At 48.9% G+C, this 108,804-nt stretch carries 89 protein-coding genes, 2 tRNA genes and 1 pseudogene; 43 read left to right on the plus strand and 49 right to left on the minus strand.

The window, feature by feature from the left end; genetic code table 11:
• From NDA01_RS20215 to NDA01_RS20235, 5 genes are all read left to right on the plus strand, one after another.
• Positions 1-1,980, plus strand: a 1,980-nt coding sequence (locus NDA01_RS20215; protein ID WP_348229377.1) for a tandem-95 repeat protein, incomplete at its 5' end; no start/stop codon positions are given.
• A 195-nt stretch (positions 1,981-2,175) separates the two neighbouring features.
• On the plus strand, positions 2,176-7,149 hold the full coding sequence (locus NDA01_RS20220) for a beta strand repeat-containing protein (RefSeq protein WP_348229378.1): 4,974 nt from the start codon (positions 2,176-2,178) through the stop codon (positions 7,147-7,149).
• Between the two features lie 245 nt (positions 7,150-7,394).
• Positions 7,395-7,958 (plus strand): peptide deformylase, encoded by a 564-nt coding sequence (def, locus tag NDA01_RS20225; RefSeq protein WP_348229379.1) that lies wholly within the window; start codon positions 7,395-7,397, stop codon positions 7,956-7,958.
• Positions 7,959-8,199: 241 nt separating this feature from the next.
• Positions 8,200-8,394, plus strand: coding sequence for a hypothetical protein (locus NDA01_RS20230; protein ID WP_431193471.1), 195 nt, complete (start codon positions 8,200-8,202; stop codon positions 8,392-8,394).
• Between the two features lie 47 nt (positions 8,395-8,441).
• On the plus strand, positions 8,442-9,824 hold the full coding sequence (locus tag NDA01_RS20235) for a PrsW family glutamic-type intramembrane protease (RefSeq protein ID WP_348229380.1): 1,383 nt from the start codon (positions 8,442-8,444) through the stop codon (positions 9,822-9,824).
• Between the two features lie 127 nt (positions 9,825-9,951).
• Here NDA01_RS20235 and NDA01_RS20240 read toward each other — a convergent pair whose 3' ends face one another.
• The 3 genes from NDA01_RS20240 to NDA01_RS20250 form a co-directional block, all read right to left on the minus strand.
• Entirely contained in the window at positions 9,952-10,566 is a 615-nt protein-coding gene (locus tag NDA01_RS20240; RefSeq protein ID WP_190555293.1) for a hypothetical protein, read from the minus strand.
• Between the two features lie 87 nt (positions 10,567-10,653).
• Positions 10,654-12,366: a CHAT domain-containing protein gene (locus NDA01_RS20245; protein ID WP_348229381.1), complete on the minus strand. Its 1,713-nt coding sequence runs from the start codon at positions 12,364-12,366 to the stop codon at positions 10,654-10,656.
• 95 nt (positions 12,367-12,461) lie between these two features.
• Complete coding sequence (locus NDA01_RS20250) at positions 12,462-14,960, minus strand: protein phosphatase 2C domain-containing protein (RefSeq protein WP_348229382.1); 2,499 nt, start codon at positions 14,958-14,960, stop codon at positions 12,462-12,464.
• Between the two features lie 654 nt (positions 14,961-15,614).
• On the opposite strand from NDA01_RS20250, the gene NDA01_RS20255 reads away from it, so the two are divergent.
• From NDA01_RS20255 to argJ, 4 genes are all read left to right on the plus strand, one after another.
• Positions 15,615-19,166: a PAS domain S-box protein gene (locus NDA01_RS20255; RefSeq protein WP_348229383.1), complete on the plus strand. Its 3,552-nt coding sequence runs from the start codon at positions 15,615-15,617 to the stop codon at positions 19,164-19,166.
• 564 nt (positions 19,167-19,730) lie between these two features.
• The gene (locus NDA01_RS20260; RefSeq protein ID WP_190438017.1) at positions 19,731-20,159 is read left to right on the plus strand and encodes an FKBP-type peptidyl-prolyl cis-trans isomerase; all 429 of its coding nucleotides are present in this window, start codon (positions 19,731-19,733) and stop codon (positions 20,157-20,159) included.
• Between the two features lie 250 nt (positions 20,160-20,409).
• Complete coding sequence (gene gatB, locus NDA01_RS20265; RefSeq protein ID WP_348229384.1) at positions 20,410-21,894, plus strand: Asp-tRNA(Asn)/Glu-tRNA(Gln) amidotransferase subunit GatB; 1,485 nt, start codon at positions 20,410-20,412, stop codon at positions 21,892-21,894.
• A 323-nt stretch (positions 21,895-22,217) separates the two neighbouring features.
• Positions 22,218-23,558, plus strand: a complete 1,341-nt coding sequence (gene argJ, locus NDA01_RS20270) for a bifunctional ornithine acetyltransferase/N-acetylglutamate synthase (RefSeq protein ID WP_348229385.1) — start codon at positions 22,218-22,220, stop codon at positions 23,556-23,558.
• Positions 23,559-23,574: 16 nt separating this feature from the next.
• On the opposite strand, the gene NDA01_RS20275 is transcribed toward argJ, so the two are convergent.
• The gene (locus NDA01_RS20275) at positions 23,575-24,753 is read right to left on the minus strand and encodes a site-specific integrase (RefSeq protein ID WP_348229386.1); all 1,179 of its coding nucleotides are present in this window, start codon (positions 24,751-24,753) and stop codon (positions 23,575-23,577) included.
• A 241-nt stretch (positions 24,754-24,994) separates the two neighbouring features.
• On the opposite strand from NDA01_RS20275, the gene hemH reads away from it, so the two are divergent.
• Entirely contained in the window at positions 24,995-26,158 is a 1,164-nt protein-coding gene (gene hemH, locus NDA01_RS20280; RefSeq protein WP_348229433.1) for a ferrochelatase, read from the plus strand.
• Positions 26,159-26,234: 76 nt separating this feature from the next.
• Here the strand turns inward: hemH and NDA01_RS20285 are convergent, their stop codons facing one another.
• The 3 genes from NDA01_RS20285 to NDA01_RS20295 form a co-directional block, all read right to left on the minus strand.
• Entirely contained in the window at positions 26,235-26,831 is a 597-nt protein-coding gene (locus NDA01_RS20285) for a DUF4126 domain-containing protein (protein ID WP_348229387.1), read from the minus strand.
• 214 nt (positions 26,832-27,045) lie between these two features.
• On the minus strand, positions 27,046-29,283 hold the full coding sequence (recD2, locus tag NDA01_RS20290) for an SF1B family DNA helicase RecD2 (protein WP_348229388.1): 2,238 nt from the start codon (positions 29,281-29,283) through the stop codon (positions 27,046-27,048).
• Positions 29,284-29,332: 49 nt separating this feature from the next.
• Entirely contained in the window at positions 29,333-29,908 is a 576-nt protein-coding gene (locus tag NDA01_RS20295) for a DUF924 family protein (RefSeq protein ID WP_348229389.1), read from the minus strand.
• A gap of 209 nt (positions 29,909-30,117) precedes the next feature.
• Here NDA01_RS20295 and NDA01_RS20300 point away from each other — a divergent pair, with 209 nt between their 5' ends.
• Positions 30,118-31,407, plus strand: coding sequence for a Glu/Leu/Phe/Val family dehydrogenase (locus NDA01_RS20300; protein ID WP_348229390.1), 1,290 nt, complete (start codon positions 30,118-30,120; stop codon positions 31,405-31,407).
• A 105-nt stretch (positions 31,408-31,512) separates the two neighbouring features.
• Here the strand turns inward: NDA01_RS20300 and NDA01_RS20305 are convergent, their stop codons facing one another.
• From NDA01_RS20305 to NDA01_RS20335, 7 genes are all read right to left on the minus strand, one after another.
• Positions 31,513-31,956, minus strand: coding sequence for a hypothetical protein (locus NDA01_RS20305; protein ID WP_348229391.1), 444 nt, complete (start codon positions 31,954-31,956; stop codon positions 31,513-31,515).
• A gap of 12 nt (positions 31,957-31,968) precedes the next feature.
• Complete coding sequence (locus NDA01_RS20310) at positions 31,969-32,316, minus strand: hypothetical protein (protein WP_348229392.1); 348 nt, start codon at positions 32,314-32,316, stop codon at positions 31,969-31,971.
• Positions 32,317-32,452: 136 nt separating this feature from the next.
• Entirely contained in the window at positions 32,453-33,394 is a 942-nt protein-coding gene (locus tag NDA01_RS20315) for a GDP-L-fucose synthase family protein (RefSeq protein ID WP_348229393.1), read from the minus strand.
• Positions 33,395-33,437: 43 nt separating this feature from the next.
• Positions 33,438-34,538 (minus strand): GDP-mannose 4,6-dehydratase, encoded by a 1,101-nt coding sequence (gene gmd / locus NDA01_RS20320; RefSeq protein WP_431193472.1) that lies wholly within the window; start codon positions 34,536-34,538, stop codon positions 33,438-33,440.
• 430 nt (positions 34,539-34,968) lie between these two features.
• The gene (locus NDA01_RS20325) at positions 34,969-35,673 is read right to left on the minus strand and encodes an undecaprenyl-phosphate galactose phosphotransferase family protein (protein ID WP_190555281.1); all 705 of its coding nucleotides are present in this window, start codon (positions 35,671-35,673) and stop codon (positions 34,969-34,971) included.
• A 64-nt stretch (positions 35,674-35,737) separates the two neighbouring features.
• Positions 35,738-36,916, minus strand: coding sequence for a glycosyltransferase (locus tag NDA01_RS20330; RefSeq protein ID WP_348229394.1), 1,179 nt, complete (start codon positions 36,914-36,916; stop codon positions 35,738-35,740).
• Between the two features lie 282 nt (positions 36,917-37,198).
• Positions 37,199-38,074 (minus strand): metal ABC transporter permease, encoded by an 876-nt coding sequence (locus NDA01_RS20335; RefSeq protein ID WP_190555438.1) that lies wholly within the window; start codon positions 38,072-38,074, stop codon positions 37,199-37,201.
• Positions 38,075-38,438: 364 nt separating this feature from the next.
• Here NDA01_RS20335 and trpS point away from each other — a divergent pair, with 364 nt between their 5' ends.
• Both trpS and NDA01_RS20345 read left to right on the plus strand, forming a co-directional pair.
• Positions 38,439-39,449 (plus strand): tryptophan--tRNA ligase, encoded by a 1,011-nt coding sequence (gene trpS, locus NDA01_RS20340; RefSeq protein ID WP_348229395.1) that lies wholly within the window; start codon positions 38,439-38,441, stop codon positions 39,447-39,449.
• A gap of 78 nt (positions 39,450-39,527) precedes the next feature.
• Entirely contained in the window at positions 39,528-40,502 is a 975-nt protein-coding gene (locus NDA01_RS20345) for a methylenetetrahydrofolate reductase (RefSeq protein WP_348229396.1), read from the plus strand.
• A gap of 328 nt (positions 40,503-40,830) precedes the next feature.
• Here the strand turns inward: NDA01_RS20345 and NDA01_RS20350 are convergent, their stop codons facing one another.
• Both NDA01_RS20350 and NDA01_RS20355 read right to left on the minus strand, forming a co-directional pair.
• Positions 40,831-41,346: an oxygenase MpaB family protein gene (locus tag NDA01_RS20350; protein WP_348229397.1), complete on the minus strand. Its 516-nt coding sequence runs from the start codon at positions 41,344-41,346 to the stop codon at positions 40,831-40,833.
• Positions 41,347-41,723: 377 nt separating this feature from the next.
• Positions 41,724-43,478: an Rqc2 family fibronectin-binding protein gene (locus NDA01_RS20355; protein ID WP_348229398.1), complete on the minus strand. Its 1,755-nt coding sequence runs from the start codon at positions 43,476-43,478 to the stop codon at positions 41,724-41,726.
• A gap of 235 nt (positions 43,479-43,713) precedes the next feature.
• Between NDA01_RS20355 and remA the strand changes: the two genes are divergently transcribed.
• Both remA and gmk read left to right on the plus strand, forming a co-directional pair.
• Positions 43,714-43,980, plus strand: a complete 267-nt coding sequence (gene remA, locus NDA01_RS20360) for an extracellular matrix/biofilm regulator RemA (RefSeq protein ID WP_190437987.1) — start codon at positions 43,714-43,716, stop codon at positions 43,978-43,980.
• 121 nt (positions 43,981-44,101) lie between these two features.
• Positions 44,102-44,698 carry a guanylate kinase gene (gmk, locus tag NDA01_RS20365; RefSeq protein WP_348229399.1) on the plus strand — a complete coding sequence of 199 codons (597 nt, stop codon included), beginning with the start codon at positions 44,102-44,104 and terminating at the stop codon, positions 44,696-44,698.
• A gap of 128 nt (positions 44,699-44,826) precedes the next feature.
• Here the strand turns inward: gmk and NDA01_RS20370 are convergent, their stop codons facing one another.
• The 3 genes from NDA01_RS20370 to NDA01_RS20380 form a co-directional block, all read right to left on the minus strand.
• Positions 44,827-45,348, minus strand: coding sequence for a photosystem I reaction center subunit XI (locus NDA01_RS20370; protein ID WP_190437983.1), 522 nt, complete (start codon positions 45,346-45,348; stop codon positions 44,827-44,829).
• Between the two features lie 248 nt (positions 45,349-45,596).
• Complete coding sequence (locus NDA01_RS20375) at positions 45,597-45,722, minus strand: Photosystem I reaction center subunit IX (RefSeq protein WP_190437982.1); 126 nt, start codon at positions 45,720-45,722, stop codon at positions 45,597-45,599.
• 95 nt (positions 45,723-45,817) lie between these two features.
• Positions 45,818-46,366: a Photosystem I reaction center subunit III gene (locus NDA01_RS20380; RefSeq protein WP_190437980.1), complete on the minus strand. Its 549-nt coding sequence runs from the start codon at positions 46,364-46,366 to the stop codon at positions 45,818-45,820.
• Positions 46,367-46,533: 167 nt separating this feature from the next.
• Here NDA01_RS20380 and tsaD point away from each other — a divergent pair, with 167 nt between their 5' ends.
• Positions 46,534-47,595: a tRNA (adenosine(37)-N6)-threonylcarbamoyltransferase complex transferase subunit TsaD gene (gene tsaD, locus NDA01_RS20385; protein WP_348229400.1), complete on the plus strand. Its 1,062-nt coding sequence runs from the start codon at positions 46,534-46,536 to the stop codon at positions 47,593-47,595.
• 11 nt (positions 47,596-47,606) lie between these two features.
• On the opposite strand, the gene NDA01_RS20390 is transcribed toward tsaD, so the two are convergent.
• Together NDA01_RS20390 and NDA01_RS20395 are read right to left on the minus strand one after the other, a co-directional pair.
• Positions 47,607-48,539, minus strand: a complete 933-nt coding sequence (locus NDA01_RS20390) for an alpha/beta fold hydrolase (RefSeq protein ID WP_348229401.1) — start codon at positions 48,537-48,539, stop codon at positions 47,607-47,609.
• Positions 48,540-48,649: 110 nt separating this feature from the next.
• On the minus strand, positions 48,650-49,363 hold the full coding sequence (locus NDA01_RS20395; protein WP_242016986.1) for an ACT domain-containing protein: 714 nt from the start codon (positions 49,361-49,363) through the stop codon (positions 48,650-48,652).
• Positions 49,364-49,615: 252 nt separating this feature from the next.
• On the opposite strand from NDA01_RS20395, the gene NDA01_RS20400 reads away from it, so the two are divergent.
• Together NDA01_RS20400 and NDA01_RS20405 are read left to right on the plus strand one after the other, a co-directional pair.
• Positions 49,616-50,191 (plus strand): GNAT family N-acetyltransferase, encoded by a 576-nt coding sequence (locus NDA01_RS20400; RefSeq protein ID WP_190437971.1) that lies wholly within the window; start codon positions 49,616-49,618, stop codon positions 50,189-50,191.
• 147 nt (positions 50,192-50,338) lie between these two features.
• Positions 50,339-50,412, plus strand: a tRNA-Pro gene (locus NDA01_RS20405).
• Positions 50,413-50,467: 55 nt separating this feature from the next.
• Here the strand turns inward: NDA01_RS20405 and NDA01_RS20410 are convergent.
• Entirely contained in the window at positions 50,468-51,808 is a 1,341-nt protein-coding gene (locus NDA01_RS20410) for an ABC transporter substrate-binding protein (RefSeq protein WP_348229402.1), read from the minus strand.
• A gap of 619 nt (positions 51,809-52,427) precedes the next feature.
• Between NDA01_RS20410 and NDA01_RS20415 the strand changes: the two genes are divergently transcribed.
• From NDA01_RS20415 to NDA01_RS20430, 4 genes are read left to right on the plus strand one after another with little or no spacing between them, the layout of a single operon-like run.
• A complete protein-coding gene (locus NDA01_RS20415) occupies positions 52,428-53,207 on the plus strand; it encodes a Tic22 family protein (RefSeq protein ID WP_190562503.1) in 780 nt (259 codons plus the stop codon).
• 50 nt (positions 53,208-53,257) lie between these two features.
• Positions 53,258-54,175, plus strand: a complete 918-nt coding sequence (prmC, locus tag NDA01_RS20420) for a peptide chain release factor N(5)-glutamine methyltransferase (protein ID WP_348229403.1) — start codon at positions 53,258-53,260, stop codon at positions 54,173-54,175.
• A 47-nt stretch (positions 54,176-54,222) separates the two neighbouring features.
• Entirely contained in the window at positions 54,223-54,852 is a 630-nt protein-coding gene (locus tag NDA01_RS20425) for an L-threonylcarbamoyladenylate synthase (protein WP_348229404.1), read from the plus strand.
• 21 nt (positions 54,853-54,873) lie between these two features.
• Positions 54,874-55,707 carry a sensor histidine kinase gene (locus NDA01_RS20430; RefSeq protein WP_348229405.1) on the plus strand — a complete coding sequence of 278 codons (834 nt, stop codon included), beginning with the start codon at positions 54,874-54,876 and terminating at the stop codon, positions 55,705-55,707.
• A gap of 37 nt (positions 55,708-55,744) precedes the next feature.
• Here NDA01_RS20430 and NDA01_RS20435 read toward each other — a convergent pair whose 3' ends face one another.
• A complete protein-coding gene (locus NDA01_RS20435) occupies positions 55,745-56,209 on the minus strand; it encodes a GNAT family N-acetyltransferase (protein ID WP_348229434.1) in 465 nt (154 codons plus the stop codon).
• A 498-nt stretch (positions 56,210-56,707) separates the two neighbouring features.
• On the opposite strand from NDA01_RS20435, the gene NDA01_RS20440 reads away from it, so the two are divergent.
• The gene (locus NDA01_RS20440; RefSeq protein WP_348229406.1) at positions 56,708-57,340 is read left to right on the plus strand and encodes a diheme cytochrome C; all 633 of its coding nucleotides are present in this window, start codon (positions 56,708-56,710) and stop codon (positions 57,338-57,340) included.
• A gap of 308 nt (positions 57,341-57,648) precedes the next feature.
• Entirely contained in the window at positions 57,649-60,441 is a 2,793-nt protein-coding gene (gene secA / locus NDA01_RS20445; protein ID WP_190555266.1) for a preprotein translocase subunit SecA, read from the plus strand.
• A 97-nt stretch (positions 60,442-60,538) separates the two neighbouring features.
• Here the strand turns inward: secA and NDA01_RS20450 are convergent, their stop codons facing one another.
• Complete coding sequence (locus tag NDA01_RS20450; protein WP_348229407.1) at positions 60,539-63,364, minus strand: sensor histidine kinase; 2,826 nt, start codon at positions 63,362-63,364, stop codon at positions 60,539-60,541.
• Positions 63,365-63,766: 402 nt separating this feature from the next.
• On the opposite strand from NDA01_RS20450, the gene NDA01_RS20455 reads away from it, so the two are divergent.
• Together NDA01_RS20455 and NDA01_RS20460 are read left to right on the plus strand one after the other, a co-directional pair.
• Positions 63,767-64,918 (plus strand): quinone-dependent dihydroorotate dehydrogenase, encoded by a 1,152-nt coding sequence (locus NDA01_RS20455; protein ID WP_348229408.1) that lies wholly within the window; start codon positions 63,767-63,769, stop codon positions 64,916-64,918.
• An 11-nt stretch (positions 64,919-64,929) separates the two neighbouring features.
• The gene (locus tag NDA01_RS20460) at positions 64,930-65,646 is read left to right on the plus strand and encodes a DUF8692 domain-containing protein (protein WP_348229409.1); all 717 of its coding nucleotides are present in this window, start codon (positions 64,930-64,932) and stop codon (positions 65,644-65,646) included.
• Positions 65,647-65,688: 42 nt separating this feature from the next.
• On the opposite strand, the gene holB is transcribed toward NDA01_RS20460, so the two are convergent.
• Both holB and tmk read right to left on the minus strand, forming a co-directional pair.
• Positions 65,689-66,642 carry a DNA polymerase III subunit delta' gene (gene holB, locus NDA01_RS20465; protein ID WP_348229410.1) on the minus strand — a complete coding sequence of 318 codons (954 nt, stop codon included), beginning with the start codon at positions 66,640-66,642 and terminating at the stop codon, positions 65,689-65,691.
• Complete coding sequence (gene tmk / locus NDA01_RS20470; RefSeq protein ID WP_348229411.1) at positions 66,615-67,298, minus strand: dTMP kinase; 684 nt, start codon at positions 67,296-67,298, stop codon at positions 66,615-66,617. The genes holB and tmk overlap by 28 nt, the downstream gene beginning before the upstream one ends.
• Positions 67,299-67,673: 375 nt before the next feature.
• Between tmk and NDA01_RS20475 the strand changes: the two genes are divergently transcribed.
• Positions 67,674-68,078 carry a hypothetical protein gene (locus tag NDA01_RS20475; protein WP_431193473.1) on the plus strand — a complete coding sequence of 135 codons (405 nt, stop codon included), beginning with the start codon at positions 67,674-67,676 and terminating at the stop codon, positions 68,076-68,078.
• Positions 68,079-68,156: 78 nt separating this feature from the next.
• Here NDA01_RS20475 and NDA01_RS20480 read toward each other — a convergent pair whose 3' ends face one another.
• The 5 genes from NDA01_RS20480 to NDA01_RS20500 form a co-directional block, all read right to left on the minus strand.
• Positions 68,157-68,585, minus strand: coding sequence for an FHA domain-containing protein (locus NDA01_RS20480; RefSeq protein WP_190437940.1), 429 nt, complete (start codon positions 68,583-68,585; stop codon positions 68,157-68,159).
• 169 nt (positions 68,586-68,754) lie between these two features.
• The gene (locus tag NDA01_RS20485; protein WP_190562481.1) at positions 68,755-69,195 is read right to left on the minus strand and encodes an FHA domain-containing protein; all 441 of its coding nucleotides are present in this window, start codon (positions 69,193-69,195) and stop codon (positions 68,755-68,757) included.
• A 94-nt stretch (positions 69,196-69,289) separates the two neighbouring features.
• Entirely contained in the window at positions 69,290-69,730 is a 441-nt protein-coding gene (locus NDA01_RS20490) for an FHA domain-containing protein (protein ID WP_348229412.1), read from the minus strand.
• A gap of 194 nt (positions 69,731-69,924) precedes the next feature.
• Complete coding sequence (locus tag NDA01_RS20495; protein WP_348229413.1) at positions 69,925-72,402, minus strand: heavy metal translocating P-type ATPase; 2,478 nt, start codon at positions 72,400-72,402, stop codon at positions 69,925-69,927.
• Positions 72,403-72,554: 152 nt separating this feature from the next.
• Entirely contained in the window at positions 72,555-74,171 is a 1,617-nt protein-coding gene (locus tag NDA01_RS20500; RefSeq protein WP_348229414.1) for a CPBP family intramembrane glutamic endopeptidase, read from the minus strand.
• 354 nt (positions 74,172-74,525) lie between these two features.
• On the opposite strand from NDA01_RS20500, the gene NDA01_RS20505 reads away from it, so the two are divergent.
• On the plus strand, positions 74,526-75,899 hold the full coding sequence (locus tag NDA01_RS20505) for a histidine phosphatase family protein (protein WP_348229415.1): 1,374 nt from the start codon (positions 74,526-74,528) through the stop codon (positions 75,897-75,899).
• Positions 75,900-75,912: 13 nt separating this feature from the next.
• Positions 75,913-77,175, plus strand: a complete 1,263-nt coding sequence (locus NDA01_RS20510) for a dihydroorotase (protein WP_348229416.1) — start codon at positions 75,913-75,915, stop codon at positions 77,173-77,175.
• A gap of 4 nt (positions 77,176-77,179) precedes the next feature.
• On the opposite strand, the gene lepB is transcribed toward NDA01_RS20510, so the two are convergent.
• Positions 77,180-77,782 (minus strand): signal peptidase I, encoded by a 603-nt coding sequence (gene lepB, locus NDA01_RS20515; protein WP_190437923.1) that lies wholly within the window; start codon positions 77,780-77,782, stop codon positions 77,180-77,182.
• 568 nt (positions 77,783-78,350) lie between these two features.
• Here lepB and NDA01_RS31950 point away from each other — a divergent pair.
• The 3 genes from NDA01_RS31950 to NDA01_RS20530 all read left to right on the plus strand — a co-directional run bounded on the left by NDA01_RS31950 (position 78,351) and on the right by NDA01_RS20530 (position 81,987).
• On the plus strand, positions 78,351-78,974 hold the full coding sequence (locus NDA01_RS31950) for an amidohydrolase family protein (RefSeq protein WP_431193474.1): 624 nt from the start codon (positions 78,351-78,353) through the stop codon (positions 78,972-78,974).
• Between the two features lie 252 nt (positions 78,975-79,226).
• The gene (locus NDA01_RS20525; protein ID WP_348229417.1) at positions 79,227-80,939 is read left to right on the plus strand and encodes a hypothetical protein; all 1,713 of its coding nucleotides are present in this window, start codon (positions 79,227-79,229) and stop codon (positions 80,937-80,939) included.
• Between the two features lie 55 nt (positions 80,940-80,994).
• Positions 80,995-81,987: a pentapeptide repeat-containing protein gene (locus NDA01_RS20530; protein WP_348229418.1), complete on the plus strand. Its 993-nt coding sequence runs from the start codon at positions 80,995-80,997 to the stop codon at positions 81,985-81,987.
• 16 nt (positions 81,988-82,003) lie between these two features.
• Here NDA01_RS20530 and dnaB read toward each other — a convergent pair whose 3' ends face one another.
• From dnaB to gloB, 3 genes are all read right to left on the minus strand, one after another.
• The gene (dnaB, locus tag NDA01_RS20535) at positions 82,004-83,359 is read right to left on the minus strand and encodes a replicative DNA helicase (protein ID WP_190562469.1); all 1,356 of its coding nucleotides are present in this window, start codon (positions 83,357-83,359) and stop codon (positions 82,004-82,006) included.
• Between the two features lie 177 nt (positions 83,360-83,536).
• Positions 83,537-83,995, minus strand: a complete 459-nt coding sequence (gene rplI, locus NDA01_RS20540; RefSeq protein ID WP_190437916.1) for a 50S ribosomal protein L9 — start codon at positions 83,993-83,995, stop codon at positions 83,537-83,539.
• A 182-nt stretch (positions 83,996-84,177) separates the two neighbouring features.
• Positions 84,178-84,951, minus strand: a complete 774-nt coding sequence (gene gloB, locus NDA01_RS20545) for a hydroxyacylglutathione hydrolase (RefSeq protein WP_348229419.1) — start codon at positions 84,949-84,951, stop codon at positions 84,178-84,180.
• Between the two features lie 261 nt (positions 84,952-85,212).
• Between gloB and NDA01_RS20550 the strand changes: the two genes are divergently transcribed.
• Positions 85,213-85,419 (plus strand): hypothetical protein, encoded by a 207-nt coding sequence (locus NDA01_RS20550; protein ID WP_348229420.1) that lies wholly within the window; start codon positions 85,213-85,215, stop codon positions 85,417-85,419.
• 40 nt (positions 85,420-85,459) lie between these two features.
• On the plus strand, positions 85,460-86,641 hold the full coding sequence (locus tag NDA01_RS20555) for a glycosyltransferase family 4 protein (RefSeq protein ID WP_348229421.1): 1,182 nt from the start codon (positions 85,460-85,462) through the stop codon (positions 86,639-86,641).
• Positions 86,642-86,765: 124 nt separating this feature from the next.
• Here the strand turns inward: NDA01_RS20555 and NDA01_RS20560 are convergent, their stop codons facing one another.
• Positions 86,766-87,329 (minus strand): FKBP-type peptidyl-prolyl cis-trans isomerase, encoded by a 564-nt coding sequence (locus tag NDA01_RS20560; protein WP_348229422.1) that lies wholly within the window; start codon positions 87,327-87,329, stop codon positions 86,766-86,768.
• A gap of 119 nt (positions 87,330-87,448) precedes the next feature.
• Positions 87,449-87,772 (minus strand): phasin family protein, encoded by a 324-nt coding sequence (locus NDA01_RS20565; RefSeq protein ID WP_190437905.1) that lies wholly within the window; start codon positions 87,770-87,772, stop codon positions 87,449-87,451.
• A gap of 285 nt (positions 87,773-88,057) precedes the next feature.
• Between NDA01_RS20565 and NDA01_RS20570 the strand changes: the two genes are divergently transcribed.
• Together NDA01_RS20570 and NDA01_RS20575 are read left to right on the plus strand one after the other, a co-directional pair.
• Positions 88,058-88,366, plus strand: a complete 309-nt coding sequence (locus NDA01_RS20570) for a TIGR03792 family protein (protein WP_190437902.1) — start codon at positions 88,058-88,060, stop codon at positions 88,364-88,366.
• Between the two features lie 82 nt (positions 88,367-88,448).
• Positions 88,449-88,814: a zinc ribbon domain-containing protein gene (locus NDA01_RS20575; protein WP_348229423.1), complete on the plus strand. Its 366-nt coding sequence runs from the start codon at positions 88,449-88,451 to the stop codon at positions 88,812-88,814.
• A 64-nt stretch (positions 88,815-88,878) separates the two neighbouring features.
• Here NDA01_RS20575 and nblS read toward each other — a convergent pair whose 3' ends face one another.
• Both nblS and purD read right to left on the minus strand, forming a co-directional pair.
• On the minus strand, positions 88,879-90,882 hold the full coding sequence (gene nblS / locus NDA01_RS20580) for a two-component system sensor histidine kinase NblS (protein ID WP_431193475.1): 2,004 nt from the start codon (positions 90,880-90,882) through the stop codon (positions 88,879-88,881).
• 170 nt (positions 90,883-91,052) lie between these two features.
• Positions 91,053-92,345 (minus strand): phosphoribosylamine--glycine ligase, encoded by a 1,293-nt coding sequence (gene purD / locus NDA01_RS20585; protein ID WP_348229424.1) that lies wholly within the window; start codon positions 92,343-92,345, stop codon positions 91,053-91,055.
• Positions 92,346-92,770: 425 nt separating this feature from the next.
• Between purD and NDA01_RS20590 the strand changes: the two genes are divergently transcribed.
• Positions 92,771-94,075, plus strand: a complete 1,305-nt coding sequence (locus tag NDA01_RS20590) for a tetratricopeptide repeat protein (RefSeq protein ID WP_348229425.1) — start codon at positions 92,771-92,773, stop codon at positions 94,073-94,075.
• Between the two features lie 55 nt (positions 94,076-94,130).
• Here NDA01_RS20590 and NDA01_RS20595 read toward each other — a convergent pair whose 3' ends face one another.
• Together NDA01_RS20595 and NDA01_RS20600 are read right to left on the minus strand one after the other, a co-directional pair.
• The gene (locus NDA01_RS20595) at positions 94,131-94,577 is read right to left on the minus strand and encodes a pentapeptide repeat-containing protein (protein WP_190437897.1); all 447 of its coding nucleotides are present in this window, start codon (positions 94,575-94,577) and stop codon (positions 94,131-94,133) included.
• Between the two features lie 201 nt (positions 94,578-94,778).
• The gene (locus NDA01_RS20600; RefSeq protein WP_190437895.1) at positions 94,779-95,804 is read right to left on the minus strand and encodes an ABC transporter permease; all 1,026 of its coding nucleotides are present in this window, start codon (positions 95,802-95,804) and stop codon (positions 94,779-94,781) included.
• 196 nt (positions 95,805-96,000) lie between these two features.
• On the opposite strand from NDA01_RS20600, the gene NDA01_RS20605 reads away from it, so the two are divergent.
• Complete coding sequence (locus NDA01_RS20605; RefSeq protein WP_348229426.1) at positions 96,001-96,795, plus strand: glycosyltransferase family 2 protein; 795 nt, start codon at positions 96,001-96,003, stop codon at positions 96,793-96,795.
• Positions 96,796-96,840: 45 nt separating this feature from the next.
• On the opposite strand, the gene NDA01_RS20610 is transcribed toward NDA01_RS20605, so the two are convergent.
• Together NDA01_RS20610 and NDA01_RS20615 are read right to left on the minus strand one after the other, a co-directional pair.
• On the minus strand, positions 96,841-98,490 hold the full coding sequence (locus tag NDA01_RS20610; RefSeq protein WP_348229427.1) for an ABC transporter substrate-binding protein: 1,650 nt from the start codon (positions 98,488-98,490) through the stop codon (positions 96,841-96,843).
• Positions 98,491-98,765: 275 nt separating this feature from the next.
• Positions 98,766-99,782: a sulfate/molybdate ABC transporter ATP-binding protein gene (locus NDA01_RS20615; protein ID WP_190437888.1), complete on the minus strand. Its 1,017-nt coding sequence runs from the start codon at positions 99,780-99,782 to the stop codon at positions 98,766-98,768.
• Between the two features lie 334 nt (positions 99,783-100,116).
• Here NDA01_RS20615 and chlP point away from each other — a divergent pair, with 334 nt between their 5' ends.
• The 3 genes from chlP to NDA01_RS20630 all read left to right on the plus strand — a co-directional run bounded on the left by chlP (position 100,117) and on the right by NDA01_RS20630 (position 102,914).
• The gene (gene chlP / locus NDA01_RS20620) at positions 100,117-101,340 is read left to right on the plus strand and encodes a geranylgeranyl reductase (RefSeq protein ID WP_190437885.1); all 1,224 of its coding nucleotides are present in this window, start codon (positions 100,117-100,119) and stop codon (positions 101,338-101,340) included.
• Positions 101,341-101,535: 195 nt separating this feature from the next.
• Complete coding sequence (locus NDA01_RS20625) at positions 101,536-102,504, plus strand: hypothetical protein (RefSeq protein WP_348229428.1); 969 nt, start codon at positions 101,536-101,538, stop codon at positions 102,502-102,504.
• A 29-nt stretch (positions 102,505-102,533) separates the two neighbouring features.
• Positions 102,534-102,914: a hypothetical protein gene (locus NDA01_RS20630; RefSeq protein ID WP_348229429.1), complete on the plus strand. Its 381-nt coding sequence runs from the start codon at positions 102,534-102,536 to the stop codon at positions 102,912-102,914.
• A gap of 133 nt (positions 102,915-103,047) precedes the next feature.
• Here NDA01_RS20630 and NDA01_RS20635 read toward each other — a convergent pair whose 3' ends face one another.
• Positions 103,048-103,788: a response regulator transcription factor gene (locus NDA01_RS20635; protein ID WP_190438593.1), complete on the minus strand. Its 741-nt coding sequence runs from the start codon at positions 103,786-103,788 to the stop codon at positions 103,048-103,050.
• A 269-nt stretch (positions 103,789-104,057) separates the two neighbouring features.
• Between NDA01_RS20635 and NDA01_RS20640 the strand changes: the two genes are divergently transcribed.
• Complete coding sequence (locus NDA01_RS20640; RefSeq protein ID WP_348229430.1) at positions 104,058-105,257, plus strand: glycosyltransferase family 2 protein; 1,200 nt, start codon at positions 104,058-104,060, stop codon at positions 105,255-105,257.
• A gap of 30 nt (positions 105,258-105,287) precedes the next feature.
• Here NDA01_RS20640 and NDA01_RS20645 read toward each other — a convergent pair whose 3' ends face one another.
• The 5 genes from NDA01_RS20645 to NDA01_RS20665 form a co-directional block, all read right to left on the minus strand.
• Positions 105,288-106,469, minus strand: coding sequence for an aminotransferase class V-fold PLP-dependent enzyme (locus tag NDA01_RS20645; RefSeq protein WP_348229431.1), 1,182 nt, complete (start codon positions 106,467-106,469; stop codon positions 105,288-105,290).
• 27 nt (positions 106,470-106,496) lie between these two features.
• Positions 106,497-106,568, minus strand: a tRNA-Asn gene (locus NDA01_RS20650).
• Positions 106,569-106,648: 80 nt separating this feature from the next.
• Entirely contained in the window at positions 106,649-107,218 is a 570-nt protein-coding gene (locus NDA01_RS20655) for an NYN domain-containing protein (RefSeq protein WP_190437874.1), read from the minus strand.
• 140 nt (positions 107,219-107,358) lie between these two features.
• Complete coding sequence (locus NDA01_RS20660) at positions 107,359-108,081, minus strand: energy-coupling factor ABC transporter ATP-binding protein (protein ID WP_190437872.1); 723 nt, start codon at positions 108,079-108,081, stop codon at positions 107,359-107,361.
• Positions 108,078-108,341, minus strand: coding sequence for a UPF0367 protein family (locus tag NDA01_RS20665; RefSeq protein WP_190437869.1), 264 nt, complete (start codon positions 108,339-108,341; stop codon positions 108,078-108,080). Before NDA01_RS20665 ends, NDA01_RS20660 begins: the two co-directional genes overlap by 4 nt.
• 350 nt (positions 108,342-108,691) lie before the next feature.
• Here NDA01_RS20665 and NDA01_RS20670 point away from each other — a divergent pair.
• Positions 108,692-108,804: pseudogene (locus NDA01_RS20670) on the plus strand (photosystem II D2 protein (photosystem q(a) protein)); the annotation flags it as partial.

Here is a 108,804-nt window from a genome sequence, read left to right on the forward strand (position 1 = left end):
CTCGGCAACGGCAACTTCTCCTACCAACCGTTGACCAACTTCAACGGCTCTGACAGCTTCACCTACACCGTTCGTGATGCTGCTGGTGCCACTGCCACGGCCACGGTCAGTGTTGGAGTCAACTCGATTAACGATGCTCCTATTGCTCGCAATGACACCCTCAGCCTCAATGAAGATGCTGCGGCTACTCCTATCAATATCCTGGCCAATGACACGGATGCGGATGGGGATACGCTGACTGTGATTAGCTTCACGGAGACCACCAAGGGAGCATTGACGTTCAACAACGGCGCCTTTAGCTATCAGCCGAGCCCGAATGCTAACGGCAGCGACAGCTTCACCTACGTCGTTGATGATGGCAATGGTGGCTCTGCCAGTGCAACGGTCACGATCAACATCGCCTCTGTTAACGATTTACCAGTGGCTGTCAACGATGTCTTGACCGTCAATGAGGATGCTTCTGGCACGATCAATGTCATTACCAATGACACGGATGCTGACGGTGACCCAATCACGCTGTTCAATTTTGGTCCAGCTAGTCGGGGTGTGGTGCGCAATAACAATGGCACCATTACATACACACCAAATCCCAATGCTAACGGTACAGATAGCTTTACCTACAGCATTACAGATGGCAGAGGTGGCACATCAACCGGTACTGTGAATGTCACGATTAATCCTGTGAATGACGCTCCGCTCGCGGGCAACGACAGTGTGACCACTAATGAGGACACCCCGGCGACATTTAATGTGTTTACTAATGACACTGATGCCGATGGTGATTCGCTCATTGTGATTAACTTCACTGACCCTGGTAAGGGGAGTATCACAAGCGCAGGGAATGGCAGTTTCACTTACACTCCGAATGCCAATGCCAACGGCTCCGATAGCTTCACTTATGTGGTGAATGATGCCAACGGTGGTACTGCGGCGGCTACGGTCAACATCACTATTAGCCCAGTTAACGATCTACCGATCGCGGTGAACGATGCTGTTACGACTAATGAGGATGCGGCTGTCACCGTTAACGTATTGGCAAACGACACGGATGTAGACGGTGATTTCCTCACGATCGCTGGTTCTACACAGGGCAGCAACGGCGCTGTTACTGACAACGGCGATGGCACCTTTAGCTACAATCCCAATCCCAACTTCAGTGGCACAGATAGCTTCACCTACACGGTCTCGGATGGTCGTGGTGGCTCGGCGACTGCTACAGTCAATGTCGCGATCGCGCCTGTGAACGACTTGCCGATTACGAGTACTGACTACTTTGTAGTGGGAGAAGGTGCGTCGCGTACGCTCAGCGATACGAATCTCCTAGCCAATGACTTTGATGATGATGATCTACAAAGCAGCTTGAGGATTGTTGGTCTCGCTAGCTCACCTGTGAACGGTACTATCACTCGTGGGAATGGTGGGTTCAATTACACACCAAGGTCAGGCTTCAACGGCAACGATAGCTTTAGCTACATCGTTCGCGATCCTCAGGGTGGTACTGCTACGGGTACTGTCAATCTTGTGGTAGCTCGCAACCTAGATAGCCCGTTCATCTTCTCGAAGAGTTCCGATAACAATATCGAGAATTCGACGACGATTCCTCACGCAACTGTCTCTGCTACAGGAGATGGGACATTTGATTACTACTCATTTACAGCAGGAGGTCCGACCGCGATTCTGGACATTGACTTTGGTGTGAAAGCAACAGGGTCAATCGATACGCAACTCTTCCTCTTTGATCAGACAGGAGCTTTAGTAGTACAGAATGACAATGCGTCAACCAGTAATGGTGGCCTTGGTAGTGCCTCTGGAGCCGATGCTTACATCAAAGCAACTAATCTAACTGCGAACCAAGTCTACATTGTGGGGGTTAGCCAATCTGGAGCTGGCTTCTCTGGTGGTCAGTTATTTGGTAATCCGCCAAATCCTGGACAAACTTATACCCTGCAAGTTTCTGTTGAAGGTCATCCGTTTGTCTAATAATCTGGAGGCTATCACTCTATAGCTGTAACACTGCCTCAACTGCGATCGCGGAAGGGGCAGTGTTTCCTAGCTAGTTACGTAATTCATCAGGATCGCGAACTAGCATTTCTGGCGCTCCATCGCAAATTCCAACTATCGCTAGAGTTTGATGGAGCGCTTCGTCTTCACTTCACGCTTCAGTAGGTAAATTGCATGAGTTTGAGTATTAGCGACCTATTTGATGAGAGCTTCTATCTCGTGAATAATCCGGACGTAGCAGAGGCTGTCCGGCAAGGTTTTTTTATCAGCGGTTTTGAACACTTTATTCAATTTGGTCAGTTTGAAGTTGTCAACAGCCCTAGCCGCAACCCTAGCCCTTTATTCGATGAGGCGTTTTATCTAACTAATAACCCAGATGTAGCGGAAGCTGTTCGGCAAGGCTTCTTTCCTAACGGGTTTCAGCACTTCATTCAGTTTGGTCAGTTTGAGCTTGGGAACAGTCCAACTCGTTCTCCCAGTTTTCTGTTTGATGAGGCATATTATCTGGCCAATAACCCAGATGTCCTCTCAGCGGTTAAGGCAAGCGTCTTCAACAGTGGCTTCGAGCACTTTATTCGTTTTGGTCAGTTTGAGGCTGATACTACTCAGACTCGCAATCCAAGTATTTTTTATAACGAGCGATTCTATCTAGAACACAACTCAGACGTCGCGGCAGCTGTTGCGAGTGGCTCTTTTGCCAGTGGCTTCCGACACTTCGTCTTTTTCGGGATTAAGGAGGGGCGAACTGCGGTAAATACGCCTCCGGTTGCTGGTAGTGAGAGCTTTACTGTTGCTGAAGATACTCTTACACTCCTCCCCAGTCTCTTGGCCAATGACAGCGATCGCGATGGCGATCCATTGGTCATTGCAGGTTTCACTAGTCCTGCTCATGGGTCGCTGACGACCAATACCGATGGGACATTCTCCTACACCCCAGAGCTTAACTATGAGGGAACTGATAGCTTCACCTACACAGTAAGTGATGGTTATGGTGGTGTAGCGAGTAGTACTGTCACCATTACCATTAATCCCAGCCCAGATACTCCGGTTGCAGGTAATGACGCGTTTACTACCAACGAAGACACTGCGCTTAGCTTCACTAGCACCGAGCTACTGAGGAACGATTTTGATCCTGAGGGAGACACCTTTTTCTTCGATAACTTCGTGCAACCTGCCAATGGCACGGTCGAGGGCTTGGGCAATGGCACCTTTATCTACAATCCCAAGTCCAACTTCAACGGCACAGATAGCTTTACTTACACCATTACAGACGGCAATGGTACTACAGTCGCTGGTACCGTCAACCTCACAGTTCGTTCCGTCAACGATGTCCCCATAGCGGGCAACGATACTTTCAGTACCAACGAAGATACGGAAGTCAGTTTCAGTCGAGCTACGCTGTTAAGCAATGACACGGATGCTGATAGCAATCCCATTTTAATTACGGGCTTTACTCAGCCACTAAACGGTAGGCTCGTTGATCTTGGCGGCTCCTATATCTATACCCCCAAGTCCAACTTCAACGGTACAGATACCTTCACTTACACCATTACAGATGGTCGCGGTGGTCATACAACTGCTGTTGTGACTCTGAACGTTAACGCGATTAATGACGCACCGATCGCGGGTAACGATATTATTACGACAAACGAAGATACATCGGTTACCTTTACTCAGGCCAATCTGTTACTTAATGACAGCGATGCTGACCAAGATACCCCTTTAATTACTAGCTTCTCCCAACCGGGACGGGGAGTACTAGCGAGTAGTAATGGGAGTCTTACATACACACCTACCGCCAACTTTAGTGGCAGTGATAGCTTTACTTATGCCGTTACTGATGGCAAAGGTAGTTCTACGACTGCTACTGTCACCCTAGTCGTCAACTCAGTTCAAGATATTCCTGTTGCCAACAATGATGCATTCACGACCAGTGAAGACACAGAGTTACTCATTACTCCTAATGAGCTCCTTAGAAACGATAGTGATGCAGACCAACAGCAACTGCTAATCAATAGCTTTGGTCCAGCATTAAATGGCGCTATCAGAGATAACGGCAATCAAACCTTTACTTACACTCCAAGCCCTAACTTTAACGGTTCTGATAGCTTCACCTACACCATTACAGATGGTAGTGGTGGAACCGCGACTGCTACGGTCAACGTCAATGTTACGTCAGTCAACGATATTCCTGTTGCAAGTAGTGACGCAGTGACCACGAATGAAGATTCGTTGGTTTTAATTACTAATGTACTCGCTAACGATACAGATGCAGACCAAGACGCGATCGCAATTATCAGCTTCACTCAGCCTAGTAGCGGTACAGTAGACAGCCGCAACAACGGTTCGTTTAATTACATACCCAATCCTGACTTCAACGGGTCTGATAGCTTCACCTACACCATTAGTGATGGCAGGGGAGGCAGTACTACTGGCGTCGTCAACATCACGGTTAACGCGGTGAACGACCTGCCCATTGCCAATAGCGATACGGCCAGTGCTAATGAAGATACACAAGTCACAATTGTCAATGTCCTAGCCAACGACAGTGACATTGAGGGTGATACCTTTTTCCTCAGCAGCAGTACCTCAGCTACTAATGGTCAATTAATTGACCAGGGAAATGGCACTTTCCGCTACACCCCAAACACCAACTTCAACGGCACAGATAGCTTTACCTACACTATTACTGATAGCAACGGTGGCTCTGCTTCTGCCACAGTCAACATCACGGTTAACGCGGTCAATGATGCTCCGATTGCCATCAGCGATACAGCAAGCACCCCTGAAGACACCCAGGTCAACATCCCTGTCCTGACCAATGACACGGATGCAGAAAACGATGTTCTGAGTGTTAGTAATTTCTCGCTGGCGACCAAAGGCAGCCTGAGCCAAAACAACGGCGTCTTCACTTACACGCCCAATGCAAATGCGAATGGCACAGATAGCTTCACCTACACCATCAGTGATGGCAATGGCGGCTCTGCCTCGGCGACGGTCAATGTCACTATCACCCCAGTCAACGATGCTCCGATTGCCATCAGCGATACGGCAAGCACCCCTGAAGACACCCAGGTCAACATTCCTGTCCTGACCAATGACACGGATGTAGAAGGCAATCCCCTTTCGATTACAGGGGTCTCTGTCAATCCCACCCGTGGCTCTGTGGTCAGCAACAACGGCGTCTTCACTTACACGCCCAATGCGAATGCGAATGGCACAGATAGCTTCACCTACACCATCAGTGATGGCAATGGCGGCTCTGCCTCGGCGACGGTCAATGTCACGGTTAACGCGGTCAATGATGCTCCGATTGCCATCAGCGATACAGCAAGCACCCCTGAAGACACAGTGGTCACGATTAATGCTTTTGCTAATGACACGGATGCAGAAAACGATGTTCTGAGTGTTAGTAATTTCTCGCTGGCGACCAAAGGCAGCCTGAGCCAAAACAACGGCGTCTTCACTTACACGCCCAATGCAAATGCGAATGGCACAGATAGCTTCACCTACACCATCAGTGATGGCAATGGCGGCTCTGCCTCGGCGACGGTCAATGTCACTATCACCCCAGTCAACGATGCTCCGATTGCCATCAGCGATACGGCAAGCACCCCTGAAGACACCCAGGTCAACATTCCTGTCCTGACCAATGACACGGATGTAGAAGGCAATCCCCTTTCGATTACAGGGGTCTCTGTCAATCCCACCCGTGGCTCTGTGGTCAACAACAACGGCGTCTTCACTTACACGCCCAATGCGAATGCGAATGGCACAGACAGCTTCACCTACACCATCAGTGATGGCAATGGCGGCTCTGCCTCGGCGACGGTCAACATCACGGTTAACGCGGTCAATGATGCTCCGATTGCCATCAGCGATACAGCAAGCACCCCTGAAGACACCCAGGTCAACATTCCTGTCCTGACCAATGACACGGATGTAGAAGGCAATCCCCTTTCGATTACAGGGGTCTCTGTCAATCCCACCCGTGGCTCTGTGGTCAACAACAACGGCGTCTTCACTTACACGCCCAATGCGAATGCGAATGGCACAGACAGCTTCACCTACACCATCGGTGATGGCAATGGTGGCTCTGCTGCTGCCACAGTTAATGTCACCATCACCCCAGTCAATGATGCTCCGATTGCCAACAGTGATACGGTCACAACTAACGAAGACACAGTAGTCACGATCGCAGCCCTAGCGAATGACACTGATGTTGAGGGCAACACTCTGTCAATTACCGGAAATACCAATCCTGCGAACGGCTCCGTTATCAGCAACAACGGTACCTTCCGCTATACCCCGACGACCAACTTCAACGGCTCTGATAGCTTCACCTACACCATCAGTGATGGCAATGGGGGAACTGCTTCTGCCACAGTCAATATCACGGTCGCTGCTGTCAACGACTTACCCAAAGCTTCGGCTGACCTATTAGTAGTAGATGCTACGACTTCAACCACCATCATTCCTGGTACCTTGTTAGCCAATGATACGGATGTTGAGGGAACCCTAACGATCGCCAGTACCACCCAGCCAACCCGTGGTAGCTTGGAGGCTAGACCTGATGGTACCTATGTCTACAACGCTACTAGTGGCGCTAATGGCAGTGATAGCTTCACTTACACGGTAACTGATGGTGCAGGCGGCAATGCGACAGCTACAGTAAATCTGATCGTGGCTCAGAGCATTGATTCTAATTTCTCCTTAGCCGCCAACGAAAACATCACTGCTGCTACCACCATTCCGCACACCTCTGTCTCAGTTAGGGGAGATGGCTCCTTTGACTACTACTCGTTTATTATCGGTAGTGCCTCAGGGCAAGGTTCTGTCCAAGGTATCTTTGATATTGACTTTGCCGATCAGGGTGGTACTGCGGCTTTGGATACCGAGATATTCCTCTTTGACAACAGGGGGACTCTCTTAGCAACAAATGATGATGCTGGTAGTCCTGATGCTGGTAGTTCGTCCTTGAATGATTCATATCTGACCTATAACTTTAATGCCCCAGGGCGTTACGTTATTGGAGTTGCCAAGGTTGAGTCAACCAACACCATTGGCAACGGAATCACGGGTACACCGCTCACGGCGAATGATAGTTACACGCTCAATGTTTCCATCGAAAACCATTTCACAGTTTAGAGTGAGGCCACTGGAAACCAAGCTGACTTCAACCTGCTCTTGAGTAAAGGTTGAATTGACAACTAGTTTTAATTGAGAAGAGGTGTGGCCTACCACACCTCTTTTGTCTTTAAAGCAATCCCAGTTCAGCCGAGTGCGATCGCAAATTAGGCATTTTCTACCCAGGCAATCCAGAGCAAGGGTTGATAAGATGAATGTAAAGCGGAATCATTCCGGAATTTAGCCCTAATTGCGAGCATACGTTCATGACTTCTGAGGTTCTTGTCGAAAAGAAAAAGTTAGATAATCCGCCTCTAGAGATTCACCATCTTGGCGATCGCGTCTTACGTCAGCCAGCAAAGCGAATTAATAAAGTGGATGCAGAAATCCGCGATTTAGTACGTGAAATGCTCCAAACCATGTACAGCGCCGATGGCATTGGGTTGGCTGCCCCCCAAGTAGCTGTGCAGAAACAGCTGATTGTTATAGATTGCGAACCAGATGACCCCACTAATCAAGCACTGATCTTGATCAATCCCAGTGTCAAGCATATGGGCCGCGATATTTGTGTAGCTCAAGAAGGCTGCCTCAGCATTCCGGGGGTTTATCTAGATGTCAAACGGCCTGCGGCAGTCGAGGTGTCTTATAAAGACGAGTATGGACGGCCACAGAAACTAACGGCAACTGGACTACTCTCTCGGGCGATTCAGCATGAAATGGACCACTTAAACGGTGTGTTATTTGTAGACCGAGTTGAGAATGGCCTAGCACTCAATCAAGAGCTGGCTAAGTATGGGTTTTCGGCTCAGGCTGTGAAGCCTGTTGCTTAGGGCGATTGGCTAAATTCGGAAATGACGCTGTAGCCTCTATGAGAGTTTTCTACGTGAGCTTGTACGTGAACCTGCAAATCTCTCATAGAGGTTAATCGTAATCACAGGACCAAGCCCAGAGTGTTGCTGAGTTAGTGATTGACCGAAGGGCTATTTATAGCTCAGCCCTAGATTCTTTAAGCATTAGTGACTGATTGCATTTATTCTTTACTATTGTTGCTTGATTAAAGGTTGAATAGCATTGACCCCGAAAAGTGGTGTATTCTTGGGCGGTTCTTGTGTAGCCGCGATCGCTGCGGTTGGCTCTGTATTTGAGCTATCTTCTGGAAAACCAGATCTAGGTGGACTAGTCACCGGCGTTATTCTGGCCATTAGCATCCCGTTGACTGTAGTCTTTTTCTTGGCAGCGGTTCGAGATGCCAGGGCAAACCAGTGAAAGTGTGGCAAGATAAGCCTAGCTTTTAAAATCCAGCCTTCGTGACGATGACGGATCAGGCTCCTTACGTCGCCTTCCTCTGGCAAGTTCCTTCTCCAACTTCTATAGAACGGAATTCTCCTTGCTACCCGTTGTCGCGCACCCAATCAATAACGGTTGGACGAGATACTTATTGCCAGATTGTCCTAGACTCAAATTTGTTTGGGATGGTGTCACGACGGCATGCTCAAATCCGTCCCATCCTCAACTTCAAAACTCAAGTTCAAGAACCGCTCTGGGAAATTTGCGACCTTAATAGCGCCAATGGCACTTACTTAAATGGACAGCGCCTACAGGGGTGCCAAGTTTTGCAGCTCGGCGATCGCATTGTGCTCGGTGGTAATGGCCCAGAATTTATTTTTGAGTGCCATTTAGTCGAGCCTTCAGCCGCTTCCCATTTAGCAGTGGTGCCACAGCCTAGCCATGCCGCGCCCTTCCAGTCTGCTGCCACCGCACCGCCCTTAAGAAGCCCTCGGTTAGTAGCGACGGACTCGGTCACTTTAACGCAACTATTTCCTATTCTTTCGACTGGAAGAGAGCTAGCGCACAAAGCCTACTTAGTTCCTGGTATCGTCACAGTCGGCTTTGTCGTGCTTATGTTTGCCGCAGTGGGTCAGCCAGTCGCCTTTAATCTGCTGCTTGCTACCTATCTAGTCGGGGCAGCTTACTATCTCGTTTATCAGCTCTGCGGTAAAAGAAAGCCGTGGTGGGTGCTACTAGGGGCTCTAGGCGTCATGGTGCTCATTTTGCGGAGTCCCATTCTATCGACCTTCATTGTGCTGTTTCGCCAAGTGCTTCCCGGTCGTTTACCAATTCCGGATGAGTCTACTAGTTTTCTCAGGCTCATCACTAGCATGTTCTTTGGGGCTGGCTTGATGGAGGAGCTGCTAAAAGCTCTGCCCGTCCTGCTAGCTTACGGGTTCGGTCGCTGTCTGCGATCGCCCTGGCGAGAACAAATTGGCGTTTGGGAACCTCTAGATGGCATTTTACTGGGCACCGCTGCCGCCGCTGGATTTACGCTAGTAGAAACTTTGGGCCAATACGTTCCAGACATTGAGCAGCAGTCTAGTTCCCTAGAAGGTCTCCAACTCTTAATTCCACGAGTTCTGGGCTCTGTGGCTGGTCATATTGCTTACAGTGGCTACTTAGGTTATTTTGTGGGCCTCGCTGTGCTCAAGCCTAGAAAACGTTGGTTCATTCTCAGCATCGGCTATCTTACCGCAGCGATCCTGCATGCTTTATGGAATGCAGCTGGTACCATTAACGCTCTACTGCTGATGATCGTTGGAGTTGTCTCTTATGCTTTTTTGGCAGCAGCAATCCTCAAGGCTCGACAACTGTCACCGACACGCTCTCAAAACTTTGCTACTCGACTTTCCAAGTCTCCTTAGCCTTTGAACTTTTAGCTCAGTTCGCCCAGTTGGGCGATGATGCAGTTCTCAGAGGATGCTTGAATAGAATCATTGAAAGCAATCTTTTATACCTAAAACTCAACGGAGACTATCAATGCCTAGCTCATCATTCACAACTCTCATCAGTTTGAGCGCTGTCAGTTTGATGCAGCTGAGCCAAAGCACAACGAGCGATCGACAGGCTCAGACGGGCCTGCTCCAGTTCTGATAGCTCTTCCCAACTTACGGGTCGCACTGCCTTAAGCGTAGACTCCACAACTTCAGTGGTTTCTGCTTCTACCCCCCGCATCGCATAAGCCAGTGGACGTGCTAAGACTTGCAGGTCATCAGCATCCCAATTAGGTAAGCTTTGCTGCACGCACTGAACTAGCTGCTCAGCTAGAGACAAATTGCTAGCAACCACCTTCTGAGCTTGCTGCACAATCGCGTTTAAAACACTTTGAGGAGCCCAGGTAGCAAAACGCTGCGATAGAGAATTTTGTGCCCAAATTCCATCTAGGCGAGCGAAGAAGTCCTGCGATCGCGCTGCTACTTCATCCTCAGGCCAGTTATCTAGAGAAAATCCTTGCTCTAGCTTTTCCAGATAGGACGCTGCTTCCGGGTCTGCGATGTTCCAAGGGTAAGGCGTATCAATGCTCAGAGTAGCCTCTAGCAAATCATCTAGTTCAACTTGGAATTGAGAGTGCTCGAAATAGTCTGAGTGCATAGTTCCGTTTCTCATCGTGCTACTCCTGATTGCATTTGACGTGGGTAGCTACACGCCGATTTTTGGAAGTTCCGCAAGCGATTGAAATTTAGGCCAATTGGCTTAGATGTGGTTTTCCTCAGAAGTTGGGCGCTCGATCAAAAACTCTAACGCTTGCCCATTAGGATTGCCAAATTTTAGCTGAACTCCAGAGCGCAAAGAGACTTCCTGTTGGTGGATTCTTCGCCAGCCATTTGACCCTAAAATGAAAGTCCCATATCGAGACACATCTTGCAGGATATAAGCTGGCTGGTTATCTGGCTGATCTGAAGCATCTCGATAGAAAATTTTGGCATGGTACCGAGAAACTCCAGCCTCTGGTAAAACCAAATCATTATCTCCTTGACTACCTACCCGAATTACTCCGTCTCGAATTGGCCAAGCTTTCGGTGGAAGTCCGGTTAAGCGTAAAGAAGCCATTGGAATCCGCGGTCTAATGTCGCTAGGAAATCCTTCTGGCGGCAGCATGGTGTTGTTGCCTTTATCTTCTTTAATTTCCTGACCGAACTGGATACTACCCTCCGTGTGGATCAATCGACCATCAAATTGTGGATGCATATACAGAACTGGCAAGGTCCAAGCAGGCTGATTAAATTTGTACAGCATTAAAAGATGCTGTCTTGCCAAAGCTACTGCCCGATCGATCGGTTCACTTTTTCTCAAGGCTTGGGCGAAGGAGCGGATAAAACTCAACGCTTCTTGGTCTGTAATAGAGTCGCGCATGCCTAAAACCGCAGGGACTCCATGATGAATTAGGACTTCTGCCAGACTGCTGCGTGGAATTGGTTGGTCATTGGTGTGATCTGGCTGAGCACCCCAGCAAGCATTAAATACTGCGAGAGTAACGCGGCAACGAGTCAAAACTTGAGCTAATTCGGTACCATTAAGCCCGTTTCCCGGACCCAACAACAGCAAGCCACCGTCAGGTGCAGGTACCCCGTGCCCTGCATAAAAGAAAATGTTGTATTTTCCTGTTTCCAGGTGCTCAATTAGCTGAGCTGGAGTGGGCTGGATCAGAGTGTCTACGTGGGAGCGCACTGCTACTGTTTGCTGACCGCCTGTGTCTGAAACCTCATGATTGGTCAGAATTTCTTCCAATGCAGCGGCTTCTTGTTCTAAATTCAGCACTGCTGGGTATGGGACTGCAGCCCCATACCCAACATTTTCAGACTGATTAGAGGCTGTATCTGTGCCTTGTCCTAGAACCAAAAGCACCTTGAGGGATTGCTCCATCCGTAAAGCTGGCAGCGATTCTACTTCACTAGTCGTGCGGCTAAACAAAATCTGATCACTAGCGATCGAAATCACTGATCGGCCCATCTGGGATTGCATGATTTCCCAAGGCAAGGCAATCAATTCAGGGTCGCGAATCTCTAAACGCAATCGCAGCGGTGTGCCTAGCCCAAAAGCCATACCTTGGCTACGATTGATGCTAGCTTCTACCGGCCCGTCAAATAGCCATTGCCACAAGTTGACCCCTAAGTTCTGCATCAAGCGAGCCCCATAGGGTAGGGCGTTGGGTTCTGGTGTAGAGGCTGGAGGCGATGTCGCTGGTGGCACCGAAGAGACATGAGGCACTTGCGGCAGACCGCGCAGAGAGAACATTTCCTGCCAAGCTTGCCAAGCTTGCGTTAGCGTGTCAGGCCAAACGCAATCGTGTAAGACGTACCCACTCGGGTAGGGGGCATTGATAACCCAGATTACATATCGATTTGTTCCTGAAGCTGCCAAACGCTGAATGGACAGGCTAAGGCAAGGAGTTTCTGACACAGGCATTCAAAAACCGTAAGTTGTAAGAATCTGAGCGATCGCTAGTTTTCCTATCAGTCTATCTGGTCTTGGGAGAGTTGAGTTCTGACAGCAGAGTCCATTTATTCTGGAGCTGGCGATGGGCTGGGGGCAGTAGTAGGGGTGGGTGTCGGAGTTGATGGGGGATTGCTACAAGCTCCTAATTGATTTAGCGAAGGTGAATTAGGCTCAATCAATGGCATTAAAACTGCTTCTTCAATCCAGCCACTGGCTCCAGGTTGCAGAAAGCGATCACCGAGTGACGGGGTTGTCGCGCGGTTGGAAGGCGAGGCGGTAGGAATGGGAGTTGCGGTTCTTGGAGACGGGGATTCCTGAGCGTTCGTGCCACTAGGAATGGAGCAAACTTTTAATTTGACCCAACTGCCTTGAGCGGGAATGACTTGCTTGCTCAAGACTTGCAGTAGTCCTCCTGCGGGAACTAACTGAGCTGTTGCAGCATTAGGAGCGCGATCACCTGATGCAAGACTGGATGCAACGCCTGATTCAAGGTCAGGTGCAGTTGTAGAACTACCCGGTTGAGGTTGCAATTGAATTGATCCGGTTTCGCGATCGCTAGCAAGCCCTGAAGTGGGTTGACGAATTTGAATCAAAGTCCCTGGGGCCAAGGTGAGCGACGAGACAAGGGGCGAGGGATTCGGTGAAGGCAGGGTAGAAATAGGCGTACCAGGGTTTACTTGCGCTCCATCTGGTTGGGGAGCTCGACCCAGTAGTGGATCGATGCGACGACTAACCCCAGGCAAAAGCAGATAAGCAAGAACGCCACCTAGACCAACCAACAACAGAATGCCTAGCAGCAGTAGGGCTCCATTCGGAGAACGTCGTGGCGGTAAGATTTGAGTTTTTAGGGTGGACGGAGCTGCATTCAGCACCTGAGTGGGTGTGTCAGTCACGATCGCCGTGGGCTGCCTAGTTGGGGGGAGGTCTAGATCCGGTGACTCCGTCAACAAAGACGCTGGCAATTCTGCGATCGCTTCGGTATGCGTCACTTGGTAGTAGAGCAGGCCGACAGTAACGTTGTCATGCCCATTTCGCATGTTGCCAATTTCGACCAGGCGTTGGCAAGCAGTGGCCACATCCACCTTACCGTCCAAAATTGGCAGAATTTCGGTTTCCCAGCATTCCTCAACGCGATCGTTCTCAGTCAAGCCGTCCGAACAAAGTAAGAAGACACCCGCTTCATCCAGAATCAAACGCTGCACAGTCGGATGCAGCGTAGCTGAACTACTCATGCCTAGAGCTTGCACCAGCGAACCTGCAACTGGTTGCTGTACCGCATCTCGGTATAAGGCATAGCCCAAGCGCACTTCCCGCGAAGCGACATCGTCATCTACTGTGAGCTGATAACAACCAGTTCGGGTAATCCAATAGACGCGGCTGTCGCCAATATGAGTGATGTAAGCTTCATGACCACGGGCCAACGCCATGACTAAAGTGGTGCCCATGCGTTGGCGCTCTAGCCGTCGCTCTTGGTCGTTGCGCTGACAAATTAAATCATTGGCAAGACAGACAGCCTGCTCCAGTTCTGCCATTAAGCTATCTGGGTGTTGCAGAGCTACGTCCAGTTCTAGAGCCTGAATTCGTTCCTGAACGGCAGCGATCGCAAGGTTAGAAGCAACATCCCCTCCTTCATGGCCACCGATGCCATCACAAACCAAGGTCAGGGTTTTGGGCGTTTCCCCAGGATGCAATGGCACTGAGAAAGTAGTACCACTCGCTGGGTAGCAGGCATCTTCATTGCGTTGGCGACTAGGGCCTTGGTCAGTGCGCGTAGCAATCTGGGCCAAACGAGCTTGCGATCGCCCACAAACAACCAAGCCTCGGTCTAGTTGAGCAGTCAGTTGTTCGGGCGTACGAATCTGCCCTTGAATCATTTGATGACACAAGGCTGCTAGAAAACGCGCAATTTCAGGCTGGGCCGTCGGTGCCCACTGCAACCATAACTGTCCGAGTTCCCTCAAAGTAGGAGCGGATTTGTGATCGCTCTGTAGTTCCAGCAGGCGTACAAGGGGCCCTTCCACTCGCAATAGTTGCGGCTCGACTAAGCTAGAAGCTACCCTTTCACTACTAAACGGCTGCCATAACTGCGAGATTTGCCACAACCAATTCAGTTGTCGGATTGCCGGGGCCTCTGGCCACACATCAGCTAAGGCAGGGAACAGTGGATGCGATAATTCGGCTGCACTCTGGCTCCAACGCCTCGTCTCTAGCGGAACTTGCTCTAGCAGCACCACTGGAGCGCCCTTTTCCGTTTGCACTTGCCCATATACCTGGGGAATATGCAGTTGATACGGAAACAACCTTAGATAAGGGGCGATCGCGTCGGAAATATCACTGGGTAGATCGGGGAGCAGCCCTGGCTTAGTGTCGAATAAAACTCGGCGGCTTTTTAAGACATAGCGATCGCCTAAGACATCTCCGATTTGATAAGCATCAACACCCGTCCCTACAGCCCAGAGATACCGTTTGGGCAGCGAGGAGCGGCATTGTTGGCAAAAGTTGTACGCCTCCGTATTGAGCGTCTGACAAATGGGGCAATAAATGGGTGCCGTAGCATGGTTCATGAATGGTCCTACCAGAGCCACCAAAGGGGCGCAGCCATAATTTGCGAGGCTAACTGTTGCTGTGTAACTGTTGCTATGGATTGTAACGTTTGCTGTTCACTACATTAGCTGGTTCAGGTGTGCGAACAGCGTCGTCATCTCACCATCTTGCCCCGATCCAGGGGGAGGGAGCTTAAATGAGCTTAACTCTTGAGGCGTTAGTGCTAAACAATCAGGGTAGAAACCCTGACTACGTATGAACTAGCGGATGAGAGGTAAGTTCCATAGGACTTCACTAAAGACAGAAGACAAGGCCCGCCTCAGTTTATACCTTGTTACTTAGATATTAAAAACATGATGAATAACTCATTAATTAAAGACAATGAACAATCACTTGACTGACTGGCTTAACTGGTAGCAACGAATTTACTTCCATCGCCGACAACTCTACAGCCAATCTAGTTAGCGCCCTGAGCTATTTCTATTCAATCCTGAGCTGACTCCACCTTAAAGGTTGGATTGGGAGAGTTTGAGAGATGAGCTCTAACTCTAATTGGCTTGTCTTATAGAGCAGTGGTCAACCTTTTATGACTTTTGTGCCCTCACAAATCGTCTATACCTTTGAAGGTGCTTCTGGAATGATTCAACTTCCCCTGCTACCGCCTGTACAGAACCATGCTGCCAGTCTACCGTTCACTATTCCTGCGCTATGGGATTGCTGTCCTAGGAGTAGCATTGGCTCTACTTCTGCAATCTCCGCTAGCTGATTTATTAGAATCACAAGTTCCATTTTTATTGCTATTTAGCGCGGTCATAGCCAGCGCTTGGTATGGTGGCTTCGGTCCTGGAATGGTCGCCACTCTGCTAGCCACCTTGGGCTGCGCTTATTTTTACGTTGCCCCGTTTGATTCCTTGACATCGCCGTCTTCAGAGCAGGCTTTTGCCCTGGGTCTCTTTGCGGTAGAGGGAGTTTTAATTAGCCTACTGAGTGCCGCTCTCCACAGAGCCCAGAAGGGCACAGAAGTTTTTTGGCTGAGATCAAAGCAGCACCAAGAAACCCTGCGCCGTAGCGAGGAACGGTATCGACTGCTAATCGAAAATGTCAAAGATTATGCCATTTTCATGCTGGATACACGGGGCCGAATTACGAGTTGGAATCCAGGAGCCGAGCGGATCTTAGGCTACAAAGAAGCTGAAATTTTAGAGCAGCATTTTTCTTGCTTTTTTACGGCTGAGGATGTGCAGCAGGGCAAGCCAGACCAAGAAATTAAGCAAGCGATCGCCGAAGACCAAGCCGAAGACGAACGCTGGCATGTGCGAAAAGATGGTAGCCGTTTTTATGCCAGTGGCATCACTACGGCCTTACGCGATCGCTTTGGGCGCTTACGGGGCTTCTCAAAACTGATGCGCGACATGACCGAGCGTAAACGCACCGAGGAAGCCCTTCAGGCAGCCCACGACCAGTTAGAAGCCGAAGTAATTAAACGAACGGCTGAACTTTCCACTACTAACTCAGCCCTAAAAGAGCAGATTTCAGAGCGCTTACGCACAGAAGCTTGGTTGCGCGATGACGCTGAGCGGCTGACAGCCATTATTGATACCCAACATGACATCGCCACCGCAGAGCTAGATTTACTGCGCGTCATGAACTTAATTGCCGAGCGAACGCAAAAGATTACCTCAGCTACAGGCGCGGTCATTTTGCTACCCAACGGCGAAGACATGGTCTATCGAGTTGCCAGTGGAACGGCAGCGCCTTACGTGGGCTTGCGAGTCAAAGCTGATACCTGCTTTTCTGGACAATGTTTTCACACCGGGGAAATTCTACGATGTGATGACGCTGAAACTGATCCCCGGATCAGTCCGGAGGTTTATCGGCGGGTAGGTGCTCGCTCGATGATTGCAGTACCTTTACGCTACGAGCGCCGAATTGCCGGGGTACTGAAGGTTCTATCTCCTAACGTCAATGCTTTTAGTGAGCAAGACACGCACACGCTCCGCCTGATGGCAGGCTTCATTGCAGCAGCAGTAATGCATGCCGCTGAGTTTGAAGCCCGCCAAGCGATGGTGGTAGAACACACGACCGCGCTAGCTGCCCTGCGTGAAAGCGAAGAGCGCTTTAAGGGAGCCTTCCACGATTCAGCGGTAGGAATGGCCTTGATCGCCACAGATGGCCGCTTCTTGCAAGTGAATCGTTCTCTTTGCCAAATGCTGGGCTATTCAGATTCAGAATTGCTCAATACCAACTTTCAAGCGGTCACCCACCCAGACGACTTAGACAGAACCTTAATTTTTGTCTGTCAGATGCTGACTGGAGAGATTCAGGCTTATGAGATGGAAAAGCGCTATCTCCACAAGCAGGGACACGTTGTTTGGGTATTACTGAACGTTTCGCTGGTGCATAATTCTCAAGGCGAACCTGTACATTTTATTGCTCAGATCCAGGATGTTACGGAACGCAAGCAAGCTGAGGAGGAACGAGCCCAACTGATTTGTGAGCAAGCAGCCCGCGCCGTAGCCGAAGCCTCAGAACAACGCTCGACATTTTTAGCCGAGGCCAGCGCGGTCCTATCTGCCTCCTTGGATTACGAAGCCACGCTGATCAGCCTAGCTCGGTTGGCAGTACCTTATCTAGCCGATTTGTGTGTCATCGACATGGTGGAGGATGGGGAATCGCTGCGGCCTCTGACGGTGGCTCATATTGACCCTGCCAAAGAAGATTTAGCTCGCCAACTTCAGCAATATTATCCGCTGCGACTCAGCCACTTGCGCCCCGTGCTCCAAGCTCTACAGACGGGAGAATCTCAACTACTGGCTGAGGTGTCGGAAGCGGCGATCGCTGACTCCACCACCGATGCTGATTACCTACGGCTGATCCGCTCCTTGCACCCCAAGTCGGTCATGATTGTGCCCTTGATCGCGGCTGGGCGCGCTATTGGGGTCATTTCTTTCACCATTTCCGAATCTCAGCGACACTATAACTCGGTTGACCTCACCCTGGCTGAAGACTTAGCTCGGCGGGCAGCCTTAGCCGTGGACAACGCCAGACTTTACCAAGAAGCTCAAGACGCGAACCGGACGAAAGACGAGTTTCTTGCCACGCTTTCTCACGAGTTACGCACTCCGTTGAACTCGATTTTGGGTTGGTCCCGGTTACTGGGAAGCCGCAAATTTGATGAAGTCACTACAGCGAAAGCCTTGGAAACCATTGAGCGCAATGCCAAATCTCAAGCTCAACTAATTGAAGATATTCTAGACGTTTCGCGGATTGTGCAAGGCAAGCTACAACTACAGGTTCGCCCTGTAGAGTTAATCACAGTCATTACGGCGGCGACTGATGCAGTGCGTCCCGCAGCAGAGGCTAAAGGCATCAGCTTGGAGCCAAAGCTAAACGAGGCGGCAACTCAAGTGTTAGGAGACCCCGATCGCCTGCAACAAATTGTCTGGAATCTGTTGGCCAATGCAATTAAGTTCACTCCCAGGGGTGGTCAGGTAGAGATTAGTCTGGAGCTGATCGACTCCTGCATTCAAATTCAGGTCCAAGATACAGGCCAAGGTATTCCGGCGGAATTTTTGCCCCACGTCTTCGATCGCTTTCGACAAGCAGACAGTACCAGTACGCGATCGCATGGCGGTTTAGGCTTGGGTCTGGCGATCGTGCGGCACCTGGTCGAGTTGCAGGGAGGAACAGTCAGCGCTGCAAGTCTTGGAGAAGGACAAGGCGCAACCTTTACAGTCAAGCTGCCGCCTCTAGTTCTGTCAGCTTCCGACCCAGAACTTCCGCCTTCCACGCACTGCTTGCTGGAGGGCATCGCCAATGCTTTAGAGTCCTCCATTTTAAAGGGCGTGAGTGTCTTAGTCGTTGATGATGAGAATGATGCCAGAGAACTGCTACAAACGATCTTGGAGCAATCTGGAGCCAACGTGACTGCTGTTGCTTCTGTCGCCGAAGCGATCGCCGCTTACGAAAATCTTCAACCGGACATTCTCATTAGTGACATTGCCATGCCAGGGGAAGATGGCTATGCCCTGATTCATAGAGTCAAGACCCTGGAACATCACCCAGTCAAACCGATGCCTGCGATCGCCTTAACCGCTTATGCCAGAGAAGAAGACCAAGCTCAGGCATTGAGTGCGGGATTTCAAATGCATTTTGCTAAGCCTGTAGAGCCAACTTCTCTCGTTAGCGCTCTCGCGAATCTACTCGGTCGAACTGTCACGTCTTGAGTCAATTTGCTAAGTCTCTGAAACCAGGCTGAAGCCACCCCAGAATTGATAGAAATCTTGATAGGTACTTAAGGCAGCGATCGCAGTGAAATATCTAAATTATTAAATAGATTGTGCCCCAGCAATTCCTCTTTGAGAAATCAAAATCCCTGTATTTCTTTGTAACTTTAATAACAAGCTAAACTGTAAATCAACTTTTGAGCTTTAGTTGCGATAAGTAGCTTTTATACACACTCAAGATAGCTTCCCAAGAGGTTTCCACGACATAAAAGGAACCAAAAAATTCTGAGCCACCTGAGTAAAACGGCACCTAGTAACACAAATCAATCAATTCTGACAAAATTTCTTTAGCTTAGCCTGCGATTTGATCCGAAACGGATTCAACAACCTCGGCTCTTAAAAAGTACCGATTTAATTATTAAATTGACCCTAAAATGAAGCCGATTAACCACTCCATCCGCTAACGTTGGAAATTAAGCCCAAGGAGCAAAGTTCCAGCCTGGACAAAAACAGTGTTAGCCCCTCCTTATTGGCACTGCAAGACTAGAAACGCGAGATTAAAAAATGACACAAGCAAAAATTGGTGATACTGTAACTGTTCACTACACAGGTCGTCTAGATGATGGCACTGTATTTGATTCCTCGACTAATCGTGATCCACTACAATTCACTCTTGGTCAGGGCGATCTAATTCCTGGTTTCGAGAAAGCCGTTGTCGGCATGGCTCCCGGAGAATCTAAAACCGAGAAAATTCCAGTCGAGCAAGCTTATGGCCCTTACCGCGAAGAAATGGTCGTAGAGATCGATCGCCAGCAGATGCCGGAAGATTTAGAGCCTGAGGTGGGTCAACAGTTGCAAGTTCGCGAAGAAACCGGGGGCGTGATTCCAGTAGTGATTACGGATGTCAATGACGGCACTGTGACTCTAGATGCTAATCACCCTCTGGCGGGCGAGGAGTTAACTTTCGATATTCAACTGGTAAATATTGCCTAAGCTCGTCATCCTAATGGTTTAGACAGATTTCCCTCGCCCTTCCGGCTCTTTAGACAAGAGACCTAACCCCAGCCCCTTCCCTCAAGGGAAGGGGAGCTAGATTCAAAGTCCCTCTTTGCTCCGGAGAGGAGTTTGGGGAGAGGTGGGCACCGAACCATTGATCTAGGACAAAAGCTCTGGCAAAACGCCGAGTGAGGCGCTGCGGGGCTACAATAGAGCCAAATTGTTGCATCGCTGCAATCTGTATCCCATGACGACTGCTGCTCCGGTTAAAACTCAGTACGAAGCGATTATTGGCCTTGAAACCCACTGTCAGCTCAAAACTGACACGAAGATCTTTTGCAACTGCTCCACCGAATTTGGCGGTGACCCCAACAGCCAAATTTGTCCAATCTGCATGGGTATGCCAGGGGTGCTACCAGTACTGAACCAGAAAGTGCTGGAGTACGCGGTTAAGACAGGCACGGCGCTCAACTGCCAAATTGCTCCCTTTAGCAAATTCGATCGCAAGCAGTATTTCTATCCTGACTTACCTAAAAACTACCAAATCTCTCAGTTCGATTTACCGATCGCTGAGCATGGTTGGCTAGAAATTGAGCTGGTAGACTCAGACGGCAACCCAGCCCGTAAGCGCATCGGCATTACCCGCCTGCACATGGAAGAAGATGCGGGCAAACTGGTCCACGGCGGCAGCGATCGCCTAGCGGGTTCTAGTTTCTCCTTGGTTGACTACAACCGCACCGGAGTCCCTCTCCTAGAAATTGTTTCTGAGCCAGATTTACGCACAGGCCAAGAAGCGGCTGAGTATGCTCAAGAACTCCGCCGCATTATTCGTTATCTCGGCGTGGGTGACGGCAATATGCAGGAAGGCTCCCTGCGTTGCGATGTCAACGTTTCCATCCGTCCAGTAGGGCAGGAAGCGTTCGGCACCAAGGTCGAAATCAAAAATATGAACTCTTTCAGTGCCATTCAAAAGGCGATTGAGTACGAAATTGAACGGCAAACTCAAGCGCTAGCCACTGGAGAGCGAATTGTTCAAGAAACGCGTCTCTGGGAAGAAGGCTCTCAGCGCACCATTAGTATGCGCGTCAAAGAAGGCTCCAGCGACTACCGCTATTTCCCTGAACCCGATCTGACTGGGATCCAAGTTACCACGGAACAGCTAGAGCAATGGCGCTCAGAACTGCCAGAACTGCCTGCTCAAAAGCGGCATCGCTACGAAACCGAGTTGGGCTTGTCCGCCTACGACGCGCGAGTTCTGACCGACGATCGCAGCGTGGCTGAATATTTTGAAACCGCGATCGCCGCCCAAGCTAGCCCCAAACCAACGGCCAACTGGATCATGGGCGATATTGCCGCCTACCTGAATGCCAACAAGCTCAGCATTACCGAAATTGGCTTTAAACCAGAGGCACTGGCAGAACTCGTCAAGCTGATTGAAAACAACACCATCAGTAACAACGCCGGGAAGGAAATTCTGCCCGATCTACTGGCTAATGGAGGTTCTCCCGCCAAAATTGTCGAGGAGCGCGGCTTAGCTCAACTCTCTGACCCTGATGCGATCGCGGCCATTATTGATGAAGTGATTGCTTCCAACCCCAAAGAACTAGAGCAATACCGGGGTGGTAAAACCAAGCTGTTAGGCTTCTTCGTCGGTCAGGTGCTCAAGAAGACGAGTGGACGGGCCAACCCTAAACTAACTAATCAGTTGCTCGCTCAAAAGCTGAACCCATAACCCTCTGTTCAACGGAACTCACCAGGGATCGTCCGCGTCGGATTAGACCCTGGTGTTTTTTTTGGATGAAATTTTGATGAGGGGTGTCACCCCACACCCCCTTAATGGCATAATGTGATAAGTAGATGCACCCTGATGGCGGGGAGAGTCGCTACAGACTCTCCCTTTTTCTTTGGCAATTTGTCATTGTTGACCATTTAGGGGCGAGCGCACTGAATTTTGCACCCAAGCAGACGAGTTTTGCACCTGCCGAATGTAGTGAAGTAATAGCGCCCAGTTGATATAATCCCCTTTCAAGCGTCTCAGTGGTGGGAGGAGGAACAATGTCAGATTGGCGAAAAATTCCCGGTGGAATCACAGCGCCGCGAGGCTATCGGGCTGCGGGAATAGCCGCTGGATTGAAACCTTCTGGCTTACCCGACCTAGCTTTGATTTTGTCGGAGGCGGAGGCGATCGCGGCAGGCGTTTTTACTACAACTCAAGTTCGAGCCGCCTGTGTGGACTACTGCCGAGAGCGCTTACAAGTGAAGGGAAGTGCCCAAGCCATTCTCTGTAATGCAGGTCAAGCAAATGCCGCTACTGGCTCCCAAGGTTGGATTGACGCGATCGAGAGTGCCCAAAGTTTAGCCCAAGCCCTGAATATTTCTTCAGACTCGATCTTGCTAGCCTCGACTGGCGTGATTGGTCAGCGTATCCCCATGTCAGCCTTGAAAGCCGCGATTCCGCATCTGATCGCTGCTGCTTCTGATCAAGGCTCGGACCATGCGGCTCAAGCGATCGCTACGACTGATCTCGTCACTAAATCGATCGCCCTAGAAACGACCCTGCATGGTCGTCCGGTACGGATCGGGGGTATTGCCAAAGGGTCTGGCATGATTCACCCCAACATGGCGACGATGTTAGCGTTCGTCACCTGTGATGCCGCAGTTTCCCCACCCCTTTGGCAAGACATGCTGAGTCGCGCCGCCGATCGCAGCTTCAACCAAATCACAGTCGATGGTGATACCAGCACCAACGATACTCTGCTAGCTCTCGCCAATGGTCAGTCGCGCACACCTGCCATTACCGAACCTGGCCCCGATGCGGACAAGCTAGAAGCCATGTTGACCGAGGTTTGTGTCTATTTGGCTAAGGCGATCGCCCGCGACGGGGAAGGAGCAACTTGCTTAATGGAGGTGCAAGTCTCCGGTGCGCCTGACGACAGCTCGGCTCGGCAAATCGCTCGCACGATCGCCGGTTCTTCCTTAGTAAAATCAGCTATTTTCGGCCATGACCCGAACTGGGGTCGCATTGCTGCTGCTGCGGGTCGTGCGGGAGTGTCTTTTGGTCAGGAAAATCTGCAAATCAAGTTAGGTGACTTTTTACTGATGGAACAAGGCCAGCCGCTGAAGTTCGATCGCGCGGCTGCGAGTGCCTACCTGAAACAAGCAACAGCCAAAGAGATGCTACCGTCCGATGTGGTCAGCACCGAGGTAAGTAATGACTTGATGGTGATGAAAAATGGCGAGCTAGTTCCTTTCCCTCGCATGACTACCAGCGAAAGCCAAGCTCAAAACGTCGTCACAATCTCAGTCAGCATCGGCAATGAATCTGGCTCTGGCACCGCTTGGGGGTGCGACCTCAGCTACGACTATGTGAAAATCAACGCCGAGTACACCACCTAACTGTTGAGTGGGGGAATTAACGTAGTGGCGCTTTGAGCTGAGTCCGGTTCAGAGCTGCTTCTACCGCTTGCTGTTGGTCACGTCGCGTCAGCCACTGATGGTAGGTACGGGTGTGTACCGTGACGGAGTGCCCCATCATCCGAGCCGCGACAGTATCTGGCAGACCAAAGTGGATCGTTCTGACCGCCCAGGCGTGGCGCAAATCGTAGGGTGAGAAGGGCACTTGATAGCGGCGAAATTGGGTCGTCACTTGTTGCCCAACTCGTTGCAGTGTCGTGCGGTTGAGATCAGTGTCTACGGGAGGCAAGCAAATGCTGCGGAGATCGAATTGCTCGATCCATTCAGGGAAAAACGGCCAGACTTCATGACTTCCAGTCTTGGTCGTAGACAAGACTTGAATCGTGCTCGCCGCATCCCCTTGGCTTAAACCAGAATAATCAGAAAAAAATACTTCGTGGTTTCGTAACCCATAGGTCGCCATAATGCCATAGACAAATCGCCACGCTGGGTTAGGAATTTGCTCAAACGTTTTGACAATCAGCTCATCAGACGGGAGTTCTCGCGCTTGAGTTTGATTTGGGCTATAGCTGCCCCAGAGGGATTTTAGGTCAATGGGCAACTCTAAATTGAGAAACTCTGCCAAGGCACTTAGTGCGGTACAGCAAGCTTGACGACTGCGAGACTGGTCATCGGTTGAGCGCACTGTGGCGTAAATTGCTTCGGCCAAACTAAATTTGGGATGCTCTTGGGCGATCGCAACTAATTTTCGCAGATAAGGCGCATAAGTGAAGCGCCAAGTAGTTTTGGCGGAGGCTGAGTTTTTTATTCGCTGCGGCTGCATCAAGAAATGTTCTTCAAAGACCTGAATTTGTTCTGGCAAATCTAGGTCATACAATCGGCCTCCGCCAGAGACAGCTAAATAGTGCCGCCAATCAAACGTCTTTTGAATGAGTTGAGCCGCGATCACCTTAACTTCCTGTTCTGCCTGCTTCAATCCGCTTGGGGTAGCGGGTAATCCCAAAACCAGTCGTTGTTGGTGAGGGCGCAGACGTGAACTATCCGGTCGAGGGGGCAGAGTACCCCGCAAATTTAACTTCTGTCCCCGCCGCTCAATTTGCAGTCCCAACTTTGCCGCTTTGAGGCGTTGATTTACTTGAAGAATTTTCGCATCAAGCGCTTGATTGGCATCAGTCATGGCAAACTTAATAGTTAACAGGAGTTGTAAATCTTTTAAGAACTTGAAATATATAGCAGTCCTAAATAATTTATGAAATTGACGGCTTGTGAGGGGTGCATCTTTCACAACCCCTTTGGGATCGTCATACATACTTTAGTGATTAAAGTTGGGTATTTAGCACCGTGATGTCAAACGGATTTAGGAAATTAATTGTTAAAATCAGTAACAAACATGAGAGGGTAGGGGGATCGTGACCACAATGGGTCGTACTGGCGTTCTATTGCTCAATTTAGGTGGGCCTGATCAACTGGAGGACGTCCGTCCCTTCCTGTTTAACCTATTCTCTGATCCAGAAATCATTCGTCTACCATTTCCTTGGTTGCAGAAGCCGCTAGCCTGGATTATCGCCACGAGCCGAGCCAAGAAATCTCAGGAAAACTATCGTCAGATTGGCGGTGGCTCCCCTCTACGACGGATTACAGAAGCTCAGGCCCAAGCAATTCAAGCTTCCTTGCGGCAAAAAGGCCATGATGCCTCGGTCTACATTGGCATGCGCTACTGGCATCCTTTCACCGAAGAAGCGATCGCCCGGATTAAGCGCGACCAAATTGAAAAGCTAGTAATCCTGCCTCTATACCCTCAGTTTTCCATTAGTACCAGTGGCTCTAGCTTCCGTTTACTCGAGAAGCTTTGGCAAGAAGACCCCGCTCTCAATCAGGTTGAATATACAACGGTAGCGTCCTGGTACAACCGCCCTGGTTATCTCCAGGCAATGGCCCAGCTAATTGCTCAGGAACTGGATAAATTTCCTAACCCTGACCAAGTGCATATCTTCTTCAGTGCTCACGGCGTTCCTGTCAGCTATGTCGAAGAAGCGGGCGATCCCTACCAGAAAGAGATTGAGGAATGCACGGCGCTAATCATGCAAACCCTCAATCGGCCCAACGCTCATACACTGGCCTACCAAAGCCGAGTGGGTCCAGTAGAGTGGCTAAAGCCCTATACAGAGGATGCGCTCGCAGAACTAGGATCTCAAGGGGTTCAAGATTTAGCCATCGTTCCGATCAGCTTCGTTTCAGAACATATTGAAACCTTGCAAGAAATTGATATTGAGTACCGCGAGTTAGCAGAAGCATCCGGAATTCATCATTTTCAGCGGGTTCCCGCTCTCGATACCCATCCTGGTTTTATTGAGGACTTGGCCGATCTCGTCGTTGAGGCATTGGAAGCTCCCCCGATCGCCTTGTCTCAAGTCACCCAAATGAAGAAGATGGTGAAGATGTACCCCCAAGAGCGGTGGGAGTGGGGTATGACGACTGCGGCGGAAGTTTGGAATGGCCGAATCGCCATGCTAGGCTTTATTGCGCTGATGATCGAACTGCTCAGCGGTCGTGGGCCGCTGCACTTTGTGGGATTGCTATAAGTTGGCTTTAAGCGAGTGTGGAAGCGCGGGATAACCTGACTCATTAGGCTCTCGCGCTTTTATCTAGCGAGTCTTGTCAATCTGGTTCTTGCTTGTGCCGCCGGGGCCGTTGGCGATCGCGAGGATGCGCTTGCTCGGCATACCAGCGTCGCCATTCTTTAGAACTCCGGATGGCTAGCCACAGCAGCAGTAAGGCGATTAGTCCACCTTGGCGAGGCGCATCAAAAGCAAAAAAGACCAAGATGATGCACAAACTATCTTGGGCAAAAATCATCCAAAGCGGCAGTTTGCGGAGGCGGTAAAACCAGCCGATTTGCACTAACTGTAAAACTAACGCTAACAGACCACCCACTATACCAATCAGCCATACCAGCCAAGGCGACATTGCGGCCACGCGAGCGATCGCCATCCCCATCAAGGCTCCGACAATGGGGCTAAAAATCACTTGAATAATTTGTAAAGCCCGCTGCCCTAACCGTCGCTTCGAAATCGAGACTTCTAATAACGACCAACTCACCAACACGCCAATCACGACAGGCGGCGGCACCTGAGACAAAATTGGTACACGAGACCACAAGTCTTCGCCTTGCAGCAACCCAATAATCAATAGCGGCAAAGCAATTCTTAAACCTGCCGCTGAAGAAGCGGAGAGCGCGGCTAGAATCTCAATCATAATGACAACTTAGCCTGCACTAAAACCTAACAGCCCTCAAGGTTCGTTTTTTAGTTTAGGAGATTTGTAGTCAGAGCCTTGTAATCAGATTGACATGTTTTTGACTCTGTCTCTAAATAATTTTCCTTGAGAGTTTTCTCAGACCGGAAGTTTTTACGGCAATTTAGTTTCTTTAGTCCTTAGAAAAACCAGTTCAGCGAATTGAGCCTTGCTACTACCTTAAACGACGCGCTAAGGCTGTGTAACGTTGTTGGTCCTTAACTTGATTAACCGCGATCGCGATCGCCTTTTTCGGTCCCACTAGAAAGGCAAGTTGCTTGGCCCGAGTCAGTCCGGTATAAAGCAAGTTGCGGCTGAGCATCATGTAGTGCTGCAAATATAAGGGCAAGATCACCACTGGATACTCACTGCCTTGGGCTTTATGAATTGTGACAGCCCACGCCAGCGTAATTTCATTTAAGTCAGCGCGATCGTAGTTGACGAGGCGATCGCCGAATCGCACCGTTACTTCTTGCTCTTCCGGGTCGATCGCAGCAATGACTCCTAAGTCCCCGTTAAACACTTCCCGGTCGTAGTCATTGACTTGTTGAATCACGCGATCGCCAACTCGTAAAGTCATGCCGCCTCTGGCAATCTCGGTTTTGCCGCTGTAGGGAGGGTTGATTAACTGTTGCAACACGGTGTTGAGATTCCGAGTCCCTACTTCGCCGCGCGTCATGGGACATAGGACTTGCACATCCTGGGCAGGGACAAAACCCAACTGTGGAATTAAGTCGTTAATCAGGTCATGAATTGCCTGAACACCGTCTTCTGGTTGCGGTGCTCCTAACCAGAGACAATCGGTTTGAGGCACAGCAGAAACGGGTTCGAGTTGTGGCACCTGTCCTTGATTAATCCGGTGAGCATTTTGCACAATGTAACTCGCCTGAGCTTGCCGAAACACCTTAGTTAGCCGAATTACCGGGACTTGTCCAGATCGAATCAAGTCCCGCAGCACATTGCCTGGGCCGACACTGGGTAGCTGATCGATATCGCCGACTAGCAACATCTGGGCCTCCAGTGGCACAGCTTTGATCAAGGAATTGGCAAGAAACAAATCCAACATTGAGGATTCGTCTACGATCACAGCCTGGGTTTCTAGAGGATTGTCGTAGCCGCGCTTAAAGCCAAAGGTCTTCGGGTCAAACTCCAACAAGCGATGTAGCGTTTTGGCTTCCTGTCCAGTCATCTCACTCAGTCGTTGCGCGGCCCGTCCGGTGGGGGCAGCCAGCGCGATCGCCTTTCCCATTGCTCTCCACAGCGCCACAATGGTCCGAGTCGTAAAGGTTTTGCCGCAACCTGGGCCTCCAGTCAGAATCAATACCCGCTGAGTGGCTGCCATTTCTACGGCTTGGCGTTGTTGCTCGGAAAGTGCCAATCCAGTTTTGGCTGTAAAGCGGTCGATCCAGGCTTGGACTCTGGGCAAATCCACTGTGACTGGACGCTGCAACCATTGCCGCAACCGCTCTGCCATATTGGTCTCTGCTTGGAAAAAGGCAGGCTTATAGCAAATGAATTGACCTTGTAACTCGCCAGAGCCACCTTGCATCACCAATTGATCTTCTAAACCCATTTGGGTCATGATCGCCGAAATTTGCTCTGGATCTGGCTCATGATCGCTCAAGGCTAAGCGCTGCACCGTTCGCTCTACCAACTCTGGCTGGGGTAAAAAGCAATGGCCTTCCTCGCTCGCCTCCGACAAAACATGCAACAAGCCGCAGCGGTAGCGAAATTCTGAATCTGGGGCAATGCCGAGATTTCGGGCGATCGCATCTGCCGTCACGAAACCAATGCCATACACATCGGTTGCCAGTTGGTAAGGGTTGTTGGTGACTGTGGCGATCGCTTCTGCGCCATACTGCTTATAGATTTTGACGGCATAAGTGGTAGAAACGCCGTGACTTTGCAGAAACAGCATCACCTCTTTGATCGCCTTCTGAGTTTCCCAAGCCGCCTGGATCATTTTGACCCGCTTCTTGGCAATTCCGGGCACTTCTCCTAGGCGATCGCACTGATTTTCGATTACCTCTAAGGTTTCTAGGCCAAAGTGCGCCACAATCCGCTTGGCAGTTACAGGACCAATCCCCTTAATTAGGCCACTCCCTAGATACTTTTCAATGCCTGTCAGGGTTGCAGGTTTAGTTTCTCGGTAATAAGTCACCTCAAACTGCGGCCCAAACTTGGGATGCTCTCGCCAGATCCCTTGCATTTGAAGTGTTTGGCCCGCTTGAATACTGGGGAAGTTACCGACAATTGTGACTAGGTCTCTGGCTCGCGGTGCCTTGAGTCGAGCGATTGTGTAACCTGACTCTTCAGAATGAAAGGTCAGGCGCTCTACCACTCCTTGCAATTGCTCGGTCTGAGCCGATGGGGCGGCATTCGCTGGGCCATAGGATGGTGAAGGAGTGGACATAGTAACCCGATAACCTTGTCAACAGCTACCAAATCAAAATTTCAAACACTTAAAACGATGAACCCGGTTGCTTCAAGAACTCCGCTTCTTCAGGAGTTGTTGTACGGCCCAAAATTTGATTGCGATGGGGAAAGCGCCCAAATCCTTCAATAATTTCTTTATGGCGAACCGCATAGGGAAACATATCACCAGCATCTGGATCGTCACTCAACTGCCGAAACAGTTCTACTGATAAGCGCTGGTGTTCTAAATTCTCACTGTGCTCGAAGGGTAAGTAAATAAACATCCGCTGCACAGGTAACAAAGCTTGGTCAAAATCCTGCGCGATCGCTTGCTGAGCCGTGATTAAAGCTTGAGCATCCGTAGCATAAGCTCGGCGATCGCCCCGAAAGATATGGCGCGGAAACTGATCGAACAACAATATCAAGGCCAAACAACCATCAGGGGAAGCTGTCCAACCATTGTAGTGACCAGCCACGGCTGCTTCGTAGTTGGATAGAAAGCGATCGCGGATGTCTCGATCAAAATTTGGATCCTTTGCGAACCAAATCTTGCGGCTCTTGCCATAACTACTTGATTCTGGACTGCCAAACCAGAAATTTAGGATTTGCTCAATGCGTAACATGCTGCCTACTTTTGTGGCTTACCCAAACTTGCCCTAATCAAAATTCTAGCGATCGCTACCACCTATGTTTTGGTAGCCACCACTTATCACTTTTGCTCCAGGGAAAATGTAACGAATTTTACCAAAATCCAGAGTGATCCCCATTCAGAAGGCTAGGCTACGGATAGATACCCAGTTCGCAGAGAGACTGCGATTGTGAGAGTAATGTTATGGGTTCACCATCACTCCTGCCTCTAGAACCTGCTTCACCTGCCCACATTTGTCCCTTAGATCAAACCTGTAGCTATCTGGACGAAGCCGCTAGAGAACTTCAACTAGATGCTGGTTTACAGGCTATCTTGAGCCATCCTCGTAAAGTCGTCACCGTCTCGATCCCCATCAAACTGGATAACGGTACTGTACAAGTTCTGGCGGGGCACCGAGTTCAGCACTGTGATGTCCTCGGTCCCTATAAAGGCGGTACACGCTATCATCCCGCCGTGACTTTACGGGAAGTTTCGGCTCTAGCCATGCTAATGACCTGGAAGTGCGCCCTCTTAGGCATTCCTTATGGAGGTGCGAAAGGGGGAATTGCCATTAATCCCAACGATTACAGTGTCAGTGAGCTAGAACGAATTACTCGCCGCTACACCAACGAGTTAATCAAAGATATTGGGCCCTCTGTAGATATTCCTGCGCCCGATGTTGGCACCTCCGCGCGGGAAATGGCCTGGATGATGGACACCTACTCCATGAACGTAGGTCACGCTGTCCCCGGAGTAGTGACAGGTAAACCGATCTCAATTGGTGGTTCTCTCGGACGAGAAATGGCTACAGGTCGAGGCGTAATGATCACGGTCCGGGAGGCGCTAGCAGCTCAGGGCAAGTCTTTGGCAGGTGCCCGGATTGTCATCCAAGGATTTGGTAATGTTGGCCGATCCGCCGCCCAGTTGCTATACGAAGCTGGCGCTAGAATTTTGGCTGTCTCCACCAGTACCAACGGTCTGTTTGCTGACGCTGGCCTGGATATTCCAGCCTTGCTAGCCTATGCTGCCGAAAACCATAAGAGCTTAGTTGGATTTCCCGGTTCCACGTCGATTAGCAATGACGATCTCTTGCTCCTTCCCTGCGATGTCTTGATTCCAGCCGCTTTAGAAAACCAAATTACTGAAGCTAATGTCGCTCAAGTCAAGGCTCAGATCATCGTAGAAGCAGCCAATGGCCCAGTGACATTAGCCGCAGATCAAGCCCTGGAAGCGAGAGGTGTTACGGTATTTCCTGATATTCTCGCTAACGCAGGTGGAGTCGTCGTGAGTTACCTGGAATGGGTGCAGGGGCTTTCCTATGTCTTCTGGGACGAAGAACGAGTAAACCGCGAAATGGAAAGCTTGATGGTGTATGCCTTCCAGCGTGTCTTGCAGCAATCCCAAAACCGCCAAGTTCCACTCCGCTTAGCAGCCTATACTCTGGCTGTGGGACGAGTGGCCCAAGCTGTCAGCGATCGCGGGCTCTACCCTTAATTCTCGATCCCCCTGTTTAGAAGATTGGGGTTTTAGCGATCGCCATTGCCTGAATTGAAGAGAAGATGGCGATCGCTAAGCCCTTTGAAAACACAATAAAGCAAATTATTTTTCCCAAGTCACAGCCACCTCATGACTTTGGCATTGCTGTTTGATTTGCCTCAGTCTTTGCTGAGTTACTTCCCCGTATAAGTGCAGCCGCTTTTCGTGAGATGGATAGTACTTGCTATAGGCTAGAACTTGTCCAAGCCCATGCTTCCAATCCGGCGCACACTTAACTTCGATGACTTCCCTTTTCGTAAGAACATCGATTCTGCCGTCTGGAGTTTGAACCTCAGTTTTGCCCTTTAGTTTCGCAGCTAACCTATCGCGGTACTCAGATTCTCTTCCAGCTTGCCTCCTATCAAAAGAACTCTCTACAAATTCTTTTAGAGGTTCTGGAGTAACCTCAATCAACGTATCAACCAAAAAATTTTCTAAATTCTGGCTTAAATCTGAGACTGACTTCTTAAGTAAGCGTTGGAGAGGGTCAGCTTTCTTTCTAGGCATGATGTTTGAGTGCTAGCAGCCACACCCAGAAACCACTACATCTTTGAGCAATCTCTTTAAATCGCCTGAAATTGGTAATCCCTGAACTTCTCGTACAAGTTTGTCTTGCGATTCAGATTTTCTCCGTTCGCAATAAATCCCTTTCAAAAAACCTTCAATCCCAACCTTTGCTAGAGAATCAGCCACTAAAGCTGTAATCCCCAACACTCCTATGCCACCGAGCATCCCAAAAGGCCCGCCTAGCGCAGCAAGTGCAGTTGTGATTGCAGCAGCTCCGGCAAAGCCCGTAGTAGCCATTGCAATCACAAGCATTACACCAGGTAGCCCTAACGCCGCAACTTTTCTGAATGCATCATCCACAATTGTTTCCTCAAGCTATCACGTTGCCTCTAAGTCTAGAGAGTGCCCGTAGCCAGCCTTCGTTTAACAGCGCATTGAGTGAAAAAGCATCCAAAACTTAAGATACAGACGGAAGTTGGACAGTTTTATAACCTGTTCAGCTAGCGTGCTGTTTGTACCACTCGATCGTGTTTTTCAGCCCTTGCCTAAATTCCATTTGAGCCGTAAAGCCAAACTGCTTGGCTCGTTCTGTATCCAAGCAGCGACGAGGCTGACCATTAGGTTTGTCGGTTTCCCAAACAATCTCGCCTTCAAAGCCCATCAGCTCACAAATCAGAGTTACCAGATCGTGAATTGTGATTTCGTAGCCAGTCCCCAGATTCACAGGCTCAGAATCGTTGTAGGACTGGGTGCCCATCACAATGCCACGAGCTGCATCCTCAGAATAGAGAAACTCACGAGTCGGACTGCCATCACCCCAGACAGGGAGTTGCTGGTCTCCCCGTTGCTGAGCTTCGTAAACCTTGCGAATCAACGCTGGGATGACGTGGGAACTGCGAGGATCAAAGTTATCCTCAGGCCCATACAAGTTCACTGGCAACAAGTAGATGCCATTGAAGCCATATTGCTGGCGATAAGATTGCAGCTGGACCAACAGAGCTTTCTTAGCCACACCATAAGGGGCATTAGTCTCCTCAGGGTAGCCATCCCAAAGATTTTCTTCCTTAAACGGAACCGGGGTGAACTTAGGGTAGGCACAAATGGTACCCACGCAAACAAACTTCTGGACCCCCGCTTGATAGGCCGCATGAATCAACTGCGTACCCATCATTAAGTTGTCGTAGAAGAGTTCAGCGGGTTTTTCTCGGTTCAGTCCAATACCACCCACATGCGCTGCTAAGTGGAGCACCACATCTTGCTGATCAACCGCGCGTTGGCAGTGATCGAAGAAACGTAGGTCGTAATCCCGCGATCGCACTACCGTAATCTTTTGGGAATCAGCACCTGCCCGTTGGAGCTGGTCGATCACTTGACGCCCCAGGAAGCCAGCACCTCCCGTCACCAAAATCCGTTTATCTCTGAGATCCAGCGTTGTCATGGCTTTTTTATCTCTGTTGAAATAAATCAGAAATGCTCAGAGATTAGCTCATTACATTGCTGACTTCGTGGCGAATGGTAGCGTGTTCCAAAGACGCACCTCTACCATTTTCCATAGTAAGTCCCAAGGCTTGCAAATCAGCTTCCACCATGATGGCGACAAGCTGCTCAAAAGTCACAGAGGGTTCCCAACCCAGTTTCTGCTTGGCTTTAGCAGGATCTCCAATCAGCAGATCAACTTCTGCGGGACGTAGGTAACGCTCGTCAAACTCAACGTAGTCGTTCCAATCCAGGTTGACACACTTAAAGGACAAATCTAGAAACTCACTGATTGAGTGCGTTTCACCCGTTGCCACTACATAGTCATCGGGTTGATCTTGTTGCAGCATCAACCACATTGCCCGCACATAATCTTTGGCGTATCCCCAGTCCCGCTTGGAATCTAAGTTGCCCAAGTAGATCTTCTTCTGCTTGCCTGCCACAATTCGCGCGATCGCTCGGGTAATTTTGCGAGTGACGAAGGTTTCACCCCGACGCGGAGACTCATGGTTGAACAAAATCCCGTTGGACGCAAACATGCCGTAAGATTCACGGTAGTTTACAGTCTGCCAATGAGCATAGACCTTAGCGCAGGCATAGGGACTACGAGGATAGAAGGGTGTGGTTTCGGTTTGAGGTACTTCCTGGACCTTGCCAAACATCTCTGAGGAACCTGCCTGGTAAAACCGCACTTCTAAGCCAGTTCGATGTTGGTAGTCACGGATAGCTTCCAGCAGTCTGAGTGTGCCCATCCCTACTGCATCTGCGGTGTACTCAGGTGAGTCAAAACTGACTCGCACATGCGACTGAGCCCCCAAGTTATAAATTTCTTGCGGCTGCACTTCTTCTAAAATGCGGCGCAACGTTGTCCCATCCGTTAAGTCGCCGTAGTGCAGAAACAAACGCGCTCCCTCTTTATGAGGGTCTTCGTATACGTGGTCAATGCGGTCTGTATTAAAAGTTGAAGTTCGTCGGATAATGCCATGAACTTCATAACCCTTTTCTAACAGCAATTCGCTGAGGTAAGAGCCATCTTGACCTGTAATACCTGTGATTAGCGCTCGCTTCCGTTGGGTCATTTGAAAAGTTCCTTCTGTGGCTGACATGGGGGCTGGGGAAAAATAAGTTTTAGCGGTTTAAGCTAGTCACAACTCCAAGCAATTCCCCTGAGAGTCTGGAGCAGACAGATGCAATTTCAAGCTTGTGCCTAGCCGCTACACCTCTATACATCCCATTTTTGTGAAACAGTGCTCAGGAAAGTACTTTGTCATCAATGGTAAGCCATCTCTTGAGGTTGCTTGCCTGTCACCCTGCTGCACAATAGATACTGCTGGTGTTAAGAGTCAATCCATACGTTAGCCTGAAACTCTCAACAAAACATCAAAAAACTATGTAGTGTCTGCAAAGAATTGGTAGCCTCTGTATATTTTTGTCAAAGATTGCAGCTAGCGCTTCCAGAAGACGCTAATCAGCCAATACCGTATAATTGAACACAAAAACAAATGAAGTTTCCCCTCTCTAAGTGAGAGAGAAGCTTCAATAAGCACCATTTTTACTGGGAAAGACCACAACGCCGATTGTTTTAACAATTAACCATAGGTCCATCGAAAAACTGCGGCAATTAACGTAGTAAAGGTCCATTAAGACCCGCCGATGGTAAGGAATATCATTGCGTCCAGAAACTTGCCACAAGCCTGTGATTCCAGGTTGAATCGTCAAAATCCGGTCCATATATCTGCCGTACCTTGGCAATTCTTCCTCTACAAGAGGCCGAGGACCTACGACGCTCATGTCACCTTTAAGCACATTCCAAAATTGGGGAAACTCATCTAAGCTGGTGACTCGCAAGAACCGACCAATCCAGGTAATCCGAGGATCGTATTTCAGTTTGAAGTTTTCTTCAAATTCTTGCCGGGCATCAGGGGAGGTTTCCAACAACTTAAGTAGTACTTCGTCAGCGTTTTCGACCATCGTTCTGAATTTGATGCAACCAAAAGGTTGACGATTTTTGCCAATCCGTTCTTGCACATAAAAAATCGGCCCTGGAGAGCTAAAGGCAATCAACAGGACCAGGAGCAAATAAACCGGAGAGAACAAAATCAAAACCGCAAGCGAAAATCCAATATCAAACAACCGCTTGGAAAACTCTCCGTCTAGACTAACTAACGTGACTGGCGGCAAGCCCCGCTTGAAAATAGCCCGAATTGTCTTGCCGGAGATAAGTTGACTTTCGGCAGTCATTGTACTCCTTCAACTCACAAACTCACACCACACACAGTCCTGATCATAAAGCCAGAAACAGCTTCTACGGCAATTTAGGCCTAAAAGCCAGTACTTCCCTGGGATCGCTAGACCTAAATTCTTGGCAGCAGTGTTCCACAAAACTGAGATATTGTCGCGCAAACGCTTTAGCGTCAAAGGTTAGGGCATGCGATCGCACCACCTCAGGATTAAACGCTTGGGCATGAGTTTCAAAATACTCCACTGCTTCAATTAAAGCCACCTCCGATTGAGTTGAGAACAAAACTCCTGTGGCAGTATCCGAGTACTGACGCACATCTCGCACCGTTTCTAAAGCTCCTCCTGCTCCATAAGCAATCACAGGAGTACCACAGGCTTGAGCTTCTACGGGAGCGATACCAAAATCTTCATGGGCCGCGTAAACAAACGCCTTCGCTTCAGCCATATATTTTGCCACTACGGCATCTGGTTGCCATCCCAGTATTTGGATATTGGGTTTAGCGATTTTGCGTAGCTCTTGCAGTTCTGGACCGCTGCCAATCACCACCAGCGATCGCCCTGACTGGTTAAAAGCACGCACAATCAGCGAAGTTTTTTTGTAGCTCACCAAGCGAGAAACTGTGAGGTAAAAATCTTGCTTCTGAGCTTGAAAAGGAAATCGCTCCGTATGGACCGGCGGATAAATTACCGTGGCGGGTCGCCGATAGTAGCGCCAAATGCGACGGGCTGTATTTTGCGAATTGGCGATGAAATAATCTACCCGATTCGCAGATAAGACATCCCATTGTCGCAGATAGTGCAGCAGCCAACGTGTTGCCCAGCCTAGGACCCCACGCCCCAAGGCACTGCTGCGTAAGTAGTCAAAGGTTAAATCCCAGGCATAGCGCATAGGAGTATGGCAGTAACAAATGTGCAACTGATGGGGGCCAGTCAGGACTCCTTTAGCCACCGCGTGGGAAGAAGAAAGAATCACATCATACGGGCGTAAATCTAGTTGTTCGATCGCCAAAGGCAACAAGGGCAAATATTTCTGCACACCCCCGCGAGCACCTGGAAAATACTGCAAAAAAGTCGTGCCAATCTGACGCTTAAACAAATAGCTCTCTGGATTTGTGGATTCGAAATCAATTAGGGCGTAGGGATCTGCATCAATATGCTGCAAAATCTCCTGCACGACTAGTTCCGAGCCACCTGTTGCTTTTGGCGTCAACCATTCATGAACCAGCGCATACTTTAATTGCACAGTCAGTTTAGAGATTAGGGAGATTGAGGTGCTTAAGGATGTTATCGCCGAGTTTGTCACACTCTGGGATAAAAAGTTGATGAAAATATGAATTATTTTCCAACCCCAACTCTTCTTTAGTCAAAATGCGGGGAGAAGTAAAACATGCACCCCGCTCATCAAGCCTTTGAGGCTGAAAGAAATTCGATCTCGCTAAATCTCAAACACTTTTAGATCTTTACGATTCCTCAGATCACAATCAGGAAATTGCTGCATAATCCTTAGGCTAGAAAACGCTACGACTTAGGTTGGCAATGCTTTCAGCTTGGTCAAGCTCAGTACAAGCAGAAAGAGCACAAACTGAACTAACACAATACTAGGGCCAGAAGCAAAATTCAGTGCTCCAGACACCAACATGCCCAAAATGCTGCTCAGTGCCCCGATCGCTACCGATAGCAGCAAGAACCGAGTGAACCTTTGACTCAGCAGTTTGGCAGTTGAGGCTGGAATAACCAAAAAAGCATTCACTAGCAAAATCCCGATCGCTTTGATGGAAACGGCAACTGCCAAAGACAGCAAGACTACAAACAAATAGCGATGCAGTTGGACTGGAATCCCTTGCACTTGCGCCACTGCTTGATTCAGAGTTAGCAAAATTTGTTGTCGTAGCGTCGATAGTAAAAAAACAGCACTGACAATCAACAACAACAGCGTCAGCAGTAGGTCAGTACGGTTGATGGCTAAGATGTCACCAAACAACACCCCCATTAAGTTGCCTCGGTAGCCTTGAATAAAGCTAGTCAAAATCACCCCGATCGCTAAAGCGCCTGAGAGCACAATGCTGAGGATGTTGTCACTCCACAAATCGGTTTGGTCAATCAGGTAGAGCACTGCTAGACCAAACAGCAAGGTAAAAGGGAGCAGCATCCAGGTGGGATTGAGCTGGAGCAAAACGCCTAGAGCGACTCCAACTAAGGCCGCATGGCCGACTGCATGACTAAAGAATGACAACTGCCGCAGTGTGACAAAGCAACCCAGTAGCCCACCCAACACACCCATGAGAATCCCACCTGCGATCGCCCGTTGCATGAAGGGAAATTGTAGGAGGTCAAAGAGTTGTTGGGGTTGCGTGACCGCAAACTGGTCAACCTGAAGCCAAGGTAGACAGTCTAGGAGCATGATGAGCGGGTAAAAAGCATGAATAGACTGTACAACCTGCTGCTACTGTTCTCTACTGTGCTTATTGGGGAGGCCGTAGGAAAGAGACAGGCAAGCCTTGAGTTGGCCCGCCGGGTTCTGATCAGACTGCGCCATAATTGGGAAAGACTGAAAAGGCTTAGAGATAAATAACTTTGATAATTTCAGAACCCAGGCTTTGTAATCGTCTTTGATTTTATATAAAGAAAAGTTAATCTTTGCATCGTAAAGCTTTACTCTGGTTTTAGACTGTCCCTGCTTTTGACATAGGCAACTGTGACTAACAGCAGCAATTGGGCCTTGCTTGCGCTCTAGGACAGCTTTGGCATGTGATCATTTGAAAATTATGGCTAAGCAGCGGGTTCTTTCTGGCATTCAACCAACGGGCAATCTCCACTTAGGTAACTACTTGGGAGCCATTCGCAATTGGGTGGAAGGCCAAAGCCAATACGAAAATTTTTTCTGTGTCGTCGATCTCCATGCCATTACTGCACCCCACAATCCAGCCACGCTAGCGGCTGACACCTACGCGATCGCAGCGATTTATTTAGCTTGTGGCATTGATTTGCAGCACGCCCACATCTTTGTGCAGTCCCACGTCCCCGCTCACAGCGAATTAACCTGGTTGCTGAACTGCATCACCCCGCTGAACTGGCTCGAAGACATGATTCAGTTCAAGGAAAAAGCGGTGCGGCAAGGCGAGAATGTCAACGTGGGTTTGCTTGACTACCCCGTGCTGATGGCTGCCGATATTTTGCTCTACCAAGCTGACAAGGTTCCAGTGGGAGAAGACCAAAAGCAGCACTTAGAGCTAACTCGCGATATTGCTGCACGGTTTAACCATCAGTTTTGTAAAGACAAATCTTCAACCTTTAAGCTACCAGAACCATTGATTCGGGCGGCAGGTGCGCGAGTCATGAGCTTGACCGATGGCACTCGCAAAATGTCTAAATCTGATCCTTCAGACTTGAGTCGGATCAATGTTTTAGATGCGCCTGAGCAGATCCAAAACAAGATTAAGCGCTGCAAAACTGACCCTGTCAGAGGGTTGGAGTTTGACAACCCAGAACGGCCTGAGTGCAACAACTTGCTGACGCTCTATATGCTGTTGTCAGGCAAAACTAAGGCTGAGGTAGCGGCAGAGTGTCAGGATATGGGTTGGGGCCAGTTCAAGCCTTTATTGACTGAAACTACGATCAGCGCTCTCAAGCCTATCCAAGACAAATACAGCGACATCATGGCGGACAAGGGCTATTTGGAATCGGTGCTGCGCCAAGGCCAGGAAGCCGCTGCCGCGATCGCCAACCAAACTCTGAACCAGGCGAAATCAGCCTTGGGCTATGCCTTGCCCTTATAAAACGGATACTCCACAGCTCATTGCTCAACAGGAAGACGGAATGCCAGATGAAGTGACGATAGTGAGGTTAATTAAGTGATGGATAACGGTCAGAACAATTTAGCAGCACTCCAGTCATCCCTGTTTCTATCTCCTTCTTGCTTCCGCAATGCGCTTCAGTCAGGTGAATTTTTAGTGACCGCTGAAGTGGCCCCGCCCAAAGGTGGCAATGCGGCTCACATGCTGCAAATGGCCCTACTGCTCAAAGATCGAGTCCATGCCGTCAACATTACCGATGGCAGTCGGGCTGTGCTTCGTATGAGTTCCTTGGCAGCGTCCATTATTCTGCTTCAGCACGGCATTGAGCCAATTTGTCAGGTGGCTTGCCGCGATCGCAACCGCATTGGTTTACAAGGTGATTTGATGGGAGCTCATGCCCTTGGCGTTCGCAATATTTTGGCTTTGACTGGAGATCCAGTGAAAGCAGGCGACCACCCAGAAGCACGGGCGGTGTTTGACTTGGAGGCAGTACGCTTGCTGCAACTGATCTCTAAGCTAAATCAAGGCTTTGATGCCAATGACAAACTCATGCCTGATGGCCCCACCGATTTGCTAGTGGGTGCAGCGGTTGACCCTCAGCTCAATAGCTGGTCAGGCTTACAAAGTCGCTTTGAACGCAAATTAGTGGCTGGAGCCCAATTTTTCCAGAGTCAACTAATCTGCGACTTTGATCGGTTGGAAAAATTCATGACTCAGATCGCGGCAGGTAGCAATAAGCCCGTTTTAGCAGGAATTTTTCTGCTTAAGTCAGCTAAAAACGCTCAATTCATTAACCGCAATGTACCAGGCGTTTCCATCCCAGATGAGATCATTCAGCGTCTAGAGCGAGCCGCTGATCCCCTACAAGAAGGCATTACGATCGCGGCTGAGCAAGTCAAGTTAGCAAAAGAACTTTGCCAGGGCGTACATATGATGGCTGTGCGCCGAGAAGACTTAATTCCCCAAATTCTCGATTTAGCTGGGATTCCGCCCATCACGCAAGCCGCTCCTGCCTTTCAAGCTGCGAGAAGCTAAGGGCGATCGCTCAACTTGGCTCATTGAGACTTATGCCAACCAGCCTACTCAGGCTTCGTATCGTGATTGAGGGACTCTAGCATCTGCGGTGGGCCAAGGTGCGTGAGCTGGTAACCTTGGGATAGCTGTGATGGTGAGCGTCAGTATAGAACTTTGGTTGTTTCCGGGGTGGCAACCAGCGGAGAAATCGGCCTCTCAATCTCAAGCTGTAGGCGAGCGCTTGTCGCAGCAAGGCTGGTGGAGTTGTAAAGCCACAAGCTTCTAGCATCCGGTCATCTAGGAAGCTGTGGACGATTGGCCTAACTAAAGGGCGCAACCAGCATGGAAACTAACTCAGCATCAAGTTTTGCGTGGAGTCACCCACCAAACGATTCGTTTGGGCATAACGGAAGTGCTGTTGCTCATATTCAACGTTGTAACGCTCAAAGGCTTCGTAGGTGTCAGGAATATTTTGAATCTGCATTCGCTGACCCACGGCCTGCCAGAAATAGAAGGAAGCCAAGCGTTCGTTCTCAGACATAGGTCGCCAGCCAAAGCGATCGAGCCAACGCACAGGCTCATAGATGAATGTAGAAAGCACATACAAGAAATCGGCATTGCTGATCTGAAAGCGCCTATGCATGTGATTCATCCGGCGAATGACTTCTTGTCCGCGATCGCTGTCATACCCCCATTTCAAAATTTCAGCCACAGTTAGAGCTGTATCGTCATAACGTTTTTGCGGGCGCTGATGAAACTCTCCAGTTTTGTCGAGCAGGGCTGAAATACTTGGGACACAAAACGTCCGAAACAGCGCAATTTCTAGAGCTCGATTAATATCCCACGGAAATTCGTAGCCTGCCATGAGGCGGCAAATTTCCTGATGATCCTGGATAGGGTCCAATTGCTGAATTTGATGTAGATTCTAGTGGCGCTTCATACATCCCTGCTGTAACTTAAGTTCTACAGAAACTATTAACCTGTACGGCACCAAATCCGCCAACATTAGGCACAAAAAAAGCCAGCTCCCATAGCTGGCTACTATTAATTTTTAATGACGTTGTCTTCTCACTTTGGAGGAACCCAAGCTGCGCGTTCCCACACTTGCAGCGGGTATAGGGTTATTGTTCCCTACTCCGAAAGTATTGTAACAAGATACACAAACTTTTCGTCATGAATGTTTACAGCAGTTTTTGAGCATCTGCATCATTCGTGCGCTAAAGCAGGATGATATATTACCATTCATTGCCTGGTTAATTCGTTCGACGCAGATAAATAAAGGCAGGCTCGCTGAGGCTGCCCCCAAATTACTTGCTCTTGCTTATAAATCGCCATTCCTGGCTTTGCCCCCTTGGGCTTATAGACATGTTTTGGCTCGGTGTAGACCACAGGAACTTGCTCACTCTGACGGGCACGACTGTAATAGGCAGCTAAGTCAGCCGTAAATTCCAGGTCTGATTTTTCTGGCACTTTTCCTGGATCTAGACGCAAGAGGACATGGCTGCCGGGAATTTCTTGGGTGTGAAACCACAGGTCATAATCGCCCGCGAGTCGGAAGGTTAACTGATCGTTTTGGCGATTGTTGCGACCGATCAGCAGCTCAAACCCGCTGGGCGTTTGAAAGCGGTAAAATTCTGTACTAGCTTTGCTCTCCGGGCGGCTGCGATACTCCAGCGACTCCAAGTATTGTTGCTGAATCAGCTCATCGCGAATTTCTTCTAAAGCGATTAGGTCTGCGGGTGTTTGGTAGCTAGCCATTTGCAATAAGGCTGCTTCCACTTGCTCTAAATAATCTACTTCCACTTGTACCTCGGCCAGCAATGGCTCTACTGCCAGACGGGCTCGCTTGAGTTTCTGGTGTTTTTTGTAGAGAGACTGAGCATTCTGTACCGCGTTTTTCTCCGGATCGAGGGCGATCGCGACAGGTTGCTCGGTATGGAAATCCGCCAGCGTCATGACCTTCATTCCGGGTTGCCATTCTTGCAAATGGGCCATCAACAAGTCTGCTTGCTCCCGGTATTGGTCGGCTTGGTCCGATTGGGCTAAGCGCTGCCGAAACAAGTCAGCCTTGAGGCGCACTTTCGCCAAAACATTATTGACTTTTTGGGTCAACTGATGGTGGAGCTGGACAAATTCTTGACGATTGAGTTGTGCGGTGTAGTACTGGTTGAGCAAGATTTGTACGCTCTCTACCACTTGCGTCTTGCCCCAGCCCAAAACGGTATACCCTTGCTGAGTCCAGCCTGGATTCAGTTCACAACTTTCTAGCGATCGCAACCAAGTTTGCCAAGCTGTAAACAACCGCTGCCACTCCGACTCGCTTAGCTCCTCTGTTGATTGCTCTGGGTCAAGTTCGATGGCCTGCAACATTGACAACACTAAGGCTGAGCTTAAGCCACGATAATTCTTGATTAAGGTACGGCGTAAAGCCCCAGGCACTAGGCTAATCCGTTCTCGCCAGCGCTCATAAGACTCACTTAAACTGGGAGCGGGATCGGTAAGAGCAGGCGGTAACTCATAAGGTTGTCCGGTCAGAATCGGGCGAACGCTAGATTGCTGGGCACTAACTTGATGAGCCGCTGTGACAATCAAGTTCTCCTGGTTCGCCAAAATCACATTGCTGTACTTGCCCATGATTTCGACATACAAGTGCCACAACGGAGGGTCTCCAGGTCGTCGAGCAAACTGCAAATCCAAAGCCCGCTCCCAAGGGGCGATCGCCTCAATGGCAACCAGAGCCAAGCCTCCTAGTTGATGTTGCAGTTGTTGGCTAAAAGTAAATGTGTCAGGGGTACGGGGCGGTGGATCGCCAATACAAAGCCGAGCGGCTTGCGGGTGCCAGGAAATAGTCAGCCAAGCTCGTTGATTCAGAGTTCGCAAGGCAATGGCAAGGGTAAAGCGATCGCGCTGATAAACCTGCTCCAGTCGGGATGGCAGCCAATCAGCTCGAAGTTCACAGCAGGCAGCAGTTAGCGTAGTAAAGTCAACAGGTTGCAAAGTGAAAAATCATACAAGTCACAGGATCGCTGCCCAGTCTAACGCTAATTGCACCGGATCGATCACCGAGCTAAGGGATTAGTGAGTCAGATCTATACCCAAAGATAGAAAGCTTCATAGCAAGCTAAAAAACTCTGTTATGCTGCGAATTTTAGCCTTGTTAGTCCAAATTTTTGTGGATACCATTGAAATTAAATACTTATGAACCCCTCACGCGGTCAAGCCGCCGTTCAGTATGGATATTAAGCTGATCAATATCGGTTTTGGCAATATTGTGTCTGCCAACCGAGTGGTTGCCATTGTCAGCCCAGAGTCCGCACCCATCAAACGAATCATTACGGATGCTAGAGACCGGGGGCAACTGATTGACGCAACCTATGGGCGGCGCACCAGAGCGGTCATCATCACCGATTCAGGCCATATTATCCTTTCTGCCATTCAGCCTGAGACTGTTGCCAACCGCTTCATTGTCAGTAAAGACGGAGCGGGCAACGACGAATAGCAAGCATGTCAAGCTCCGGCTACAATCCTAATCCCTGCGGCTCAAACCGTTGAATCGATCGCCTACGGATAGTGCTACCCTAAGAGGTTTAAGCAATGTAAGTCGAACGGGTAGTAGGAGCATGCAAGCAGGCAAGTTGGTTGTATTGACTGGGCCGAGTGGAGTTGGAAAAGGCACCTTACTGCGATCGCTTCTACAACGCCATCCAGATCTTTATGTTTCTATTTCAGTCACGACTCGTGCTCCCCGCCCTGGCGAAGTGGATGGGCAGCATTACTACTTTGTCAGCCGCACCGAATTTGAGCGCATGGTCGCTGGTGGTGAACTTCTAGAGTGGGCAGAGTTTGCAGGAAATTATTATGGCACGCCCCGCCTAGCTGTAGAGCAACAAGTTCAGCAAGGCAAGTGCGTGATTTTAGAAATCGAGCTGGAAGGAGCTAGACAAGTTCGGCAAACCTTTCCAACCGCCTTTCGCATCTTTATCCTGCCACCTTCTTTGAATGAACTAGAGTTTCGCATTCGTAATCGCGGACAAGACTCGGAAGACGCGATCGCTCGACGGTTGCAGAGGGCACGAGCTGAAATCGATGCCGCCAGCGAATTCGATATTCAAATCATCAACGACGATTTTGAAAAAGCTTTAACTGAGATTGAGGCGGCTTTGCTTGCCCCCGTTCACTGCTATAGCGCCCAGCTTGCAGTTAAAGCCATAAATTAAGGCAGTCAATCACACTTCTATTCCTACTAAAGGTACCAGTGAAGTAAATTATCAAGCTGGCAACTTTAGAGACTAAAAGTGAACGATTGACTGCCTTAGGAATAATTCTAGATTCTGGTCAAGAATTACTAGAACAGATTTTGTAGCAGCTGGATATTGGCGAGTAAGGCGTAAGCAAAAGCTGCTCCGCCAATTCCACCAATCAGGAAGCCACTAGCATACTCATTCCATCCTTCTGCGGTAGTCAAAGCCGCTGGAGGATTTGGAGTAGTAATGGTTTTGGTTGGATCAGGAGGGCAGCTGTTTGCGTACAAGGACAGGGCAATAGTTGAAATAACAACTAAGCCCACTGTGGACAGCAAACCAGCTAAGTTTGCCACATCTGTATCTCTCAAGGGGCCTAGCTTGGCAAAGGGGCCAATGAGCCAGTAACCATGAGCCATCCCTACTTCTAGACCACGCCGTAATGGAGAAAGACCACGGCGATAAGCAGGTAGGTTATTAATGAAAGCTTCTGTGAAACCTGAGGCGTTAATTGGGGTTTCCAAATTACCAGTTTGAGGGTCGCCGCCTGCTGGACGGACGACTTCCCGGTTTCTCGGATCGCCTAAGCGATCTTTTGATCTATCTATCGCGTCTACGGGTACCATATTGCTCTTTTAGTTAATAACGTTGTAGCCCTATTTTAGGTGAGAAATTTATTCTCACCCCTGGGACCAAAGTGCACTTTAAAAAAATTAATTTTACACTTCGGTCACCCTTGGTTCGGCTAGGAAACTCGCGACTTCAAAAGGGCGATCGCGAGTTTCTCAAGTTAAAAACCTTGATCTTTCTAGAACCAAGGCTGCCTAACTTTAGCAAAACAAGAATTCTAGGAAAAAGAAATTCTTAGTGCAGCCTAAGGAGACAGAAAAAGACCGTCTGGAAACGTTTTATTGATCAGAATAAACGCTGTCAGGGCACCACTCACGAACAACACTGCTAACACAGGAGCATTAGACAGATACTTGACAAAATCATTCATACCAAACTCCTAAGAACAAGCTAAAGGAGAAATTACGAAAATGAAAGCGAAGAGAGAATCACCTAAACTCTTGCAATGGAGTTTAGAGGACTGTTTTAGCGAGGAGAAACAGGGATGTTTTCCTCTTTTTCAACTAGCTCTCCGCTAATCAATTCTTTTATTGCTGCCAAAGGCCACAGCAACCCACCAATAAAGCATTGAATCGCCAGAGGTACATTGATTTGAATTTCGCTGTATTCTGGATATTCGCTCTTTTTCACAGTCCTGATATAGCTACGGCCAGACCAACCTAACCAGCCAGCTAGATACAAGAAAAGCAGCCCAGGATATTGGAAATCACCCCAGTGGCTAGGGCGACCATCGGTGATCAAACGGGGCAGACCTTCAGGGCCGCAAAGCATCCCTTCATAGCGTGCAAACCGTTCCCGAGCCCGATCAATTCTGCCTTTGATAATTGCAGCAGAATCGCTGTTGGGATCATATTTTTGTAAGCGAGCCTCTTGGCTTCTCACAGTGTTATTTAGACGTTGCTGAAAAGCAGGAGTCTCACCGCAGGGAACTAACCCAGCTACATCTGCTGAGGCAGGGGGGGCCATGCCTAGCCAGAGGCAAACAATGAGAACTAAAGCAAACAGTCGTTGCATGGAATCATTTCCTTTTGTTACAAAACTCAAAGTTTGTTGTACAAAAAGATTACGCTATTTGTACAGGAAAGTTTGCTGAACTTGGAAGCAATCATACTCTTCCGAGTAGACCCAGTAAAGTTTTAAGTTACTAGAAGTAGCTCATTCATTCAAAAAATTACCAGCGAATGGCAACGGTTTTAGCACTTGAAACAAGTTGTGATGAAACAGCGGTCGCGATTGTTAAAAATCGTCAAGTTTTAAGTAGTATTGTTTCTTCTCAGATTGATATTCATCAACAATATGGCGGCGTTGTACCAGAAGTTGCCTCCCGTCATCATGTAGAAATGATTAATCTAGCGATCGCTCAAGCCTTTCAGGAAGCGTCACTAGATTGGTCTGCCATTGATGGCATTGCCGCTACTTGTGCCCCTGGGCTGGTGGGTGCCCTGCTCGTCGGTCTCACAGCCGCTAAAACCTTGGCCCTAGTGCATCAAAAGCCCTTTATTGGCATTCATCACCTAGAAGGCCATATTTACGCTTCTTACCTCACCGAGCCGACCCTAGAGCCACCTTTTCTCTGTTTGCTGGTTTCGGGTGGGCATACCAGTCTGATTTACGTCAAAGCTTGTGGCTACTACGAAACTTTAGGCCAAACTCGTGATGATGCCGCAGGAGAAGCCTTTGACAAAGTGGCTCGCTTGCTCAACTTGGGCTATCCCGGTGGTCCAGCGATCGATCGCCTTGCCACTCAAGGCAATCCTCAAGCCTTTCCCTTGCCTGAAGGCAATGTTTCACGGCCCGAAGGGGGTCATCATCCCTATGATTCCAGCTTCAGCGGCCTAAAAACTGCGGTGCTGCGCTTAACCCAAAAGCTTCAACAAGAAAGCAACCAACCTCTGCCCGTTGCCGACCTTGCTGCCAGCTTCCAAGAAACGGTGGCGCGATCGCTGACTCGGCGGGCGATTGCCTGTGCCCACGATTACGGTCTCACCACGATCGCAATTGGAGGAGGAGTTGCCGCCAACAGCAGCCTACGCCGTCACTTACAAGCCGCTGCGCAAACTCATAATTTCCGGGTGCTCTTTCCCCCTCTGAAGTTTTGCACCGATAATGCGGCCATGATTGGGTGTGCTGCTGCTGATCATCTTAATCATGGTCATACTTCACCCCTCACGTTGGGGGCACAGTCTCGGTTAGCGATCGCCAACGTCATGCAGCTCTATCAATACCCTGCCGCAATTCTCTAATACCTAACCACTCAGCGTGGCGTTACTTGCTCTTGAACTTCGTGCCGAGCCACGATCGCCCGTAGTTGAGTTACTACCGTATCAGGCTGCTCCACCATCGCCATATGCCCACAATTGGAAATCTCAATCACGTTATCACCACAGACTCGAAAAGTTGGGTGAAAACTGGCTAAGTGCCGCACATACTTAGGTTCCATCACCGTATCTTCCGCCCCAGCCATAAAATACACGGGTTGCTGCAAACGGGAGACCACATGAGGGAGATGGTGCACTTCTGCTTCGGTGGTTGAATCCAGCAAGGCTCCTAAAGCGGCTTGGGGATTGGCCACGACAAAATCAATCACGCGCTGTCGTCCCCAAACCCGCTCAATCGGACGAGCAACAGTGGCACGACTAAACAGCAAATCAATCAATGGCAGTTGTGCAAACCAGCGAGGCCGAAATCTTAAAATCTTGGCTCCTGCCGAGCGAAATCGCTCAAACTCCTCTTTGAGGTAAATGCCACCTCCTGCATTCAGGCAAATTACGCCCTTGACAGCGTCGGGTAACTGATGGCCTGCCCAGAGCGCAATACTGCCACCCAGGGAATGACCCACCAACCAAGCGTTAGAAATATTCAGCTGTTTTAATAAAACGGCTAGATCTTGAGCGTAGGCAGCGGGTGTATATTTTGAAGCTTTGGGTGAGGCGATCGCGCTATCCCTCAACTCCGCAGTCGCACTAGACAAACTGCGCTGGTGATAGGAGCTAGAACATTGCGACTCGCCAAACCCACGCAAATCGTAAGACAAGCACTGATAATCTGGTGACAAGCGCTCAATCAACGGTTGCCAATATCGACGGCTCAAGAGCCAACCATGAATAAAAACAAGGACAGAGGGAGATGCAGTAGCCGCCGTCAAATCGTAAGCGTGCGGAACTCCTAGGACGTTAATGCTGGTCATACTTTTATCCTAGCCCGAAGTTCAACCGAAACACCCTAGGGGCCTCAGCCGACATTGCAGCCGACCTTACAGCACAGGTCTTGGGCATCGAGCCGCTTTCTAAGCTGAGTTTAGTGTCGTCGTCCTAACAACCGCTGTCGGACTCCCTCAGCAATTTTCTGACCAAGATACTCTGGAATCAAATTCTCGTTAGGGCCGAGCAAGTACAAAATTAACCGGGTTCGGCCTCGCCAGACCAAAAGATTGGCATTGACCACTAGCAAATCTTCTTGCCAAATGGCGTACATGACTTTGTAAAACAGGCCAGGTTGGTTGTCAGCCTCAATTAGCAAGGCTGGCAGGTGAAACACTGGGTCTACATAAAACTCCGTTTCTACCTGCTCTAAGCCAGCGTCTAGATTAAACTCTACTGCCAGCATTTCTTCCACTTCAAATCGTCCTGCCAATGCCTCTCGCACTGCCCGACAGACATTCTCCGCAGTTTTCTCGGTTAAAGTCTTGCCGCCTCGTGATACAACCAGCTTGATGAAAACCAGCATGGGTGGATAAATCTGCCCATACAAGCTGAGGCTATGAATAGTTAGCCCGTAAGCTGCCAAAACCCCAAAAATATCGCTGAGCAAAAAAGACTGATTACGGTAGGCAAAATGTAGCGCGCTCTTACTACCTTCCGGTTTCAGTTCAATCACCGCTTGCTTGGTTTTATAAAGCTGGTAAGCCAGCCTCAGGTTTTGTAACTGAATCTCGCTACTGACAAATTGCTCATAGAATTGGGGAAACGCTCGGTTGAAGCGCTTCAGCAGTTCTAGTGTGGACGATTTCAAACCCGAGGCCATAACGGGGAGTACAACTCACTTGCTACAACGGAAGCCTGGACGAGAGAGCGATCGCCAAGGTGCAAAACTCAACCTTAGGTCAATTTCTCACAAATTTTCATTGTTCAAATTTTATTTCCTCAGATGATTTTCCCAATAACTCGATCAATCTGATGAATAAGTGCAACGATGAGAATCAAGTTCGGAAGATATACTAGCTAGTACTGTCTTCTAACTCCTACTTACCTTAACCACGCCTACATGGGTTTCTGGAAAAGTTTATTTAGTGGTTCTGACACTACCCCCAGCTCTAAGCCCACTGCTGTTGAGGGATATATTGCTGAGGATGAAAACAGCCTACCCACTGAGGCACCACGCGATCCTAGCTTAAGTAGCTCAGCGGCACGAAGCCGCAGTAGTTCTCGCATTTTCTTCAGTACCGATCGAGACATTGACCTCTACGAACTAGAGGAACTGTGCGATGCGGTGGGTTGGTCGCGGCGACCTCTACGCAAGGTCAAGAAAGCAATCCAGCACAGCTTTCTCGTCGTTACTATGTGGGAGCAGCGAGGTGTACAGCGACGCCTGATTGGCTTTGCCCGAGCCACCTCTGATCATGCCTTTAACGCCACGCTTTGGGACGTTGTGGTTCATCCAGACTTCCAGGGTAAAGGATTCGGGAAGGCGCTGATGAAACACGTGATCAAGAAATTGCGGAGTGAAGATATCAGCAACATTACCCTATTCGCTGATCCTCAAGTAGTGAACTTTTATCAGAACTTGGGCTTCATGGCTGACCCAGAAGGCATTAAGGGCATGTTCTGGTATCCCGACTAACCGAAGTTAGCACCTCGCACTTTCTCTAAGCGGTATTCCCCAACTCTGAAGCAGTCCTTAACCTTGCTTCTAGGTTTGTTATCGCAAAGCTAATTTTTTTTACTCACGGATGCTTGAGAGTAGGGTATACTAGCTAAGTGACGTTAACGGGATGTAGCGCAGCTTGGTAGCGCGCCTGCTTTGGGAGCAGGATGTCGCAGGTTCGAATCCTGTCATCCCGATTCAAACAAATTTTTACTTAAGCTCAGAACTTTCAGGCTCTGAGCTTTTGGCATTTTATGAGCCGCCAACGCTGAGCTGACCTTTAACTGCTAACTCGCCGTTTTCTTGAATGGTCCAGATATCGTAAGTACCGACAACATCGCCTTGGGCGTCAAGTTCTAGTGTGCCACTAGCACCTTGGTAGTTCACATCTTTCCCTTGGCGGACGAGGTCTAAGGCTTGGCAAATATCGGTGACTTCTTGCCCCGGTGCGCTTGCCACTTCTCGAATCTTGTCTTTAACGGCAGGACCTGTGGCTGCTTTAGCGGATTCGGCGGCTAAAACCATTAAAGCTGTGGCATCCCAGGTATTGGGATCGTACACACTAGGCTGGCGCTTGTACTCAGCGTCGTAAAGCTGACGAAACGCCGCGATCGCAGGTCCTCCGGCACTGGCTGCGGTGCCAATCAATCCACTGGCAATAAATTTGCCTGCCTGATTTTTGCCAGCTAGGTTAGCGATCGCGGGATCTTTCAGGCCATCGGTCGCCAGCACTTTCGTCTTCTTGTTCAACAACCCCTGCTGATAAGCGGATTTCAAGATGAGGCTGCCTGTCTCTGGATAAGTAATCAACAAGACTGCATCTGGATTACTACTAAATGCAGCGCCCACTTCCGACTCGAAGGTGGCGGCATCAGGCGGATAGCGCGTGGGTTGGCCTGAGACTACTTTGCCGCCCAACGCCTCAAAAGCTGGAATGAAGGATGCCACCAAGCCATTGCCGTAGTCGTTATTAATGGCCAAAATTGCCACTGTTTGAAAGCCTTGATCTTTCGCCAATTTTGCTAAAGCTTGCCCCTGAAAGGTGTCGGGTGGGGCGGTGCGGAACCAAAACCCCTGAAAGTCACCGTTTTTAGCTCGTTCCGTGAAAACAGGACTTGTGCTAGCAGGCGAGATTTGTGTCACTTGATTACGAACAGCAATATCGACTGCTGCACTCGAAACGGCACTTGATGCGCCTCCCACGACACCAGCCACTCGATCGACTTCGGCCAATTTAGTCATGGCTGAAGCACCAGCCGCAGGTTCAGTTTGGTCATCTTCTGAGATCAGCTCTACTGGCTGGCCTAAGACTCCACCACAGTTATTGACCGTCTTCACCAGCAACTGAGCACTGTCTTGCATAGGTGAACCATACTGGGCCAAGTCCCCTGTAATTGGTAACAATGTACCCAGCTTTAGACCGTTGCTGGATTGAGTAGAGAGCTGACAACTTGATAAAGTCAGCAATAGAGCGATCGCAAATTGGGCTTGTACAATTCTGCTTACAGCCCCATGTCGTATCTCATCTGCGACCCGCTTAACTTTAGACTTCTTGCGATAGGAGCACTCAAAGCTTAACCAGATAAAATTCATAGGGTTAATCTGAGGTTTGTGTCGGTAAAATTTAGTTGCTAACTACAGTTACAATTCAAACAGCACAGTAGTACTAAACGAAAGTTAGGTATTTAACTAAGTGTGCACTAATTAAACATCACACTGACGAACCTAAGTTAGGCGTTTAACCAAGGCAAAGACCTAACTCAGTTTGTGTTAGTATCCTACAAGTCTGCTGGCTCATACCAAGAAAAAGGCTTATTGAATCGATAGAGCCGTTTCCTTACTTCCCCTGGAACCATTTTCTCTAAGGCGAAGTCACCTGTAAATGACATTAGGACCACGCGGATCATTCATCAATGCTTCCGGTTAAACCATTTCTTCTCATGGAGTGAGTTAGTGTAGAACTAATCTGTGAAGCTAACTGAGAAACGATAACTTTGCCCGATCTCCAGCTTGAAATTTGGGTGGTGCCAGTGATAAAAGACACCCCAAATTCAGTGAACTTGCAATTGCATAATTAGCAAACAGCTAGCAAACTAATTCATGACAATTGGCAAATAAGCAAACTATCAGCCGCATCTCGATTTCTCACTCGCAAACGCTACTTAAAAGCGTAAATATTAACTCCTTTACAATCTTTTTCCAGGAGCAACTAATGAAGTCTTTTGTCCGTTGGAGTGCAATCCTGAGTCTAGTTGGAGGTGCATTACTGGGCCCCTCTATTGCAGGAAATATGCAAGCCCTAGCACTGCCTAAAGACCAAGTTTTGAAAAAACTTAGTGCAGTGCCCATGTTCACGATCGCTGACGCTCAGGGAGCACCACTAGTTGCTTCTCCCCCCAATGCTGCGAATGGTCAAAAGAATGCGCCTGTGGCAGGGGTTTTTGTTAGCCAGCAAGATGCTCAAGCTTTTTTAGACCGACTGAAAAGCAAGAATCCTGAGCTAGCCAAGAATGTGAAGGTGATGCCCGTTTCGTTGGCAGAAGTTTATGAATTGGGTCTAGCCAACAAAAATAAACCCAATGGCCTCAACTTTGCCTTTGTACCTACTCAACAGCAAGTTGCCTCAGCTGTGGCCCTCTTGAAGCAGAGCGGCCAAAACGTGGAGCGCTTTAATGGCGTGCCTGTCTTTATTGCCAGAGGCGGGAAAAACAAAGGGTATTTGACTGTGAAGCGGGGTAATCAACAGATTATTCCTCTGTTCCTTAAAAAAGAGGAATTGCAAAATATGGTGCAGCGCCTCAAGCAGCAGCAGCCTGACCTAGCATCCAGCGTGGATATTCAGGTGGTTAACCTTGAAGGTGTGATCCAGACTCTGACAGATAGCAATAACAAGGAACTGGAAGAAATCGCCATTGTGGCACCGCAAGAATCGATTGAATTTCTGCGATCGCTCCAGCCAGCCCAGGGTCAAGCTAGGCCCAAAGCTAAGTAACGTCTCAATCTCAACACCCTTCCCTCGATTGTAATTGTTCCGTGACAAGCATGTATTCCCCCAAGACTTGGGCGGTTTCAGGGCAGGAGCTTTGGCAATGGCGGGATGAAGCTTGTGCCGCAGCTACCGCTGCGGCAATTTCGTCTGCCGAAGTAGACTGGCTGCTGCAAGAGTTGGCTGGGTTAGATCGCTTAACCTTGCGTCTAGAGTCTTTCAAGCATTGGCCACAAGTTCAATTGCGGCTATCTTTACCAGAACTCACAGAACTGTGGCAGAAGCGGATTGAGGCTCGCGTTCCAGTTCAATATTTGGCTGGAACAGCACCTTGGCGACAGTTCAATTTAACAGTGTCTCCAGCGGTTCTAATTCCACGGCCAGAGACAGAACTAATCATTGACTTAGCAGTTGTTGCATCCCAGTCCTCTAGCCCTGAGCTTGGCAGTTCGGCAGCAGAGGTTTGGGCCGACTTAGGCACAGGTAGCGGTGCGATCGCAATTGGTCTAGCAACCGCGTTTCCAAAAGCAACGGTCTATGCCGTAGATTGCAGCCCTGACGCGATTGCTGTGGCCCAACAAAATGCAACTGATTTAGGCTTAGGCGATCGCGTGCAGTTTCGCCAAGGTGCTTGGTTCCAACCTCTGGCTGGCTTAGAAGGTCAGTTGCGGGGTATGGTGTCAAACCCTCCCTATATTCCTAGTGCGATGGTGTCTAGTCTGCAACCAGAAGTGGCTTGGCATGAACCGCATTTGGCTTTAGACGGCGGGGAAGATGGATTAGACTGCATTCGCCATCTGGTCGCCATAGCCCCCTTGTATCTCAAGTCAGGTGGAATTTGGCTAATCGAGATGATGGCAGGACAGGCAGAGCAAGTCGTGGAATTATTAAAGAAGCAACGCGACTACGATCGCATTCAAGTTCATGCTGACTTGGCAGGAATCGATCGCTTTGTCTTAGCTCATCGTCGTTAATGCCACTCGTTGTAATTCAGGGTTCCTCGTAGCTCCTCTTCCACGACATGCCTCAAGTTTCCTTAACGGCTTTAGTAACTCATGCCAAAACGGGCGATCGCGTGATTAGCTTTCCGACCGATACGGTACCCGCTTTAGCCGTCCGTCCAGACCGTGCTGATTTAATCTTTACCGCTAAACAACGGAGTCAAGAGAAGCCACTAATTTTGATGGCGGCAGCACCAAATGATTTATGGCCGTTCGTTGAGGGTGATGCAGAAGCGCAGCGAATTTGGCAGCAAGTAGCCACCCGATATTGGCCTGGCGCTTTAACGCTCGTTTTGCCTGCCAGCGATCGCGTCCCCAGTGCCATTCATCCCCAGGACCTAACGAGTATTGGCCTGCGAGTGCCTAACCATCCAGTCGCCCAAGCGATTTTGACCCAGACGGGTCCCTTGGCGACAACCAGCGCTAATTTATCGGGTCAGCCTCCTCTAGAAACCATGACTGCGATCGCCGCTCAGTTTCCAGAAGTGCTGCTGCTCTCACCGGAGGAACTGGCCCACCTGATCCCAACGGGCGAGGCTGCCGCGAACCACTGGAGCGAATCAGCTTCTGGTGTCCCTTCCACCGTCATCAAGTGGAGTGATTCGACCTGGCAAGTTCTTCGCTCTGGAGCAGTTAAGCTAGAACTTTAAGTCAGTCAGCAGGGCACGTCGATGGCAAACCAAGAGAGTAGCCAAACAATTGCAACATTGCAACAAGAGCTGGAGCAAACACGACTGGCCTATCAAATGGCAGTAGAGATGCACCAGTTTAAATCTGGGTTTCTAGCTAGAGTCTCCCATGAGCTGCGATCGCCCTTAAACGGCTTAATTGGCATGCATCAACTGATCCTGTCTGACCTCTGCGATGACCCGGCGGAAGAAAGAGACTTCCTTGGACAAGCAAATCAGTCTGCCCTAAACCTGATGCAGTTATTGGACTTAATCTTGGATGTGGCTCGGTTAGAGCATGGTTCTCGGCAGATGCAGCTTCAGCCGCTAAAACTAGGCCAAATCCTGCAAGAAGTTTACAACCTGACTCATTTGCAAGCACGCGATCGCAATATTCGCTTGAAGCTGTTGCCAATTCAGGAAGACATTTATGTCCAGGCTGATCCCAAGTGGTTGCAGCAAACCCTGATGAGTTTGGTTGACACCTCCATTCGTCTAACTACCGAAGGCACAATTCTGATAGCTGCCACAGTGGAGCCAGAAACAGAGCAGGTAGCGATCGCGATTGAGGCTCCTTACGCTGTAAGCCTCTGGAGTGAACCTGCTCAGATTTTATCGACTCAGGCTTTACCAACAGCGCCCAATACCCCAGCAGCTTTGTCACCCGGTCTTGCTCTCTTGATGCACCAAAGCGTGATTGAGCGCATGCAAGGTCGTTTGGAAATCATCGCTTTGCCCAGTGAACCAGACAGCAACGCAAATCCGACAGACGCGACTGAATCTACTCGTATTCAATGCCTGATGCCCTTGGTGATACCAGAGACTGATTTAGCCTAATTGCTTATCAGAGCATATAGATCATAGAGTCAAGCACTTACGAGGTTTGAGGCATTTCTACAACCGCGGGAGTGGGCGGTTGCTCCATGGGCTGATTGCACAAAACCATTGTGGTACTGGCATTGAGCTGAAATCCAATCCGCTCGTAAAACTGTTGTTGATGGGTCGTCATCAAATACACCCGCTCCACCCGATTCATGCGGGGATGAGTTAAAACAGTTTCAACCAACTTCCGACCCAAGCCAGCGCCCTGGTAGTCAGGATGAATCACTACATCCCAAATCGTGGCGCGGTAAATGCCATCAGAGGTCGCACGAGCAAAACCAATCATCTGGTTTTGGTCCCAAACACTAATCACCGGGTCGCTGTTGGCGATCGCGATCTCTAGCTCCTCAACCCGTCGGTCCTTGGCCCAGAAAGCTGCGGCTTGAAACAATGCTTGGAGTTGCTGCAAGTCAATGCGAGACCGCTGATGGCAAAACTGAATATGACGACAATCCATCACAACTAAATTTCCTCTCCCTTAGGGAAATAAGTAGTGGTTCTGTAGCGCCTGCAAGAACGGTAGTGGCCTCCGCTGCTTGGGTACGACTGCTGAACAAGGCAAACACCTTGCTGACTTAAGCACGAATGCTTAATCAAAAAGATAATGCCTATTTCCCCAATCTGATGCGGGGCGATTCCTAATTCCGTGGAGAAATGCTGACAAGCCAATCGTGCTGCGCTAATTTGACGGCCCTAATTTGACGACCACTTTATTAAGTTTTGCATTTAATTTTAGCGATCGCTCTGCTTAAGCTATCTATAGCTCTCGGTAGAAATCACCCCGGCCTTTTGGTAGGTTAGTTTTCAGACCGATAGTAGAAATCATTTTCCTCTCTAGCCCGCCACATTACTCTGATTGAGGTTCTGGGCTGAGGCAGTCTAGGCACCTGGGAGTTAAAGATAACGTCACGACAACTGTTAACATCCTGAAGTTCTTGGTAGTGAGTTCATAAGCATGTCCCGCCCTTCTCAACCAACAGATGCCAGAGAATCTCATCCCACTCTGGAGGAGGAGCCAAACTCCAAGCGACGACTCCGCAGGCGATCGCCCGTGATTCTCTTGGTGTTAGTTCTATTGTGGAGTGTGGCGTTGGGATGGGGTTTAGCCCAAGCAACAGAAACGCCCCAAGCGGCTCAACTCGCTCAATTTACCCCTAGCGTCGAAAAGCTCACACCTGCCGCAACTCCCGTGGGTACGGTAGACCCAGTACCCGCCAAATACCAACTCGGCCAAGAACTCTATCTAGAAAACTGCGCTACTTGCCATATTGGCTTGTCCCCCGCAGTTCTGCCCACAGAAACTTGGCGGCAAATATTGCAAGACCGCCAACACTACGGCCAGCAGATTAAACCCCTCGTTGACCCACCCCGTCTCTTGGTTTGGGACTACTTACGTACCTTTTCTAGAGTTCAAGATCGAGAAGAAGAAACACCTTATCGCATCGCTGACTCCCGGTACTTCAAGGCTTTGCATCCGCGAGTTCAGTTGCCGCGATCGCTGACGATGGCTAGTTGTGCCAGTTGCCACCCTGCTGCTGCTCAGTTCAACTTCCGCCGCCTGACGCCAGAGTGGGAAAATTCGCCCTAATTTCTTAGGGAATCATCTCTAAACGCGGACTATTTTATAAAGGGTTGAGATTACCACCAAATCAGACGGCGATCGCGCCATGCTATCCCGCCTCAGGCAGGGCCAAAATGATACGATAAATAATGATTTGGGTCGGCAATCTGAGTCTATAAGCACATCGGTTGCTTAGCTGCATAGTTCTGCTGCTTCTATTCACTCAATCAGCCGTTAACTTACAGGTTGGTTGAAACTCCCAGACCTAGCTTTGTTACATTGGACTTTTATCTCGTTAACAAAGCGCTTTCAAGGAAATATCTCTCCCTCCTGCCATGCTTAAGAATCTGCTAGGCGATCCCAACGCACGCAAGCTCAAAAAATATCAACCCATTATTACCGAGATCAACCTGCTCGAAGAAGAAATCCAAGGGCTCTCTGACCAAGAGTTGCGTGGTAAGACAGCAGAGTTTAAACAGCGGGTTGAAAAAGGGGAATCCCTTGACGACCTTCTACCAGAAGCCTTCGCCGTTGTTCGAGAGTCTGGTAAGCGTGTGCTGGGGATGCGCCACTTCGATGTCCAGCTCTTGGGCGGCATGATCCTTCACGACGGCCAGATTGCCGAGATGAAAACTGGGGAAGGTAAGACCCTGGTTTCTACATTGCCAGCTTACCTAAACGCTCTCCTGGGTAGAGGTGTTCACGTCGTCACCGTTAACGACTACCTGGCTCGTCGGGACGCAGAGTGGATGGGGCAGGTACACCGGTTCTTGGGCTTGAGTGTCGGTCTGATTCAGCAGACCATGACCCCCAACGAGCGGAAACGCAACTACGACTGCGACATCACCTACGCCACCAACAGTGAGTTGGGCTTTGATTATCTGCGCGATAACATGGCCACCTCAATGGTTGATGTGGTGCAGCGACCATTCCAATATTGCGTCATTGATGAAGTGGACTCGGTGCTAGTCGATGAAGCTCGTACTCCCCTGATCATTTCGGGTCAAGTAGAACGACCCAGTGAAAAGTATATTCGGGCGGCTGAAGTGGCCACTCGGTTGGAAACAGAGACCCACTATGAAGTGGATGAAAAAGCCCGCAACGTCCTATTAAGCGACGAAGGCTTTATTGAAGCAGAAAAAGCCTTAGGGGTTCAAGATTTGTTTGACCCCAAAGATCCTTGGGCGCACTATATCTTCAATGCCATTAAAGCTAAAGAACTCTTTATTAAAGATGTAAACTACATCGTCCGCGATGACGAAATCGTGATTGTGGATGAGTTTACGGGACGGATTATGATGGGTCGTCGCTGGAGTGACGGCTTGCACCAAGCGATCGAAGCTAAAGAGCACGTCGAAATTCAGCCCGAAACTCAGACCCTCGCAACGATTACCTATCAAAACTTCTTCTTGCTTTATCCCAAGCTGGCAGGCATGACTGGCACAGCCAAGACGGAAGAAGTGGAATTTGAAAAGATTTACAAACTCGAAGTCACGATCGTTCCCACCAACCGTAGAACCGGTCGGGCTGACGTCTCTGATGTAGTCTACAAAACTGAAGAAGCGAAGTGGAAGGCGGTTGCGGCTGAATGTGCCGAAATCCACCAGTTGGGTCGTCCAATCCTGGTTGGTACGACCAGCGTAGAAAAATCGGAAGTACTGTCTCATCTGTTGCATCAGCAAGGCATTCCTCACAACCTGCTGAACGCCAAGCCAGAGAACGTCGAGCGAGAATCGGAAATTGTCGCACAGGCAGGCCGCAAAGGTGCTTTGACCATTGCCACTAACATGGCGGGTCGAGGTACAGACATCATCTTGGGTGGTAACGCCGACTACATGGCCCGTCTGAAGGTGCGTGAGTACTTCATGCCTCGGATCGTGCAGCCAGAGGATGAAGATACTTTTGATGTCACCAGAGTCGCAGGCGCAAGTGAAAGCCGAGGGGGTGGACAAGGGTTTGTCCCAGGCAAGAAAGTCAAAACCTGGAAGGCTTCACCGCAAATTTTCCCCACCCAACTGTCAAAAGAAGCCGAGCAAAAGCTGCGAGCGGCAGTTGACTTTGCAGTACAGCAGTATGGGGAGCGATCGCTGCCAGAACTAGAAGCAGAAGATCTTGTTGCGGTGGCGTCTGAGAAAGCGCCAACTGACAACCCAGCGATTCAGCGTTTGCGAGAAGTGTATAACTTGATTCGCAAAGAGTACGAACAGTTCACCGAACGCGAGCATGAAGAAGTGATTCGTCTCGGTGGTCTGCATGTGATTGGTACGGAGCGTCACGAGTCTCGCCGAATTGACAACCAATTGCGCGGTCGAGCAGGTCGGCAAGGTGACCCTGGGTCTACCAAGTTCTTCCTCAGCTTGCAGGACAACTTGTTGCGGATCTTCGGGGGCGATCGCGTGGCAGGCTTGATGAATGCCTTCCGCGTTGAAGAAGATATGCCAATTGAATCTGGCCTCCTGACGCGATCGCTAGAAGGGGCACAGAAGAAAGTTGAAACCTACTACTACGACATTCGGAAGCAGGTTTTTGAGTACGACGAGGTGATGAACAACCAGCGTCGAGCGATCTATGCCGAAAGACGCCGAGTTCTTGAAGGGCAAGACCTAAAAGAACAGGTGATTAAGTACGCCGAGCGCACGATGGATGACATTGTGGAAGCTTACGTCAACCCTGACCTGCCCTCCGAAGAGTGGGATCTTGGCAGCATGGTGAGCAAGGTGAAGGAGTTTGTTAACCTGCTGTCTGACCTAGAGCCTGACCAGTTGATCGACCTAAATATTGGGGAAATCAAAACTTTCCTTCACGAACAGGTGCGGATTGCTTATGACTTAAAAGAAGCCCAAGTCGATCAAATTCAACCCGGTTTGATGCGGCAAGCCGAGCGCTTCTTTATCTTGCAGCAAATTGATACGTTGTGGCGGGAACACCTCCAGCAGATGGATGCACTGCGGGAATCTGTGGGACTGCGCGGCTACGGTCAGAAAGACCCCTTGATCGAGTACAAGAGCGAAGGCTATGAACTCTTCCTGGAAATGATGACCGATATTCGCCGTAACGTGGTTTACTCTCTATTCCAATTCCAGCCACAAGTTCAACCTGCGGTTGAGGCACCTACCGAAATGGTTTAAAGCAATGGGTTAAACCATTACATCACTGGACTAAAAGTTAAGGGACAGGTGTTTAAACCTGTCCCTTAACTTTTAGAGCTGCTTGGAGGATTCTGTTTTAGAAGAAGCCAGTGGTATTGCCTCGGTTAGCGTAGGTTTTATCTGTGGGCGTCGCAGCCGCAAGGGGAATGACCAAACGACTCAAAACGCGACCATCCTCCAGCTTGTAGAGGTTGAATTCACCCCCCATTTGTTTAATCAAAGATTGGCAAACCAGCAAATGTAAGCCAGGGGGCTGATCGAGCGTCGAGGGAGCCAGTAGATCCACAGAGCGTCCGGTTTGCAACTCTGCCACCAACCTTGGCTCAATCACACCATTATCGGTAATTGACAGCTCTAGCCACCGCTCCTCTAGAGTGCGGCACCAGATATCAATGCGCCCACTGGGTTGACAGCGATAGCAAGCCGTCACGAGTAATTCATACAAAATCGCCTCAATTTTGGTGATATCTCCAGCGATCGAAAGGTTGCCTTCGTTGTTATGTACCTGCGACCAAAGCTGGCGTTGCTTGATTAAGTAATCAACCCGTTCTAGCGATCGCTTAAGCAGCGTAGCCAGAGGCACTGTTTCATAATAGGCCCGTAACCGCCACGGTTCATCTTTAATCAGTTGACCGACGGTATTGAGGGCATCTCCCATCTGGCGGAGGTTTTGTTGCAAGCGAGTGCCCACCAAGGGATCTTTCTGCGTCGAGAGTTCACTCAAGCGCTTAAGGGTCAAGTTGAGCGAACGATACAGTTCTTCAATGCGGCGCTGTTTGTACCAGTTCAGTCGTTCTAAGCTTTCGCGCTGGGCTTTCAAGCTATCAGTGAGCAACAGGTTACGGCGTGACCAGGCTAACTGGCTGACCAGGGTACCCAAAGCATTCAAGTGCCGCTCTGGCCAATGCCGCGATCGCTCATCTGCAACAATCACGATTCCAGTCGGTTCATGCTCTGGAGCTGTACGCAATGCTATGACTAGAATTTGACCGATTCCAGATCCAGAGAGCCACTGTCGAGTTTCTGCGGTCAGATCATCCACCGTCAAAGGCAACAGCCCATCGGCTTGAAGCGCCCATTGCACCAGCGTATCTGTCTGCACAGGCACAACTATTTCTGTGTTGAGCATGAACTGACTGTTCGCCATCACGGGAGCCACAATCCGCCCGCCTCGTCGCCCTGGTAGCCAAGTTACCATCATGGCAAAAGGTACTTGGAGAATTTGGGCAATGTGTTGTAAAGCCGAGCGCTCTAGTCGGTCTGGTTGGTAGGTTTGCTGGATGGTCGTGAGGCCCCATTGAATCGTTTGGGAGATTTTCTGCTGCTGTTCGGTTTGCCGCTGGAGTTGCCATTGGTGCAAAATCAAACCAATTTGTTGACTCACCACGCGGAGCATCTCTCGCTCTGGACGGCTCCAGGTGCGAGTGGCTTCATGGCAAATCACCACCAAACCTTCTAAAGGATGACCAATCGAAGTACTGCACATAAGCAGCGATCGCACCCCAATTTCTAGGAAGACATCTTGCCAAGCCATCAGCTTTAAGTCTTCTTCTAAGTTTTCGATGCCCACCGCCTCAGTGCTGCGCTCCAGCATTTGCCAATCAACATCGTTCAGCATATTTAGCGGTGTGGTTGCAGGCCGACGATTCGCTGGTTGACTTTGGTAGCAAATTTCAAACTTCTCTTGGTCCTTGTCGTAGAGCAAAACTAGGAAGCGCTCCGCTCGCAACCGTTGGCAGAGCTTATCTGCACAATTTTTTAGCGTACTCTTCCAGTCTTCATCGCTGTAGATGGCATGGGTGATTTCAGCGGTGAGTGCTTGATCCAATCGCGTCTGCTGAATAATCTCCTCCATCTCTTCTAGAGGAGCCGTCAAAGCAATTAGTTGGGCTGCGCCTCGAACATAGCTCTTTTCCTCCTCCTCCCAAATTCGAGCCTCATTGCCTTCTACAGCGAGGAAACCCATCAGCTCATTTTGGAATAGGATCGGTGCTGCCAAGAGCGATCGCGCCTTGATTTGCTGCATCAATCGACTCGTTGTATCGGCTTTGAGCGAGCTGTGGGCTTCCCCAATGGACACCAGTTGATCCGCTGCCAGGGCTTGATAAAAACCACTAATCTCTTGAACCGTGATGCCAGAAGCGATTTGATTCGCATCACTAAATCCTGCTGTCTTCTGACGGTTACTGATTCGCCGCCAAAAATAGCGCCGTTCGCGTTCAAACCAGTAAATATTCGTGCGCGAAGGGCCAATAAATTGATGGGTTTCTTCCACCATTGCTTCTAGGCGTTGTCCCAAAGTTGGCAACTGCCGCAACTTAGACAGGAGGGTCAACAATGGCTGTTCTGGACGCTTAGTTTGCTGTCGCTGCCAATCTGCTTCGATTTGATAAAGCGCTGCGGCCAACCCGCCAAAAATCATTGAGAGTCGCGCTTTCTCGTCGGAGCGAGGAGAAACCCCCCAAAGCGTTGACCCTAGTAGAGACACGCCAAAGCAGCGATCTTTGTAGCGAATCGGAAAGAGCATCGTGCCTTGAATATTGAATTTCTGAGCCGCCTTCCGCCACTCTCCAGCCCTTGTTTCTTCTCGCAAATCTGGTACGCCGACGGGACGCTGCTGAATTACCACCTGCTCCAAAAGATCGCCAGGAGACAGCACGAAGCGTTGCCGTAGAAACGAACTGTCGCCATTGGGCATGACACCGCCTTTACCAAACAGACGATGCTCTAGGCGATCGTAAAGCCCAATCCAAATCAAGCTATAGTCGAATTCATCTTGTAGATAATTGAGTGTGGTTTCAATTAAAACATCGACGCTTTCCTCTTCCCGCAGGGTCTGGAGGACACGACCTAAAGCAACTAATTGTTTTTCGTAGGTTGTCGGCTCTTTCTGCTGACCCATGTTATTTGGACTCCGGTTCCGGGCAGCTTATGCTTTTTGCACAAAGGATGGGAAGAGAGATCCTAGGCACCTTTAGACCTAAAAGGGTACTTGCAGCCTGGATCACCATATTTCTAACTCATTTATCAGGTTGCGATGGATAGTCAACCCATTGTCGATAAGACAGATAGCTGACAACGAGCCAGTTGGTAGACAACAAAAAGAATTATTTTCTCAAGCTCTCAAAATTCTATCTGGTGATGCCCCTTTTCCTCATAGATCTACTCAACCAGTTATTCAAGAGAGCCTGTAATATCTAGGATGCCCATAATATTAATGAGTGTTTGCGTTCGCTCCTAAGCTGGCAATTCTACTCGTCCCTATTTATTTTTGTCGTTCGATCCCTGACAATTGCACCCAAAATTGGATATCTATCAAGTTGGTTTACGTCCCCTTCTTTTCTCTGGACTGAAAGCAGATCCGGAACAGTTGCATCGGCAAGCGCTTCAACTTCTGGGTTGGCTAGACCATACGGGCAACCGTCCACCTGCTAGTTGGGTTCAAGCTCGATTGCAGCAATCTTGTGGCTTCTCGGATTCTCGACTAGCGCGATCGCTGTGGGGGTTAAGCTTCCCTAATCCTGTTGGGTTGGCCGCTGGTTTTGACAAAGATGGGGTGGCCGCCGGCGTTTGGTCTAGTTTGGGTTTTGGGTTTGCCGAAGTTGGCACTGTGACGTTTCAGGCTCAGCCTGGAAATCCTCAGCCGCGTTTGTTTCGCCTACCTCTAGATCAGGCGGCCTTAAACCGGATGGGTTTCAATAACCAAGGCGCAGCGGCGATGGGGGCAATGTTTAAGGCGAGAAGTCAGCGGCAAACAGAAAGGCCAAGCACTTCTCAGCTCAAAATTCCTATTGGCATCAATCTGGGCAAGTCTAAAATTACGCCCTTAGAGGAAGCAGCCGCAGATTATTTGGGTAGTTTTCGCTTGCTCAAGGATTGGGGTGACTATTTTGTGGTTAATGTCAGCTCCCCAAATACTCCAGGCTTGCGATCGCTCCAAGCTACCGAGCAACTAGAACCGATTTTGGCGGCTTTGCAGCAAGAAAACCAGCGACAAAAGCCGATGTTGATCAAGATTGCGCCTGACCTGGAATGGGAGGCGATCGCGGATGTGATTGCTTTGGCACAAAAACATCATTTAGCTGGGATCATTGCCACCAACACCACCATCCGCCGGGATGGCCTCAAGACAGAAGTGCTGGAAGCTACGGGTAAATCCGTGCAAGACGAAGCAGGCGGCATTAGTGGTGCTCCAGTCAGGCAACGCTCTACAGAAGTGATTCGCTTTATCTATCAGCAAACTCAAGGTCAGTTGCCCATCATTGGGGTGGGGGGCATTTTTACCGCAGAGGATGCTTGGGAGAAAATTACCGCCGGAGCCAGTTTGGTGCAGGTTTACACAGGCTGGATTTATGAAGGTCCGTGGATGGTACGACGAATTTTGAAAGGGTTGGGGCAAAAGCTAGAGCAACACGGACTAGCCACTCTAGCAGATGCAGTCGGACAAGAAACCTAGAGGTGTGAAAAATGCCGTTTCTACCTAAAGCGATCGCTAGTCACCGCTACTGGCTCTTACTTTACTTAGCAACGGCAGATGTTGGTTTCACCTTAATTTATCTGGTTAGTAGTCTGCTTCAGAATCAGGCACTGCCTTTATTTAGCTTTGAGCAGAAATTTACGATTCCGGTCGTCTTTGCCGCTATTAAGCTATTTTTGATCGGCTGCTGTTTAGTCACCTCAGCTCTTTGGAAATATTGCTTATTTCAGCGCTCCTCTCGCTATCTCCTGCTAACAATGGGAGCAGGATTTTTGTATCTCTCAACAGACAAGCTATTCAAATTTCATCATCTGTTGCAGCTTCCCGATTGGATGCCGAGCCTCCCCGGAGGAGGGGGAGCCTGGATACTTTTTTACTTATTCATCCAGTTACTCATTATTACTGTTGGCTTTCGCGACCTCACCAAGCTTTGGCGTTTTTACCCTCAAGGGGCATTAATGATTTGCCTAGGCATTGCTTTGTTTATAGTTGGAGGTCTCGGTACTGAAATTTTCAACCATCTAATCTTACAGCCGCTACTTTGGCGCATGGGGTGGGGCGATCGCGCTACTTTCGCAACTCTAAAAAATACAGTGGAAGAGTCCTCAGAACTATTAGGAGAGAGTATTGCGTTGCAAGGCTTGGTTTTATTTCTACTGAAGCAGCGTCATCATTACTTCAACCTGCAAGCTAAAAAACTTAGTTAGCTCCCTGTATTTTTTTAGGCAAACTTTTACATCGACTCAATCTTACGCTTGCGCGATCGCCATTAGAGTTACCTCCCAAACCAAGCGAGGCTGAGCATAACCGAGGAGAGCTTGACGAGCTTTCTCTAAATGTTGCAACAGTTGGGGTTGCCGCCGCGATCGCCAAAGCGCATGTTGCAAATAGTCTATCAACCAGAGTTGCGCTTCTGTATCTAGGGTTTTGTCCAAACGCCGAGCCAACTCTAAAGCTTCACGCGCAGCGCACAGGGGTTGAGTCAGGGTGGCTAGCAGGTCTGGAGGAATCGCTTGCAACTGCTGCCAACTGGCGATCGCTTCTCCAGGGCTTCCTTGGGCAATCTCCAATAATTCTGGATGCTGCAAAATCTCGGCATAGCCCGCCTGTTGTAATACTTGCGCTAGTGCTTCCGGGCTCAGCCGATAAAATGGAATTCGCTGGCAACGAGAAACCAATGTCGGCAATAGCGCTTCAGCTCCCGGCGCAATTAAAATCAGCGTCGCTGGCCCTGGCTCTTCTAGCGTTTTCAGCAAGCCATTTGCCGCTGCTTCTGCCATCGTTTCTGCCTGCTCAATTACCACAACCGAGCGAGCCGATTCCATCGGTGGACGCCCCAAAAACTGAGCGAGTTGTCGCACTTGATCGAGACGAATTTGAGGAGGGGCTTTGCGTTTCAGCCCTGCTGCGGCTGCTTCCGCTGCTGACAACAATTTTCCCTGATGCAGATAAGTTGGCTGCACCCACAGTAAATCAGGATGATTCCCTTGTTGTAGCCGATTTTGCAAGCCTTGTTTTTTAGCGGGGAGTACATCTAGCGCTAACAACGACTCCAGAAAACACCGAGCCGCTAAGCTGCGCCCCACACCTGAAGGGCCTGCAAACAAGTAAGCAGGAGCAACTCGCTGTTGGAGCACCGCTTGATGCAACAATTCTATAGCCTGTGATTGTCCAATTAGGGGTGCAAAAGCGGTTGATACCATTGCGTTAAGCGCTGACTGAGAACTTGTTGAATCTGGTGGGCGACTCTCTGTTCACTCTGACTAGCATCAATGCGAACAATCCGCTCTGGGTACTGCTGATGTAAAGCCTGAAACCCCTGCTGCACCCGCTGATGAAAGGCTAAATCAGCTTGCTCAATCCGGTCGGCTTTACCTCGCTGTCGCATCCGAGCCAAGCCTAGTTCGGCATCCACATTCAACCATAAAGTCAAATCACTTTCCAGTCCACCCGTTGCAGCTTGGTTGAGTTGGTCAATTAAAGCTAAATCCAACCCCCGCCCGTACCCTTGATACGCGATCGTGGAGTCGGTATAGCGATCGCATAAGATCACGGCTCCTTGAGCCAACTGCGGCCTTAAGTAGCCATCTACATGCTGAGCGCGATCGGCGGCATACAGCAGCAACTCGGCTCGATTTTGGATTGCTTCTTGACCTTGATAGCCCAGCAATAACTGCCGCAACTCTAATCCCATCTCTGTCCCTCCTGGCTCCCGCGTTACCAGTATGGGTGGAGCCAAATCTTGAGCTTTGAGTGACTGAAAACATTGATTCTCCAGCAGCCATGCTTGCGATCGCAGCATTTGAGTGGTTTTTCCACTGCCTTCGACTCCTTCAAAAACAATCAATCGACCTTGCATAAGCTGCTATTGAATGACTCCTGACTCCGCACCCAGATTCCGCTCGAAGTGTTGCTGGCAGGACCACCCCACGAATTGATTCATTGACCCTTGCCCCGACGCACTCTAACAGAAATTGGGGACCGACAGCACACGCAAGATCATTCCATCAGAAAAAATTGATTTGATATTGCTTCGCCTAACCTCGACTTTCTGAATTAGAACCATTCTGTCCGGATCGGAGGCTGGTATGCTAGAAGCTGGTAAAGGCCAAACCAATTCACATTTGGGCTCATTACAAAGCTTCTCGCTTTTACGCAGCCTGAAATCTGAATAGCCCGATTGGCCTTTATGCTTGAGTCTTGTTATAGCTACTAACCTAAGTATGACTTAGCCATGCTTAGCGAACGTTATGATAAGAAGGTCTTAAAACTGCCACGCCTGGGGTTGCCTATGGCTCGCTATACTTGTCTGTTTACCGTTGAAGTTCCTGTTAACAATCTCCAGCATCTGCTGATTGAGATTCTGGAATCCTGCAATCTTGACATCATTTATGACACTGGGGATTACATGATGGCTCGTGAAGTCCCTGGTCATGTTTCCTTCTCTAAATTAGTAACGGTAGAAGTTCTAATTGATAAGTCGGTCGCTGCCGAGCGAGAAATTCGCCTGAATTTTGTGATCAAGAACGAAGAACTACCCTTGCATCTCGACAATCACTGCCACCAAATGTATGAGCTTGTCAGCCGAGCTGTAGCGGAAAATCGGCATTGGCAATTAATTGAAGCCGTTGCTGGGTAGCTTTTCTTAGAGCGGCTAGCCCCAAATTAAACGTCCTGATTAGTCCATTACAACGTCCATTACGACTTAGACTCGGCTCTAAGTCAGCTCTTCTGGCTCACCGATCATGCCAGGACTAATCAGTGTAATGTCAAACTCATCAGGGGGCACAGTTGACATCCCGTCTTGTTTCAGCAGGTAATAAACGGCTTTGACTTGTGGCCCAAATACGATTTCATCTTCATTTCGCAAATCATGAGCTTGTAGCTTACGACCATTAATTAAGAGACCATTGGCACTTGGTTTGCCTTTAAGGTTGCCATCCACCACTCGATAATAATAAGTGCCATCTTCATGGGGTAGCTGCACCAAAGTTGCATGACGACGAGAGACAAACTGCGAAATCAAGCGAATGTCACACTTAGCATCTCGACCAATTGAATAAATGGGATTATTAAGAACAAACTCTCGGCGGCCTTTGTCGTCATCAATAATTAATAAATGATTTTGGGGCGGTTCTGGTGCCATTGCCAAGTAAGTGGTGCCGTGAACAAGTGAATAAGTCAGGATTGTGCCTGTATCCTAGCCTATTTTCCCTAATTATCGACCTAATTGAGTCGTAATAGGTCTTTAAGCATGCTGCAACTATGACGAGTCACCGCTGCCAATTTATGCGAGCTACAGCAGCGATCGCCTCTCAATCTTCAGGAGCAACACCCACCATTTTGGGATCAATTAAAGTGATATCAAATTCAGGGATGTCCCAAGTATCGGGATCAAAACTGTTAATGGTGCCGTCTTCTAGGATGAAGTAGATTACACGGACGCAAGGGCCAAAAACAACCACATCTTCGTTTTTTAGGTCATGGCCTTGAAGCTTGTGGCCGTTGATCAGCAATCCATTCACACTAGGCTTACCGTCAAGATCACCATCTACGATTCGATAGTAACAGCTTCCATCCTCATGGGATTTTTGAATCAAGTTCGCATGATGACGGCCTACAAATAAGGAAGAGAGACGGATATCACACCCGACATCTCGACCAATTGAATAAAGAGATTTACCAAGAACAAACTTGCGCCGACCTTTGCCGTCTTCAATGATTAATAAGTGATTTTGGATCGGTTCTGGTGCCATCGCCAAGTTGTGGGTGCAGTGGACGAACTTATTTCAGTTATAACTGGCAAATGACGCCAGGTCCATTCAAAGTGGCAGGGTTTGGAGTTAGCCGTCAATCTTCCGAAGCAACGCCTACCATCCGAGGATCAATCAGCGTCACGTCAAATTCCGGGATCTCTAGATCGTCAGGATCTAAGTTGGCTAGTGCATCTTCTTCCAAAACAAAGTAAATGATCCGAACCGAAGGACCAAAAACCACTACGTCTTTGTTTTGCAGATCATGTCCCTGTAACTTATGGCCATTGACCAACAACCCATTCACGCTAGGCTTGCCTTTGAGACTGCCATCCTGAATCCGATAGAAGTAGCTACCATTTTCCTTTGGCAGCTTTACTAAGGTGGCGTGCCGTCGAGATACAAATAGTGAAGCAAGACAGATGTCACATTTAACATCTCTACCAATCGTGTATACCGAGCCATCAAGGGTGAAGTGTCTTTGCCCCTTGTCGTCTTCAATAATCAAAAGATGACTTTGCTTAGGTTCTGAAGCCATAACGCTGAATTTCAAATAACTAGAAAAAACTTATAATGCAGAGCCTGACGAAAGTTTGAGAGGTTTGTGCCTAAAAATTACTCATAGTAGCCATGTCTTAATTAGTTTACCCATTTGAATCAATAGATAGAGGTTGATGGCTCTTAAACAAACATTTCAGGTTTTTAACAATCGCTTGTAATATCAGAATTCAATTAAGCTTTGCTACCCGTTTCATTCTTAAGGGGAGACTGGGTGTAACGAAGTAAAAGTGAATTTGTCACCACACTGACAGAACTAAAAGCCATCATTGCTCCCGCTGCCGCTGGGCTCAGAACAAACCCTGTTGTCACTAGGAAAGTACCCGCAGCGAGGGGAATCCCTAGAATGTTGTAAGCAAAAGCCCAGAACAAGTTCTGACGAATTTTTTTAAAGGTGGCGCGACTCAGGCGAATTGATTTTACAACGTCCATCAGGCGATCGCGCATCAGCACAATTTCGGCGGTCTCGACAGCCACATCCGTACCAGAGTACAAAGAAATACCGATATCGGCTTGGGCCAACGCTGGAGCATCATTGATGCCATCGCCTACCATCGCAACTTGATGGCCGAGTTTTTGTAATTGAGCGATCGCGGCAGCTTTTTCCGCAGGCTGAATTCCAGACTGTACGTTTTCCGCAGCAATGCCCACAGATTTAGCAATCAGAGCCGCAACCTCGGGGCGATCGCCACTTAAGAGGTGAACCCGCAAGCCCATTTGTTGTAGCTGTTTGACAGTGGCATGGGCATCAGACCGCAGAGGATCAACAGCAGCAATTAAGCCAACTAGTGTGCCTGCGATCGCAACGTAGACCACAGTTTTGCCAGCTTGCGCTAATACTTCTGCTTGAGCCTGAGCAACGTCACTCACCACAATCCCTTGGTGTCTCAGCCAGTCGGCATTACCCAACACCACTAAGCGATCGCTGACCAAGGCCGAAACTCCCCGTCCTGGCTCCGTGTAGAAATCTTTAGCGGGTAAAAGATCTAACTTCTGAATTTGGGCTTGCTGTAAAATAGCTGCGCCCAGAGGATGGCGGGCTCCACTTTCCACTGTGGCTGCAAGCTGCAATAAATCTTCCACAGAGAGTGGTGCAATCTGAGGATTGACAGTGGCTAAAGGTAAACAATCGGTGACTGTTGGCTGTCCCGCAGTCAGAGTGCCAGTTTTATCAAACACGATGGTGTCGAGGTGATGGACTTGCTCCAAAACATCTCCGCCACGAATCAGTAATCCTTGCTCAGCCCCTAAACTCGAACCCACCAAGATCGCGGTTGGAGTCGCCAAACCTAAAGCACAGGGACAGGCAACGACCAACACGGCGATCGCTAACTTCAGGCTTAATAGTAACGGTGAGGTTTGAGCCGGCAAGTCTGCTAAGTGGCTCTGCTGAATTAGGTGAGCATGAGTCGTTAGAGACGCGATCGCTATGTGGTGGCTTAGAACTTCGGGCCAAACGTGAGTGCCAATCCCGTACCAAAAGACAAAGGTGACAGCCGCGATCGCCATGACTGTATAGGTAAAATACCCAGCCACAATGTCAGCTAAATGCTGGATCGGGGCCTTGCGAGTTTGAGCCGTTTCTACCAGAGCAATGATTTGAGCCAGCGTCGTGTCCTTGCCTGTGCGGGTGGCTTGGATGGCGATCGCTCCTGATTGGTTCAGGGTGCCTGCTGCGACTAGTTCCCCAGGCTGTTTGAGCACGGGTAAAGCTTCTCCGGTCAGCATCGATTCATCGACTGTGGTTTGTCCAGCCACCAACTTGCCGTCTACAGGCATTTTTTCTCCCGGTAGCACTTGCAGCCACTCCCCGACCCGCACTCGCTCCGCCGGAATCTCTACACAGGTCTGTGAGGCGATCGCACTTTGGTTGCCCGAATCAATGGTGGGTTGGGGAATCAACCGCGCAACGCGAGGTTGAAGCGCGATCAAAGCCTCAAAAGCGGCAACGGCTCGGCCTCTAGCTCGCTGTTCCAACGTACGGCCTAGCAAGATAAACCCCACTAACATCACGGGTTCATCAAAGAAACACTCCCAGCCCAAGCTGGGAAAGAACAGAGCAATACAACTAGCGGTGTAAGCAGTGAAGGTGCCCAAACCAACAAGCGTATTCATGTTGGGGGCGTTGCGTCGTAGCCCTCGCCAGCCTTCGACCAAAATGAACCGCCCTGGCCCTACCAGTGCTATTGTTGCCAGTCCCCAATGAAACCAAATATTGCTGAGGATGGGAAGGGTTAACCAGCCCCACTGTCCAACGTGGCCTAACCCAGACAGCAGTAGGAGTAAACCTGCGATCGCAGTTCGGCGGGTTTGTTGTTGAATTTCGAGTTGATGTCGTTCTTTAAAGCTTGTTGAGGTAGAACCGACCCCAGGAGTCGCATCATTCTCTGCGGCTACAAATCTCGGTTGTGTCGGGAAGCCTGCTTCAGTCACTGCTTGAGCCAAAATAGCAGGATCAGCAATGCCTGCTGCACACTCAACTGTTGCGACTTCAGTTACTAAGTTGACTGAGGCAGAAATCACTCCAGGGTGTTGGCTAAGTTGCTGTTCCACCGTTCGGACACAGCCTGCACACTTCATCCCCGCAACTTCTAAAGTTACAATTTCTGAGGAGTTTGGAGTTGCAACAATTTGGTCTGGAGTCAGTTGCATAAGCTTTTCGATCTACCGCCATCACGGGATACCTAAATGGGCATCTCTTCTTTGAGGGTAGGCGAAGACTCCAAAAATTGCCGTAAAGCCGCTAAGTTTTTTGCTCTCAAGCCCAAATTTGGAATTTTAATTGCTCAGCCGCATGCTTCAGCCTAAGTTGAGCCACTGCCCAGAATAAAGAGACTCAGCAAAGTACCGCTATTCCAAAGGCTGTGCATCAGCATGGGAGCAAGGAGATTGCGCGATCGCGTGTAGACAAACCCCAACACCATCCCCAAAACCATCAGCGGTAATATTTCTGACAGGCTCAGGTGAGCCAGGGCAAATAGAAAAGCACTGATAGTAATTGCTCCCCAGACAGGCACGTAGCGGGTCAAGGATGGCAGCAGGAAGCCCCGGAACATCACTTCTTCAAACAAAGGAGCCGCGACCGAGGCGGTCAGGAAAAAGATTACCAAGGCCACATTATCTCGGCCCTCTAACACAATCGGCAAAATGGGATTGCTACCTCCCTGTCCTTGCCAAAACTGTTGGTTGATCAACGACACCAAAATTACTAGAGGTAGAGCCATGAAATAACCGCCCAGCCCCCACCAAAACCAGTTGCCTCCGCCATTGATGCGGAACCAGTCTTCATACTCTTCATCAGGCAAGGGTAGGAATGGCTTCAAAGAGCTGTAGAGAACCAGAAGCCCGACAGTTACCAGCAAGGCATACACAGCCAGAATATAAATGGCTTGCGTCCGGCTATCAAAGCTAGCAGGGTTGATGCCTAAAAGTTGCAGCCCCAAGGGCAAGGCAATTTGACCGACAAAAAATTGCCCTACGAAAAAGAGGACTAAAACTTGCCAAATAGTTTCGCCACCCCAAGAAGTCGGCCAACTCAAGGTTCCATTTTGCACTAACAAGGCTTGCTTACCTTTCACGAGCCATTGCACAACTAAATAGACCAAAATGCCAATGCCAATCAAAAAGCCAAACACTGGAATCCCAGCAATGAGTAACAACTTCAAAGCGGCTTGCTGAGCCAGGTCTTGTTCGGTAGTTTGCAATTCGCTGAGACTCGTTTGGCGTTGTTGCAGTTTGTACAATCGCGTCAGAGCTTGGTAGCGAAACCAGCCATCTAATTCTTGTTTGATTTGCAGTTCAGCATCGGGTAGAAGGCTGGAAGGAGTACTCCACAAACCTACTAAAGCCGTTGCTGTCTTACCCAGACTGCTGAATTGGCTACTAGGTTGAGTCGTGTCAATCAACTGGTTCCAAGTTGCCAAAGCCGCAACGGTTTGTTCTTGTTGAGCCTGTAAAACCCCTAACCTCAAGTCCAACTCATGAATGAGGCGAGTCATCTGAGTGATGGGTTCTTGGCTTTGTTGGGCCTGGGTTTTGGGAGCGGGTGTTTCTGTGGCTGGAGCAACTTTAGGCTGTGTTTCTGGCTTCAAGGTGCGGGCTAATGGGCGGTCTTCTAATGTAGGCTGCGATCGCGTTTCCAATTTAGCTAAAGTGCCTGCCACCGATTGCCGAGCTTCTTGGTACTGTTTCAAAGCGGCTTTGACGGGTTCATCGCCAATCAATTTATCTCGTGCGCCTTTGAGATCTACATCGCTGTTGGCATCGCCTTGCCACTCGGAAGCGTGCAGCAACAGATTGGTTTGATAGAGTTCTAAACGGCTCTGAACTTGAGGCTGGCTCCAGCTTTGGGCTAAAGATAAGCCAATAAAAGCGATCGCAATAATCGTCAGAACCCCTAAAATCAATTGCTTCAGTTTCATTCCCTTCCCCAGCAGCAAGTGCAGTGATTTCACCCCCAATTTGGAGTGATGAGCCCGTTCAGCTTGATCTAAATGCTTGATCTGAATGTAAGTGCAATGTTAATCAGCCTCAAAGGCATTATCTCATTGCTAGTCCTGCTCCGCGGCCTATCAGCAGTTAGAGCCAGCAGCTTCTCAGGAGAGATAGGCGATCGCGGCTAGTACAAACAGCAGCATAGACCGTATCTTTCGTGATCCAGCGCGTCTCCTCGACGGGGTAAAATTCTTCTGGTCTCTTTTGTATGGGTCTTTAATAAAGACTCTGCATTATTGGCGATCGTTCGCTCTATTTCTGACACCCCTGCCCTGATTTGATTGGAGGATAAAGCCCTGAGTACTCGTGTCATTCTTGTGCGCCACGGTGAGAGTAGCTATAACGTTGAGCGCCGTGTTCAGGGTCACTGTGACCAATCAACCTTAACTGAAACAGGTCGTGCTGCGGCTCAAAAAGTTGGGGCAGCTTTGAGTGGCCTCACCTTCGATGCAGTGTATAGCAGTCCGCTGAAACGAGCGAAAGAAACAGCTCAGCTAGCGCTTTCCTGCTTTCCGACGGCTACTCATTATCCTCCCGAAATCCAGCTAACCGACAACCTCAAGGAAATTAATCTGGTGCTCTGGGAAGGCATATTGTTTGATGAGGTCGAAGCCAAATTCCCCGAGGATATCCAGTTGTGGCGAGACCAACCGCATAAACTACGGATGGAAATCCCTGGACCGAACGGCACAGTTGATTTCTTTCCAGTCCCAGCGCTTTACGAACAAGCTCGACAGTTTTGGCAAGAAGTTTTACCTCGGCATGGGGACCAAACAATTCTGGTTGTTGCTCACAGCGGCATTAATCGAGCTTTGATCAGCACTGCCATTGGTCTAGATTGCGATCGCTACCAATCTTTGCAGCAATCTAACTGCGGCATTACAGTCTTAAACTTTGCCGGTGGCTTAGACGCGCCTGTGCAGGTAGAGTCTTTGAACTTGACCGCCCACTTTGGCGAGCCGTTGCCAAAGCGTCGCACTGGTCAAAAGGGACCCCGCCTCTTGCTAGTGCGGCACGGAGAAACGGAATGGAATCGGCAGAAACGCTTCCAAGGTCAAATTGATGTCCCACTCAATGACAATGGGCGCGAACAAGCTCGACAAGCAGCTGAGTTTTTGCGCTCCATTAGCATTGATGCGGCGGTGAGTAGCTCAATGCAGCGGCCCAAAGAAACAGCAGAAATTATTCTGCAACACCACCCCAACATTGAATTAAAACTCGACGATACCTTGCAAGAAATCAGTCATGGTTTGTGGGAAGGCAAGCTAGAATCAGAGATTGAGGCAGAGTTTCCGGGTGAGTTGCAACGCTGGCAAGCGACTCCAGAAGCCGTACAGATGCCTGAAGGTGAGAACCTGCAACAGGTTTGGGATCGGGCGATCGCAGCTTGGAACGCTATTGTCGAAACAGCGGCTGCATCTCCCACCCCCCAAACTGTATTAGTGGTGGCTCATGATGCCATCAACAAGGCCATTTTGTGTCATGTAGCGGGTTTAGGGCCAGAAAACTTCTGGAACTTCAAGCAAGGGAATGGGGCAGTGAGTGTGATTGACTACCCCAAAGGCCCAGCAGGGCAACCTGTCTTGCAAGCGATGAATATTACGTCTCACCTAGCAGGTGGAGTTTTAGACAAAACGGCAGCAGGAGCTTTGTAGGTACGAAGGCATCATGACTAATGAACTGCTCCAACAAGTCCGGGTCTTAGATCCTGCGGCGATGACTGATCGCGTGGCCGATGTCTTGATTGTCGATGGCAAGATTGAGGCGATCGCAGACTCTATCCCTGAGTGGCCCGCCAATACTCAGGTCCGAGATAGCCAAGGCATGATCTTAGGGCCAGGGTTAGTCGATTTATACAGCCACTCTGGCGAGCCCGGATTTGAGGATAGGGAAACCCTACGTTCTTTGCAGCAGGCCGCGATCGCGGGTGGCTTCACGCGCCTAAATATCCTGCCTGACACGACTCCCGCCTTAGATAATCCTGCTGGACTCGCCTGGTTGGAAGACAAACGGCAATTTCAGCTTCCAGTCCAAGTGCAGGCATGGGGCGCTTTGACGCTGGGGGTGCAAGGACAACAAATGACCGAGCTAGCCGAACTAGCAGCGGGCGTTGTGGGTTTTGCCGATGGTCGAGCTTTATCCAGTTATGGACTTCTGCGACGGTTACTGGAATACCTCCAGCCATTACAAAAACCTGTGGCGCTTTGGCCTTGCGACCCTAAGCTAACAGGGAATGGGGTGATGCGAGAGGGACCGGAATCAATTCGCTTTGGCTTGCCTGGAAGTCCTGCGATCGCCGAAACCACTGCGATCGCGGCTCTCCTCGAACTCGTTGCAGCGATCGACACCCCTGTGCATATCATGCGGGTCTCGACGGCCCGTAGCGTGGAATTGATTCATGCGGCTAAAGAGCGTGGTCTGCCCATTACGGCCAGCACCACCTGGATGCATTTGTTGCTCAATAGTCAGGCGATTCAAAGCTACGACCCCAACTTACGGCTGGAGCCTCCATTAGGCAACCCAACGGATCAAGCCGCTCTAATTGATGGGGTGAAGCAAGGCGTGTTAGATGCGATCGCGATCGATCACACTCCTTACGCCTACGAAGAAAAAACAGTGGCTTTTGCCGAGGCTCCTCCAGGCGCGATCGGATTAGAGTTAGCACTGCCACTACTATGGCAACGCTTTGTCATGAGTGGTGAATGGACAGCGTTAGAGCTTTGGCGCGTACTCAGCAGCAATCCAGCCAAATGTCTGCAACAGCCTGTCGCCACAGTCGCACCTAGCCAACCTGCTGAACTGGCTTTGTTTGACCCCAGCCAGCCTTGGGTGGTGAACGGGCAGTCTCTTAAGTCTTTATCTATTAACACACCTTGGTTGGGTCAAGAGCTGCTTGGTCAGATTGTGCAAACCTGGTGTTCTAGTCTTTAAAGAATTACTGAGCAGACTTAAGTTCGTAAGCTGGCTCTTGGCCTAACTCTCCAACTCGATTGGGAGGCCAGAAACGCACCACAGCTCGACCAATGATGCGATCGCGAGGGACAAACCCCCAGTAGTGGCTGTCGTAGCTGTTATTGCGGTTATCGCCCAGCACTAAATAAGAGTCAGAAGCTACCTGCACAGGTCCCCACTGATAGCTGGGTTTCTCGTCAATGTACTCTTCTCGCAACGGTTGGTCATTGATATAGACTCGCCCTCCCTTAACTTCTACCTTCTCACCCGGTAGACCAATCACCCGTTTGATGAATGCATCCTTAAAGCCTTGGTCTTTTAAGGTTTGAGTTGGAGAGAACACGACAATATCGCCTCGCTCTAAGCTATGGAAGTGGTAGCTTAATTTATCTACAATCAAGCGATCGTTGATTTGTAGCGTTGGCAGCATTGACCCGGAGGGGATATAGCGCGCTTCAGCGACGAAAGTGCGAATTCCCAAAGCTAAAATGACACTCAGCCCAATGGTTTTGAGTCCCTCTAACCAAGGATTTTCAACTTGTGGTTGGGTATTTTCGTCAGACGCTTGATTCTGCACACGAGTCATAGGTGTTTACTTACCAAGGAAAAGAGCGGTATCAATTCAGAGTTATAAGCGTTACTCAGACTACCAGCCTATCAATTCAATCCAACAAATGGGTTTGATACTGCCATGTAACGATGGGGAGCTTGTAAAACTCTGACATAAAAATCGATATTTAGACACGCATCAAATTACGTTATCTTAGCCAGTTGCTTATCTCACAAACGGTTAGCACCATGCATTCTGCCTCTCATTTACTCATTCGTCAGGCCCAAGTGCTCCTACCCAGCGGTGAACTCATGGTAGGAGATGTACAAATCGAGGGGGGGACTATTGTTCAGGTGGCACCCGACCTCTCCGACACGATCAATAGCTCAGTCAGCCAGGAAATAATAGACGCTCAAGGACTCACTTTGTTGCCAGGAGTGATTGACCCGCAAGTTCTACTTCCGCGAACCAGGTTTGGAACACAAGGAAGATTTATTTACCAGCGATTCATTCCACCATCCAAGATAATCAAGCGGCTCTGCTCGCCACCCAACTCGCGCTCAAGTTATCCCAGAAATATCAGCGTCGCCTCCATATTCTGCACATGTCCACTGGAGAAGAGGCAGAACTGCTACGTCGAGAGAAACCCGATTGGGTTACGGCAGAAGTGACACCCCAACACTTGCTGATGAATACAGGTGCCTACGCCAAGATTGGCGCTGTGGCCCAGATGAATCCACCCCTGCGATCGTCCCACGACAATGAGGTGCTGTGGCAAGCCTTATTCGATGGTGTAATTGACTTTATTGCCACTGACCACGCTCCTCACACCTTAGAAGAAAAAGCCCAAACCTACGCCAACACACCTTCAGGCATGCCAGGAGTTGAAACCTCGCCACCTCTGATGTTGACTCAAGCTAAAGCGGGACGCTGCACTGTGGCTCAAGTGGCTCATTGGATGTCCACAGCCGTTACCAAGGCTTACGGAATTCCGAAAAAAGGCGCGATCGCTCCAGGTTACGATGCTAACCTCGTACTTGTTGACCTAGAAAACTACGCTCCAGTACGGCGTGAAACGCTTCAAACCAAGTGTCGCTGGAGTCCCTTTGAAGGTTGGGAGTTAACAGGCTGGCCTGTAACGACTATTGTGGGAGGCCAAGTGGTTTATGACCACGGGAAGCTGAACACAGAAGTCCGGGGTCAAGCATTGACCTTCAGCGAAACTTGAAGAATTCACTAACGTCTAATCCGGACAGGGAGCCACAAATTCAGTAGTTGCGGTTTGCACAACCCTGGAAACTTTAAAGAGATGGTGTAGTCAAACTGCAACTGCTAGAGCTGGAGTTAATTCCAGATAAACTCCTATTGGTGACGTACCAAGTTCATCTAAGTAACTGGGCATGCTTAAGGTAAAGAATTCCATTAAGTTCTCCCTTGAGCTGTCTCGGCTCGCTTAGGTGCATTTTTCCAAACAGAAATCATGGCAAATACAGAGCTGCTACATTCGATCGCCCATGACCTAGAACAGCATCCAAACTCAATTCGGATTAAAAAGCTAATTTTTTATATTTGCAAAAATGTTTGGGAAAACAGTTTAGATATTATTAACTCTCATTCTCTAAAAAATCTTATTCAAGAATTAGTTAGCCTTCATCCCACTTCCAGTGTTCTCAATTCTCATCTAGCCAGGGTCGCTCAAGGTTTGAGTAAACCAGCAGAATACGGTTTAATTGCCAATCTTATTTTCCAAAAAACTAAAAATCTTTATTGCGAGATCCCATTAGAGTCAAATATTACCTCGAAGCAACAAGAGGCCCTTAGAGTCGCTGATAGGCTTGCTCAAGACAAAAACTCAATTAGAATCAAAAAAATCCTCACTTATATTTGCAAAAATATTTGGGAGAATAACTTAGATCAGCTCCAGCAATACCACTGGCAAGAGTTAATCGAAGAGTCTTTGGAGCTAGCACCAACTCTAGAGAGTCTAGAGCTAATACTTAACAGTATTGTAAGAACCCTTAATCGCCAAACCGAATATTCTCTGGTTGCGAGTAGTATTATTAATTGTTTCAGTACTTTATATCCTGAGAAGTCAGCTTCAACTCAGTTAATGAGTGACAACGGCGATACACAAATAGTTATTCACACTGAGCAGACGAATTTGGTAGTTGAGCCTCAATTTGCTCAAAAAGCTTATTCCAAAGAGTCAACTTGTTACACACAAGTTTCCTCCCATCTAGAAGCTCAACCAGAGAAGATTCGGATCAAAAAGCTAATTCTTTGCGTCTGTAGGAATTATTGGGAGAATGATCCAAGCAAGCTACAAGCAATACCCCTAGAAGTTTTAATTGCCGAGCTACATGCGATCGCTGGCACCCTCACTGATCTAAAACTACTTTTAAGCAGTGTTGTTAGTACCTTAAACCGGAAAGCAGAATACTTTTTAATTGCCGATACAATCACTCAGTCTCTTGAAGCTCTCTACTGCCAATCCATTAATTCATTCCCACTAGCTCTGCCTTCAAGTAATCAAGCTGAGGCTAGTTTCACCCAACCAATAGATCAACATTCAGCTTCTCAGGTAACGCGATCGCTAGGAACAGAAGCAGAGCTAGCTCAAAGTGCATATGATCCCTTTGAACTAAGGCTCGAAATCATGAAATATACCAATCCTCTTCGAGCCAAAATTTTGCTCTTTTCAGTACTTCAGCATAAGTTCTCTTTTAGCGCTTCTGATTGGTCAGCTCTCAAAGCTTGTGAATTTGATTATTTACTACAACAACTATTTGAACAGTGTGAAACCCTGTCCACCCTTGAATCTCGGCTAGAGATCATTGCCAGTTGCTTAGAAGATCCCTATGAGTACAATCAGGCGGCGGGAGCCATCATTCAGTGCGTTCAACCCTTTTATTCACTCATACAACGCCAGCCGAAACTTAGTTCAGCTGCGTCTATATCATCACCAATTTACTCAGAGCATTTCTCGCCTGAGCAAACCAGGATTAAGTTCAATTTTGAAGAAACCCTCTTAACTTCTGGCCATGTTGATACCAGTGTAGAGACCGAGCAGACTTGCCAGTTTAGTTCTACTGTAAAACCCCTTTTTAAGGATGAAGCGCGATCGCTAGATGACTTAGATCAAACCTGCGAATTATCGTCTACATTAGCTCCTAAAATATCAGCTCAAAGCTGAAATAAAATTGCTGATTAGGATGAGGCTTTGGCATAAATAATTACAAGTAACTTCTATGAACGCAGATGAATTAATTGGGCGATATGCTGCTGGTGAGCTTGACTTTAACGCCTTGAGTTTGAGCGGCATTAACTTAAACGGAGCTGATTTAATTGGAATTAACCTCTCTAAAAGTGATTTGCAGGGTGCATCATTCATTTTTGCGTACCTCAGTCGAGCTAATTTAAGTCAAGCCAACTTAATAGGTACAAAACTGAGTGGGACTAACCTCAACCAAGCAGATCTACACCGAGCTAACCTTCATGATACTGATCTGCATGGTGCTAGCTTGCAAGCTGCGGATCTACGCAGTGCTGACATTACTTTGGCTAATTTACTCGATGCCAATTTAATTGATGCTGATCTACGCAATGCCAACTTAAGCGGTGCGAATCTCACAGGTGCTTGTCTACGAGGAGCTAATTTTCGCCAAGAGAACCGTCAATATGTTGCTAATCTGAGAGGCGCAAACTTAGCTAAAACCGATCTGAGAGGTGTTAATTTAACAGGTGCTGACCTAGCAAGAGTGAACCTGCGCGGCGCAAACTTGAGCGAGGCTATGTTAAGAGGTGTTGATCTGAGTGAAGCAGATCTCACAGGTGCCATTCTCAGTGGCACTTTTCTCACAGAGGCTCAACTCAGCGGTGCCATTCTAGTCGGAGCAAACTTGGTCAACGCCAAACTGGAGCGAGCTACATTATGCGACGTTGATCTAACAGGCGCGAATCTACATAACGCCATCTTGCCTGATACCAAGCTGAGCAAGGCTAAATTAGAGCAAGCTAATCTCACTGCTGCGAAGTTGAGTCGAGCCGACTTAAGCCGTACAAACCTTCGCCATGCTAACTTGACTGACGCTAACTTGATTGATGCCTATTTAGCGAGAGCCGATTTGAGTTACGCCAATCTGACTGATGCCAACTTGGTCCGAGCCGAGCTCAGTAGCACCAATTTAATGAATGCCAACCTCAAGGGAGCCAAAATGCCTGACGGCAAAGTTAATAGCTAAATTAGCTTGATGAACTTTAGGGGCGGTTAGGAGAAGCCAAGTTACGAAAACAGGTGAACTGCGGCTCAAATAGCAGTTTTACCGTTCCGACCGGACCATTACGATGCTTGGTAATAATCACCTCAGCAATTCCGCGATCGGGTGTATCTGGGTTATAGTACTCGTCGCGATAAATCATCATAATCAAATCCGCGTCCTGCTCGATCGATCCCGACTCCCTCAGGTCAGACATCATGGGTCGCTTGTTAGTCCGAGATTCCACACCTCGGCTTAACTGCGATAAGGCAATCACTGGAACACCGAGTTCCCGTGCTAAACCTTTCAGTCCGCGAGTTACTTTCGACAACTCTTGAACTCGGTTGTCTGAGCCACTACCCTCCATTAACTGCAAGTAATCGATCAAGATAAGTCCCAAGGGTTTTCCATTCTCTGCCTGCAAGCGACGGGCCTTGGAGCGCATCTCGGTCACACTGATGTCCGGCGTATCATCGATGTAAACATTTAGCTGTGACAATGTGCTGATGGCGTGCCCCAAAGGTTCCCATTCAGTCTGGCTGATCCGCCCAGAGCGTAAACGCCCGCTCTCAATGCGAGACTCACTGGAAAGTAAGCGGTAAACCAACTGCTCCTTGGACATCTCCAAACTAAAAACTGCTACGGGTAGCTTGTGAAACGCGGAAATGTTTCGAGCAATATTTAAGACGAAGCTAGTTTTCCCCATTGACGGACGACCCGCCACAATTACCAAATCCGATCGCTGGAAACCTTGAGTCATGGCATCCAGGTCGTAAAAGCCACAAGCGATCCCTGGCATCACCATGCCTAAAGAGCGGCTTTCAATGTCGGAAAAAGTGTCTGTGAGAATATCGGAAGTGGGGACTAGACCTTGTTGCGGGCGGTCTTGAGTGATGCTAAAAACTTTTTGCTCAGATTGGTCAAGGATCTTGACTAGTTCGCTATTAGTTTCATAACCAAGCTGCGCGATCTCTGTGCCAACTTGAATCAACTTGCGGCGCAAGAACTTATCCATGACCAGGGAGGCATACTGATCAATGTTGACGGCGCTGATCGTGCGATCTACTAGTTGAGCAAGTCGGCTTTGCCCGCCTACTTTTTCTAGCAGGCTGTGATCTTGCAGCCAACTTGTGAGGCTCATGAGGTCGGTCGGCTTACCTTGGCTATGGAGCGTGACTGCTGTTCGATAGATTTCTTGATGCGCACTAATGTAAAACGCCTCAGGCCGCAGAATATCAATCACTCGATTGATAGCTTCTGGGTCGAGCAAGATACCACCTAAGATGGCTTCTTCCGCATCAATGTTTTGCGGGGGCAAGCGATCGCTCAGCGGTTGGAAACTTAAGTCGTGAACCATAACAGGGACAACTGTAAAAAGGTTTGGATCAAATGAGACGGATGAGTAGCTGACTCACCCGTCCTACACTGAAGAACAAAACTGGTCAGTTGCAGCCTCTATGGGGCCTCACACACTAGCCTGTTATGTATATCAGAATTCTACCGACTCCAAGCGGCAAGAATTAGCTAACCAGCATTAGCTAGCAACGACTTCAATCTCCACTACAGCGCTCACATCAGGATGCAGTTTGATTTCTGCTCTGTAAGTTCCGACCTTATTAATATCGGGCAGCGAAATTTCGCGGCGATCGACATCTTCACCTGTCGCTGCCTGAATTGCTTCTACGACTTCACGAGCTGTAACCGTACCGAAGATGGCATCGCCTTCACCCACCTGCTTCTGAATGGTGAGACGAGTTGCCTTCTCTAGAACTGCTTTTTGCGTTTCAGCTTGCTGCTTTTGTTCCAGCAATAGCACACGCTCTTTCTCTTTACGACGCTCTACTTGCTTAAGAATGCCAGGGTTGGTCTTAACAGCAAAGCCTTGAGGAATCAAGTAATTGCGGGCGTAGCCGGGAGCGACTTCTACCAGATCACCTGTTCTCCCTAGCTTGCTAACATCCCGATTTAAAACTAACTGAACACGTTTCGCCATGATCTTTCCTGTGATTAACTGTGCGTACCTTGGGAGGTGTTGTCGCTGTCGTCAGAACACTTTATCGTATCGAAATGTGAGGAGCGATCGCAAGTTTAGCGACCATCTAATTTCTGTCAACTCCTAGCATCCCCTCACATTTCGTTTTGCCCAGTCACCTTTAGTACAGGTGCCACTATTCTCTAAAACTGCTCCTTAAGTTGCCGTAAACGCGCAAAAGTTTCCACTTGCTCAGCCATCTTGACGGCTTGTTGAATCCGGGGCACATCCCAGCGCAGGAAAGGATTTGTGCGTTTTTCCAAACCCAAATTTGAGGGTACAGTCGCTTCCGAACGCTGACGCATTGCTTCGACCTCAGCTAAGCGGGTTTGCAAATCTAAGTTAGCGCTCTCCACGCTTAAGGCAAACTGTAAATTCTTTAGGGTATATTCATGGGCGCACCAAACCCTGGTGTTGTCTGGCAAAGCTCGCAACTTGCTTAAAGATTGCACCATTTGCGCCGGAGTCCCCTCAAACAAGCGACCACAACCGCCTGCAAAAAGTGTATCCCCACAAAATAGCTCTCCTGCGTCCTCGGGGTTGATAGGTGGAAAGTAATAGGCGATGTGGGCGCGGGTATGTCCTGGCACAAACAACACTTCTGCTTCTTGGTCTCCAAATGGAACGCGATCGCCTTCTTGCAGAAACTTGTGTTGTCCTGGAATGCGTCCGCGATCGCCCTCCCCTCCATACACGGTTAAGGTGGGAAATTTGCGTAGCAGCTCTACATTTCCACCCACATGATCCCCATGATGGTGAGTATTAAAAATCGCCACTAATTCTGCACCAAGCTGAGCCAGAAACTTTAAGACTGGCTGCGCCTCTGCTGGATCTACCACTGCTGCTATCCCTTGGGCAGGAGCATGCAGGACAAAAATGTAATTATCGGAGAGGGCTGGGAGTCGATAAACTTGCATCAGTCCATTTTCTCATTGGTTTCCCAGAATTGAACGACACTTTAGGCTTAAGTGCCCCTCAAGCGACTCAAGGAATTTGACTATTTATCAATGGGTGGCAATCAACTCACACCTTAATGAGAGAGATTTACACAAATTCACTAAGTCTTCATTGTGTGCTCATTGCAGCTTTGCCAAACCGCTGAGATAAAGCTATGACAATAGCTTTATGAGGACTGCCTCAGCCAAACGTTATTAGACGTATCAGGACAAGTCATACTCATGGTGTGGACAGCGCAAAGTAAATCAAACCTAAGCATAAAAACAATTACAGAGCAAATTATTCAAGCTGGACAGCTGAGCCGCCGAGAGCATTTGCAATTAACTTCTGTAATTCTTTCCGACTCTAAGCTTTCTTCTGAAGACCGACGGCAGATTAACTTAGTTTTTGATTATCTGCAAACGGGTCGCCTCAAACTAGCCGACTAAATCTTCTGGTAGCATCACTGTATTCCATCCTTCTACACTCTTGAGCCCCCAACCCGCTAAAAATCGCCAGAAAATTTCTGTCATTACACCCGACCTATCAGGCGGTGGAGTGACAAGGGCTTATTTGTTGAGCCAAGTTCTACAAAAACTTGATTATGACGTAGAAGTTGTTGGGTTTCTCTTCGGTCCATCCATCTACCCCAATCCACCCATTGGCCTCCCAGTTCATGCATTTCCTGGCTGTAATTATCCAAGGCTACTGAGTCCAGCCAAGCAACTGCTTGATCAGGTGAATGGAGATATTATTTACGCCATCAAGCCTAGGCCCACCAGCTTTGGTATGGCTTTATTGAAGCAATTATTTTCTAAACGTCCAGTCGTCTTAGATATTGATGACTGGGAGCTAAGCTGGTACGGCGGCGACAAATGGGCTTACCGTCCTACGGTGAAACAGTTGGCGAGGGATGTGTTGAAGCCGGAAGGGGCATTAAGACAGCCAGAACACCCCTTGTATTTGAAATGGAGCGAGAATCTGGTCAGTCGGGCGAATGCCATTACTGTAGACACTCAGTTTCTCCAAGATCGGTTTGGCGGCACCTACCTACCCAATGGGAAAGACACGGCTTTATTTGATCCCGAAAAATATGATCTTGAGACGAGCCGGGAGCGCTACGGTCTGTCAGGATACCGAGTGTTGATGTTTCCTGGAACACCTCGTCCTCACAAAGGTTTGGAAGATGTTCTGCTGGCTTTAGAGATGTTGAACGAGCCAGATTTAAGACTCGTGATGGTGGGTGGCCGTAGACCAGACGACTACGATCGCCAACTGGTTGAGCGCTGGGGACAATGGATTATTCAATTGCCGAGATACCCAGTTGAGCAAATGCCTGAAATTGTTGCGGCAGCTCATGTGGTGGTGGTGCCACAGCGGGATACACCAACGGCAAAGGCGCAATTCCCACTCAAGCTAACCGACGGTATGGCAATGGCAAAGCCAATTTTGTCTACCAAGGTTGGTGATATTCCGACTATTTTGGCTGGAGTCGGATACCTAGTTGAGCCTAATTCTCCAGAACAAATTGCTGAGCAACTTCGAGCCATCTTTCAGGACTGGGAGTCAGCTTGCCAATTAGGTTTGAAGGCACGACAAAAGTGCATAGAACACTACAGTACCGATGCAATGGCCTCTACTCTAGAGGAATTGCTTGGGCAGCTGAAGTGATGGAAACCAATAGTTTCTCGAAACCTAAAACCTAAACCCCAACCCCTCCCCTAGGCTCGACAGGCTTTTCAGCTTGGAAGAGATTTGGGAAGAGGTCAGCTCAAATGAAAAAACTTGCCAAGGATTAGCTGATTTTCAGCAGCTCAACATCAAAAATCAAGGTGGCGTTAGGTGGAATCACACCGCCAGCACCACGCGCACCATAACCCAACTCAGCAGGAATCACGAGCTTGCGACGGCCACCGACCTTCATAGTGCCTACGCCTTCATCCCAACCCTTGATTACTTGACCAACTCCAATTTTGAAGCGAAAGGGTTGACCGCGATCGCGAGAGCTATCAAATTTTGTGCCGTCTTCTAAAGTGCCTGTGTAGTGCACTACGACAGTTTGTCCAGTCTGAGGAGTTGCTCCAGTTCCTGCTTCTATTTCGGTGTACTGCAACCCTGAAGGAGTTGTGACGACATCATTACTATCCATTACCACCTCAGTATTTTCGGACTTCTCTGCGTTGTTAGATAGGGGGTTTTGCGCAATTAAGCTGCTGCTCACTGTTTGTGATACTGCTGGTTGGAGTTGAGTGTTTTGCAACTCCCCAGCGATCGCGGAACTGCGACCACTAATCTGCGTGACGACTAGCAGTACACAGCAAGCTAGCATCAGTCCCAAGCTAATTAAAATTTCCCGCAAAATTCAATTCCTCCTAGCAGCGAAAATACAACTAACTTTGCAGCCAGCATCCAGTGCTGTTTCAGGTTAGCGTATGCTTTTCAGTTTAAGCTCTGAGTTGAATACTGCGATCGCCCGTTTTAGCGCCACGACTTATTTTCTAAATCCCGCACTTGCCGCTCCAAGCGATCGAGCCGCCCCCGTAGCTCATCCATTTCAGATTGCTTGGGCACACCCAGATCCTGCAAAACGTTACGAAGCTGTCGCTGCATCTGAGCATCTAAATTGCCCTGCTCCGACTTGAGATGAGTCATCAAGTCATCTGCAAACCTCTTGGCTTGTTCAGGATTGAGTTGTCCTGTTCTCACCCATTCATCGCTGACCTCCCTTAGTTTTTCTGCTACTAGAGAGGTTGTACCCACTCCAATCATCAGTAGCTGCTTAATGAAATTATTGTTGTCCATGCGATTTCTCAGAGTTGTGCGATTGCAACAGTTGTAAATGTAGGCTTTTGTGTAATTAATGAAGTTTTAGTGTTATTCTTCAAACCTGACTGAACCCAGCCTACAGCTTTATTCTGTCAAATCTAAAGCGTTCCTAACCTGCTTTGGCCAACAAAAAACTACTTGCCATCTTTAGGTGTAGGTTGTGGGACTTGAGTTTGCTAGACTCATTCGTTACTTTGTGGCCATCAACGACGACTTAAATTGATTAAATTACTCTATAGGAAACATTAGACTGGCTTGTTTATGGTGATCGAGTGGCTCAAAATCAAGGTTGCTCCTGAAATGCGAGAGCAGTACATCCAAAAAGATGCCGAAATTTGGACTGCGTTTCTCTCTGAGTATCCTGGGTTTTTAGGCAAGGAAGTTTGGATTAATCCAGATAACTCTACAGAAGTTATTTTGGTGATCCGCTGGGCTAGTAGAGAGGCTTGGAAATCTGTGCCTAGCGATCGCTTAGCAGCCATAGAGCAGCAATTCGCCCAACAACTAGCTGGCAGCTACCCCATCATTGAAGCGGGGGAGTATCAGGTACGGAAATTTCCGCAGTCATAAGAGACGATCTCCTTCGAATTCCCTCAAGGCGCTGTAGGGCTTAGGCTAGCATACGAAGAAGACCCGAACGTTCTCTGCTCTAATGCCTGAATGCCCCCGCTGTCATCAAACTGTTAGTTCACAAGCTATCACCTGTCCTGAATGCCACCTGGCGTTGAAAGCTCACGGACATCCTGGGATTCCGTTATATCGAGCTGATGAAGCTACTTATTTATGTGACACTTGCACTTATCACGACGATGACACTTGCAATTTTCCTCAACGACCTTACGCGAAAGAGTGCACACTCTATCAAGATCGCGCCCAAAGCTATGCCACTCTCAGCTCAAGTAAAAGCTACACCAATCAAACCTCTGGCCTCAGTCAGCTCAAAACTTGGATCAAGCGCAATGCTGGCTGGTTAGCACTCGTTGGTTTAGTGGTGGTTAGCTTACTTCTGTCGTTGTAGGTGATTCAAGATTGAATTCACGTTTACTACAGACAGCACGCTTATCGTAGCCCCAGGACGGAGTTTAAGGTAGAGTCGCCGGTACAGATGCCACATTTGCATCAGTCGCGTGGTCCATCGCCGGTAAGCTTTCAAGTAACGAGGCTGCTTCTTGAAAAACAGCTAAGTCAAACCAGAAGGTCGTCCCCACCCCGACTTCACTCACCAAATGTACGGCGCTGTAGTGTTTTTCAATAATATTTCGCACAATCGAAAGCCCTAAACCTGTCCCTTCTAGAGTGTGAACTCGGTTTTCAACCCGGAAGAAACGGTCGAAAATTGCCGCTTGATCTTCTTGATCAATGCCAATTCCCGTATCAGATATTTCAATCCGAACAGTCCGAGGTTGGTTTTGTAAGGCAACTGATTTTAACCGGAACTGCGACTGAAGCACATAAGCTCGAATCGCGACTTTGCCCCCAGACTCAGTAAACTTCAGGGCATTACCGACTAGATTGGCAAACACTTGCAGCAGTAAATCGTAGTTACCCACAACTGCTGGCAAGTCTGGTTCAATTTCGTGGCTGAGTTCGATGCCTTTGTCTCTAGCATTGAGCTGATAAGTTCGTAGCGTCTGCTCAATGGGTTGACTGACATCTACAGCCTCGAAGTGATAGCGTTTACAAGATTCTAGACGCGATAAATCCAACACATCGTTGACTAAACGAGTCAGGCGATCGGTTTCCCGATTAGCCGTTTCTAAGAACTCGCAGCGTTCTTCTTCGGTGAGTTCTTCTCCGTACTCATGCAAGGTTTCAATAAACGATTTGATGTTGAATAGGGGGGTTCTCAATTCGTGAGAAACGTTGCTGATGAACTGGCTCTTAGCTTCATTCAGCTCCACTTCACGGGTAATGTCTTGAACCGTGATCGCTACCCCTTTGACAGTCTCACGATATTGATCAAAGACAGTCGTAAGCAAAATCCGAACGGTACGGCTAGTTGGCTCAAGTAGGGTAATGCGGAATTCTGCTCCTTCGCGATCGCCTGCCGTCAACTGATACAAAGGCCGATTTAACTCGACTTGCACCGACGCTGGTAAATGGTGCAGCACATTGGCCCCAATCAAATTTTTGCCGTCCCAACCAAAAATGCGCCGAGCTGTAGGGTTCACTAGGACGACATGCATACTGGAATCGAGCAGAACCGCGCCATCGGCAATGGTTGAAACCAGGGTTTCCAGTTTCGCTTTTTCGGCTGTCAGCTCCTCAATATTCTGTTCTTCATAGCGCTCTAAGCGCTCTGCCATGTCGTTGAAGCTGAGAATTAATTCACCCAGCTCCCCGCCTAGAGGCAAATCAATTCGCTGCCTAAAGTTGCCAGCTGCAATATTTTTGACACCCACTAGCAATTCTTTAATGGGTTTTGTAATGGTGAGGGCATTAAAAACCGCTCCCAAAATCACCATGACCCAAATCGAGACAAAGACCGCGATCGTCACATCGCGAGTCAGATTGGAAGAAACCACTACGGTTGGGTTAGGGTTAATGCCGATCGCTAAAACTCCCAGATATTTGCCTTCATGCAACAGCGGCACAAAGACATCGGTCACTTCCCCGTCAGGGGTGAGGTGTTGACGCACCATTGGAAGTTCCGAGTGTTCAGCATAGTTATCGGGTAACTGAATGCGTCGCCGAATGGTCAGCGAATTCTGCACTTCCGATTCAGAAAAAGGAATGCCAAAGAAGATATTGCCATCCTCGTCGGCATAGAGCATGTAGCGAATGCTAGAAGTGCTGCTGTAGAAGCGATGAGTGAAGCGAGCCAGCTCTGTCCGGTTATCGTCTGCAATTAGAGGCGCAACGTTGGCTGCCAGTAATAGCCCTAAATCCCGACCAAAGCGAGTATCATTCAACCGGGCATCTTGCTGAATGGTATTCACTGCCCAGAAGGTGAGGCCACTCATAATCAGTGACACCACCAAGGTAGCAGCCGCCATCAGTTTGGTCTGAAGCGTGAACTCAGACCACCAGCGAGCCAAGACTTCTCTAATCGTTTTACAAAGCGCTAGCAAGGTTAATCTACGCAACGAGGACAGTAGCACTCTTTAAGGCTTCCCAGAACCTCCTGTCTTCACAGCTACAGTTCTAATAAAAGCGCTCAAGTACCTATATTTTATACATGTTCCTTGAGGAGATCTGTTTCTCAAGATAGCTCTGCCCTCTAGCTAGATTTCTCAGACTGAAATTGGGAAAATTATCAGCTCAGTGAAGAGCTAGCTGTGCGGACCCGATGCCCAATATCGCGACGGTAGTAAGCTCCTTCAAATTGAATCCGCTCTACCGCTTCGTAGGCATTCGCGATCGCTTGATCAAAGGTGTCCCCAATCGCCGTCACACCCAAGACCCGACCCCCATCACTCAAGATTTTTTGGTGCTTGAGTTGGGTACCTGCATGGAAGACCACGGCTCCGATGCTCTCGGCATCATCCATTCCAGTAATTACTTGGCCTTTCTGATAGGTACCTGGATAACCCCCCGCCGCCATCACGACACAGGCCGAAGCACCGGATTTCCAAGCGATCGGAGGCATCTCTCGCAGGCGTTGCTGGGCACAAGCCATCAGCAGATCTTCTAGGGGAGTTTCTAACAGTGGCAGAATCGTTTGAGTTTCTGGATCACCAAAGCGGCAATTAAATTCCACCACCTTAGGTTCGCCCTCAGGGGTAATCATCAGCCCTGCATAGAGCACACCTCGGTAGTCAATGCCTCGTTGCCGCAGAGTGGCGATCACGGGCTCCAAAACTTCTTGCTGAACTCGGCGCATCAATTCTGGAGTCATAATTGGCGCTGGAGCGTAGGCTCCCATGCCTCCGGTATTCGCTCCAGTGTCACCATCGCCAATGCGCTTGTGGTCTTGCGCCGGGAGCAAGGGCCGAATCGTCAAGCCATCGGTTAAGGCCAACACAGAGACTTCTTGCCCTGTCATAAATTCTTCAATCACGACGCGATGACCCGCCGCGCCAAACTGACCATCAAAGGCTGCGGCGATCGCGGCTTGAGCCTCCTCAACAGTCATGGCTACTGTGACTCCTTTCCCTGCTGCCAAACCATCCGCCTTGACCACAATCGGGGCACCTTGAGCCGCCACATAGGCCTGGGCAGGTTCTGCTTCCGTAAAGACAGTCGCCTGTGCGGTTGGAATGCCTGCCTCGGCCATCAAATCTTTGGCCCAAGCTTTACTCGATTCAATTTGGGCTCCTGCCTGAGTCGGCCCAAATACCTTTATATTTTGCTGCCGTAGGTAATCTGTAATTCCTAAAGATAAGGGCAGTTCAGGACCCACTACCACCAGAGAAATATTATGAACTAGCGCAAAGCGAGCCATCCCCGCAAAGTCCTCTACTTGCAAGGGCAGATTTTGACAACGATTTAAGGTCGCAGTACCACCATTTCCGGGAACACAAACAATCTGCTTCACTCGGTCAGATTGCAAGAGCTTCCAGGCTAAGGCATGCTCACGCCCCCCATTGCCAACAATCAAAATCTTCACGCTATCCTCACTCGCCACGCTTGTATGTGTGCAACCAAAATTCTCAGTGTTTAAGTCAAGCACCCGTCCTAGAGCGCTGACAACTACCTTTACGGGTGGTAACTATATCTGGATTCGTGGATTGTCTATCCAGGTCTTTTAGTCGTAGTCCTCAGCAATTATGCTGTCAAGGATTTCAACTCTTTAGGAAATGGCATGACCTGTAGCACGAATAAGTGCCCATTATCCCATGCCATCCCAGAACTTTAAGGCGTTTTGTTAAAAATTCCTACAGTTTACCTAAAGATAGCTGAATTTAACCACGCTAAATTTAGCTGTCTCCAGATTGAATCAAGTGCCAAAGCTGAAACTTTCAGGCCAAAATTAGATTCTGCTCTTTATATAGATGCGTGCTTTAACTTAGGATGCGGCAACACAATTCAGCCATGACTTTACCCTTCAGTTTCCTCAAGCGGTTAGCCAGCCTTACTGTATGGCTGCGATCGCCACAACTATTGCAGCGTGGCAGCATCATTGCAGCTCTAATTGTGCTTGGTCTGAGTAGCTATGCCCCCAGTGTCGCCGCCAAGAAAGCGACCCAGCCTGATGAATTTCCGCCGAATCCTTTGGAACTGAAACTTGCCGATCCTTTGTTACCCACAGCCACGAGCGATCGCCCCCTTACGCCTCAGGAGCAGCAAACCCTAAGGACAGCCTTGGATGAACTTAACGCTCAAGCCACTGCGCAATTCCGCTCAGGACAACTAGAAAGCGCTTTTGAAATCTGGTACCGAGAGTTACGCCTGCGACGAGCGTTGGGTTTATTGGAAGAAGTAGCAGCGTTGAACCGAGTGGGTAGCATAGCTTGGGAAGAGAACCGCACCACCGATGTCAGACAAATTTCTGAGCGACTGCAAGCCATTCAACAGCAAGCTCAATCTTCTAATAACTTGGAACTTTTGCGATCGCTGGGGCAAGCTTATCAGCAGCTGCGAGCGAAAGATTTAGCCGTGGCTGTGTACGAACAAACTTTGGCGATCGTGCACCAGCAGCAAGACTTAGCGGCAGAAGCTAGTACCCTCGATACTATTGGTCAGCTTCACGTCAACTGGTTTTCCTACAACAATGCAGCTACTACCTATCAACAACTCCTGACTTTGGTTCGCAATCGAGGAACCCTCCCAGGAGCCACTCCTAGCCGAACCTTGACTGAAACTAGCCTACTCCAACAGCTTGCCTACATCTACGAACAAGGCAAACAACCAGAGCCCGCGATCGCTGTTCAGCAAGAACTGATTAATCTTTACCAAGCTCAAGATGCCACTCAAGTACCCAGATTAAAGCTGGCGATCGCTGCCAATTATCAAGCTCTAGGGCAACTTAATCAAGCCATAGAAAACTATCAAGCCACTTATCTTCTAGCCCAATCCCTACAACAATTCGCTCATGCCAGCGAAGCTTTGAAACGTTTGGGCGAACTTTACCAAGCGCAAAATGAGCTAGACAAAGCCCTACGTATCTATGGGTTTTTAGTAGATGTAGAAGCCCAGTCCTACAATGTCTACGGCAGAATGAATGCTTACGACAAGTTGGGCCAAATTCACACAGCTCGTAAAGAATACGCCCAAGCAGTTGCGGCCTTCCAGCAAGGTCTCACCCTAGCTCAGCAACTTAACCACCAGCAAGATTATTTCACTAAGCAAATCGAGCTAGCTAATCAGCCTCAACCTGAATCACAAACGAATCCGTAAGGCTAAGGCATGAGGAACTAGGGTTGGCAAACGACTAACCTGATTGAGGTTCGCCTTATTCACCACCAATGTTGAGGTTGGTGCCAAAGAGCTGCGTACCAGCTAAGTTGGCTCCATTAATCGTGGCACCTTGCATGTTGGCGTGATGGAGCTGAGCACTGGCAAGGTTCGCGAGATTCAAATTGGCTTGGTCAAAGACAGCATCACTAGCAAAGGCTCCTGCCAAGTTAGCTCCTTGCAAATTAGCGCCTGTGAGGTCAGACCCTTCCAAATTGGCACGGTTCAGCAATGCCCCTTGTAAGTTTGCACCTCTTAGGTCAGCGCCTAGTAGATGAGCACCTGTCAAATTGGCGCCTCTCAAGTCAGCACCCGTGAGATTACACCCACTGCAAACTTTGGTGCTTAGGAGTTGCTTAACATGGTCAGGGTCTTCAGCTTGGGCTGGCATAGCCATCCACAAAGTTGTCAATAATGCAGTGGCTGCTAACAGTTCTCGTTTCATATTCCTTGCCTCCAAGGAACGCTTGGCTCTATATCTAATCTCGCTTAACTGCCAAACTCTTGCCTCCTGCAACAGGACGAGCTGCAAGGGTGAAATTACTGCGATCTCGGCCTGGCAGAATGATGTTTCTACCTACTTCAGTTGTAAATCTAATTCGACTTAGTTCAGCCATTTGAGGGAGATTCTTAACTCAGACGAACCCTAGTAGCGAATCCGAGGATCAACATAGGCATTTAAGAGATCGATCGCGATACTAGCCAAGACAACGATCGCCGCAAAAAATACCACAATGCCTTGCACTGTAGGATAATCTCGCTGATTGATCGCCTCGTACAAGCGGTTGGCTAACCCTGGCCAAGAGAACGTCACTTCTGTCAAAATGGCACCCCCTAGCATCGCGGCGAGAGTCAATCCTAAGACTGTAATCACAGGAATCAAGGCATTTTTGAGGGCATGCGACCACAAAACTTTGCCTTCAGAAATCCCCCTAGCTCTGGCAGCTTCTACATAATCCGCCTTCAGGGTTTGCTTGAGATTCACTCGCACCATCCGCTCAAAAATGCCACTGAGTAAAATTCCTAAGGTGAGGCAAGGCAAAGTGAGATAGTAAAGCGCAACTCCAAACTGCGCGAGGTTGCCACTGAGAAGACTGTCCACCGTGTAGAGCCCAGTTGGCCCTTGTGGTACTGGTACCGTGATTGGAAAACGGCTCCCAATCGGAAACCAACGGAGTTGCACTGCAAAAATAAGTTGCAACAACATGCCTGCCCAGAACAGGGGCACCGAATAAGTAATGATGCCGAACAACCGCCCACCCGCATCAAACACAGTATCTGGCTTGGAAGCTGAGAGAATGCCAACGCTGACGCCAACTAGCAACGCGATCGCCATGCTAAAGACCGCTAACTCCACCGTGGCGGGGAAATAAGCTTGAATGATTTCCCATACCGATTGGCCTCGGACAGTTAACGAAGTGCCCAGATCTAGACGTAGCAAATCGCCCAAGTAGTTGAGATACTGCTGCCAAAGAGGCAAATCCAACCCTAACTGTTGCCGTAAGGCTACTTTTGCGGCCTCTGGTGCTCTTGGCCCCAAAATCACATCTACGGCATCACCAGGAGTAGCCCGTAGCAACAGAAACACAACTGTAGTGATGGTCCAGAGCATCAAAGGAGCTAAAAACAAACGAGCAACAACGTAATATTGCAGCGCTTTCGAGCGAGACATAGAGATTTAGTACTAAGTACCAGAGTTTTGTGGGTTGATACTGAACATAAATCGAGAATGTAACAAGGGCAACTAAACTTTTTAAATGGTTTGCTCTTTAATAATCAGTATCGCTGCCTAAAAATTACAGTTAACAAGCAGAAAGCTGACACCGGGTGCTGGTTTTAAGAGATGCCACTTAGAAAACTAAGTTCTTATGCTTGTTTTTGTTGTTCCTCTCAAAAGTTCAAGCGTTTCTAATTCGTGGGAAAGAGTTTCTCAGCTTTTTGAAAGATGTATAAAATCAATCTGCAACCAAACATCACCTAACTTCAAAGTGGTGATTGCTTGCCATGAGATCCCTGACATTAAGTTTAGCCATAGTAGCATTGAATATGTGCCAGTAAGCTTTGATCCACCCAGATTGGATGTTTTGGATGACAAACTTCGAGATAAGCTACAAAAGGTTTCATTTGGGTTGACCTTCGCCGAGAAATTTGACCCTTCACACACCATGCTTGTAGATGCTGATGATTGTGTGAGCAAACACTTGGCAGCTTTTGTGAGCCAGAATCCTCAAGCTAACGGATGGTTTATCAATCAAGGTTACGAGTATGAAAATGGGAGCCGATTAATCTATCGAAATCGCAGTAGCTTCCATCTTAAATGTGGCACTTCAAATATTATTAAATACAGTGCCTATAAGCCATCAAAGTTTTCTGGAGAGATTAAAGATCAAGCCTACTGGATTGGGCATAGAAATGTAGAGAAATCCATGAAAAAAAGAAATATGCCTATTGACCCTCTGCCGTTTTCTGGAGCAATCTACAATGTCTTCAATGGAGAAAACATTTATTATCAGAAAAATCTAAGCGATCCCAACAACCCTAGAAAAGCTCACAATTCTGATAGCTTTTTCCTGCGTAGTACCAAGCGAGCAGGCAAGCTACTAGCATCTCAATTGTTAACAAACTCAATTCGCGACGAATTTGGTTTGTATCCAATCCATTAGTCTTGCTAGTAGCTTGAACTAGGGTAAAACAATTAACTAACGGAATTATCCTTTTTTAAGGGAGCTAAACGGAACTTTTTGGGTTGCTTCTAGACGGGCTCCTGAGATGCCTTTTTGAACAAATAGGTACTCTTTATTTTGCCAAAGGGGAATAAAGGGTACGTCCTTCACCAAAAGCTCTTGAATTTCTCCAAAGATTTTTTGGCGGGCCTGGGGATTTCGTTCTTGGCGCTCTTGGTCAATTAGTTGATTGATGCGATCGCTGTAGTAGAAAGAGCCTTGACCTTTACTAGCACCCTCTTGGCAACCTGTGGTTTCTGAGCCTTTAGCACAAGCTAAAAAGGGCTGAATATAGTTATCTGCATCCAAAAAGTCAGGGGCCCAGTCCAAAATAAACATCGGATAAGCGCCTTTATCCAAGTTTTGGTAAGCAGTCGCCGACTCTACACTTTTTAGGTCAATCGTCATGGCTCCACCCAGTTTTTGGGCAGCTAAAGCCTTGAGGGTGGTAGCAACCAACTCATTGCTGGTCAGGTTAGAACGATACCAAAGTTCTAGTTGCAGCGGCTTGTCTTTGGAGTACCCTGCCTTTGTCAACAACTCCTGAACTTTTGCAATATTGCCATCTCCATAAGCCTGTTGAAACACAGGGCTGTAGGAATCTAAGGTGGTAGGAATCAAACTGTAAAGCGGCTCTACCTGCCCTTGAAACACCCGTTGTTGCAGAAGCGGGCGATCAATTAGGGCGGCGATCGCTTGTCTGACCAAGGCTTGATCCAGCGGTTTATCTTGCAAGTTCAAAGTTAGGTAGTAAATGCCATCCCCTCGGCCTTCAATCACCTGCCAACCCGATCGCTGTGCCCCCTGTTGCAAACTCCGGACCTGATCTAAGTCCAGGTTTTGGTAGGCAACATCCACGGATCCTGTCTGAAAGGCGTTATATAAATTGGCTGGACTCGAAAGATTCTGGATATCTACGCCTTGATTCGCAGGCTTTTCACCCCAATACTGGTCAAATACATCCAGCTTCAAAGAATCGGTGCCGTACTGAGCCAATTTATAAGGTCCAGTCCCAATAAAAGTGGCCGGCTTAAATTTGCCTTGGCCAACCTCGTAAGCTTTTGGGGATACAGCCACCGTCCCTGAGAAGGCCAACAAATTGGGAAAAGCAGCAAAGGGCTTCTTCAGTTGAATGGTTAACTCACTTTCTCCTGTGGCTGTGACTGACTCCACCGTGTCACTAAGCAAAAAGGAAGGCTGTCCCCCATTCTCAATAAAGCGACGCAGCGAGAAAGCCATCGCTTCGGCGTTAAAAGGGGTGCCATCGTGGAAAACCACGCCTTGCCGCAAAGGAATTTTGTAGGTCAGGCCATCTTCACTCACCTGAGGCAGGGCAGTTGCCAGTTGCGGCTTCAGGTTGGTTGTGCCCGCTTCATAGGTGTAGAGGCGATCGCCTAGGTTGTAGAGTAAATTGCCCGCCCAAATATCGTAAGCATCGGCTGGGTCGAGGGTCCGCACTTTGGCAGTCGTCCCTAAAACGATACGATTGCCAGTGCTATTGGCCGCAGGAGAACCAGTTGGCTGAGTGGCTTGTCGAGAAGCACAACTGATGGCGAGAAAGCAACACAAACTGAACAGACCCAAAAACTTGCCCAGCGATCGCCACTGCTGGACGGACAAACTCAACCAGTTCATAGCGTACGATTCCAAGTTATGAGGCGTAGGATAGGCACCCTAGCACTGCCACTCTCTAGTAGCAATCACTATTAGCCCTCTTAGATTAAAGCCGAAAGTAGGACCATCAGGTGAGGTACTGAGGACCACCACTGCATCCCTTCGCGATCGCCACAGTGAATCAGGAAAGTTTCGGATAGCTTGACTGATTGAACTTAAGCTCAGGCCAGAGCAATTACTTAGGCAATCACTCGGGCAACTATTTGTGCAAACTCAAAGCCTTACAACCGCAAAATCTAGATGGAGTAGTAAATGGGGAACGATTTTGCTTCCTTAGGCTTCACGTAGACCCGCTGCTCAGGTTCCAGGTTCAATTCATTGAAGCGCTCTCGTGTTAGGTGCGCCGTCACCACTTGACCATCATCCAAGGTCAGCTCAGCTTGAACTTCCCAACCCAGGTGAATTAAGCGACTGACTCTGGCAGCTGCCGTCACGCCATTCGGGGACGTTTCAATCAGCACATCCTGAGGCCGCAGGAATACTTCTGGGTGAGCTGAGTCGAAACCATTGTCTTGGAAAATCCGAGAACTACTGGGCAGCACATTGACTGGACCAATAAAACTCATGACAAAGGCGCTAGCAGGATGATCGTAAATCTCGGCGGGTGAGCCCATTTGCTCAACACGGCCCTTATTCATCACCACAATCTCATCTGAGACTTCCATCGCCTCTTCTTGGTCATGAGTAACAAATACTGTCGTCACATGCACTTCATCATGCAGTCGCCGCAGCCAAGCTCGTAAATCTTTCCGTACCTTGGCATCTAGCGCCCCAAAAGGTTCATCTAGCAGTAGCACTTGCGGCTCCACTGCTAACGCCCTTGCTAAAGCAACCCGCTGCCGTTGGCCCCCAGAGAGTTGAGATGGATAGCGATCGCCTAGCCCTCTGAGTTGAACTAGGTCTAGCAGTTCTTCCACCCGATTTGTAATCTTTGACTTGGGAGTTTTGCGAATCTCTAAAGAGAAAGCAATATTTTTCCGGACGGTCAGATGCTTGAACAAGGCATAGTGCTGAAACACGAAGCCAATATTGCGGTCTTGGACACTTTGATAGGTCGCGTCTCTACCCGTCAGCAAAATTTTTCCGCTGTCTGGCGTTTCTAACCCTGCTATCAAGCGCAGTAGTGTGGACTTGCCTGACCCTGATGGCCCCAGCAAAGCCACCAATGAGCCAGTTTTTACTTCCAAGCTCACCTGATCTACCGCTTGAAAGCTACCGAACTGCTTAGATACGTTTTCGACTACAATGCCCATTGCTACTGACCTAGGAAGGGTGAAAGCGACAGGATCAGCGATGAGTCGCGCTTAAAATCCCGGTTCACCGATGAGATTACTGTAGTTTTATACCACGAACTGTATCTAATTCACTTAAATTCTGTACTTGAATTCCGCAGATTACAGATAAGTCTGTTACGAACTAAGGTTTTGCAAAAGCGCTTCGGGGCATGAGTCAAACCACCCAAATACATGTCGGTATATTAAGGTCTGTTGCATTTCAGTCATATCTCTTCTGTTGAGTCTGCTGGAGAGAAAAAGTCCGTGATACCATCTCCTCTTGTAGCCGTAGAAGAGATTGGGAGAAAGACCTTTGGCACTAAGGGTTGCTGTTGTTGGAGGCGGTCCAGCAGGTTCTTCCGCTGCTGAGACATTAGCAAAAGCTGGTATCGAAACTTATTTATTCGAGCGCAAATTAGATAACGCTAAACCCTGCGGTGGAGCCATTCCCCTCTGCATGGTGGAGGAATTTGACCTGCCTCTCAACATCATTGATCGGCAGGTGAGAAAAATGAAAATGATCTCACCGTCCAACGTTGAGGTCAGCATTGGCAGCACGCTTAAGGAAGGCGAATACATTGGCATGTGCCGTCGGGAAGTCCTCGATGGTTTCATGCGCGATCGCGCTGAAAAGCTAGGCGCGAAGCTAATTAATGGCACTGTTCATAAACTTGAGATTCCCAGCAACAACAAGGACCCTTACACGCTGCACTATGCTGACCACTCGGATGGCAGCTTAGAAGGCACTGCTAAGACTTTGCAAGTTGACTTGGTCGTCGGGGCAGATGGGGCCAACTCCCGGATTGCCAAAGCCATTGACGCAGGGGACTACAACTATGCGATCGCCTTCCAAGAGCGGATTCGCTTGCCGGAAGACAAAATGGCTTACTACCAAGACCTCGCAGAAATGTATGTCGGTGACGACGTTTCTACCGATTTCTACGCTTGGGTTTTCCCCAAATACGACCACGTAGCGGTGGGCACGGGCACAATGCACGTGAACAAAGCTGACATCAAGAAGCTGCAAGCAGGGATTCGCGCCCGTGCTGCTAAGCGTCTCGAAGGTGGCGAAATCATCAAGGTAGAAGCTCACCCCATTCCTGAGCACCCCAGACCTCGTCGGGTCGTCGGTCGTGTGGCTCTGGTCGGCGATGCTGCGGGTACTGTCACCAAGTCTTCGGGTGAAGGGATTTACTTCGCGGCGAAGTCCGCTCGGATGTGCGCTGAAGCCATTGTGGAATTTTCTAACCAGGGTCAGCGAATTCCCACCGAAGCTGATTTGAAGGTGTACATCAAGCGTTGGGATAAAATGTACGGCCTCACCTATAAGGTGTTGGACATTTTACAATCTGTCTTCTATCGCTCAGATGCGACCCGTGAAGCGTTTGTAGAAATGTGCGCCGACATGGATGTGCAGAAGCTCACATTCGACAGCTACCTCTACAAAACTGTGGTGCCTGCCAATCCCTTGGTACAACTCAAAATCACGGCTAAAACGATTGGTAGCTTGCTGCGCGGTAACGCCCTCGCTCCCTAACTGATTTAGCACTAAGTTTCTCAATTCGCAATTACTCCAATCGCGATCGCTTGACTAAAAAGTCGGGCGATCGTTTTTTATTGCTCTTGAAATCCTCACAACTCATTCACTACGTCCTCATCATTTGCAGGCTAGAGTCCTACTCATCAAGGGCAGTCTAACCAAAGCATTTATTTACTTTCTGGAGAACTTAGCATGATTCCCCTTATCCTCGGCGCTGTTGCATTAGGGAGTGCGGCTTATGGAGCTTTGAAGGGTACTGAAGGCGTTAGCAATATGAGCGAGGCCAGTAAAATCGAGGAGAAGGCTCAAAAACGTCACAAGTTTGCAGTTGAACAGTTAAAACAGGACGGAGAAGCCACTAATAAGCTTGCGGAAGAGTATGGGCAGCTTCAACTTGATGTAATGATGCGAACGATTGGCCGTTTTGTCGCCTTTATTGAACGTAGTGGTCAACAAGCATCCCAAGCTAATAAAGAATTTTTGGAAGGATTAGAAATTTCTGTTCAGCAAATTGAAGAGTATAAAACCGCAGCTTTAGAAGCTCAACAATTTTTTCAGGGCGGTGCAAAGGCAGTCGGAGCCGCTGCCGCTGGTTATGGAGGTGCGATGGGATTAGCTACCTCTGTAGGTGTGGCCAGCACTGGAACTCTCATAGGTAGCCTAAGTGGAGCTGCCGCTTGGAACGCGACTTTGGCTTGGCTAGGTGGCGGGTCACTAGCTGCCGGAGGCGGTGGAATGGCTTTAGGTTCTATGGTTTTAGGAGGTATTACCGTTGGCCCAGCCGTATTAATTGGCGGTTTTGTACTTGCTGGTGAAGGAGAAAAGGCTTTAACCAAAGCCAGAGAGTATGAAGCTGAAGCCAATGCTGCTATTGCTAAAATTCATGCTGCAAAAGCATTTATGGGACAGGTAAATCAACGCATTAATGAGCTAAGCAAGTTAGTCTGCACTTTAAACGATCAAGCTGTTTTAGGTCTCAACGAGCTTGAATCTTACAAATTATTTAACACGGCTAGGGATGCCCATAAATTCCAGCAAGTTGCACTGCTGATAAGAGCACTTGTGGAAATTATGAAGACACCCGTCTTAGATAGCCAGGGGCACTTAAACCCTAGCAGCATTAGCATTCAAGCCAAGTACTGCAACTTAAGAAATCAGTAAGTATATCCTTAAATCGAACGGTGCCAGAGATGTTTACACAAATCATTAGTCCTGCTGAATATTTGCAGCAAATCCTATCGGCCTATGCTGAATGCACTCAAATTACCGAAGAGGAGAGAACTAAACGCAGAGAAATTGAAGCTAACGAGAAAGCAACGATCGCTAAAATCAATGCTCAACGCGATTTGCTTATGGCTTATCTCGATCGCTCCTTTGATGAACGAGTAGAAAATTTTCGTTCTTTGTTCGAGGTTGTAGATCAAGCGATCGCCAACCAAAATAATGAGCAGTTAGCGATCGCCTTATCCTCAATTGTCGAGATTGCGAAATCTTGTCCCTTCAAAGATTTGGCTAACTTAACTTCTGTTCGCGCATCTTTAAACGATCTCAATCATGTGTGGGAGTTTTAGAGAGGCACACAATTAAAGGTCAAGTTTGAGCGATCGCGCCAAAAAACAACTAGCCTGCATTCAACGAGTGAAGAGAAGCGATCGCAGGCTGAGCTGTTATCAGTGGCAGAATAATTTTTAGAACTGAGGGGAATTACTCGACCAACAGTTCCTCTGAATTTTCTGACTTTTCATTACCGGGTAGCTCTAAGCAATAGCCTGCACCATAGACAGTTTTGATATAGCGCGGATGCCGAGGGTCGGGTTCCAGCTTGGTTCTCAGGTGTCTCACATGCACCCGAATCGTTTCAATGTCATCATCTGGGTCATAGCCCCAAACTTCCTTGAGGATTTCGCTGGGAGAAACCGTCTGCCCGTGCCGCTGCAACAAACAATGTAATAGTTCAAATTCTAGATGGGTTAACTTGACGGTGTGGTCAAACCAAATCGCTTCAAACCGCTCCGGTACAAGGGTAAGAGGGCCATAGTTAAGAATCTCACTGTGCTTAGCAGCTTGGGGAATGCGATCGGTCCGACGGAGCAAGGCCCGCACCCTTGCCAGCATTTCTTCCAGCTCAAATGGCTTCGTCAGGTAATCATCGGCCCCTGCATTAAAGCCCTCTACCTTGTCCTGAGTTTGGCTCAAAGCAGTCAGCATCAGCACTGGAATATCAGCAGTGCGTTCATCTCGGCGCAACCGCTGACACACTGTAAACCCGTCTACCTTAGGCAGCATCAGGTCCAGCATGATTAAATCTGGCTGCAATTGCAGAGCTATAGCTTGACCTTTAATGCCATCCGGCGCTTGGCTGACGTCATACCCAGCCATTTCTAGGTTGACTGCCACTAGCTCTGAAATCGCAGGATCGTCATCAATAACAAGTATCCGGGGCATCATTAAGAAGTCTTCTCTACAGTAATTTTTTAAGGTTCCATACGAACCACTTGAGGAATGCGAAGATTCCTGTACAGATTATAAGCAAGGATTCTAAATCCTTCCTAAAGGATGATGTAAGTTCTTCTCAACAATTATTTTTAGAGTGAATTTCGCACTTTAGCTGCATATCTCAGCTCGGCGCGGCTTAATCCTAAATTTTCCTTAAATTCGCGATAACTAAGATGAAATGATAGGTGAGCGCCTTTTAAGTAGGTAAAACATTGATATTGTCAGCGCTGCTACTCCTATCTTTGGTAGGAATTATTCTTTTTTCATCGAAATTTCGGCAATCAGTTGAGGCTGCGCCAAAGCTCTCAGTTCTATCAACCGACACGATCGCTACTGAGCAACTACCGCGCCTCTCGGTGATTATTCCAGCCTATAACGAGGCAGAAAACATCCAGGACTGCGTTACAGCAGTGCTAAACAGCACTCAGATGACCCCAGAGCAATTTGAACTGTGGGTAGTGGATGACCAATCTTCCGATAATACGCTTGCGATCGCTCAATCTCTACAACTAAGTCTGGGTGATCCCCGGCTTAAAGTTTTAGTGGGGCAGCCTCGGCCAAATGGGGAAGTGTGGGCTGGCAAAAACTGGGCTTGCACTCAAGGCGTTGAGCAGGCAAGCGGAGACTTTTTATTATTCATTGATGCTGATACTCGCTTGCAGCCAAACGGCATCGAGACAGCCCTCCAAGCCGCGGTTCAAGAGCAGACTGACTTGTTAAGTTGTGGTCCTGGTTTAATCTGTGGTTGCTTAGCAGAATGGCTGGTGCAACCCTTAATGTTTAACCAACTCATTGCTGCTTTTAACTTCGCTGAGGTCAACGATCCAGCCGCGACAGCAGCATTTGCAGCGGGGCCATTCATGTTGTTTCGTCGTACGGCTTACGAGCAGCTTGGTGGCCATCGAGCAGTGGCAAATCAAATCGTTGAGGATGTGGAGCTGGCTCGACTGACCAAACGAAGTGGGCTAAAGCTGCAATATGTGATTGGTACCAATATCGTCAAAGTGCGGATGTATCGCTCTTGGGCAGCTTTGTGGGAAGGCTGGACCAAGAATTTGTATTTAGGAGCGCACCGTAGCGTTGGGTTGATGCTGTATCTGGCTTTGATTGTTCTAGTGGTTTACTCACTACCCTGGCTAGGACTCGCGACCGCCCTTTACCAAGCCTGGAGTGCCCCCTACACTTGGCTCCCTTATGTAGATATTGGTTTAGCCCTCATCATTATTGCGCTCCAGTATCAGTTACGGCGCATTGGTAGCCAAGTCTCGGGCAGCTCGACCCAGTATTGGTGGCTCAGCGGGGTGGGCGGTGCTTTAGTGGCCGCGATCGCCATTGGCTCAATTATTAAGACCGAAACAGGCTGGGGCTGGACCTGGCGAGGTCGCGTATTGCAGTTGCCCGAAGAACCTATTTCTTAAACTTTTCCTTTGCCAAAGGCTGCTGTCCTTTTATCCTGCTTCTGCTGCTAGCAACTTTACTAGCGCCTGAGCCAAATATTCATATTGCGACACTGTGTTGTAAATCTGCGCGGCTACCCGGACTAAGCGCTTTTGTCCCCCAGGCCAAGGCACAATGGGCACTTCGATGCCGTATTGGTTAAGGAGAGAGGTTTGCAACGCCTGGTAAGAGCCATCCGGTAGCGGCACCACAGCTAAAGCCGCAATCATTTCATCGGGGCATGGGGGCGAGACGTTTAGGGCTTCACACAAAACCTTTCTAGCTGCTAGAGCCTTGGCACGATTTCGCGCCATCAATTCTGGCCATCCTCCAGGCAGCAATCCCCCCAGGAATTCGATCGCTGTGGGTACAGACAGATAGGCACTCGGATCGTAGGTACCAGGCCAGTCAAATTCCAAACGAAACCGCGATCGATCGGTGCGGGGAGAGTTGGCTCCGTGGCTGATAGTCAAAGGACGAATTTGGGCTTGGCGATCGCGCTGTACATAGAGAAAAGCGGCTCCCTTGGGCGCACACAACCATTTGTGGCAATTCCCGGTATAGTACGTAGCCCCAATCGTAGGCAAACTCAGTGGTATGGTTCCTGGCGCATGCGCCCCGTCTATGAGAGTATCGATCCCCCGTTGGCTCAATTCTCTGACTAACGCCTGAATCGGCATCACCAAGCCTGTTTGACTGGTCACATGATCTAGTAGCGCTAGCCGGGTTTTAGGCGAAATCTTAGCAACAACTGCTTCAATCACTTGCTGCGGTGATTGGATAGGCAAAGGAATTTCCGCCACTACTACCTGAGCGCCAGAACGAGCGGCGACAAAATCTAAGGCATTGCGGCAAGCATTGTACTCGTGGTTTGTCGTTAGCAGCTCATCGTCAGGCGTGAAATGAAGCGATCGCAAAACTGTGTTGATGCCTGTCGTAGCGTTCGACACAAACACCAGATCTAATGGGTCTGCGCCAACAAACTCAGCTAATACCTGCCGAACCGAATCCAGTAAACCTTCTAGATCTTGAGCCAGGAACCGCAGCGGCTGTTGCTCCAAGCGCAAGCGAAATTGCTGTTGGACTTCTAGGACTGGTTTTGGGCAAGCCCCAAAGGCTCCATGATTCAGAAAGGTAACATCCGGCTCTAACCACCAGAACTTAGACCAATCTTTGTCAGGCTCAGGTCTCACCTAATGTAGATCCTATCTTTGATTAAACTCCCCAGGCAGGACTCGAACCTGCGACCAATCGGTTAACAGCCGACCGCTCTACCACTGAGCTACTGAGGAACGTTTCAGCGCGCGAAACCTATAATAACCAGACTCGTCCTGTCTTTGCAACCCCTTTTGAAAACTTTTTTTGGGGAAATTTAGTATTTTCTGAATTTTTTCGGTTTCACACCCATGCGTAGCTCTGCCAAACGCTGTTGAGCAGCGGGATCGAGGGAATTAGCCAAAAACCGCTGAGGCGATCGCTGAGTGTTACGTTGCTTGCGATGGATGCGACGGGCAGCCGTCTCCACCTCAAAAGCTAACTGTTGCGACGACATCCATTCGGCTCCATACCCAACCACTGTCAACTGTTGAGCCCGATCAGAAGTCGCTACAATCAGTCGACTATGAAATTTACGAATATCATGACGAAACAAGGCACAAGCTCTTTCGATAAAAGTATCTGCCGTCTGACCAAAATCTGTGTAGTGAACAGATAAATTTTGGGTGACAATTTCGCAGTTACTGGCGGTATCGCGATATTGAGCGTCGAAGACAACTTGGGTGTCGTAGCCTTGAAAAGCGCTGTAGTTCGTTAAAGCTTCAATCAGTTTCCATCTGGCCGCCTCTAAGCCATCACAATCACGCGCTTGTTTCAGCTCAGGCCAAGTTCCGACTACGTTGTAGCCATCCACTAATAAAACAGCCTGTAGCAAAGAGCGGGGCATTGTTGAAAAAAGTTTTAGGTTTGCATAACTATATAGTCCGTACTGCCAATCATGGCATTTTTTGTTGCGTTCTGTTGCAAAAACGGCGACAGAATCACTCCTATCGCCGCTGACTATTGATTCATATTTGACCAGCAAAACTAATTGCTGACTCGGTTACTTTCAGAGGCAACTTCCTGAATTTGCATCAGACGCTGCTTGAGGCGCTCTGGCTCACCCGCATCAATCACGCTGCCTTGGTCCAGCAGAAAGGCACCATCACAATAATTTAATTCATCTAGACGATGCGTCACCCACAAAGCGGTTAACCCTCGACTTTTGACCAAGCGTTGCACTTGAATGACTAAATCCAGTTGACTATCTGGATCGAGTAATGCCGTTGGTTCGTCGAGTAGCAATACTTCACAATGCCGGGCGATCGCGCCTGCAATGGCAACCCTTTGTTTTTGTCCACCACTCAAGGCATAGATGGGGCGGCGCTGGAACGCCAACAAATTAACTGCGGTCAAGGCCTCTTCCACCCGTTGACGCACCTGCATCGGCGAAAGCCTTTCTTCTACTAAGCCGAAGGCAACATCAGCTCCAACCGTTGGCATTACCAACTGATGGTCAGGATTTTGAAACACAAAACCCACAGGTTGCGCGGTGCGAATCTCGCCTGACTGAGGGCTGAGTAGACCTGCCAGCAATCTCAGCAAGGTCGATTTTCCACTGCCATTGGTACCCAAAAGCATCCAAAATTCGCCTTCAGGTACTGCTAGCGAGCAACCTTGTAGCACCGTATCCCCTTTCGGCCATTTGAAGACGAGCTGCTCAACAACTACGGCTGCATCCGTTGTTTCGGGCTGAGTAGCTGCGTTCATTCAGCGATCGCAAAGAAACCAGGGGTTTTACCCGAACCTGCACCGGATTTTTCCGAAATCTGGACACCGGAGATTTCGCTGCTGAGCACAGCAATCTTTTTATCTGGCTGACGATCGCAAGACAATTCCAGCACTTGACCACTCCCAGATTTAATTGCGTCCAGCACCTGTCGGTAAGTAGTCTCAGCATCCTCGCTTGACTTGCGCTGGATGGACAGCGTTAGGGGTGTGTTTTTCAGAATCAAATCGATGATGAACATGTAATTCAGAATTTAATGGAAAGTTGACTTCAGTATCTCAACTATAGACAGATTCCGGATTAGGTGAGGTATCAGGGCAATTACAGCTTTTGCCCAGATTTTCTTAGAGGCCAGATTCTGGGCCATCCGGGATGAATAGAGTCCGGATTTAAGAAAAATGGGGATCAGCTCTCAGCAACAGGGGGATGAAATTTCAAAAAGTTACTCATATAATGAAATGCATAGTAAAGAAAAGTAAACTCTACTCACATTTCAACGTTGCTGCTTTCATTTTTTAGATAGGAACTGTTGATTTGTTAGTAAAGTACTTTCTTTAAGTACTCATAACTTAATCTTTGGAGATTTGCGCTATGACCATAGCAATGGGACGCGCGCAGGCAGAGCGGGGGTGGTTCGACGCCCTCGACGACTGGCTGAAACGCGATCGCTTCGTCTTCGTTGGCTGGTCCGGCTTGCTGCTGTT

The organism is Trichocoleus desertorum AS-A10, from assembly GCF_039962155.1.
Lineage (GTDB): Bacteria > Cyanobacteriota > Cyanobacteriia > FACHB-46 > FACHB-46 > Trichocoleus.

What these genes read in the sequence shown, in the direction of transcription:
- NDA01_RS20220 (WP_348229378.1), top strand. Translation starts at nt 2,176, where the DNA reads ATGAGTTTGAGTATTAGCGACCTATTTGATGAGAGCTTCTATCTCGTG.
- def (WP_348229379.1), top strand. Translation starts at nt 7,395, where the DNA reads ATGACTTCTGAGGTTCTTGTCGAAAAGAAAAAGTTAGATAATCCGCCT.
- NDA01_RS20235 (WP_348229380.1), top strand. Translation starts at nt 8,442, where the DNA reads ATGACGGATCAGGCTCCTTACGTCGCCTTCCTCTGGCAAGTTCCTTCT.
- NDA01_RS20240 (WP_190555293.1), bottom strand. Translation starts at nt 10,566, where the DNA reads ATGAGAAACGGAACTATGCACTCAGACTATTTCGAGCACTCTCAATTC.
- NDA01_RS20245 (WP_348229381.1), bottom strand. Translation starts at nt 12,366, where the DNA reads ATGCCTGTGTCAGAAACTCCTTGCCTTAGCCTGTCCATTCAGCGTTTG.
- NDA01_RS20250 (WP_348229382.1), bottom strand. Translation starts at nt 14,960, where the DNA reads ATGAACCATGCTACGGCACCCATTTATTGCCCCATTTGTCAGACGCTC.
- NDA01_RS20255 (WP_348229383.1), top strand. Translation starts at nt 15,615, where the DNA reads ATGCTGCCAGTCTACCGTTCACTATTCCTGCGCTATGGGATTGCTGTC.
- NDA01_RS20260 (WP_190438017.1), top strand. Translation starts at nt 19,731, where the DNA reads ATGACACAAGCAAAAATTGGTGATACTGTAACTGTTCACTACACAGGT.
- gatB (WP_348229384.1), top strand. Translation starts at nt 20,410, where the DNA reads ATGACGACTGCTGCTCCGGTTAAAACTCAGTACGAAGCGATTATTGGC.
- argJ (WP_348229385.1), top strand. Translation starts at nt 22,218, where the DNA reads ATGTCAGATTGGCGAAAAATTCCCGGTGGAATCACAGCGCCGCGAGGC.
- NDA01_RS20275 (WP_348229386.1), bottom strand. Translation starts at nt 24,753, where the DNA reads ATGACTGATGCCAATCAAGCGCTTGATGCGAAAATTCTTCAAGTAAAT.
- hemH (WP_348229433.1), top strand. Translation starts at nt 24,995, where the DNA reads ATGGGTCGTACTGGCGTTCTATTGCTCAATTTAGGTGGGCCTGATCAA.
- NDA01_RS20285 (WP_348229387.1), bottom strand. Translation starts at nt 26,831, where the DNA reads ATGATTGAGATTCTAGCCGCGCTCTCCGCTTCTTCAGCGGCAGGTTTA.
- recD2 (WP_348229388.1), bottom strand. Translation starts at nt 29,283, where the DNA reads ATGTCCACTCCTTCACCATCCTATGGCCCAGCGAATGCCGCCCCATCG.
- NDA01_RS20295 (WP_348229389.1), bottom strand. Translation starts at nt 29,908, where the DNA reads ATGTTACGCATTGAGCAAATCCTAAATTTCTGGTTTGGCAGTCCAGAA.
- NDA01_RS20300 (WP_348229390.1), top strand. Translation starts at nt 30,118, where the DNA reads ATGGGTTCACCATCACTCCTGCCTCTAGAACCTGCTTCACCTGCCCAC.
- NDA01_RS20305 (WP_348229391.1), bottom strand. Translation starts at nt 31,956, where the DNA reads ATGCCTAGAAAGAAAGCTGACCCTCTCCAACGCTTACTTAAGAAGTCA.
- NDA01_RS20315 (WP_348229393.1), bottom strand. Translation starts at nt 33,394, where the DNA reads ATGACAACGCTGGATCTCAGAGATAAACGGATTTTGGTGACGGGAGGT.
- gmd (WP_431193472.1), bottom strand. Translation starts at nt 34,538, where the DNA reads ATGTCAGCCACAGAAGGAACTTTTCAAATGACCCAACGGAAGCGAGCG.
- NDA01_RS20325 (WP_190555281.1), bottom strand. Translation starts at nt 35,673, where the DNA reads ATGACTGCCGAAAGTCAACTTATCTCCGGCAAGACAATTCGGGCTATT.
- NDA01_RS20335 (WP_190555438.1), bottom strand. Translation starts at nt 38,074, where the DNA reads ATGCTCCTAGACTGTCTACCTTGGCTTCAGGTTGACCAGTTTGCGGTC.
- trpS (WP_348229395.1), top strand. Translation starts at nt 38,439, where the DNA reads ATGGCTAAGCAGCGGGTTCTTTCTGGCATTCAACCAACGGGCAATCTC.
- NDA01_RS20345 (WP_348229396.1), top strand. Translation starts at nt 39,528, where the DNA reads ATGGATAACGGTCAGAACAATTTAGCAGCACTCCAGTCATCCCTGTTT.
- NDA01_RS20350 (WP_348229397.1), bottom strand. Translation starts at nt 41,346, where the DNA reads ATGGCAGGCTACGAATTTCCGTGGGATATTAATCGAGCTCTAGAAATT.
- remA (WP_190437987.1), top strand. Translation starts at nt 43,714, where the DNA reads ATGGATATTAAGCTGATCAATATCGGTTTTGGCAATATTGTGTCTGCC.
- gmk (WP_348229399.1), top strand. Translation starts at nt 44,102, where the DNA reads ATGCAAGCAGGCAAGTTGGTTGTATTGACTGGGCCGAGTGGAGTTGGA.
- NDA01_RS20370 (WP_190437983.1), bottom strand. Translation starts at nt 45,348, where the DNA reads ATGGTACCCGTAGACGCGATAGATAGATCAAAAGATCGCTTAGGCGAT.
- NDA01_RS20375 (WP_190437982.1), bottom strand. Translation starts at nt 45,722, where the DNA reads ATGAATGATTTTGTCAAGTATCTGTCTAATGCTCCTGTGTTAGCAGTG.
- NDA01_RS20380 (WP_190437980.1), bottom strand. Translation starts at nt 46,366, where the DNA reads ATGCAACGACTGTTTGCTTTAGTTCTCATTGTTTGCCTCTGGCTAGGC.
- tsaD (WP_348229400.1), top strand. Translation starts at nt 46,534, where the DNA reads ATGGCAACGGTTTTAGCACTTGAAACAAGTTGTGATGAAACAGCGGTC.
- NDA01_RS20390 (WP_348229401.1), bottom strand. Translation starts at nt 48,539, where the DNA reads ATGACCAGCATTAACGTCCTAGGAGTTCCGCACGCTTACGATTTGACG.
- NDA01_RS20400 (WP_190437971.1), top strand. Translation starts at nt 49,616, where the DNA reads ATGGGTTTCTGGAAAAGTTTATTTAGTGGTTCTGACACTACCCCCAGC.
- NDA01_RS20410 (WP_348229402.1), bottom strand. Translation starts at nt 51,808, where the DNA reads ATGAATTTTATCTGGTTAAGCTTTGAGTGCTCCTATCGCAAGAAGTCT.
- NDA01_RS20415 (WP_190562503.1), top strand. Translation starts at nt 52,428, where the DNA reads ATGAAGTCTTTTGTCCGTTGGAGTGCAATCCTGAGTCTAGTTGGAGGT.
- prmC (WP_348229403.1), top strand. Translation starts at nt 53,258, where the DNA reads ATGTATTCCCCCAAGACTTGGGCGGTTTCAGGGCAGGAGCTTTGGCAA.
- NDA01_RS20425 (WP_348229404.1), top strand. Translation starts at nt 54,223, where the DNA reads ATGCCTCAAGTTTCCTTAACGGCTTTAGTAACTCATGCCAAAACGGGC.
- NDA01_RS20430 (WP_348229405.1), top strand. Translation starts at nt 54,874, where the DNA reads ATGGCAAACCAAGAGAGTAGCCAAACAATTGCAACATTGCAACAAGAG.
- NDA01_RS20435 (WP_348229434.1), bottom strand. Translation starts at nt 56,209, where the DNA reads ATGGATTGTCGTCATATTCAGTTTTGCCATCAGCGGTCTCGCATTGAC.
- NDA01_RS20440 (WP_348229406.1), top strand. Translation starts at nt 56,708, where the DNA reads ATGTCCCGCCCTTCTCAACCAACAGATGCCAGAGAATCTCATCCCACT.
- secA (WP_190555266.1), top strand. Translation starts at nt 57,649, where the DNA reads ATGCTTAAGAATCTGCTAGGCGATCCCAACGCACGCAAGCTCAAAAAA.
- NDA01_RS20450 (WP_348229407.1), bottom strand. Translation starts at nt 63,364, where the DNA reads ATGGGTCAGCAGAAAGAGCCGACAACCTACGAAAAACAATTAGTTGCT.
- NDA01_RS20460 (WP_348229409.1), top strand. Translation starts at nt 64,930, where the DNA reads ATGCCGTTTCTACCTAAAGCGATCGCTAGTCACCGCTACTGGCTCTTA.
- holB (WP_348229410.1), bottom strand. Translation starts at nt 66,642, where the DNA reads ATGGTATCAACCGCTTTTGCACCCCTAATTGGACAATCACAGGCTATA.
- tmk (WP_348229411.1), bottom strand. Translation starts at nt 67,298, where the DNA reads ATGCAAGGTCGATTGATTGTTTTTGAAGGAGTCGAAGGCAGTGGAAAA.
- NDA01_RS20475 (WP_431193473.1), top strand. Translation starts at nt 67,674, where the DNA reads ATGCTTAGCGAACGTTATGATAAGAAGGTCTTAAAACTGCCACGCCTG.
- NDA01_RS20480 (WP_190437940.1), bottom strand. Translation starts at nt 68,585, where the DNA reads ATGGCACCAGAACCGCCCCAAAATCATTTATTAATTATTGATGACGAC.
- NDA01_RS20485 (WP_190562481.1), bottom strand. Translation starts at nt 69,195, where the DNA reads ATGGCACCAGAACCGATCCAAAATCACTTATTAATCATTGAAGACGGC.
- NDA01_RS20490 (WP_348229412.1), bottom strand. Translation starts at nt 69,730, where the DNA reads ATGGCTTCAGAACCTAAGCAAAGTCATCTTTTGATTATTGAAGACGAC.
- NDA01_RS20495 (WP_348229413.1), bottom strand. Translation starts at nt 72,402, where the DNA reads ATGCAACTGACTCCAGACCAAATTGTTGCAACTCCAAACTCCTCAGAA.
- NDA01_RS20500 (WP_348229414.1), bottom strand. Translation starts at nt 74,171, where the DNA reads ATGAAACTGAAGCAATTGATTTTAGGGGTTCTGACGATTATTGCGATC.
- NDA01_RS20510 (WP_348229416.1), top strand. Translation starts at nt 75,913, where the DNA reads ATGACTAATGAACTGCTCCAACAAGTCCGGGTCTTAGATCCTGCGGCG.
- lepB (WP_190437923.1), bottom strand. Translation starts at nt 77,782, where the DNA reads ATGACTCGTGTGCAGAATCAAGCGTCTGACGAAAATACCCAACCACAA.
- NDA01_RS31950 (WP_431193474.1), top strand. Translation starts at nt 78,351, where the DNA reads ATGTCCACTGGAGAAGAGGCAGAACTGCTACGTCGAGAGAAACCCGAT.
- NDA01_RS20525 (WP_348229417.1), top strand. Translation starts at nt 79,227, where the DNA reads ATGGCAAATACAGAGCTGCTACATTCGATCGCCCATGACCTAGAACAG.
- NDA01_RS20530 (WP_348229418.1), top strand. Translation starts at nt 80,995, where the DNA reads ATGAACGCAGATGAATTAATTGGGCGATATGCTGCTGGTGAGCTTGAC.
- dnaB (WP_190562469.1), bottom strand. Translation starts at nt 83,359, where the DNA reads ATGGTTCACGACTTAAGTTTCCAACCGCTGAGCGATCGCTTGCCCCCG.
- rplI (WP_190437916.1), bottom strand. Translation starts at nt 83,995, where the DNA reads ATGGCGAAACGTGTTCAGTTAGTTTTAAATCGGGATGTTAGCAAGCTA.
- gloB (WP_348229419.1), bottom strand. Translation starts at nt 84,951, where the DNA reads ATGCAAGTTTATCGACTCCCAGCCCTCTCCGATAATTACATTTTTGTC.
- NDA01_RS20550 (WP_348229420.1), top strand. Translation starts at nt 85,213, where the DNA reads ATGGTGTGGACAGCGCAAAGTAAATCAAACCTAAGCATAAAAACAATT.
- NDA01_RS20565 (WP_190437905.1), bottom strand. Translation starts at nt 87,772, where the DNA reads ATGGACAACAATAATTTCATTAAGCAGCTACTGATGATTGGAGTGGGT.
- NDA01_RS20570 (WP_190437902.1), top strand. Translation starts at nt 88,058, where the DNA reads ATGGTGATCGAGTGGCTCAAAATCAAGGTTGCTCCTGAAATGCGAGAG.
- NDA01_RS20575 (WP_348229423.1), top strand. Translation starts at nt 88,449, where the DNA reads ATGCCTGAATGCCCCCGCTGTCATCAAACTGTTAGTTCACAAGCTATC.
- NDA01_RS20590 (WP_348229425.1), top strand. Translation starts at nt 92,771, where the DNA reads ATGACTTTACCCTTCAGTTTCCTCAAGCGGTTAGCCAGCCTTACTGTA.
- NDA01_RS20595 (WP_190437897.1), bottom strand. Translation starts at nt 94,577, where the DNA reads ATGAAACGAGAACTGTTAGCAGCCACTGCATTATTGACAACTTTGTGG.
- NDA01_RS20600 (WP_190437895.1), bottom strand. Translation starts at nt 95,804, where the DNA reads ATGTCTCGCTCGAAAGCGCTGCAATATTACGTTGTTGCTCGTTTGTTT.
- NDA01_RS20605 (WP_348229426.1), top strand. Translation starts at nt 96,001, where the DNA reads ATGCTTGTTTTTGTTGTTCCTCTCAAAAGTTCAAGCGTTTCTAATTCG.
- NDA01_RS20610 (WP_348229427.1), bottom strand. Translation starts at nt 98,490, where the DNA reads ATGAACTGGTTGAGTTTGTCCGTCCAGCAGTGGCGATCGCTGGGCAAG.
- NDA01_RS20615 (WP_190437888.1), bottom strand. Translation starts at nt 99,782, where the DNA reads ATGGGCATTGTAGTCGAAAACGTATCTAAGCAGTTCGGTAGCTTTCAA.
- NDA01_RS20625 (WP_348229428.1), top strand. Translation starts at nt 101,536, where the DNA reads ATGATTCCCCTTATCCTCGGCGCTGTTGCATTAGGGAGTGCGGCTTAT.
- NDA01_RS20630 (WP_348229429.1), top strand. Translation starts at nt 102,534, where the DNA reads ATGTTTACACAAATCATTAGTCCTGCTGAATATTTGCAGCAAATCCTA.
- NDA01_RS20635 (WP_190438593.1), bottom strand. Translation starts at nt 103,788, where the DNA reads ATGCCCCGGATACTTGTTATTGATGACGATCCTGCGATTTCAGAGCTA.
- NDA01_RS20655 (WP_190437874.1), bottom strand. Translation starts at nt 107,218, where the DNA reads ATGCCCCGCTCTTTGCTACAGGCTGTTTTATTAGTGGATGGCTACAAC.
- NDA01_RS20660 (WP_190437872.1), bottom strand. Translation starts at nt 108,081, where the DNA reads ATGAACGCAGCTACTCAGCCCGAAACAACGGATGCAGCCGTAGTTGTT.
- NDA01_RS20665 (WP_190437869.1), bottom strand. Translation starts at nt 108,341, where the DNA reads ATGTTCATCATCGATTTGATTCTGAAAAACACACCCCTAACGCTGTCC.